Origin of the sequence: Algoriphagus sp. 4150 (genome assembly GCF_031457395.1) — a bacterium.
Taxonomy (GTDB): Bacteria; Bacteroidota; Bacteroidia; order Cytophagales; family Cyclobacteriaceae; genus Algoriphagus.
In genome coordinates, this window is record NZ_JAVDWS010000007.1 from 57,672 (window position 1) to 173,014 (window position 115,343).

The following is a 115,343-nucleotide window of genomic DNA, read 5'->3' on the forward strand; positions in this document are numbered from 1 at the left end:
AGTCAAGAAAAACTGAATCCGGCTTGGAGTCTACATTCTTCGACCAGTTTTGACTCCATCCGGCTCCTCCGGCTAATTTGGAATAGGGCGAGACTAAGGGTCTTTCCAGACTAATTCCCATGGAATATTCTTTTTCTTCACCTAAGCTTATACCGGAATTCAACTGGGTATAATTTACTGCAAAATCTGCCAAGCTCCCCATTACACTGCTTTTAGTGTAAGCAAATGCCACTCCCGTCTTTGGCTTTCTATCCATATCATATAAAATATCAAACTCGAATCCCTGAGCTCTTCCATCTACATTAGCATCGTAAATTTTAAATAAGGGGGCCACCGGTAAGCTTCCGCCTACGGATCCTCCTATACTGAAAATATCCCGGCTGATTACCACCAAGTCCACAGAGTCGGTGTCGGGAACCTGAGTGGCTACGATCCTGCTTTCCAAGATAAAAGCCTGGTCTCTAAGAAACCGCTCATTATCACCGATTTTATAGGGATTCAGACGCTGGTTTGGCTTGATGAAAAGATGTTGACGGATGGTTTTTTCCCGGGTATTGGTGTGCAGTTTATTTGCAATTCTACCTACTTTCTGGACTATTGGTTTTTGTCGGCCATAAATAGAAAATTCAAACCCAAGATTCTCTACTGTAATATTTCTGATGATCATACCTTCATAAGGAAGAAATTTCTCCTCAGCTTTTTCTACAAGCACAGTATCCCTGTTCGATCTGGTAATAAAATCCTTTCCCCTATCCAAAGCTTTTTGGGCCATGGAGATTTTTGAAGTGTCATTCACATCTTGGGCAAAAATATCTACAATTAGGCAGGAAAATATAAGCAGGATAAAAAGTGCTTTAAATGCCGTTTTTGACACATCCGTGTAGTTAGATCTTTTGATAAGGATAGATAAGTTTCTTAAATGAAAGAATAGTTGAAGCTATGCATTTTCACTGCCATACTTGCAAATCTACCGGGAGTTTGAGAAAAAAAATGTTCCTGCTAAACAGATTAAGAGAAAATAACAACCCTTTTTACAGATTTCAAAGCCAAAACTACTGAAATGGAAATTTGGATGTAATGAAATAATATTGTATTTATATTGTGTATTTGTTTGCATTTCTTCCAATTAAAGAAGAATAAGCGACATAAGATTTGGCATATTTTAATATTTAGGCAACTGCGCTTGCCTGTAGTGACGACCGGTAAGCGAAGTATCTAAGGTGGCCGGCATCATTGCGGATAATCAGGTTATAGCTTAATATAACCCTAAAGATAGCTTAACAAGCCAATGTGGTATATAATATACTTTTGAGATTGGAATTAAAAAGGAGGGTCGTTGCAACGGACTTTCGAAAATAATCTATTGAAAAAATTCTTAGTCATCCAATACTAACATTTTATGCATTCAAAATTACCATTGTCTAAAATCATACGTGCTTCCGCATGTATGATTATATGGGCCGGATTGAATACCGGTCCATCACATCTAGTCGCCAAGGATATTGAACATGACGGAGGGCTGGAAGCAAGTGGTCCGATCACCGATATAGTGCCCATTCTACAATCAATCTCCGGTACGGTAACGGATGAAACAGGAGAGCCCCTCCCCGGCGCAACGGTTCGGGTTAAGGGATCGGTTAACGGTACAGTAACAGATCTTGATGGAAAGTTTTCTATTGAGGTTGGAGAAGATGCCGTCCTTCAGATTTCTTATGTGGGATATGTTTTGCAAGAGATTTCAGTGAATGGACAATCTATTATAGATGTCCAATTGATGCCTGATGCTACGCAATTGGATGAATTGGTGGTAGTCGGCTATGGTACCCAAAAGAGGTCAGATGTCACCGGTGCCATCGGTTCCGTTAAAAGTGAAGACTTCAATAAAGGGTTGGTTTCAAATCCCGTAGATCTTTTACAGGGGAAAATTGCCGGTGTGAACATTACCTCCACCAGTGGTGAGCCCGGGGCCGCACAAAATGTGATTATTAGAGGTGTAGGAAGCTTACGTTCAGGTACTCAGCCTCTTTATGTAATTGATGGCTTTTTGCTGGATAATTCCGATACAGGAATTGCCTCAAATCCCCTAAACTTCCTTAATCCCAATGATATAGAAAGTATCGATGTGCTAAAGGATGCCAGTGCTACAGCCCTGTATGGCTCGCGTGCCTCAAACGGAGTAGTAGTAATCACTACCAAAAAAGGGAAAAAAGGAACTACCCAAATGAATTTTTCTGCTTCCTCAGCATGGTCATCTTTGGCTAGAAAAATAGATGTATTCGATACAGATGAGTTCCGTCGCCAAGTAGTGGCTGCGGGTGGAGCTTTGCTGGATTTTGGTGGAGATACCGATTGGCAAGATGAACTGACACAAACCGGATTCTCTCAGGATTACAATTTCTCTATGAGTGGAGCCAGCACGGAGAAGTTTTCCTATTTCACCTCAGTAGGCTATCAGGATCAAGAAGGTATTCTGAAGAATAGCGAGTTGAAGCGTTACTCAGGTAAATTAAACATGAATCAGAAGGCGTTCAACGGTAGACTGATCGTCGATTACAACCTGACAGCTTCTCATACCCAAAATTTGAGACCAAGCATCACATCCATAATCAGTGATATGCTCAGCTTAAACCCGACAATTCCGGCATACACAAATGGTGAACCTACCTTATTGGAGACCAATACGTTGAACCCACTGAAGAGGAATGAATTATATAGTGATAACGCCTCCAACAATCGTATTTTGGCTACGGTTTCCCCTTCTTTTGAAATAGTTGACGGACTTACATACAAGTTGAATCTTGGCGTGGATTATTCCAGTACAAACAGATATCAGCAGTACAGACCCTTTACAGGAGTGATCAATGAGTCAAATGTGTCGGATGGGACATTGGACGAAGGAATAAGTGCCAATACCAATCAACTGGTCGAAAATACCCTGACTTACAATTGGAATACAAATGTCCACAATGTAACTGTGTTGGCCGGACATTCTTACCAGACATTCCTGGACGAATATAGGTTGACTTCTGCTAGAGGCTTTGCAGATAATAATATCGAGCCTAGGTACCAAGACCATAATAGTACCACTAAGTATCCTACTACAGTCAATTCATCTGCGGTGAAGAACGAATTACAGTCTTTCTTTGGTAGACTGAACTACATCTACGCAGATAAGTATTTGTTTACAGCTACGCTTAGAGCAGATGGATCATCCAAGTTTGGTGAGAATAACAAGTATGGTTACTTCCCTTCTTTAGCCCTGGGCTGGAATGTCACCAAGGAAAATTTCATGGCCAACTCAATCTTCAATAACCTAAAAGTTCGTGGAAGCTGGGGCAAAACCGGGAATCAGGAAATTCCATCCAAGATCACTAAAGCCAGTTATTCTGAAGATAGAACCTCTGAAGGATCAGGTAGTTTCAATACTTATCCTATAGATACCGATGCCACATCATTGGATGGTTATCCTTATGGAATTGTGTTTACCCGCTTGGCAAACCCTGATTTGCAATGGGAGGTATCTAGCCAAATAGATCTGGGAATTGATTTTGCATTTTTTAATCACCGATTGACAGGTACGTTGGATTACTTCAATAAAGTGTCTTCCAATATATTACTGGAAGTAGTTCCTGCCGACCCTGTTGAGCCTACTCCTACATATTGGTCCAACATCAAGGATATGAAAATCCATAACAGTGGAGTTGAAATAGGGTTGGATTATGCCGGCAACGAACATGGATCTTTCTCTTATACTATTGGTGGTAATGTGACTTTTATTCAAAATGAAGTAAAAGACTCACCGTATTCTGTATTGACTACCGGGGCAGCTCAAGGTGCGGGTCAAACAGGTGCCACTATTAACGGATATATCAATAATCATCCTATCGGCGCATTCTACATGCTTCAGTTTGATGGAATAACTGAAGATGGTGTGAATAGATTTAAGGACATCAATGGAGATGGTCAAGTCTTGGACAATGACCGTAGTGTGGTGGGAAGCGCAATTCCTAAATTCATCTATGGGTTTCATACGAACTTCAAGTACAAGGCTTTTGACTTAGGGTTGAATTTCAACGGTACGGCGGGAAGCAAGATTTATAATCATACGGCCATGTCATTGTTCACCAAAGCTCAATTGTCCAGATCCAATAACACGACGGATTTTGCAGCTCAATATCCTGAAGAGTCTTTTAACAATTCCAACACTGTTTCTACCAGATTCCTGGAGAGTGGCTCGTTTTTCCGATTGAACAACGCTACACTAGGCTACAATATGAAATCAGACATGATAGGATTGGGGGATGCTTTCCAAAATATCCGCCTTTCTGTCACAGGACAAAACTTGTTCGTGATCACCAATTATTCCGGATTTGATCCGGAAGTCAACACAGGTTCCACTTCCGGTGGAATCCAAACCTTTGGTGTCGACCGTTTTACCTATCCTAGGGCAAGAACATTTTCGATCAACCTGAACTTAACCTTCTAAAAAGAAAATAGATGATTATTAAATCATTTAAAAAAATATAAACAGATGAAACAGATGAAATCGAGCATGTCGAAGACGACACACAACTTGTCCCGAACTTGCTTCGGGAGAGGGATGATTATCCTGCATGCGAGATTCCATGTGGCCAATAGAAAATAATTATAAACACATGAAAAATATCAGATTTCACAAAATCCTTCCCATAGCGGCTTTTTTACTCGCATTTCTAAGTTGTACCAACTTGGATGAGGAAATCCTTGATGAGTCATTGACAGGAACCGGCCAAGCGGAAGCTGTAAGCGGATCCATTGCTCCCGTATATGGTATGCTAAGACAGGTGTGGTTGCACACAGTCAATTTTGGACTGCAAGAGGTAGCTTCTGATGAGGGAATACTTCCTTATCGTGGAGGAACGGATTGGTTTGATGGAGGCAAGTTTCTTGCGATCCACCAGCATCTAATGACTTCTACCAATAGTCTGGTGGGAGATACTTGGACCGCCATAGCCCAGACATTGTCCAGGGCCGTTTTGGCAGAGGAGAGACTGCGATTGGAAGTGGAAAATGGCAATTCAGCCGCCCAAGACGCCTTGTATGAAATGATTGCCATGAAGGCCTACCTTAATATGCTGGTACTGGACAATTGGGGACTTGTTTTCAAGAAAAATGCTTCTGACCAACTATCAGAAATTCTCAGAGGCCAAGAAGCAATCAGCTATATCGAGACAGAGTTATTGTCAGTAGTGAATGTGATCAATAGCAATAAGGGGCCCGGTAGGTTAAACAAACATGCAGTAAGTGCATTGTTGGCGCGTTTATACCTGAATGCTGCCGTGTATAGAGATCCATATGGTACACCTGATTTTAGAACAGAGGATATGGATAAGGTAATACAATACACAAATGAAATTATCAGCGGGCCTTATTCATTGTCTGCTGAATATTTTGAATTGTTTGATGATGGTAACGATAAGAATCCTGAAATCATATTTTCTCTTGATCAAAGAGGGGTACTTCAGAACGAACATAGCCGATGGGCTTATTGGCCGATATCCGGAGACCTGATCCCAAGACCGGAATTCCCAAATACACGTGGAACCGATGCGGTAGGGGTAACCCCGGATTTCTTTCAAACTTGGGTGGAAGCTTATGGTAATGTGGATCCTGCCGATGCCGATGCCCGTTTCTTCAAAGAGAACACGATAATTCCTGAAAATCTAAAGGATCTTACCGGGGTAAATCCTACGAATGATGCAAATCATTTCTATACTATTGACGCAAAACAATTTGAAATAGACAGAGGGATTCTCAGGAATATCATATGGGGACCGAGAAAAGATGGGAGCGGAAATATAATGACTGACTCAGATGGAAAGGTGAAAATATACCCGGTGATCAATAGAAGAAGCAGCGGTGCAAACATCCGTTATGTTGATCATACACTCAAAGTTGATTTTACAAATGAGGGCAGCTTGCATAATGCAGGGTACCGGTTCTCAAAGTATCAGTTTAGTCATACAGCTCCTGATTGTTGTAACTTTAGCAGTGTCGATTTAGTCTTGATCCGCTTGGGAGAGATTTATTTGATGCGTGCTGAAGCCAAACTGAGAAAAGGAGACAATGCCGGAGCATTGGAAGATATCAATACCTTAAGGACTTCCAGAAATGCTCGCCCGGCACAGACACCGGCTCCTTTGAATTCAATTGACCTGAATGTGCTTTTCAGGGAATCCGGATTTGAGCTGTATTGGGAAGGACATAGAAGAAACTACCAAATACGCTTTGGTAAATATGAGGATAGCTGGACGGAGAAGAATGATACCAATGTGAACAAACGGTTATTCCCTATTCCCCAAAGAGCTATGGACGGTGCGTCAAGTGAACCGGGATTTTTAGTACAAAACCCAGGTTATTAAAACCTCTGGAGTATCTCACTCTCCGCCTCAGTTTGTGTCACAGGTCCTTCGCCTCGGTTTGTGTCTTCACAAACCGAAATGAGTGCCGTTCGTGATGACACGAACGGGGGCGTAAAAAAGCCGATGAGATTCAATTCTCATCGGCTTTTATTATAATCTTGAGTGTCTCACTCTCCAACTCGGTTTGTGTCTCACAAACCGAAAAGTAGGCCATTCGTGACGACACAAACGGCGGCATGGAGGACATTGATAAAGCACGAATGGGGGAATGAAGAGAAAGTTAGTCTATTCGATGAATGGTATTGTTTTTCAGATCGATGGAGAAATGATCGGAAGGAAGTGAATGGATAAGCTTTTCGAAAATCCCAAAGAACTGAAGGAGATCATTAGTTAGATTGGTTTCGGTACTCAAAGTTTTGGCGGAAACTGTAGCAAGCAGCTCCTCATAAAAAGCAATCCTATTGGCTGGAATCAGTTTTTTCCCTAACTCATCCCCATTTTTTAATAGGTAGAAATCATCGATGATATGCCGGTCTTTTTTGTCTGCGTCAAAGTTAGTTTTCAGGGCTTTCAATTTTTCGCCAAGAAAATGGTTTCCATCCTTTTCATCCATCTTGCTCCATTGATCCAGTTCCTGATTTGATAAGTTTCCCAGAAGCAGGGCAAGATTTTCCGGCCAATCGGAAGGAATAAATCTTGATCTTGTCAACTCCAGCAAATGATTTCTGGTGTATTCCAAATAGTCCTTGGAAGCCAAAATCGTACTATCCCAAATTCCCGGGCTCTGATTTTCCAGCAGCCAGCGATGCTCCATCCGGTATAGATCGAAGAATTCGTTCATGTGTTCCACTTCAGTGAGAGAAATGGTCTCAATCTCAAATTTGCTCCGGTTGGTGATTTTTGCCGTTTTATAGGCTGGGGGAAAAGCAGCCAAGGAAGGTACTTGAATATTATACATGGTGTTGGATGATTGATCTTGGTAAAGTCCGGTGTCATTGATATGCATATGTCCGGCAAAGTGTATTTTGATGCCTGCTTCAGCATATAGCTTACTGGTTTCTGTATGGGGAACCCGTTCTAGTTGAAATTTTTTTGTGCCAAACAGGGATTTCATGTCATCAGAAGCGCCGTCATGGAATTCTACCAATGGATAATGACTGAAAGAGATCACGATTTTTCCTCTTTTCTCTGCTTCGCTTGTCACTTTCCTGATCCAATCCAGCTGATGTTTTTTATGAATTGCCGCTTGATTGAACCCTATTGAGGAGCCTTTCCACTTGGGATTGGTTTCTCCTCCCGAATAGGTATAAACATTCCCGTCCAGCGCCAGCAACCAGATTCCTTCTACAGGCTCTACTACATAGCTGGCGTCCGGCAACGATAAACCGGAGCCTTCCAGGGGATAAACCCGACTTTCAAGATCAGCAGATGCGTTTGTCCGGTGGAAGTCATACTTTTCGTAGTCAAATTCTTCAAATGGGTGTGTCCAGAAGATGTCTTTTTCGTCGGGGAAAAAACCAAAATCCCCCAGTGTATGCGTGATTTCTTCGTATCCCCAGAAGTTGATTTGCTCAGATATGGCGACATCTCCGGAGGAATAAAAGTCTGCCGATCCCGCGATGGGTTGTTCTGATCCGTCAGTGCCGAGAAAGTCAGTTTTACCGCCCACTCCGCCATATGGCTTCACAGGGTCATGATTACCGGTGGTCAAAAAGAAACGCATCCCGGAATGTTCAGCATAGTGATCAAGGATTTTCCGTAGAGCCAAGACATTCATAGGCTGCCCGTCATCAGTGAAGTCTCCGGGAAGAACCACTATTTGGATCCCTTTAGTTTTTAGTTCTTCCAAAGCGCTGATAAAGGCAAAGTAATTTTCGTTGAAAAGGCGCGTAGAATTCAACTGGCTCTTCATCGTCCGAATCGTGGCAAATTTGCCGGTAGCAGGATTGAAAACTCCTTTGAAATCTTCAGATTGCAAATCGGCATAAACATCCTGAAGATGTATGTCGGAAAGAAAGGCTATTTCGGCAGCATTAGTTTGGGCTAGCAGTGGAGAGTGGGAGCAGACTAATTGCAATGCTGCTCCTAAAATCGTTGGGATAAGGTGGTTTTTATTCAAAATAGGAAGCAGAGATTTTAGTTTTTGGGCAAAACCGGATTCGGTCTTTCGTACACGTTTTCTTCAAAATTAACTTTGTAATCCGATTTGAAGAAAGTTGAAGTGTGGTAATAGTCTGTGGTGATAACCTGTGCTCCTGAAACCTTTGCTTTTTCGAATGTAGTGTAATCATCCACTCGGGCCTCTTTAGTATCTGAGTCTGCACGGGTTCTAACCATATATCCCTTTTTGACCAGATCACGGATGTATGCTTCATCTTTTATGGGATTGTTTATTATCCGGAACCCCGCTGTAGGATTTCCTTCCTTCTTATTTACAAACAGCACAGCATCTTTCAGCCAGGGTTTGGCGCTGAGATATCGATCGATTTTTTCTTCATTTTCATCCAAAACAAAAAGGAATTTACCTCTTACTTCATCCACTCTTGGCCAGTTTCCTGAGAGAATAGCAGTTTCCAGATCAGCGTATTCCCCTCTAACGAGATCGGGAGTGATCAGATTATCCATTCCCAAATGTGTCCTGATTTCCAAATCAATGCTATCGAGCGCTGTAGCGGTAAAGGGAAGTGTGGGGCGGGTGCCGGGAATATTTCCATCTTTTGCATTGATCAATATAAAAATCGGAGAATGTTCAGGGTTGCTTTCACTCCATTTCTTAAGTGCTTTCAACGCGTTTGCAAAGAGTAAATAATGGGATTGAAAATCCAGGTCCTGCACATGAAAAAGCTTTAGCCCCGGCTTGGAAAGTGCCTCAGTTGGATCGTAGTCCGGCAATGTTCCCCCACTGCTTTTTATGATTTCCAGTCCTTTGGGATTAGCATATCTTCCTCCTTGCGGATCATGGAATACATCCAGTTCCAAGTTCCTTAAACCCATATCCAGCTGTGCTTCCAGCGAGATATGTGCATATTGAAGGCTCTGGGATGCAGCAGGATTTACTTTTGCCAAATATTCCAATAGCTCAGGAGCCATTTCACTTTTGTAGCTGTTGTGACTGCCGATTACCTGGATCTGATTGAGTTTTAGATTTTGTGCAGAAAGATGCAATGAAAAGAATAGGCAAAAAGCCCAAATTATAAAGGAGACGCCGGATTTCATTGTTTTGAGTTTAATTGGCAATTTTCGATTTTTTGGCAGTATTTCCAGAAATAGTGCGTCACCTTTTTGTTATGAATTTATAGCGCTTGAGGAAGTTAGGATTTGCCGTAATTATTTTATTTTAAGGGAGTTTTAATGTTCATGTCTGGAGTCATCCGGGGTGCACGGAATTTTGACTTTATCAATATGTTAAGACTTTGCCATTTAGCTTCCTGTATGTCTTCGTATCCTATTAAAAAGCTATTTTTGGAAATGCGTATATTCTTTTTTATTCCTGTTCTCCTTCTTCTGACGGTCTTCGGGGCTTCTGCCCAAGACTCAGCACAATTTCAAATACACTCGCACAACGATTACTTGCAAAAAGTGCCTTTCTGGACTGCATATTCGGCTGGGGCAGCTTCTATCGAAGTAGATGTGATTTTGAAAGACGGAAAACTGATGGCGGCGCATGAACCTGAAAGCATTGATCCGAAGAAGACCATCGAAAGTCTGTATTTAGATCCGATTACTGAGGGAGTAAAAAGTGGTGTGATTCCCACTGTCGATTTTCATTTGCTGGTAGATCTGAAGACTGAGGCATATTCCACGCTGAAAGTGCTGGAGGAAAGTATGAAGAACTATTCAGATGTGCTCTATAGCATTGATAATCCGGGTGGTTTGAAATTGATTGTATCAGGCAACAGGCCAAAACCTGAGGAGTATGGGAATTATCCGAACTGGATGCTATTTGATTATCAAAGTCTGGAACTGACTGAGGATTTGCCATGGGACAAAATCGGAATGGTGAGTTTGAGTTTTAGCCGGTTTTCTGTGTGGAATGGAAAAGGAAGAATGGTGGAAAGCGAGCGAAAAAAGGTTCAGGACTTCATTGACTTGGTTCATGGTTTTGATAGACCTGTGAGATTTTGGGGTTCTCCGGACAGTAAATCTGCATGGAAAGCATTTTATGAAATGGGCGAGGACTATATCAATACCGATCATCCTATAGACGCGGCAGAATACCTAAGTAAATTGGGCGAAAATATCTATCAAAATACCTCAAAGCATGAGGTTTACCGGCCAAAATTTGAGGTGGATGGGGCGGAAGTTCCGGTGAAGAATGTGATTTTGATGATCGGGGATGGAAACGGATTGGCACAGATAGCATCAGCTTTAGTTGCTAACGACAATCAACTCAGTTTAACACAGCTGAAAAATATGGGCTTGGTCAAAACGCAGGCTGCGGATGATTTTACCACAGATTCGGCTGCAGGAGCGACTGCCTTTGCGACAGGAGAGAAAACAAATAACCGTGCATTGGGAGTAGACACTGAGGGAAGACCCTTGAGCAATCTACCGGATATTTTGGATGAGTATGGTTTCTCGAGTGGGATCATTACCACGGACCAATTGACGGGGGCTACCCCGGCGGCATTCTATGCTCATCATCCTGAGCGTGATGATTCTGATCAGATTGCCGCTTATCTGCCAGAGAGTAAATTAGACTTATTTATAGGTGGAGGAGGAGATAAGTTTATATCCCAAAAAGAAAGATTGAAAAGTGCAGGATTTGTCCTGAGTGAAAATTTAGAAATCACAGAGGCGGGTCGAATAGGCTATTTTGCCGCGCCGAAATCCTTGCCTAAAAAGCTGGATGGGAGAGGAGATTATTTGCTGAATAGCACCGCTTTTGCGCTTGATTTTTTTGATAAAAAAGGTATGCCGTTCTTCTTGATGGTGGAGGCTGCGAATATTGATTCGGGAGGACATTCAAACAGCACTTCCATGATTGTATCCGAGATGTTGGATTTTGACGAAGTCATAGGTAGCGTAATCCGATATGTAGATGCGAATCCAAACACCTTATTGATCATCACGGCAGATCACGAGACAGGTGGAGTTTCCATTCCGCAGGGGGATCTGGCTTCTTCTACTGTGGAGCTGGGGTATCACAGCGATGATCATACGGGAATTATGGTTCCGGTATTCGCTTACGGAGCTCATTCGGGAGATTTCAGAGGCGTTTACGAAAACTCGGCCATTTTTCACAAGATTATGAAATTGGTAAAGGAATATCACCGAAAATAGTAGCCGGAAGTTCTACCTCTTTCCTGCTAAAGTGAATGGAAGCATAAAGAGATTTCGGACAAAATCGAAAGAAAGATCTATAGCGAAGCCCAAAAGTCTAAAAGGGAGCAAAATCAGCCAGAAGATAGGATAAAGAAATAAGCCTATAATAGCCAATGGCCAACAGAGCACAAAAAGAATACACCAGAGTAAGAAGCTTATCATTTTTTTGTTTTTTTACTTATATAGTCAATAGCTGTTCCAATTTGAAAAAAAAGCCATTGAAGTTGCTAAGGCTGATTTGCAGTGAACATGTGTATCATTACCGTACAGATTTTTTTTAGTAATCGGACGTTAGACTATCTCCATTAATAGCGCGAAGAAAGAAATTTTTGCACGTTCATGATATCAGGATCCAGCTAAGAGCAACCCGAATTTTAAAGCCTAAGGTGTCTTAAAAAGTGCCGTTTTCGGCGGCTGGATCAGCATTTCATTAATCTAACTTAAGTTATTGTATAAACACCACCTAGTCCGAATGGAAGCAATAACTAATCTATTGATTGAAGCTTGGGTGAGTTTTGCAATTTTTTTATTGAATGAATCTGGAAAGCTAAATTTTTTCTCTAATTTGGTAGGTGAGATAGTGTATGGATTTATCGGTTTTTTTTAAAGTCAATTAACGTCCAAAGGTTGTTTTGCTTTCTTAGGAAACCGGTACTTTCTTCATTAGGATGAGCACGTCTTTTTAAGACGTATAGATTTGATGTATAAGTTTTTGATTGCTGTTGGAGTCCATTTTTTCATGGACCTCTGATAATTGGGTTTTATTATAATTTGCTTTAAATCTGAAAGCAAAAGTTCTTAGATTGATTAATTGGTTTGCAGTTTAACTCTGCAACCTATTTTTTATAGAAGTGAATTAGTTATACAGTTTTCAATTGTAAACTGTGCAGGTAAGAGTGTGATTTTTAATTGAGCATAAATTTAAAACTAATTGTCTATGTAACACTTCAGAAGACCTTTATAAGGGGCAGTTGATATTTCGGGAAATTCCTCGCTGCACACTACCGGAACCTGTATTATGATGCATATACAGTATTGTTTAAAGTCAATAACTATAATAATAAACCTCTCAAAACATGAAAATAAATTTACGTAGACGACTTTTGTGGAAGTCTAGAAGGATCCTTTATGGATTTATGCTACAGCTAATATTTAGCCCTCTGCTCCTTGCGGGCCAAGCAGGAGATAATCAAATCACCGGAGAAGAAAAAAAACAAGCGGATATTGAAAAGTCCGCAGAAAAAGATGTGTTGGATGCAGCGGCTATCTCTTCAAGGGATGCAAATGAAGCCATCTTGGAAGTGGCAGATGTAACTGTCACAGGAAAAGTATTTGATGAAACCGGATTACCCCTCCCCGGAGCTACAGTTTCTGTGGCAGGAACTACTTTAGGAACCATCACGGATATTGATGGTAAATTTTCCCTTACGGTTCCTGATGATGCGGAATTGATATTCTCTTATATAGGATATACCCCTCAGCGACTTACTGTAGGTGCACAAACTGAGATCAACGTGACACTTCAACCTGATGCTACAGCCTTGGATGAAGTGATTGTGATTGGATACGGTACCACTAGAAGAAGCGATTTGACAGGGTCGGTGGGATCTGTAGGTGCGGAGGCGCTTAGAGAACGTCCTGCATCCTCATTAAATCAGGCGTTAGCCGGTAGAGTTTCAGGTGTGCAGGTGAACAACAACTCTGGAAGACCGGGAGGAAGGACTACTGTGAGAATCAGGGGCTTTAGCTCCATCAATTCCTCAAACAATCCGCTTTACGTAATTGATGGGGTTCAGATGCCTGTGGGTACTTTAAACCAGCAGACCAATGCGATAGACTACATCAATCCAAATGATATTGTATCAGTGGAAGTATTAAAGGATGCTTCTTCTACAGCAATATATGGATCTAGGGGAGCCAATGGAGTTATTCTTATAACAACTAAGAAGGGCAAATCAGGGGATGCAAGTGTAACCTATAACGTAGATTTGAGCGTCCCTATAATCGGCCCCAATAGACCTAAGGTTTTGAATGCCAGGCAGTATCTCGCCGTGGAAGATCTTGCCTGGGCAAATATGGAGAAATATGATCCGGAAGGATGGAATGCAGGAAAGTGGGCCTATCTGAATCCGGCTTTGAGAAGAACAGATCCGCGGATATTTGATAGTCAGGGAAATCCGCTCTATGATACAGATTGGCTGAAAGAAACCACCCAGAATAAACTTTCGCAAAACCATCAATTGGGTTTTTCAGGAGGAAATGAGCGTACTTCTTACTCCCTTTCTTTAGGATATAGAGATGATCAAGGGCTAGTACAGACTTCTTACCTGAAAAGGTATTCCACCCGGTTCACTTTGGAAGACAAGGTGAAAAGCTGGTTGACAGTCGGAGGTAGTCTTAGTTATAATAATCAATCCGAGAATTTGGTCGATGTTAATGACGCAGTAGCACGTCAGATGGTAGAGGATTTTCCATTCTTGCCGGTAAAATATGAAGATGGAAGCTTCGCCAATAACCGTGACTATCCTTTTGCAGAAGGGACTATGAGTTCTATGCATAGGCTTCAAGGAAGAAAATATATTCTAAATACACAGACTACACTGGGAAGTGCATACACAAATATCAAGTTTTCAGATGCTTTAGAAATGAGAACCGCCCTAGGGGTCAATATTCTTACTCAGGAAAACAATCAATCACAGACAAGAACTTTGGCAATTAATGAAAGGGGAACTGCTTCAAAAAGCATGAGAAAAGATTCTTTCTGGTCATTGGAAAACTATTTGACCTATAACAAGATCTTTGCGGAAAGGCATGCTGTGACCGGGCTTCTTGGGATTTCATGGCAGGAAAATAATTTTACCTCCTTAAGTTCCAGTATACAAAACTTTGCTACGGATTATTTTTCCTATAACAACTTAGGAGCAGGTAGCCAGATTCCCCGTGTAGGATCGGGAGCGGCTAGAGAAGCACTGAATTCCTATTTTGCCAGAATTAATTACATATTGGTTGACAAATATCTGTTTACGGCAACCGGCCGGGCGGATGGTTCATCCAAGTTCGGGGAGAATAATAAATATGCCTTTTTTCCATCGGCGGCATTGGCATGGAGAGTTTCTGAAGAAGGCTTCCTGAAAGGGAATCAGACCATTTCTAATCTGAAAGTCAGAACCAGTTATGGATTGACCGGCAACTCTGAGATACCGCCTTATTCTTCTCTTTCACTGTTAAGTTCCAACTATTCAGCTATATATAACGAAGCTCAGGTTGGTGGAACAGGCCTTAATAGATTGGCAAATCCGGATTTAAAATGGGAGAAAACAGCTCAGACAGATTTTGGAGTTGAGCTGGGCATGTTCAATAACCGTCTGAACGTAGAAGTTGACCTTTATTATCGTAAAACTACGGACATGCTATTGGATGCGCCCGTGCCAAGAACAAGTGGGTACGCTACCCTTCGTAGTAACGTAGGCTCTATGGAGAACAAAGGAGTAGAATTTACACTAAACTCTGTGAATTTCGAAAAGGAAAATTTCAGTTGGAATACCTCATTCAACCTGTCACTTAACAGAAATAAGGTGTTGTCTCTAGCTACCCCTGCAGATATTTTCGGAGTAGGCGGACCAAATTTTACCAATCAGACTAATATCATAAGAGTAGGTGAGTCAGTGGGATCTTTTTGGGGATTGGTAAGATTGGGCACTTGGAGTGAGGCAGAGAGAGCGGAAGCAGCGGAATTTGTGAGTTACAGAAATGGATTGACTATGCTTCCCGGTGATGTGAAGTATTTGGACGTAAATGGGGATAAGGCGATCAATGATTCGGATAGGATGATTATCGGTAATGGCAATCCTGATTTCTGGGGAGCTTTTTCCAATACTTTCAGATTATACAATTTTGATCTTACGGTTGAACTTCAATACAGTGTAGGCAATGACATCCTGGATATGACATTGCATCCTAGTGAAGACAGGCAAGCACTTGCGAATAGCTACATATCTGTATTGAATGCATGGACTCCTGAAAATCAAAATAGCCCGATTGCAGAAATCCGTGATACACGAGCAGGTTATGTGACAAACGTAGACTCCCATTGGGTAAAAGACGGTTCTTTTTTGAGAGGTAGAAACTTGCTTCTAGGGTATAATTTTCCGCCCAATTTGACCAGCGCTATCAAATTAAGCAGATTAAGAGCTTATGCTTCTGCCCAGAATTTCTTTCTCCTGACAGGCAAAGATATTGTAGGCGATCCTGAAGTAACTCCCACCAACGGGGATCTTAACAGTAATGTATTCTCACAAGGCATGAACTGGCACAGTTATCCGAAACCAACAATTTTCATGTTCGGTATTCAGGTGACACTTTAATCCATTTACTTAAAGCGAAATTCGAAATGAAATATATAAATGTAAAAGTAGGCAGGTTGTTCCTCTATGGAGCATTGATCACAGGTTTTGTAGGCTGTTCAAGTTTTTTGGAGGAAAAAGATCCTTCGAACTTGCAACCTGAAAATTTTTATACCATACCTGATCACGCAGAAGCAGCGCTGGCTGCAGTCTATGCAGATACACGATTTATTGGTGGGGGATCGGGAATCTTTTCTGTTACTTGGCAATTATTGGAAGCGCCTACAGGGACTTCTACTACGGAGACTGCCCAAAACTCAGATTTGAACAACTTATACGGATTGATCTATGACGGGCGAACCCAGCATGTGATCAACTGGTGGAATGGATTGTACCGGGTAATAGCCCAAGCCAATTTGGTATTGGACAAGGTTCCGGGTATTACTCCAATGGATGAGGCGCATAAGACCAAGGTGTTGGGAGAAGCCAGATTTCTTCGCGCCTGGGCTTACTTCTATGCGGTAAGGCTTTGGGGCGATGTGCCACTGATCACACTTCCCCAGACTATAGAATCAGAGGACTTTAAACCTGCACCTGCTAGTCAAGAAGCCGTTTATGCACTGATTTTAGAGGATTTGTTGGCTGCTGAAGCAGCAGGATTGCCTTGGATGGATATCAGCGGAAGAGCCTCCTTGGCTGCGACCAAATCATTGCTGGCCAAAGTGTATTTGACAATGGCAGGATTTCCACTAAGCAAAGGCATGACCCATTATCAGTTGGCGGCTGATAAAGCGAAGGAAGTGGTCGATTATGCCAATAGCAACCCTGAATCAATTAATCTATTTCCTACTTACAAGGCGATTCATGATGAGGAAAATGACAATAGGCTGGAGCATATTTTTATGATTCAATATAACGTGATCGTTGCCGGGAATCCTATGAACGATATGTTTCCGAACTTTAAACCGGTGACTTTTGCAGGGCCTTCAGGAACGGGAAGTACCGTACCTACGATAGAATTCTACAATTCGTATGAGCCCGGGGATGTTCGGGCTAAGAATCAAGAGGGTTTTTTCTACACCACTTATTATGAGAATGGCAGTGGGGCAGAATTTGACCTTGGGGCTCCGTATATTTTCAAGCATTTTAACCAGCTTGCCTTAGGTACGAAAGATAAACCCGGTAATAGAGCCAATAACCTGAATGTTCCTCTGATCAGATTTGCCGAAGTGCTTTTGATTTATGCAGAAGCACAAAATGAAGTAGGAGGCCCAAATGCGCTGGCAGTAGAGAGTTTGAAAAGAATCCGTGACAGAGCTAAGTTAACTACGCCTTCACTGGGTGGGTTTACTCCGGATACTTTTAGAGACGCAGTCTTAAGAGAGAGATGGCATGAGCTCTGCTATGAGCAGATCACCTGGTTTGATATGCTTCGCCTGCGCAAAGTATATAATGAAGCCACGAATGGATTTGATCAGTTTGAAGGACATGTAAATCCAAGTTCTAATCAAGCACTTCAGGCGAGGCATTATCTGATGCCTTATCCACTTCCGGAAATGCAGAACAATCCAAATCTTGTTCCGCAGAATCCCGGGTATTGATAGTTGTCAGTAAGATTTAAAACAATAAAAAGGGCTCTGGTTTGGAGCCCTTTTTTAATTGTTTGGTATCGAATATTACTTTTCTGTTCCCTCTCTATTGCCGGTGTCAAGTAGTATGTTTGAAAAGAAAGGAAAGTAATAATGTATTCGGTCAATACTTAAGCGATGAACTCCTGTTGTGGGAATTTGGTGATTTCCCCCTTTTTTACCCCAAATATTTTTAGATTTAAGATATTACTTGGTAGGAATCAATTATTCAATTTTGCCCCATAACTATGAAACCCAATCTAAAAATACTCATGCCTGTTTTATTGATATTGCTGAGTTTCGGCTGTCAAAAAGCAGAAGAGGAAAAAATTCAACGCCCCAATATAATTTTCATTATGTCGGATGACCATGCGTATCAGGCGATTTCAGCATATGACAATACGCTGATCGAGACGCCTAATATTGATAGAATCGCAAAAATGGGCATGCTATTCACCAATGCGTCAGTGACGAATTCCATATGCGCACCATCCCGGGCAACGATCTTGACCGGTAAGCACTCTCATCTTAACGGTAAAGTAGATAACCACTTTCCATTCGATACTACAAATATCACCTTCCCTCAGATTTTTCAGGAGGCAGGTTATCAAACTGCTATGTTTGGGAAATTACACTTTGGAAACAGTCCCAAAGGATTTGACCAATTTAAAATTTTGCCTGGACAGGGATCGTACTACAATCCTGATTTTATTACAAAGAACGAAGGTGATATTAAAGTAGAAGGATATGTGACGGATATCATCACAGACATGACCTTGGATTGGCTGCAAAATGAACGGAAAGCTGATCAGCCTTTTATGTTGATGTACCTTCACAAAGCTCCCCACAGAGAATGGCTGCCTGCTGAGAGACATGTGGAGGAGTTTACCAATCGTACCTTCAAGGAGCCGGCTACGCTTTTTGATGATTATTCCGGTAGGGGAAGAGCTGCAAAGGAAGCGGAAATGAACCTGCTAACCGACATGCACTGGTCTGGGGATTCGAAAGTTTATCCTGAAGTCATGGACGAATTAGGGATAGAGGAGACTTCGAGTTGGGATAAGGGCGCCTTCGAGAGAGAAGTAGGAAGGCTAAACGAATCTCAGCGTGCCAACTGGGATAAAGCCTACATGAAAGTCAATGAAGACTTCAAGAAAGCGTATCCCACAATGACTGAAAAGGATAAAATGAAGTGGAGATATCAGCGCTATATGCAGGATTACCTGGGTACGATCCAGTCTGTGGATGAGAATGTAGGTCGGGTGTTGGACTATTTGGAGGAAAACAACTTGATGGAAAATACCATCATAGTCTATACTTCAGACCAAGGGTTCTATCTTGGTGAACACGGTTGGTTTGATAAGCGATTTGTGTACAATGAATCTTTCAAGACTCCTCTTTTGGTGGCTTGGCCAGAGAAAGTAAAAGCAGGTTCGAAGTCTGATGAGATGGTTCAAAATCTGGATTTTGCCCAAACCTTCCTAGCTGCGGCGGGAATCGAAGCGCCATCCGATATGCAAGGGGAAAGCTTATTGCCTTTGCTCACTGGTGAAACGGATAAGTGGATGCGTGATGCTGTTTACTATCATTATTACGAGTATCCTGCCGTTCACATGGTAAAGCGTCATTATGCAATTGTGACACAAGATTACAAGCTGACACACTACTATTTTGATGTGGATGAATGGGAATTGATAGACCGTAAGAATGATCCTATGGAAATGACCAATGTCTATGATGATCCGGCTTATGCAGAAATTAGAGTGGATTTACACAGGCAGTTGGATGATTTGAGAGAAAAATATGGGGATAATTCCCAGCTCAGTCAGCAGTACATTGATAGGTATTTAGATGATTTGTCTGATCAAAAGGGCTTTTTTGGAGGGAAAAACGCTGAGTTAATCGATAAGATCTTTGAGAATAGAGAAAAGAAATAATGCGTGTATCCGAAACGATGGAGTATTGATGAAATTTCGGTAGATGGTCTAAGTGAGCCAACTCCTTCTTTTTAGAAGGGGGGCAAAATGGATGTTTTCAGGTTGATCCATTATTAATCTTAAACATTTATTTATGTATTCACTACCATCTTTTCTACAAGAACAGGAAGTGTGTATTGCATAAAGCCGCCATTTGTCACATAAGATCTACATAAGAGGCGGATCTTCCGTCATCGCAATGCGAATAAGATGGCAGCCAGAAGCAGCAATATGCCTACTAGATCAGCCAGACGGTGAATGATTTTATATAAAGTTTTTAGTTGATCTTTCATGCTATACCATTTCAAAACGTTCTGAATAGACGAGCCGCCATTCAATACCCAAATTGCGCAGAGACACTTCTGCAGTATCCATCAGCGGCCCGGGTCCACAGATAAAGTACATGTATTTTTCCTTTTGCCGGGGAAAATGCCTCTTCAGAAGTTCTTCCGTAACCAACCCTTTTTCTCCCTTCCAATCGTCATCGGCCTCTTCTAGAACATGAACAAGGTTTAGGTTTATTTCCTTGGTCAATGCTTCCAGTTCTTCACGAAAAGTGATGTTCTCCCAATCTTGGTTGGCATAGATCAAAGTGGCTTGGCGAGGGTCGTTGTCATCGCGCATAGTACGGAGCATACTCATGGCAGGAGTAATGCCTATGCCACCCATAATTAAAAACAGATGAGCTCCCGGTTCGGGGATAAACACGCCAAATGGCCCTTCTAGAAAGGCTGTGGTGCCAAGCGGAAGGGTTTTCCACGTATCGGTAAAATCACCAAGTGCTTTGGCTGTAAGCTGGATGTTTGGCTGTCGGGCACTGGAGCAAAGCGAAAACGGATGCTGCTGCAGCGAAAATGGTGTAGTGTTGATGGTGATCCAGCAATATTGTCCCGGCAGATAATGCATTTTTTTCCCTGTCATTGCTTCCAGCTCCAAGGTGTAACAATCGCTCAGTTCAGGGGTAACCCTTACGATTTTATATGGGTGTCTTTTGTTTTTCAATGGCCGGACAATTCGGGTATGGATTACCAGATACATACATGCGCCCATTGTGGCTGACAAAGCAAGTTTTTTCCAAAGTGGTTCCATATAATGAGATACCTGTAGCGCATGTACTACACCTATGAAAACAATAGCAAGAGCCAGCAAGCCATGAAGTAACCGCCACTTCTCGTAATTTAATTTTAGTGCTTTTCGCCACAGGCTGCTTCCAATAATTCCCACTAGGCAGACCAGCACGAAGCTTAGTGCCAAAGCCCGCATAAAATTGACATGTGGATCGAAATAAGCAAGAAATGAAGCATCAGTCAAAATCAGTGTGATTGGGTGGGCCAGCACAAATAGGATAGAAATTATCCCAATTTGTTTATGAAATTGCATCATATTGTCCCCATTATAGGTAGGTGCAATTTTCTGAAAACGACCAGTGAAGAGAAATTGCATGCCCATCATGCCTAGACCGATAAAGCCAAATGCAACACCTAATTCAATCCAGAACTCCCGCACAATGGGTAATTCGCCTGATATGGCTAGCAATAAGGGGATCAGTGCAAGCACAAAATAAATAAACAACCATAAGAATCCATGACGGTAGGTATATCCCATATCATATAGGAGGCAAAAACCTTTCCTAATGGAGAATTTGGCTCATTTGTTCTTCTATTAGAAGAAGGTAGGATTTGGACACTCTTACTATAGTTATTTTCGGTTTTGGATAGCTATACTGCAAGATCGATGACTGATATGACGAGGCCAGTTGACTATTAGTATGCTATTGGGAAAAGCGCATAGTCATCTCTTCTATTTTAATGGATGAGTTTTTTAGCCAATGAACTGCCTATTTTGAATATAAATAATCCAAATCCATGAATAACCTCAATCAATCTTACCCAATCTCTCCTAAGGCCAAAGCTTTTTACCAATCGAATAACTACATCAAGCTAAAGCAGGTTCTCAGTCCTGAGGAAGTCGCCCATTTCAATGAAGTTATTACTGCGGAAGTTCAGCGGAAAAACACACAGTACAGACCGTTTCAAAAATCTAACACCATTTTTAAAGAATTTTGCCTGATTTTTTCTTTATTCCTTCGTACGACAAAGTTCAAATTATCACTTCTAAAAGTTATTACAGTCCTTGTGTAGACCTGTTATGTTATATGGGACAGTTGCAGTTACCACAGGATTGCTAAAATCCTAAAAAGCCCTATTTTATCACTTCGATTTTATGCTTTTCTCAAAAACCTAAGCTGTTCCCATGAAACCTACCTATTCTTACAACCAAACGTACATTTGGCTGATCAGTCTCACCGCAGCATTGGGAGGGTTTTTATTTGGTTACGATTGGGTGGTGATAGGAGGGGCAAAGCCATTTTATGAGCCGTTTTTTAATGTTACTTCCGCAGCAGATCAGGGCTGGGGAACGAGTTCAGCGTTGATTGGCTGTATGATAGGGGCAGGAATTTGCATACTTATCAGTGATAAATTAGGTCGAAAAAGATTGCTGATCTTCTCTGGCTTACTTTTTTCATTGTCTGCGATCGGAACAGCTATAGGGGGCACTTTTTGGGAATTCAATTTCTATAGAATCATCGGAGGTGTGGCCATGGGAGTGGCTCTGAACCTTTCCCCTCTTTACATTGCGGAACTCTCCCCTCCGGAAAAGCGGGGAAAAATGGTGACAATCAATCAGCTGCTGATCATGGTTGGAGTGCTTCTGGCTCAGTTGGTCAACTGGCAGCTATCGCTGCTGGATACTCAGTTGGCGGATGATGCGGGCTTTGAGATGATTGCAGCAAGCTGGAGCGGGCAGATTGGCTGGAGGTGGATGTTTGCGGCAGAAGCTATTCCTGCGCTCTTGTTTTTTGTATTGATGTTTTTTGTGCCCGAGTCTGTGCCTTGGTTGATTAAGAATAGGGAAGAAGTCAGGGCAAGACAAATACTTGTAAAAATCGGAGGTGAAGCGTATGCGGATGATACTATTGCTGAAGTAAAAACAACATTGAGAGAAGGTGATTTTGGCCATGTAAATCTCAAAGAATTGTTTCAGAAGAGAGTGATGAAGCTACTTGGGATCGGTATTTTCTTGGCTTTTCTCCAGCAGTGGAGCGGGATCAATGTGGTAATTTATTATGCCGCAGATATCTTTCAGGCGGCAGGTTACAATCTGAAGCAAATGATGCTGAATATTGTGGTAATCGGAGGAGTCATGGTACTTTCTGTTTTCATTACCATCTTCACAGTGGATAGATTTGGAAGGAAGAAACTCCTGTTGATCGGTACTTCTGCGATGGCGATTCTCTATGGATTGATAGGGTATTTTTTCCTTATCGATCTTGGAGGAGACTTAGTTGTATTGGCTGTTTTGACCAATGTGATGTTTTATTCTTTCACTCTGGCACCGCTGCTGTGGGTGGTGCTTTCAGAGATTTTCCCTACCCGGATTCGGGGGGCGGCTATTTCCATTGGTGCTTTGGCACATTGGGTTGGGAATTTTACATTGACCTATTTCTTTCCTGCGATCAGGGAGAATCTCGGGTGGGCAAATAACTTCTGGCTGTATGGAGCAATATGTGCGTTCGGTTTCTTGGTGATCTACTTTGTATTGCCTGAGACGAAGGGCAAGTCTTTGGAAGAGATAGAGAAGGAGTTGGTTGGGTAATTGATTCTTTTAGCGTGTCTTTTATACTGCATGATTCGATTTCATAATTAGTTTTTCTTGCCAGTCAAAAGCTTGTACGAGCTATAAAAACTTAAATTATACTTAACAGGATTTTTTAGCATTTGAGGAAGAGACCATACAATTTTGCTTCAAGCAACTTCAGAAATGGAAAACTTGTCAGATAGCGAATTGTATGCCTTGATCCGCCAGAGGAATTATGTTGCATTTGATAGGCTATTTGACCGATACTGGGATAAACTTTTTAAGTATGCCTACAACATCCTAGCGGACAGGCAACAATGCGAGGATGTGATCCAAGAGGTGTTTACGGGTCTTTGGGAAAATGCATCCGGTAGAACAATACAATTTATCCCCACTTACCTGTATAACTCAGTCAAGTATCAGGCTGCCAATGTGATCAGAACCAAAAAGTGGCACCTGGAATTTGAGTGGACAGAAGAGGTTGAAAGTCATGATCCGGAGGAAGCACCTTATGATATGAAGGGAACACGGCTGATACAGCTTGAAAAGTCTCTGGCAGAATTGCCGCCTAAGTGTAGGGAAGTAATGGAGCTGAGAGGGAAAAAAGGGCTTACCGCAGCTGAAATAGCTGAAAATTTGGGGATTTCTACACGGACAGTGGAGGGACATATGCAGAAGGGTATGAAATTGTTGAAAGCTTCTTTGACACAAGTCTTTTTATTTTTCTGAAAGTCTCTAAACGGTTCCCGCAGATGAAAGCAGAAAAAGGCGCAGATCTACGCAGATTTCTTTTATCGACTAGTGTAGAGCTTTCTTACCTAGAAGGAGCAAGGATTTATTAATTCTAAGGTGTGATTCCGTTACCTTTTTATTGCCTGTATTACCAAATTATTACATCTGAAATCCGGGCGCGTATTTTTTAGAGTTCGTGTTACTACCCTTCAAAAGTAACACAATGGACAAGATGCAATTTGTAGAACTCCTTCGTAAAAAAGCATCAGGAAAGGCCACTGCTGAGGAGCTGAAGCAGATAGAGGATGTTTTTGAACGATTTCAGCAAAATGGGCAGAATCTGGCCTGGACAGAAGCTGAGCAGGAGGAAATAAAGCGGAGAATTAAAAGTAGGCTGCCACAAGCTGTGTCCAAAGAAGTGGTTATTGATTGGAAAAAATACCTGATTGGCATTGCGGCATCGGTATTGATTTTTGTGGCTGGCTATACTGCCTATCAAGAGTATAGTTTTGAGCCTGAGATCCCGATTCTTCATCGCAGCACCAATTCTTCTCAGCGTGCAAAGGTATTGTTGCCTGATGGAACACGTGTTCATTTGAATGTAAACTCCAGACTGAGTTTTCCTGAGTTTTTCGATACAGACCGGCGTGTAGTTGAGCTGGAAGGGGAAGCTTTTTTCGAAGTAGAGAAAAATCCAAACAAACCTTTTATCGTCCGGACTGAGAATCTGACTACCACTGTCCTGGGAACGAGTTTCAATATGCTGGCGATGGATGGAGCTGCACCTACGGTTACCGTAACTACGGGAAAAGTGCAAGTGACGCCGGTGAATACAAATCAGGGAGAGGTGATTTTACTTCCTGACCAGCAAGCTGTTTTGTTGCCATCCCTTGAATTGGAGGTTTCTCGGGTAAATAGCCAAGCCGTCTCTGCTTGGAGATCCAATGAAGTGAAGTTTGATTTGTTGCCTTTCGATGAAGTGGTGGCACTGCTGGCACAAAGCTATCATGTGAAAATTGAGTTGAGAGGGTACAGGAAGAATGACTGCTTAATCAAAGCGTCTTATGCTAATAGTGGAGTGGAATACATACTCTCCGGACTTCAGAATTTAGCTGATTTTGACTATGAAATTCAACAAAACGGAGATGTGCTAATTGACTATAAAAATTGTAAAAATTAATTCAAGCCTATGACAAGCCTATGAAAAAATCCTTTTGAAGTACTAAATGAGAGTCGAGCTGCGCCAACAGTCTGAGCACTCCTATCCGGGGACTAGCCCGGTCTATTTGAAATCGAGCATGGCTCAAAAGTCACACACTGGAATGATTATAATGCATGCGACCTGCCTGCCGCCTTTAGGCAGGGATTCCATCCCGATCCGCCGCGGCGGACGGGACAGGCTATGTGGCTATTGAAAAATAAATTATAAACACATGAAAATCAAACGTTTAAAAACATGAAAAATTATTTACCCAAGAGTGTAGTGGGATTTTGTAAAGGCTCTATAGCACTAGCCTTACTTCTAATCCTTTTTGCCCAAAGTATACTTGCAGCTCCTATAGGTCACCAAGATCTTGCCAGCTACAAAGTGAAACTGTCTGTAGTGGATGTCAAGCTTGTGGAAGTATTCAAGCTACTGGAAAAGCAGACTGATTTTGAATTTGCGTATAATCAGGATTTAATCCGCTCCAAATCCAGAATTTCACTGAATATAGATTCAGATCTAAGAAATACCCTTCAGAAAATTTCCGAGCAAAGTGAGTTTGATTTTAATAGAATCAACCAGATTATCTATGTGAAAAATCACAAAGTTGTGGTGGAAGAGATCAAGGAAGAGAGAACAATTACCGGGGTTGTAATCAGTGCAAATGATGGAGAACCTATTATTGGAGCCTCTATTCTGGTGAAAGGAACTACTACGGGAGTGATTACTGATATAGACGGCAAATTCACACTCACAGTTGAAGATGAGGCTACGGAGTTGGTTGTGTCGTATGTGGGCTACAAACCCCAAACCATAGCCCTGACAAATTCCAACCGGATCACTGTTTCTCTGGAGGGCGAGGATTCTCTTCTGGAAGAAGTGGTGATTATGGGATACGATTCTCAAAAGAAGAAAGACCTCACAGGATCCGTGTCCGTGGTGAATGTGGAGGAAATGAAATCTCTGCCGGTGGCAAATGTGGAAACTATGCTGGCCGGTCGTGATGCAGGTGTGCAAGTGCTTTCTGACAATGGCCCCGGGGGAAATGTGACAATCAGAATCAGAGGATTTGGAACTGTGAACAACAATGATCCTTTGTATATCATTGATGGTACTCCTGTCACCAATGGTCTCAATACTATTAATCCTCAGGACATAGAGTCTCTTCAAGTATTGAAAGATGCTGCAGCCTCTTCTATATACGGTTCCAGAGCGGCCAATGGCGTAGTTATTATCACGACAAAGAAGGGGGGACGCTCTGAAGAAGCTACCATCACCCTGGATGCATACGTAGGAATGCAGAATGCCTATAATCTACCGAGGATGCTGTCTGCCCAAGGGTATGGCGATATGCTATGGCAGGCATTCGCAAATGATGGAAAAACTCCCGCCAGTGACGTGTACGGTTCTGATCCAAACAACCCCGTAATTCCACAGTATCTGGATGCTGCCCAAAGAATACCTTCTGCGGATGTGGATTGGGTAGATGAGATTTTCAAAACCGCACCGGTACAGTCTTACAATGTGAGTGTGGCAAAAGGAGGGACTAAAGGAAGTCATGTGATGACTCTTGGGTATTTCAACCAAGAAGGAATAATAAAGCATACAGGTTTTGACCGGTTCTCGGCTAGATTCAACTCCAATTATAAGATTAAGGACATTCTGAATGTGGGAGAAAACTTCACAGCTTCTTTCACAAGAACAAATGATGTAAATACCAATTCATCTCTTGGAAGTATAGTCTATGATGTATTCCAGTTCCCGAGTATTTCACCTGTAAAAGATCTGAATGGCAATTTTGGAGGAAATCCCCTCAATGATATTGCAAATCCACTGGGTACTCTTTATCGTCAGAAGGATAATACTAAGAACCGTGTAAAAGTGTTGGGCAATTTCTTCGCTGAAGCTACACTGGCAGAAGGACTGACATTCAAAACCAACTTGGGTATCGACTATGAAAACCAAACCAGCCGTGCTTTCTCACCGGCCTACGATGAAATTCTTTCGCTGCGCGTAGTGAATAGCCTGTCAGACAATAGCTCTTTCTACTATCAATTAGCTTGGACTAATATGCTTTCTTATACCAAAGAGATTGGTAATGGTAATTTTGATTTGCTGTTGGGGCAGGAGTCTATTGAGAATTATGCGGAGTTCAAAGGTGCCTCAAGACAAAGTTATCTTTATGAAGATCCAAATTTCCACTACTTGGGTTTCGGAACGGAGAATCAGCAGAACTCAGGGGGTGCAAGCAAGTGGAATCTGACTTCTTATTTTGGGAAAGCCAATTATAATTGGGCAGACAAGTATCTGGTGTCTGCGACTGTCCGATATGACGGTACTTCCAGATTGTCCAAAAATAAATGGGGTGTTTTTCCCGCTTTCTCAGCAGGATGGAGGATCAGCAATGAGGAATTCCTGAATATGGGAGATAAAGTGGATGAGTTGAAAATCCGTGCAAGCTGGGGACAGACAGGAAACCAGGATGTTCCTACTTATTCAACCCTGGCGAGCTTCCAGAATAATATCTCTTATTCCAACTATCCAATTGATGGCCAACAAGAAGCTGTCGCAATAGGTCTTGTACAAACCCGTGTGGCGAATGAAAATCTCAACTGGGAAGTGACTACCCAGAGCGGTGTAGGGGTAGATCTGAGCATGTTTGGTGAGCGGTTTTCAGTGACGGCAGATTACTATAGCAAGGTGACCAAAGATGTGTTGATCTATGCTCCCATTCCTTTGACCTATGGTGGTACCAATGATGGTGTATGGGTCAATGGCGGTGAAATGAGAAACCGTGGCTTTGAATTGGGTACAAAATTCAGCGGTTCGGCCGGAGAAGTATACTACAATCTGGGTTTCAACTACACCTTCTATAAGAATGAATTGCTTTCTCTTAGCAATGGGGTGAAATACCTGGGTATCCCCGGTTCTTCTCTACACAGTGTGAATTTTGGACAGGAAGTATCTAGAACCCTTGTGGGACAGCCGATCGGCACCTTCTTCGGATATGAGTCTTTAGGAATATTCAAAACCGATGCGGAAGCTGACGCCTACACGGCACAGCCATGGGCTCAGGCAGGAGATTTGAAGTTTAAAGACATCAATAATGACGGAGTGATCAACGATGAAGACCGTGCGGCTATAGGTTCACCCCATCCAAAGGCAATTATTGGTTTCAGTGCGAATTTCCTGTACAAAGGATTTGATTTAGGCTTATTCTTTAATGGTTCTTTTGGACATCAGATTTACAATTTGACCAAATACAAAACACATTTCTTTAACCAATCTTCTTACAATAAATCGGATGCAGTGCTTGGAGCATGGACTCCTGAAAATTCGAATTCAGAAATTCCAAGATTGTCACTTGATGACCAAAATGATAATATCCGGCCATCGTCGTATTATTTGGAGAATGCTAGCTTCTTAAAACTGAACAATCTTCAGTTGGGCTATACATTTCCCGCCTCCTCTCTCAAAAACATGGAGTTGCGGCTTTACGGACAAGCTTCCAATGTATTCACTATCACAAGCTATTCCGGGATGACTCCTGAGATCGGACTGCAAAGTTATTCTTCCAGCAGCAGAAACCTTGATATCGGGGTAGACAGAGGGATTTATCCTCCTTCCAGAACATTTGTAATTGGTGTAAACGTGAAATTCTAAGACTAATAACATGAAAATTTTAACACATAAATTCCGTACCCTTTGCTGTGCAGTAGCCATTTCGACTACAGCTGTGTCCTGCTCCTCCGACTATCTTGAGGAAGTACCCTATGGAGAGGTGGCTCCAGGTGAAATGACTTCACCTACCAATGTAGAAAGAGCTATCATTGCCGCATATAGTGTGCTGAATGGCCAGTTCGACGCTGCGACGAGCGGATTCAATTCACCTGCTTCCAATTGGAGTTTTGGTGATGTGGTCTCCGATGATGCGTACAAAGGCGGTGGAGGTACGGGGGACCAAAGCCAAATCCATCAAATGGAGATTTTTGGTACGAGTCCTACTACTACAGATGTTCAGCGAAAATGGTTGGCACTCTACGAGGGCATAAAGCGGGTTAACTATGCGCTCAATCTTCTGAGAGCGAGTGAGACATTTGATCCGGCGCTTCAGCTACAGCGGGAAGGGGAATTGAAATTCTTGAGAGGTCATTATTATTTTGAGCTTAAGAAGATTTACAACCGGATTCCATACATCGATGAGAGCGCTGTGACAATTGAGGACTTTTATGTATCCAATACAGTCTTGTCTGATGAGGAACTGTGGGGAAAAATCGAAGCTGATTTTAATGCTGCATATACAGTTTTGCCGGAAAATCAGACGGATGCAGGAAGGCCTACCAAGATGGCGGCCATGGCTTATATGACCAAAACCTATGTATTCCAAAATAAATGGTCCGACGCATTAGCAGCAGCCAACGAGGTGATTGCTTCAGGGAAATATGCCTTATTGCCAAATTTCAGGGATGTATTCCTTCCTGATTTTGACAATAGCAGTGAAGTCATTTTTGCAGTACAGCATTCTGTCAATGATGGTGAGCCGAGCAACTACAATGGATCTATAGGCGATAGACTATCAGCTCCCGGTGGTCCGTATTACAATCAATATGGATTTCACAGACCCAGCCAGAATCTCATCAACAGCTTCCAGACCTTAAGTGATGGTACGCCGAATTTTGATGCACAAAGCAATCCGAGTTCGCTAATGGATCCCAGAGTGGATCATACGGTAGGGAGACCGGGAATTCCTTACTTGGATCTGGGGATAAACTACGAGAGTAATTGGGCTAGAGACTTGGCTACCTATGGGCCTTATGGTCCAAAGAAGCGGATTGTCTCGGCTTTATCCAGTCTTCAGGTCAAAATCTGGCCATATATTTCAGCCTTGAATTATTATGTGATTCGTTATGCGGATTTATTGCTTTGGAAGGCAGAAGCCCAAGTAGAGCTAGGTGACCTTGAAGGGGCCAGAGCTACAGTGAATATAGTTAGACAGCGGGCAGCTTCAAGTGAGCGGGTGAAAATGTTGGGTTCGGATGCCCCTGCTGCGGATTATGCTATCTCGGTATATCAGTCTCCTTGGGCTGATGCTAATGCGGCTCGGTCAGCGGTCAGATTAGAAAGAAGGTTGGAACTGGCAATGGAAGGGCATCGCTTCTTTGATCTGGTACGGTGGGGAAACACTGCCGAGGTGATGAATGCTTATTTCGCCAAGGAAAAAGAACTTCGCTCGCATCTGGCAAATGCTAGTTTTAAGCAAGGGGTGAACGAGTATTTTCCTATTCCACAAGCTTATATTGACTTGGTTGGTAGAGACTTAGTTGAGCAGAATCCGGGCTATTGAAATCCGTTCGTGGCGACACGAACGGTGGCAGAATTAAAGGCTGCCCGTGATGAGACGTATGGCCGCAAATGGTGTATGAGAATGTAAATATTAAAAGCATGGGGGAGACTCCATGCTTTTTTTCTATAAGTATCTAATTGATTTCCACGGATAAAAGCAGAAAAGGGCGCAGATCTTCTCGGATTTTTATGTCGGCCTAATCACTTTTATCCCCGGTTGTGAAGGTTAATTCGTGCAACGAATAGCGTGTTTATTCGTTGTGAAATATGCAACGAATGAGAGCTTTTATACATAATCAAAATGATTGGCCGAATTTCACATGGAAAAGGAACAAAAAGGAAATCTTGACATTACCGAATGGATTAAGTGATTTTTAAACTGTTTGATCCATTCTTTAAAATCGACAGATTTACTATTAGCAAGAATTTTGTTTAAAGCAGACTTTTGGACTAAAAATTCTAATACACTTATAAATGAAAGACAGTAATAAGCTGCCGAACACCCAACTTTTGACCGCTCTCCATTTAATTCGCTATAGAACCAAATCAACTATTCATTCTTAAAAAATGGTTTCAGATTTTTATCATAACCTAATTCAATCAAATAGGGTTAATCTGCAGGAGAGCAAGAAAAATCTTTTAATTATTCAATTATTGAGACTTTTCTTTTTCGCTGTTTTTTTGGTATGCTTGTTACTTTTTTTAAGTAACTCAGGTAGTTACATTTATTTTTCTGCATTTGGTCTTTTGGGCTTCATGTTTTTAATAAAGGCCTATAAGAGATTTGAAGATGGAAGTGAATTTTTCAAAAGAGTGGATGATGTAGCTCAAAGAGAATTGAAAATAATCAACAATGATATTCCTACGGGCAAAGTGTCAGTGAATAGAATTGAAAAAAATCATGTATTTGCCTTTGACTTAGATGTACTGGGAGATAATTCTTTATTTTCCCGATTGAATAGAACTTCATCACAGATTTCCGAAAGTTTATTAGTTGATTCACTTACCAAGCTTAGCAGTGACCTGAAAAATATTTATAGAAGACAAAAATCAACTGCAGAACTTTCTCAAAAGATCTCCAAGATCGTAGATTTTAATGCTATTGCATTACAATATTTTGAAAGCCAATCAGAAGTAAGCTTAATAGACCAAGCACTCAATGATCGTTCAAGAAAAGTCGGTTTGGGTTTAGTTTTTTCTTCAATAGCATTATCCCAGGGAGCTCTTCTGACCTTGGTATTAGCTATTTCTCAGGTACTGCCCCATCAGTATTGGATGATTTTGGTTACAATCAATCTGATAGTAACCTATTGGATCAAGCAGGCGAAATCGGATAAGAAGTTGGCTCTTGATAAGAGCATTTTCATAATTAAAAAGTATCAGGAGCTGGCTGACCACCTCAATAAATTTGGCTTTGAAGACGGGCAGCTCAAAAGCTTATCTGCGGACTGTGGGAAAAACAGCGCTATTTTAGCAAAGTTGAGGTCAATATTAAACTTTCAAAAATCTTCCAATTTTATAACTAACGGTTTTTTCTTATTGGATATCCATGTGATTCGAAAAATAGAAAGCCTTAAATCAGAATCCAAAATTGATTTTGGGAACATGGTTTTAACTATTTGCCAAATAGAAGAATTGATTTCTATCGCTTTTTTTAAATTCAACAATCCTACCTATACTTTTCCTTTATTAACAGATAAACAGGGAATTTTGAACTTTAATGAATTGGGCCATCCATTTGTCCTTAGGGAAAATTGCATAACCAATGATTTTAATCCGGAAGCTAAGGTCAATATAGTAACAGGATCTAATATGTCAGGGAAAAGTACATTTTTGCGTAGCGTTGGGATTAATTTTGTTTTAGCTCATATCGGGGCCCCTGTTTTTGCTTCCCGTTTTGAAACTTCTCTGGGCAATTTATTTACATCAATAAAAACCGTTGATTCCTTAAATGAGCAAAAGTCTTTTTTCTACTCTGAAATATTGAGACTATCAGAAATCCAAAGAGATATCGATGAAAATAAATGGGCTTTAGTTTTATTGGACGAGGCGCTCAAAGGAACAAATTCTGAAGATAAGCTTAGTGGATCCATTTCGCTTGCAACCAAGTTTTCCAAGTTGAACTGCATGCTTTTTTTTGCTACGCACGATGTACAGATGGGAATCTTGGAAAATCAAAACAAAGATGTTTTCAGCAATTATTGTTTTGAAAGTGAGGTGTCAAATAATGAGGTGATTTATGATTTTAAACTGAGGAAGGGTGTTGCCAAAAGTAAAAATGCTACTATCTTACTCAAAAACCTTGGAGTTATTGATTGATTTCTTTGTAAAAAGGATTTAATTTAAGAGGAGCAATAAATGTAAAACGTATACCTAATAATAGGAAGGTAAGTACTACTATCCGGCAACTTTTAGGTCCTAATTTCCACTCATCATACCGAGGCATTGGTTGTAAAAACTAGATAATGGAAGCGGTCAATAGCAAATCAAAACTCCTTCTTATAAAGTGCCTGCTGATTACAGGTGCAGGAGCTGCTATAGGAATAATCTTACTGATTTTAATTATTTCGGTGATCATGGGAGAAAGCGGTAGGGGATATGCAATAGGCCTTGCTATTGATCCGGTAGAAAAAGCAATGATTGGGTTGCAGCTCTTAAGCTCGCTTGCAATAGCATATTTCATCGGCCCTATGACAGTAGATGCTATTAGGCAGGGACAAAGCGGGACTTACGTCGGGATTAAAAGCCTGCTGATCTGCTGGACTGCTCCGTGGATTCTGCTGACTCTGGTAATAGCTGCATTGGATCTGTCTTGGTCTTGGGACTTTATGCTGGTTAATGGAATGGCAGCCATCATTCCCGCACTGATAATCGGGCCACTAGTAGGACGTGCCATAAAGAAGAAATCGAGTATGTAAAAGACGACACACAACTTGTCCCGAACTTGCTTCGGGAGAGGGATGATTATTCACCGAGCGAGATTCTCCCGATCCGCCGCGGCGGACGGGACAGGTCATCTGACCTCTTAAAACAAATTATAATCAGATGAAATCAAAAACTATCATAAGATATCTAGTTTCGTTGCCTGCTTTAGTGATGTGTTCTTGTGAGTGTTTATCAACTGATGAATCTGTTTCACCAATTATTGAAACTGAACTTCCATCGACAACGGCTATTGGGACAACTGTCTCATTTAAAATATTTCATGTTGTATACAGTGGTTGCGGTGAATACTCACGACAAGAGACGATCAGGGATGGCAGGACAATAACTGTTAGATTGTTCGGTAAGTATCCAACTTGTAAAATGTGCCCTGACAATATTCCAACCCTTGAGACAGTTTATAGATTTGAAGCAAAAGAAAAAGGTGACTATTACTTTAAATTTTATGCAAATAATTTTAATGGAGAAGAATTCATACTTGATACTTTAAAAGTGCAGTAGTATGTACCGGTCGCCAATACAAATGTGTCATTTCAATAATCAATCAGTTCCTCTTGTTTTCAAAAGTCTCTGATTGATTACTATAGTACTAAGCTCTTTTAAAGAAAGGGATGTGAGCTATTTTTGTCCTAATCAAACAGCTTTTAAATAGTCTCTCCGTGCTGGGAAATATCCAGTCCGATTTCCTCGTATTCTTCCCGCACTCTAAGCGTCACGAATTTATTGAGCAAGAAGAAAATCACATATGCCATCCCAAATGAAAAGGCACAAACACCTACCAGCACAAGCATGTGCGATCCGAAAACCCGCCAGCCTCCATTGAGGAGACTAGACCCTTCAGGATTGGCAAAAATCGCAGTTAAGATCATCCCCATGATCCCTCCGATTCCATGACATGCAAATACATCCAATGTATCATCTATTTTCTTCAAAAACTTAGCATGCACAGCCAGATTGGAAACTATGGCGCCGATACCTCCGAAAAAGAAACTTTCTGGAATAGTGATGTAACCTGCCGCAGGAGTGATCACTACCAGACCGACCACCGCTCCTATACATGCCTGCATGGCAGAAATTTTTCTTCCCTGTATTCTGTCAAATAAAACCCATGTCATCATCGAAGTAGCCGAACATACAGTGGTAGTCGCAAAAGCCAAAGCCGCGGCTCCATTTGCTCCAAATGAAGAGCCGGCATTGAACCCAAACCAGCCAAACCACAGCATTCCTGTGCCTAATAGCACATAGGTGATATTGGAAGGATCGTGGTGTGGTTTTTTTCTTTTACCCAGAAATAATGCACCTGCCAAAGAAGCAAGTCCGGCACTGATGTGTACCACAGTGCCACCTGCAAAATCCAGAATACCGAAATAAGAGCCGATCAGCCCATCGGGATGCCAGACCATGTGACAGAGGGGAGCATAGACGAATATGCAGAAAATCCCGATAAAGAAAAGATAGCCTATAAATCTCACACGCTCCGCAAAAGAACCTGTGATGATTGCCGGCGTGATAACGGCAAATTTCATCTGAAATAAAGCAAACAAAACGAAAGGAAGTGTCGGCCCCAGGGCTTTATGAGGTAAAACGCTCACCTGATCAAAGAACAAGTATTGAAATGGATTTCCAAAAATCCCGTATTTCACTCCATCTATGGTGATGCCTATGGGGTCTCCAAATGCAATACTGAAGCCTACTACTACCCAGAGCATCGTGACTACTCCCAGTGAGATAAAACTTTGAAGCATGGTGGAAATAAGGTTTTTCTTGCCTACCATTCCTCCATAAAACAGGGAAAGTCCCGGAGTCATCAGCAAAACCAAGCAGGATGCGGTCAGTAGCCAAGCTATATCAGCATAGACCAACTGATCTTCTGTCCCAAAATTTTCAATGATTGGTTGACTTTGCTTCCAAAACAATCCAACTACAGGAGCGGCTATAGTTATGAGAAAAGCAACCTTCCACTTGATTTTCATTCTACTTTTTTCCATGCCCCAAAAGTAAAAGAATAAATCTTTTGTTCGGCATAGATCAGTAAATCCAGAATAAAAAATTAATAATCGTGATAAAACATCTTTAATGTTATGAAATCCAGTGTGATGTAACCGTCACACAGAGAGATGATTATCGCTCATGCGGGATTTCCTAAAGGCCGGAGACAGGCTATCCTTGCCTTCGGTCAGGGTGATGATGTGACCGATAAAAATCAAACTATAAACATGAATCTTTTACTTCCGATGCTAATGCTTTAGCAGACAGTTTTTTACCAAATCAGTTACCGGTCAATCGTACTACCATAATCCCCGACTGGGATTTGTTTCCAGTGAGATAGGCACTAAGTGGTTTTTCGGAAATCTCTACTTTCATATTTGTTGAGGAAGCGTGAAGAAGGTGTATTCTCCCATTTTTTTCTATGGCAAATCCCGTGTGGACTATATCCAGATTAGCCATGGAAGTGGTGATGGCGATCAGGTCTCCTGACTGAATGTTCGTTTCCAGTTTACTGATTTCGGTTTTGGGGATGTAGAAATAGCTGCGGGTTTTAATTGACGCTTCTGCGTTTTTGATTTCAGCGAGATTTGCAGGTTCAGCTAGCTGCATGTAGAATTTTGGATTTTCCGACATGAAAGAGGGAGCGTTTGGATAAGGGGAACCACCGATCTCTTCTGTGATGTCGGTTAAAATTCCCTTTTGCCCATTTTCATAAATCCAGTCTGAAAAATAATGTAGGCGGGAAGGATAGCCTTCATTACTTCCATTTCTATATCGAATATGTGCCAGTTCTCGTTCAAATGCCTCAAAGGTGAAGTCGTTTTGCCCGGCAAGCCTTGTCAGGGAAATGACTGTTTCTACAAAAGTAGTGCAGTCAACACCCTGAAGGTTTATTACCAATTTCTCTGTTCCCGGAAGCTCCAGCGTTTTCTCTACGTAAGGGGTTTCAAGAAACCATTGCCCGATTTCTGTTACTAGCTCATTCGTGGATTTTCCGCTAAAATCTCTCCGGGAAAGCTGGCTGAGTATTTCTTCCAGCTTCTGTCTACTTTCAAGTGTACATACTGTTTGTCCTTTGGAGAGGAAAGGGAGAAGTAGAAAAAGGCTTAGCCCTATAATCTTGCGCATGAAGGATAATCTATAAGATCAGATAAATGGAAACGAATTTAAATTACTCCCAAATAAACCGAATCTGAAAGTTTTCTTCTCATAGTTCTAAAGCTTTCATAAAATACCCCTGCTTGATACTATAAACTCAGGATAAATGCGGATATTTCGCCTTTAGGGATAGATAGACAGCTCATGTTTTTTTCAAAGAGGTATTCTATAGGAATAGAATTCTACATTTTGGAACGAGTTGTTATAGCCGTTCTTGAGGACACCAAACTACAGCATACAACACTTAAAATCTCCCAAATGGCAATCAAAAACACCCCTGTTTCTCAAAATTTGGCATTTAATACGCACGTGGATTACGTAGCAAAGGAATTTAGTTTTTTAGTTTCAGAATTTGGATTTGCTGTGTCCAAAAATGAATTCATAGGCAGAGAGTTTTGGATAGTTTATTCAAATGCACCTATTGATATAGAGATAGTATTTGAAATAGGCGGGCTACCGTTTGTGACCTTGAGAAATAATAACATGCCTCATGATGAATCAGCATACATCGATAACGGAGATAGCGTAGAAGAATTCAGTGTAAGGGCTCAACAAATCAAGAATAGTAGGTATGAACGAAGGGAACAGAAGGATAATCACGTCATGACAAACACTGGTGACCTTCTTTTAAAGCAAGAAAGTGACGACTATCTCTTGTGCGGACGCGACGAGCATATTGAATATTTGAAAGAAGCTGCTAGTACAGTTCGTAAAAACATTGAGTTTAAAAGAGGAAATATAGGGATAAGAGGATACCGGTAATATAAAGACCAATCAAAGCCATGAGAACTGTGGATTTGAACTGCATGCCAAATGGGAGTTTTTTTTCTCCCCTTTCTTAAAAAAAAACACCTTTGTACAGGAGGAGAGGAATATTTTAGCGATGGTACCAGCTCGTAGGCTGGGATTCTTACATTTTTTCCTTTTCTTGCAGCAATAACCTTTTGGTGAATTTCTACTCTCTGCAGGGGGCAATTCTTCTGCATGATCTGATTATCCTTAATTATTTGCAGATGATACTTAGAATCAGCTTAATTACGATTTGTTTGTTTTTTGTTTGGGATATTGCATTCAGTCAAACACATTTTTTTACACTTACAGGACAAGAGATTGACTTACCAACCCACTCTTTCAATGTAACAAAAGTGATTGATGAAAGAGTTGATAAAGCCAATATTGGGTGGACACAAAAGGGAATGGCTAACATTAAGGTAAATGCCGGTTTCGCTGATTCATTTGAAAATGAGATAATCAATTTTATAAACCACAATCTTGGAGCTAATGGCCCAAATATTCAATTGATCATTCGAAAATTGAAAATCTCGGAAAAGACTGGGCTTTCTAAGGAAACAGGGTTTTGTGAATTGGCTATTGATTTTTTATTGGAGGAGGAATCTCAAAAATTTATGGTCTTACAAACATCAGTGACTACTGAAGTTACCGGGATGGATGTAACTAAAAAACATCCTCACAATATTGCGAGTGCCTTTAAATTGAGCTTTGAGAAACTAGCTTTGGTTGATTTGTCCGGTACAGAGAATTTTTTAGCATTGCCCTCAGATGGATCATTCACTCAGATTTCCGATTCTTTAAAATATAGCTTCCCCGTCTTTCTTCAAGAAATCAAAACCGGTATTTACGCGGATTATGAAGAATTGAAAAATAACTCGCCTTCGAACACGGAAGATTTCTATATCGAAAAGAAAGAAAGGAAAGTAAATCCTTGGAATGGAACATTTGAAGTGATCCCAAAATTTCAGGAGTCAGCCCAAAAAGTTAAAAAAGTGTGGGCAATTGCCCTTGATGGACAGGTTTATGTTTATCACCAAAAAGAGTTCTTCCCCTTAACTATTGAAAAATATAAACTCTATTTCTATGGATATGGGGTTCCCGACTATCAAAGCATATCGACAGGAGCTATGATCGGTGGCCTAATTGGCGCTGGAATAACCTCCGGGATTGAAAATTCCAACGCCAAAAAGCAAAAAGTTAAATACTACCTTAATCCGGGTACTGGAGGGTTTGAAGAAATAATTCTGGAAAAAGAAGCGAAATAAATCACAAAAATAATAAAGCAGATACCTTGAGGAATAGCTTAGCTTCGTGTGACGCGCTCGGTTAGTTTACGACTTGAGCCAGACTGTAAGGTGGGCAAATCCTATCCAATCACCAGGATATAGGATCCCAAACACATAACTATTGGCTGTTACATATTTCTAATCTATCCTAGAAAATATCCTTTCCCAACGAACCTTATTCAGGCCTTCACCATGTTCGTTTTTTGAAAACAAAACCATGACCGGTTTGCCTACAATATGACTCTCGGGTACAAATCCCCAGTACCGTGAATCGATAGAATTGTCCCTGCTATCGCCCATCATAAAATAGTAGTCCTCCTTGAATGTGTAATTATCAACCTCTTTTCCATCAATTTCCAATTTCCCGTTGGCAAGCTTCACCTGCTTATTCCCCTCATGTTTTTCAATCAATTCACCGTAGAATCCCATCGTCATATCATTGATTTGGATGTTCGTTCCTTTCTGGGGGACTGTCAGTGGACCGTAGTTGTTAAGATTCCAAGAATTGCCCATAATCTCAGGAAAGAGGGGAAAGCCAGCAGGTGAGTCCGAGCCGCTCTCAATAGAAACCACATCAGGCGCTTTTTGGATTTTAGCTAATTGTTCATTTGTTAAAAACATACTGTAAACAATTCTGTTTTCAGTGCTATACCCGGAAATCCAAAAATCATCATTATCCAAACCAACATTGGTCAGGTGATGCGGTTGAAGTGGGTAGTTGGTAACGACATGGTATTGGAACTTTATTCCGGGAGGATTAGTCATTTGTTCACCGTTGATGAAAATATTTCTATCCCTGATTTCCAGAATATCCCCGGAAACTGCGACACAGCGCTTGACAAGGAAAGTCATCAAGTCACTTGGCCGGTCTTTTGGATCAAGTAAGTCTTTAGGAGTATTGAAAACCACTATTTCACCTCTCTCAACATTCCTTAAGCCCGGCAGTCGGTAAGAAGGAAGTTGAATCCAATCAAGATACGAGGGGATTTCAGTGCCCCATATTTTCTGATGGGTCAGCGGTACCTGCAACGGGGTTTGCGGTGTTCTGGGACCGTAGTGAGCTTTGCTCACCAGAATATAATCTCCCACCAAAAGTGAATTTTCCATTGATCCGGTAGGGATGACGTAGGCTTCTGCCAATGACCACCGAAATAAGGTGGCGACTACTACTGCAAATACCAGTGCATCCCGCCACTGGATCAGTGTTGATTTTTTGGTTGTAGGCTCAGTTTTCATAAAAAAGGATCATAGAAATAATGAAGTGGTCATATAGAATTAAAAATATAGATTGGTATCGATAAAAGCCACCCAACTATACTGATTTAAAGGAATTTAACAATTCTTGCTCGGGAATCCTTGATAACACTGTTCTTACTTTAATGCCATAGGGAGTGATGATCAAAATCACGGTGAAAGGCTAAATTATCCCCACATCCTTCCTTCAGACAGCCACTAAACTAAACGGGGAATTATGAAGCATACCAATTACTTTTTCCAAGGCATGGAATATTGAGTAAATAGGAAAAACGGTGCCCCGACTTGCCACTAATCCATAACTAGTGAGACTTCAATATAGTAGAACAAACCCATATGGTGCGTCGTATTTTCACAGATTACTCCTACATAATAATCATTCGACTCCCATGCTTTGAGGTTTGAAATGTCATTCAGAGTTGGTGTATTGTTGTCAGTCGAGGCACCGATCATTAACCTGGAAATATCAGGGAAATTAGGGCGGTCAAAGTTTACATGGCTCCATCTGTCATTCTGGTCCATATTGGTATGTTCGAAAACATCCACTACAATCGCTTTGGAAAAATCAATACCGGAGATAGATTCTGGTCGATGATTGTGTTTTTTGTTAATCCACATCCATCAGGAATGTGGCTTTAGCCCATTCCTCCTAGGGATATTACAATTTCAATGGGGCTTTAGCCAAATCCTTCCAGCAACGAAGCAACATGATTCGAAAAATCCCTGAATAAATAAATGATTTGGCTGAAGCCGGAAAGCTTTAGCCGCTTTTTATCCACCTCCAGCTAAAGCAGGAGGGAATTCATGGGATCCTCCCTATTTCCGGTTGCTTAGGTTAGGCGGCGGAAGGGCCTTCCCCTATGTTTTAATCCCGAGAGCCTATGCGAAGCGTATCGGGAGGCTGTATGTGCGTTGGGAAAGTATCATTTTAATTCTTTTCTCGTTACTGTTCTTTATCACCTGCAGCTCTCAACTCCCGAGACTGACAGGATCCGGGAACTACGCTAACTTTTATAGCATTCATCCAGGCATAAATCCGTAAACCATCAAACATCGTTTGATTCTGATATATGGGAGATAGTACCAAACAAGCGCCCGCTCTCTTTAGGAGAGAGCCTGTTCCTATAGCGAAACGCGTCGGGAGAGGGGGTGAGGTAAATTAAGCCAGTTCAGACAATTTCCACCCAATTCAGAGCCACCACCAAAGTTGGTTTCAGATGCTCTAGTCAATCTGTTGCTGGAAGCATGTGGGTTGATATATTTTATACTTTTATTAATGAAAGAATTACTACATGGATAGTAGAGATAAGCTCCCAATCTTCAGGAGACGTAGCATAGAAACTTATAGTTTGATAAGTTTTTTCACTGATACCCCATCTTCAAAAACTACAATTAAATAATATACTCCAGGAACCAAGTAATCAGCCTCTTGTTTTAAAAGAGAAGGGTTTAATTCTGATACCATTCGGCCTTCAGAATTATATAAGGTTAATGTTTTAGCCGGCTTTGGAAGTTGAATGGTATAACTAGACTGAATAGGGTTTGGGAAGACCTTAAAGACCTCACTTTCTTTCCCTGGTGGGATAACTGTTATCAAATCAAATCCCTTTTCTTGATGTACGTTAATCGTTTCTTTTTGGCCATTTTCCCCTATCACAGTAAGAGAAGCATTTCTTGATAAAGAATCAAAATTCTCCTTCACAGAAAAATTGACCAGAGAATTTCCACTTCCTTGTGATTTTTCTGTGACCAGCCATTCTTGATCGGATGTTATTGTCCAGTTTACATTCGAACTGATTTCAAAAAGAGAATCAGTTTTCTCTCCCGTGTCAAACGTAAAATAGTTGGTTCCTACTACAAGAAATTTGGGATCTGAATAACGCAGTGTAGCGATAAACCCAAGATCTAGGCTTTCATCCATACCTATTCTATTTTCGCCAAAGACAGCACCTCTACGAGTATTTCCGTAAAGTGTTAGTTCTCCGGGTGTGTGGATTATCATGCCATTCACCTTATCTTCATAATTTGAGCCTGCGAAATCAGCCCAAAGAAATTCTCCGGATGAACTTAATTTGGTCACGAAAATTCCTAGATAATTATTGCCCACATTTGGATCACGGGGTGCTTGCATCTCAAAGTCTCCAAAAGTTCCTTTATTCCAAAATAACCCCGATACAATAGGATCCCCATTTTTGTCAACAGCTACTGCTGATCCTGACGGGCCAAGTGATGCTAGCCCCATCGAACTACCCATTCTTTTGTGCCAAATATAGTTTCCTGAAAAATCCAACCGAAATAAAACGGCCGTCCGTCCTTCGGTACTGCTTTCGTTTCCGTATGTGGTTCTTAGCGTTCCTGTTACATATACTGCTTCAAGATTGTCATCGATTGCGACACCATAGCCTATGTTGGGTCCATCATTTCGGTTTTGATTTCCCAAGAACTCTATCCAGTTCAGATTGCCATCGCTGGATAATGAGCCCACCATAAGCTGTTGATAAGGTGTCATATGAGACACTCCTTGGAAATTTCCCTCCCAATAATGTGTACCGGTAAAATATACATTATCAGATTTATCAAAATCAATGTCAAAAACAAAGGTTGAATTTAAGTTGCCGCCCTCAGGAAGTGTTTTTGCCCATATTAACTCACCATCACTAGAATATTTACTGATAAATGCAGTTCTTTCCTCCCAAGTATTAAGATGTAGTAAATTGTCCTTACTGTCATAAAAACCATAGCTTCCACCGCAATTGCCAGAAAGATAGATATTCCCTGAATGACTAATTTTTAGGTTATAGTTAATCAAGTCGTCATTTAAAGGGTCTGTTGGCTTAATATAGTTCATCCATATCAGCTCTCTATTAGGATCAAGCTTCAATAAAGCTATTCTTGGTTCATCAGCATCTACATTGAGCAGTACAGGGCCAACTTGTATGGTACTTCTAAACCCGAAGGATACATACATGTTATTGTCTTGATCAACAGCGATATTAGGGGGGTAGGTCCATTTGCTATTATAGAAAGTTTCTAACCATTCCACTCGATGAGAAGAATCAGCCTTGATTAGAAAATTTGCAAAATTAGAAATTCCATTAGAGATATTAGGAAATGAAAACTCATTGTAGTTTGCATGTTCCAATAAGTAATTTGTTCCAGCGCTGTAATGGCCACCATCTTTACTTATGAAGTAATCATTTAGAATTTGACCTGCTACCACAGGTTTACCCCAACTTGTGCTTTGAGCGTTGGAATAGAGTGGGGTGAAAAGACTCAAGATCAGAATAATGATTACGGCTGGTATTCCGAATGAATTCATATTGAAAAACAAGTAGAACGAATTTGATTGCTTGGATTTGCAATTCAAAGCTAATCATTAACTGGTTAGTTTTTAGATGTATTATGGGAAAAAATATCTCGCTTTATAACATACGTCTTTCATATAATAAATTTTGTAAGCCATTTTGGTAAAGTATTAGCTTACCTAGAGTGAGAGTAAAGAGGGTGCCTAAAATTATCATTTATGCTGAGGGGTTAGATAGGTGGTCAGATAGAAATCCTCACTGAAAGACAAACTGATGTATTAAAGCTTATAGTGACTGTCAAAAAAATATCAACAAGAAAGCTAGCTGAGCAATTGGAAATTGCTGAATCGGCAGTTCAAAAGCATTTAAAAAGATTACCACAACAGGGAATTATAGAAAGAATCGGTACCATAAATGGCTATTGGAAGATTTTAATTAAGGAATAGATGAAATCGAGGCTGGGTACCACCTTTAGGCAGGCGTGTCATAATAACGCCCAGAGTGGGGGAAGCAAAGCCTCTCTGGGATTCTATAACCAATCCAAACCCCAATCCTACCACCGTCCATCCCCAAATCCAGCAATTCCCTGTCTATTCAGCTTAAAATCTGGAAATTTCCTTCAATTCCCTGTCATTTTCTTAAAAAATACCCTAGGATCGACTGTAAAAAAAATGCCCGGCAGGGCTGAGCGTGAAAGTGAACAGACATACGGGAATCCACATCCATCAATAGGAATGTGGCTTTAGCCCATTCCTACTTCGGATATTACAATTTCAATGAGGCTTTAGCCAAATTCTTCCGCAAGGAAGCGACATGATTCGAAAAATCCCTGAATAAATAAATGATTTGGTTGAAGCCGGAAAGCTTTTGCCGCTTTTTATCCACCTCCAGCTAAAGCAGGAGGGAATCGATGGGATCCTCCCTATTTCCGGTTGCTTAGGTTAGGCGGCGGAAGGGCCTTCCCCTATGTTTTAATCCCGAGAGCCTATGCGAAGCGTATCGGGAGGCTGTATGTGCGTTGGGAAAGTATAAAAAACAGGAAAAAGATGTAATTGTATTTGTACAGAACGGTCTGTTTGTTATTTTTACTGCATGAATAACAAACATGACAAAGGAAAAGTGATTAGTAAAGGGATGAGTCTTTTTTGGGTAAATGGGTATCATAATCTGGGTGTCGATAAAATTTGTAAAGAAACAGGAATGACAAAAGGGGCCTTTTACAACTCATTTAAAGGCAAGGAAAACTTTTTGCTGGTAGTTATTGAAGCCTATGGCAATCTTATATCGAGTCATTTGCAAAAACAGCTGTCAGACCTTAGTAGGCCTCCAATTGACAGGCTCCACAACCTTTATAATGACATGCTTCTTGTTCAGCCTGAAAGTGAATACAGAGGCTGTTTGGTAAATAATATGATGTCTGAATTGGGTGCTCTGAATCCTGTTGTTGCAGAGGTAGCTTCTGCACAATTTGAAAAGTTTGTCAATATTATTGAACCTACAGTGTTGCAAGCCCAACAAGATGGCGAGTTAGATAACTCATTAAACTCAAAACTGATGACGGAAATAATCCATACCACATTTTTCGGAATACTGACCAGAACAAAAAGCACCAAAACCTTGCACTTAAATATTATAACAGATCTTTTGAATTTACTTAAAAACAAAAATAATGGAAGAAAGAAAAATTAAAGAAATATGGGAAACATATAGGGCTTGCTGGAGCGAAGTGATAACAGCTGATCGGGTAAATAAACTACAAGAAATAATAGCCGAAGATTTTGAGTTTTACGACCCAAACATTGAATTGGATAGTTATCAAAAATTATCCGACTATATGGAGCAATTTCAAAAAGAATTTTTGGGTTGCACTTTCACTATTACGGACTTTATCATTCATCATGACAGAAGCCTTGCACATTGGGATATGATTAGTCTTGATAATGAGGTTGTAGGGAATGGTTCGGACTTTGCTTTTTATGAAAATGGCAAACTAAAGACAATTTCAAGTTTCTTTAAAGAAGGTTAAGTACATTAAAATGAATATTATAAAAGATATCATACAAACATGGAGCTTAAACAATAAAGTCACTTTATTTTTGCTTGAAAATATAGAAACAGATTGGTTGCAGGCAAAAATCAATGGACAAGGAAGGAGCATTGGTGAACAGTTCATTCATATCAACAACATCCGTTCGTTTTGGATAAACAAAGTGGGAGAAAAAGTTGACTTGAAGAGAGATAAAAAATACGCCAATGATACACAAGCACTCGCCGAAGCACTTGAAAAGTCATCACAAAGAATGAGTGAAGTTTCATTTCCTATTTCTTAACTTAACCATTTCTTAATGTATACGCATGGCTATAGGAAGAAATTCATATCTAATTTTGACCATGAGTCCAAGATGCTTTATTTTTTTTACCCTAATATTATTTCTTGTCCCTCTTTCATGTTCACAAGCCCAAAAGCTTAAATTTAGAACGTATCTTGTAGAAGATGGTCTTTCTAATAATTCTGTAAATCTCCTAGCCAATGATCCATCGGGTGCAATTTGGATTGGAACTTGGAACGGATTGAATTTATATGACGGAAAATCATTTCTGGTTTTTCGCCACCATCCGACTATACCCCATAGTCTTCCCGGCAATTACATCTATGGAGTGGAAATAGATAAAGATGAACGCGTTTGGGTATGGTCAGATCCCAAAATTCTCAGTCTATTCCATGCTGACAGCACGTTTTCCCATTATAAGTTTGAGGACAGAATAAGCAAAACCTTTCTTACCAGCCAGCGTCAAGTGGCGGTTCAGATAGTTGATTCTCTTTTTGTTTATGATGGGGAGAAGGATAGCTTTCAGGTGTGTTCATCCTGTATTCCTATGGAGAAATCTGCCGATATACCACTTCCAAGTTCTATCTCGCAGCTAAGCTTCTTTGATTCAAAAAAAGATAAAAGGGGGAATATCTGGTATGGAAGTAAAGATCAGGGTTTATTCTTTCAACCCTACCATGTGCAGTCGGGAGAGCCCTATCTTGAGCATTACCCATCAGATGCTTTTCACCCTTTTGGACTAAGAAGTAATGAGGTCACGGCTATATTGGAGGATCATTTCGGAAATGTCTGGCTGGGGCTCAAGGATGGAGGAGTCGCCAGGACACTGAGGCATAGCAATGTGGTCAGTCATATTTATCCACATCCCAAAAAACACCCCAACTTACCCAGTGAAGCGGTAAGAGCAGTGGCGGAGGAGGCGGATGGCACCTTGTGGATCGGCTATTACAATTCCGGTCTTTATTTCAGAAGACCGGGAGAGAATGATTTCGAAAAGCTGGATATCCCTTCTTCCCATTCGGGTTCTGACTGGAACAGGATCAGAAGCCTCTACGTGGATCAGACCGGGCAGGTATGGTCTGGAACCTATGCCGGAGTGATCAAGATCAGAAAAACGGAAATAGTAGAATTGGTGGAAGAGGAGAATACGGAATTTTTCTACAGGAGAGTATATGGATTTGCTGAAGATAAGCAGTCCAAAAGACTATGGATTGGTTCCTGGAACGGCGTGTCGCTGTATAATCTGGAGAAACAAAGATTTGAAAATTTTAAGGGTCGGGAACAGCTGGAAGGAATGAATATACGGACAGTGTTCTATGCCGATAGCAGCTTGTATATAGCTACAGAAAAACATGGAGTAGCTATAGTGAAAGATGGAGAGATCACTTTTTTTGATAGATCAAAAGGACTCTTGGATAACAGTGTGTATTCGATTTTGAAGGAGGAAGACACCGATAGGATATGGATAGGCACGCATAGTGGTGTGACGCTCTGGGATCCCAAAACGGATGAGATCTCTTACATAACCGAGCTGGAAGGTTTGATGAGCAATTTTATCTATGGAATCTTGTCTCATGCCAATAGCATTTGGGTGAGCACCGCCAAAGGAATAGCAAGAATCAACAAGGAAACGCTGGAAGTATGGGCACTGGATCCGGAAGAAGGATGGCAGTCCTCGGAATTCTCTGAGGGAGCATATTTTAAGAGTGGGAGAGGATTGATGTATTTCGGAGGGGTGAACGGTCTCAATAGCTTTCATCCCAACGATTTACGGTCGGAATTTGCTGTTCCCCGAATCCGTGTGTTACAGCAGGAGTTTTCGCACACCTCCGCCTATTCAGCCTCATTTGCCATTTCGGAGGTTGGATTTGGAATAGACCCCAATAACCGGATACTTTATAGGGTTTTGCCGGGGGATACGGACTGGAGTGAATTGGGTCAGAACGGCTTCTTACACTTGTCAGGACTGTCTGAGGGGGTACACAAATTGGAGGTGAAAAATTCTCTTGGGAGACCAGGGGAAGTTTTGGTTACTGAGTTTACCGTTTTGGTTCCCCTGTGGAAGAAGCCGTTGGTTTATTTTTTTGTGGTCATGTTTGTCTTGGGAGTGGCCGGCTGGTGGAGGGTCAGGGCAGTGAAAAGGATTCAGACAAAGCTGGAACTTAAAATTCAGGAGCGAACCGGAGTGATTTCCAGACAGAAGTCTGATCTCGAAAATGCAAATCGGGTGCTTGAAGCAAAAAACAGGGAAATCGAAGAGCAAAAAGCCAGATTGCAGATCCTTCACAGTAAGCATCAGAATGCCGGTTTTGAAATGGAGAAGTTTACCGGCTATGTACTGGATCAAATCAGGAAGCCACTGTCCGACCTGAAATTAAGCATAGAAAGCGCTACGTTCAGAGATTCCAAGCTCAAAAATGGTGTCAGACTTCAGCTCGACAGACTAATGGAATTGTTCAGTGAGATAAATGGGTCAAATAAACTAATGTATCTAGGGAAAGTAACTCCCTCACTGACTATTCTTCCTGATCTGTTTCTGCACCTGAACCAAGAGATGTCAGCAGCATTGAAACAGAACAACATCCAATACAAGTACAGCGAGAATTTGCCAAAAAGTTGGGTTTCGCTGGATGTGATGAGACTCAAACTTTTTCTGCAGAACGTATTTAAGGAACTTCTTAAGTTTCTGGACGATGCTGCTGTGCTGGATGTCCGGGTGCTGACATTGGATGCCAATTTACTTATCCGTGTGAATACTACTAGTTCTACCTTAATGGATGCGATAGATACATTCAGCCAATACAGTATTTATATACAATCAGCCAAGAGCCTTTTGGCGGAAATGTCAGGAGAGATGCAAATTCTGCCGAATGAATCTTCCGTGGCGATCAGCATTCGGATTCCATTCCAGGAAATTGAGACAAAAAACCTCAATACATCGGTCAAGAATTGGAAGCACATGGCTCTGGCAGATGAGATTCCTGAAGGGAAAAAAATTGTACTGATCTATGGTAAGCGTTTTGAGGCGGATGGCTTAGTCAAGGTAATGGAGGAGGATTCCTTGTTCTTTATACAGGAGGATGATCCTGATATGGTGTCTTCAGCACTGAACACCATACGGGTGGACCTACTGATACTGTATAATGAGAAGGTCACCGAAAATGTGGCAAAGATTATCAGTGCATCAAATTCATTTCCTACACTTCCGATTTTGTTTATGTATGAAATTCTCTCCTATGGACAGCAGGAAAGATTGCTGGATATGGGGATCAAAGATTTCATCCAATTGCCTACAGGCAAATCTCTCTTAAGCAGAAAAATCAAAAGTTTACTTGCGGAAAACATCGATAAAGATCAGCCCTTGAAACTGGAAAGTATATTGTCTCAGGATGAGCTGAAAGTAGATCTGAGTCCAAATGAAAAACTGCTCAGGGAGGCCATCCACCATATTAAGCTGAATTTTGATAAACCTTCTTTTAAGGTGGAGACCCTGTATGAGCATTTGGGTGTTTCTAAAATCAAGCTTTATAGGATTTTTAAGGATATACTCCATCTGGCTCCCTTTGACGTCATCCAGCAACTTCGGATGGAAAAAGCGAATACTCTCCTTCAAAAAAGTCAGATGAATGTGACTGAAGTAAGTTTTGCCTGCGGTTTCAATGACCCCAAGCACTTTGGTAAGATTTTTAAAAAACACTATGGCTATAGTCCCAAAAAGTTTCAGCAAATGGACGAGACAGGGAATAGGGGAGCCGGAGAATAACACATTCATTCCAAGTTACTTTTTACACTTTTTCGATCTACTGATCAGATTCTCCGGTAGCCTCCGGGTTAATCGTGATTTAAGCCTTCATTAAGGCATTGTTTCTGAAATAAAAGCAGACAAATAAGGTCTAGTTGGTACTAGTTTCTGTAACAATCCACCTCTTTGTTGAAACAAAACCACCCTAAAATCCTCCTAAGGTTCTTTAATTTTATCTGAACCAAAAATTTTAATCATTCTATGAAATCAAAACTTTACTGCTTATTCCTTTTGTACATTCTGTCAGGAGGTGGGCTTTATGCACAACATGTTTTGAAGGGGGTGGTTGTCGGGAAGACAGACAAGGCACCTTTTCCCGGAGCCACTGTGATCGCCAACGGCGATACGTACAAAGGTACGGTCACGGATGCAAATGGTGAATTTACGCTCAATCTTACCCAAGAAAGCGGTGAAGTCACCATCTCTTTTATAGGAATGGAAACAGTCACTGTGCCCTATCAGACTTCTGTCTTATTGACTGTGGAGCTGGCCGAAGAGACAAGTTCCCTGGATGAGGTAGTAGTAATTGGTTATGGTACTGCTAAGCGAAGTGATCTGACCACCTCAGTTGCTACGCTGGAAAACGTTGCCAGAACTGTTGATCGGCCTATTTCCAGTCCTCAGGAGATGCTTCAGGGACAGGTCGCAGGTGTCACGGTCGTTTCGGGTTCAGGGGATCCGGGTTCTACTCCCAGTGTGATCATCCGCGGCAGAGGTACATTCAACAATGAAGAACCACTTTATGTAGTGGATGGAATGCCCTATTATGGATCTAGAATAAATCCCAACGACATCGAAAGCATGGTGGTGCTGAAGGACGCTGCAGCCGCAGCTATCTATGGAGCCCAAGCAGCTTCCGGTGTAATTGTAATTACTACTAAGAGTGGTAAATCCGGTGCACCGAGAATTTCATTGGATTTCTATCAGGGATGGCAATCTGCCTATCAAACGCCCCAAGCACTAAATGCTGCTGAATATGCGCAAGTATACACGCAGGCTGCCTTACATGCCGGAGCCACTCCAAATCCTGCCCACGATCCCAACGCCAATCCTTGGGGACAAGTAAGCAGAACAAATTGGATGGATGAAATTTTCAGAACAGGAGCTATTACAAACGCCAACCTCCAGCTAAGTGGAGGAAGTGATAGAGCCAGATATAGTACATCTTTTGGATACCACAAGAAAGAAGGATTGCTGTTGAATACAGACTACGAATTGTTTTCCCTACGACTGAAAGGAGACTACGAAATCACCGACAAGTTCAGAGTGGGACAAAATGTGTACTTAAACCACTCGGCAGCCTATGGCGCCAACACCGGCAGCAGCTATAGTGGAGCGATCATTAATGCGATCTATATGAATCCTGCCGCCCCGGTATATGATGAGCAGGGGCAGTTTCACGGAACAGTGCCTTTTGAACTATCCCAGTTTGCCGGGGCATATGGAGATACCTACAATCCTGTTTCCTTATTGCTTCGCCCAACCAGAAAGGCTCCCAGATTAAACGTGAATGCCATCACCTATGCCGAGTATGATATTTTGGAAGACTTGACATTCAAATCAAGCTTTTCTCTTGACTTGTGGAACTGGAGTGACCGTACATTCTCACCTAGGGCTCCTGAAATCGGCCGTCCAAGCAATATGAACTACCTGGACCAGAGTGCAGGAAACTCTACCCGATGGATCTGGGATCAGCAGCTTAACTATAATAAAAGATTTGGAAAACATAATCTTGGTCTTACTGCGGTTTATTCGGCTCAGTTCAGAAAAGAAGAATCGCACAGCTTTAGGGTACAGGATTTTGACAGGGAAGACTATTGGTTCCAATATCCGGGAAATGCCAATACCATTCTTAATGTGCCAAGTTATACTGCTTTTGAGGACGCATTGACTTCGGCTATAGGGAGGGCAACCTACGATTTTGATGATAGGTATTTTATCATGGGAAGTATCAGACGTGATCAGACCTCACGGTTGGCTCCGTCTAAAAGGACTGATTTTTTTCCTGCAGTATCAGGGGCTTGGAAGATTTCCTCTGAATCATTCTTTCAAAGCAACTTGATAGATCTGTTGAAGCTGCGGGCTTCTTGGGGTCAGGTAGGCAATATTTCATCAGTAGGTTACTATGCTTTTAATGTACCCTTGTCAGCGGGTAATAATGTTATTCTGGGCGAGCCCGGAGTTAGAAACAGACATGTGTCCCTGAATGAGATGACCAACCCCAACCTTAAATGGGAAAGGTCAGAAACCTTGAATTTCGGTCTTGATGCGGCCTTGTTGAGAAACAAGTTGCAGTTTACCGCTGAGTATTATGAGAAATACACCCGTGGATTGATTTTGAGAAATTCGCCCGATCCCCACTCCGGAGTGCCGACAGGGGCCCTCTCTAATGTGGGCACAGTTTCGAATAAGGGATTGGAAATGTCTCTAAGCTATACCGGAAATGTAGGGGAGTTAACCTACCAAGTAGGCGGTAATTTCTCAACTATTAAGAATGAACTAGTTGATTTGGATGAGTTTACCAATGATTTTATTCAACATGGGGATAACATCAGGGCATCTGTGTATCCATTCAGAAGTGAGCCGGGCCAGCCACTGTATTCTTACCATTTGATTCCCAACACCGGCATCTTCCAAAATCAGGAGCAGATAGATTCGTACCTCAGCAGTGATGGGGAGAAAATACAACCCAATGCAAGACCGGGTGATCTGATATTCCAGGATGTAAACGGGGATGGCAGAATCAGCGATGCGGATAGGATATTTATGGGCAACGCCATGCCTGATTTCACTTATGGGATCAATATTTCTTTGGAATACAAGAGATTCGATCTGATGCTGTTCGGGCAGGGAGTGAGTGGAGTGAAGCTGTTTAACGGCTACAAACACACGACTTACAACGCGGGACTTCAGGGATACAACCTGGACAGAAGAGTATTGGATGCCTGGACTCCCCAAAATCCAAACACATCAATCCCGGTATTGTCTACACAAGATCCAAACGGCAATTTTGGCACAGCCTCAGACTGGTACCTCGAAAGCGGTGATTATTTCAGGATAAAGAACGTTTCGTTAGGATACACTTTCGCATTGGATCAATGGAAATCAGGCTCCCAAGTGAGGCTGTACGGATCTGCGGAAAATCTTGTGACGATCACCAAATATTCAGGTTTAGATCCTGAAGTGGGCTCAGGCACTGTCATAGACAATGGTGTATTCCCTTCTCCAAGAACCTTTACCATAGGGTTTAATATGAATTTCTAATCCATAATTAGCACTATCATGCAACTAAGAATATATATTTTGATATTGACCCTTCTTGTGATGGGGTCATGTAGTGATGATTTCACTGACCTTACGCCTTTGGGAAATGTGACCACTGGCAATTTCTGGAAGACTGAAGATGATGCCAATACCGCTGCAAACGGTCTCTACCAACATTGGGATGACGATGATTTGTTTGGCAGGGGAATAATGTACCTGATCGCAGCATGCGATGATTTTCACCAGGGAAGAAACGATGCGGCGGCGGCAGCCATTAGAAACTTTCAGGCCACAGGACAGGAAGGAAGGATAGCCAATATTTATCCTAAAATGTACACGGTCATCCAGCGTGCCAATACGATCCTGCGGTATGTTCCCGAGATGAACATCGATGCCTCGGTGAAAAACAGAGTGCTGGGAGAAGCATACTTTGCCAGGGCACATGCTTATTTTTGGTTGGCTCCCAGATTCGGTGACCATAGAGCTGGAATTCCCATCGTGACGGTTGAAAACATGGATGAAACCAAATTTACAAGGCCATCCCATGTGATTGAGAATTATAGCTTAATGGAGCAGGATTTGAAACAGGCAGCAGAGCTATTGCCATATCTCACAGAATATGGTTCTTCTGATCTCGGAAAGGCACACAAGGATGCTGCTCATGCTTACCTGGCCAAAACGTATTTGCTATGGGCACAGTATGACCAAAGCAAATGGACGGATGTAGTCACCTACGCTGATTTGGTGATCAGCTCTCCTACCGGAAGATCTCTGATAAACACAGGTAACCCTGCTGAGGATTTTGCCTCTGTTTTCTATGTGGAGAATAATTTCTCTACAGAATACATATTCTCAGCCGTATCCAGCAATGAGCGGGGACAGATTCTTCCGGGAGTGATGCTTGAAAACACAGGATGGGGACTTTACAATGGCTGGGGTACATTTTCTCCTGCCTTAGAACTGTACAATGCTTTTGAAGAAGGAGACCAACGAAAGAAGGCCACGCTTCTGGAGTTTGGTGATACATTCGAGTTTTTGGGGAATGCCAGAAGATATTATTCAGGCAACTCATGGACCGGTATTCAGGTAAATAAATACATGCAACCCTACAGAACTCCTGAGTCTGTGCATTTAAATCCCAATGGGGATTATCCCACCACTAATCTGAATATTCCTCTGATCCGGTTTGCTGAAGTTCTTCTAATGAAATCTGAAGCACTTATCATGATGGGGCAGGATGGTGATGCACCGCTTAATTTGGTAAGACAAAGAGCAGGATTGGCTCCAATATCAGGTGCTACTCTTGCGGATCTTAAGCAAGAAAGAAGAGTAGAGCTTGCCGCGGAATATGCTGACAGACATCTGGATCTGGTGAGATGGGGGGATGCCCAAGCCGCTTATGCTAAGCAGGCTACAGGAAGGAACCATTCGGAGAAAACCAACCCGGATTCAGGTTTTGAAGTCTATGAAACCTGGCCTGCCAGAAACTTCAACCCTGCGATTCACCATGTTTGGCCGATTCCTCCGAATACCATTGCTATTTCCGGAATTTCCCAAAATGAAGGGTGGTAAGAAACTTCCATTCTAAGCAACTTTAAATACAATGAGGCTGTCTCATAGTCAGCTTTTCTTGTCAGGCTGAGCGGAGTCGAAGCCTTTTATGTGCTAATTAAGCCCATTTCGACTTCCCACCACAGCGAGGCAAGCTGCTCAATTTGACAATTAAGAGTCATGAGACAGCCTCAATCTTTACCAATTTACCTATGTATTCTACTACCTTTTCTTGGAAGCCTTGGCTTCTGCTTAGTTTATCCTGTTTCGTTTCAGTTTTTGCCATTGGGCAACAGTCAAAAATCCACAGCCACAATGACTATCTCCGAAAGGCACCCTTTTGGGAGGCTTATGCCAATGGTTGCACCTCCATTGAAGTGGACGTACTGCTGGTTTCGGAGAAACTCTTTGTGGCACATGAGCAGGAAAGCATCCATAAGACCAGAACCATTGAAAGCCTTTATCTCCAACCGATCCATCAAGGTTTGCATACAGGGGTGATAGCTGATTCTTTGTCTTTTTTCCTGACTGTCGATATCAAATCTGAGCCTTATGAGACAATGAAGCAGTTGATGGAAAGTGTAGCGCCTTATCGGGATATGATGTATAGTGAGGAGCATGCCAACGGATTAAAATTGGTTATTTCCGGAAACAGGCCGCTTCCACAGGAGTATGGCACGTATCCAGAGTACATCTTTTTTGACCATCAGGATTTAACTGATCTGGAGACAATTCCTCTCGACAAAGTCGCTATGGTCAGTCTGCCCTTTGACCGCTATTCCCAATGGGGAGGTAAAGGAATAATGGTGGAGGAAGAACTGAATGCCGTCAAGCAAGCCATCGAAAGGGTTCATCGGATAGGTAAACCAATTCGCTTCTGGGCTAGTCCGGATTCTAAATCTTCCTGGAAAGCGCTTTATGACATTGGAGTAGACTACATCAATTCGGATAAACCTTTTGAAGTAAGCAGTTATCTGGAAACCTTGGATCAACGGGTTGTGGGAAGCTCCATCAGAAGTGAGATTTTGGAACTGAACTTCGAAAATGATGAAGTGCACAGGCAGGTAGACAATGTGATTCTACTGATCGGTGACGGGAATGGCTTGGCACAAATTTCCGCAGGGATGTATGCCAACGGGAATGTGCTGAATATGACCAATCTCAAAAATGTTGGATTGGCAAAAACTCAGTCTGCTGATGATTTTACTACAGATTCAGCTGCAGGCGGAACGGCTTTGGCCACCGGCAACAAAGCAAACAATCGGGCATTGGGAATGGATAGAACAGAACAGAAAGCAGAAAGCCTGGCCCATATTTTATCAGAAATGGGTTTTGGTACGGGTGTTATCAGTACTGATCATATCACAGGGGCTACTCCTGCCGCTTTTTACGCACATCAAAAAGATAGGGATATGATCGGGCCGATTACCCAGGATTTATATAGTAGTAGTTTGAATCTATTTATAGGAGCCGGGAAAAATGATTTCCTCAGATATCAAAACCATGCCTTGGATAGTCTTATGGCCAATGGATTTAGTCTGATGGGAAGTCTGGATCAAGTGGCGGGCTCTACAGTGGTGAAAGTTGGGTATTTTGCTTCAAACCATGGTCTGCCCAATATCGAAAAGGGAAGAACCGGATTTTTAAAACACAGTACGGAGGCTGCACTCAGTTATTTGGAAAATAGAGGAGCTCCGTTTTTTCTTATGATAGAAAATGGCCATATCGATGTAGGAGGGCATATCAATGACGCCAGAACTGTGGTGGAGGAAGTCATTGACTTCGATCAGGCAGTGGCTGCAGCATTGAAATTTGCTTCCGAAAACCCCAACACCCTTGTAGTCATCACAGCCGACCATGAGACAGGCGGTGTGACCATTCCGCAGGGCAGCCTAGCCCGTGAGATGGTTGAGTTGGAATTCTCAACAGAGGACCATACTGGAATTATGGTTCCTGTCTTTGCTTTTGGTCCCCATTCCAAGTCCTTTTCGGGAGTTTATGAAAACACGGAAATATTTGAGAAAATCATGGGGATTCTTATGAAGTATCATTCTAAAGGCGGGGAATAAGCAATAAAAATCAGTGGGCACCTGTAGGTAAAAAAAGCTGATTTGATTGTACACTGTGAATGAGTTGATATTTGACTCTACAGGGGAAAAGTGGACAATCAGTTGTGCATCTCCAATAATAACATCCCATTAACATGTAATCCCTAAAGGGTGCTTTTGGAAGTAAGTTACAAGAAGGGTTTATCCATAACAGCCAGTGTACAAGGTTTGGAAACCTTGTTCAGATTTCCAACTCAGATATTTAAAAAAGTTATGATTCCCTCCATTAAATTGAAAATACTGATTATTTGAATTAAAATTTTTCAGTAGTCAAAAAAATAATTTTCATATACAATTTTTTGCTATATATGTTCTGTGGTAAAATACAGTTAATGACAGTGTTATAAGAGAGTTTTTTTTGTAAAAATTATTTTTATTTATTGTGTAAGTTTAGGGAACATTCCCAAATGAGTGATTTGATTTTTGTTGTCAACCATTCTTTTAATGACTGTTTTTTTGGGAATTATGGAAAAACTAATGTTTTATTTCCTTCTAAAAATAAAGGTTTCGGAGATTTGAAGTCAAATTAGGAAGTAGATAACATATAGCAATCCGGGAAATTACAGGACTTATACAAACAGGTAGACCCCAACAATCGATTTTTGAGGATTGGGAAATTCTGAAATCCGACCGGGTAATACTCTTAGTGATTTCAAAAAACTACAGTCTAGGAGCTTGGCAGGTTGACAAAAGAGGCTAAATGTAGTTTGTACATTGCCTCTTCCTGAAATCGGATTGAATGAAAGAACAGGGGGAAATCAAATTAGACGATTTGTTATAAGTCATTGTGCCGACTTATATCGGTTTTAATTATATAAATACTGACTTGAAAAGGGGACACCCCTTAATAATTGACAAACCTAAAAAGATAATATGAATAAATATGTACTGATTCTCATAGCCCAGTTTTACCTTTCTATATCAGGATTTTCGCAGGTTTATACCAATCCTACTACTGGTGATGTAGGTATAGGAACAAGTTCACCGCTTAAAAAACTCCATGTAATAGGGGATACCAGAATTCAGAGGAGTGACGCCCCGAATTATTTGGATTTTTTATTTAGTGCGAGTGCCACCACAATTCGCTCGGACCATCCGGGCACAAATCAAAAACATCTGATTTTTGAAGTGGCTCCCACAGGAGCCTCGGCAACCGATCGCCATATATATTTTAGGGCAGGTAAATCTTCAGACACTATGCTAAACAGGATGATCATCCGTGGTGATGGAAATATTGGAATTGGGAATATTAATCCAACATATAAGCTTGAAGTGACGGGAAACACAAAATGGACAGGGAATGCTTCAAGTTTTACTGAGGTGAATTCTAACACTAACGGCCAGTATTTAAGGCAGTATGGAAATGACGGTACTTCGCAAAGCTGGTTGATCAGAGGTTACTCCGGCACAGATGGGGTTCAGGCATTCTTTAACAATGGAGGGGTAAACGTTAATGGTAGAGTGAAGGCAAAAGAAGTAAATGTCACAGCTATAGGCTGGGCAGACTACGTGTTTGACAATGATTATAAATTGCTAAGTCTGGAAGAGGTTAAGGATTTTTATACTGCGCATGGTCACTTACCAAATATCCCTTCCGAAAAGGAAGTGGAAGAAAATGGTATTAATATATCCGAACTTTCCTCTAAGTACCTGGAAAAAATAGAAGAACTCACGATCTATCTTGTACAACAGAATGAACGCATCAAAACATTGGAAGCTCAGTTGAGAAAGTTAACCCCGGACACCAATCTTCAATAAACAAATGAGGAAAATCTATTGAACATGAATTTTATGATACAAAGAAAGCTAAGTGTTACAATTTTATTGCTATCGGTCTTGCTGTTTAGCCTTGCAGGGTATGTGAAAGCTCAGGATCAATCGGTGAGTGGCAAGCTGTCAATTACTCCACCGGGTTGGGGGACGTCTTTTATTCCTCATACGACAGGCAATATCGTTCTAACCGGTTTTTCGGGAAATAACGACGGTGGATTCTTGTACAGGATATTTGACGGCAGTTCTTATACCAATTTATTTAATATTAAGCCTAATGGGCGTGTGGGATTAGGGGTTGCAGAGCCTGTAGGAAGTCTGGATGTAAAGGGCCTGACTTACCTCAGGGCCTCTCCCACATTCAATACAGAGGTGGAACAATTGAGGTTTGGAAGGTTTGACAACGATGGTAGATACCATTCAATTTTCAGCAACCATTCAGGTGCTCTGGCGTCAAATTATCTTCAGTTTAGGATACATGACAACTCTTTGGGATCTCCATATAAGGTTCAGATTTCAGTTATGACATTATATGGTAATGGAAGTGTAGGCATTGGAACAACCAAGGTGCCTACAGAGATGCTTGAAGTCAACGGTAAGATAAAAACAAGGGAAGTAAACGTTACTGCATCGGGTTGGGCTGACCACGTTTTCAAATCTGATTATAAATTAATTCCCCTGGTTGAATTGGAATCTTTTATACAGAAAAACGGCCACCTTCCCAATATTCCCACTGAAGGGGAGGTAGCGGAAAAGGGAGTCAATCTGGCTGAAATGAACGTGAAGCTGCTGGAGAAGGTGGAGGAGTTGACGCTTTACCTTCTGGAGTTTCATAGGAAAAATGAAGAGCAGGATCAAATGATACAAGAACTAATAAAAAGACAGAATAATGAAAAGTAGATGTATGCTCATTTTGGTGGTTTTTCTACTTTCGGTTACCGCCTTTGCTCAGACCAATAGTTTTCCATCTTCCGGAAAGGTAGGAATCGGGACAGTAAACCCGCAGACGGCGCTTGAGGTTTCCGGGAACCAAAATTCCAATAGGATTTCACAATCAGGGGCAACCTACATTGAACTTCTGCAAAAAACTTGGGGCGGGGGAGGAGGAATTCTTTTCAGCGCCTATGGAGCTGATGTACTTGTAAACGGAAGTATTCCGCAGACCGGCAATACAAAGAATAAGTTCAGCCCCAATGTATTTGGAGGTTCTAGTCATGGCCCTGGCATGATTTACTATGGAGGAAACAGCGGGACAATGAATTTTTATGTCGGTCCGTCCTCTCCAGGTGCGGATACAGACGTGGTTTGGGGCGAACCCGTGCTAAGTCTCAATAGGTCGGGAAATGTAGGGATTGGAGTGAACTCCCCCTCAGCAAAGCTGGCAGTTGATGGAATTATAAAGACCAAAGAAGTAAATGTCACCGTTTCTGGCTGGCCGGATTATGTGTTCATGCCTGGGTATAAGCTGATGCCTTTGTCAGACCTTGAAGCTTTTATCAGGAAGAACGGGCACCTTCCCGATGTTCCTACTGAATCTGAAGTGATGGAAAACGGAGTCAACTTGGCTGAAATGAATGTGAAATTGTTGGAGAAGGTAGAGGAGTTGACCCTGTATGCGATCCAACAGGATGAGTTGCTGAAAAAGGTGTTGGAGAGGCTTTCCGTAGTGGAATCAAAACTAATCGGGGAAACTGTAATAGAATAACCCGAGGGAAAGGCAATGGGTGTTTAGTTGATGTGTATAATATTGAATTGTGAATGTTTGCTCTTCGGGATAGCCCTTCAGTGTACTAAATAATAAACTAATATAATAAGAAATGAATAAAGAATTATTTTTACCAATACTTGTGTTTGTTTTAATGATCCCTACTGTATTGAATGCTCAGGTTCAAACGGGAGTTTTTAGAACCCCTGAAGCTAACACTAATTATCATCATTTTACGCGTAGTAGTGATTCTGGGACAGCCGCAGTTTATATTAATCAAATTTCCACTGGTCCGATTTTACGGTTGTCAAGCGGTGTATTTACTGCAAATCAAGGTGTAAAGTTGACTGTTGAAAATAACGGTTCAATGGGTATCGGAACCTCGGCCCTCAGTGGTTATATGTTAGCCGTCAACGGTCGGATAAGAGCAAAAGAGGTAAAAGTTGAGACAGGTTGGTCTGACTTCGTTTTTAAAAGTAATTATGTTCTCCCCACACTGGCAGAAGTTGAAGAGTATATCAAAGAGAAAGGGCATTTGAAAGATATTCCAAGCGCTGAAGAAGTTGCTGAAAATGGTATATTTCTCGGAGAAATGGATTCAAAACTTTTGCAAAAAATTGAAGAATTGACATTGTATATTATAGAGCAGAATAAAAGAATTGAAAATCTGGAGAAAATAATAAAACAAAGCGGTCTTGATCAATGATCCAACAGTTTAATGCTCATTAGTGGGTTCTGAAGGTTTACAGGTTGATTCAGATTTTAACTATAGATGGATTCTCAGCCACTGTTCGTGTCGCCACGAGCGGCAGAATTTCCGATTCTAGCCGTCCGTGATGGCACGGACTGCGGCATGATTCTTACCTCACCTTCCTTATCAACTACCTGCACAAGACAGTTTGGATTTAACATTTAGGTTTAGTGCGAGGGCGCGGAGGTGGCCCCGAAGCGCTTCGCTTTCGGGAGGCCAGGCGGCTGGTCTGCGGGGAGAAGCTTTGCTGCGACTTGGCTTTTTGCCTGCCCGACGCGGCGGGGGCCTTTTGGACCAAGCCAAAAGAACGGAGAGAATTACCTCACACTATCGATACGGGTCAATAGGGAAAATGAGGATAGATAAGAAATAACCAACATACCTTTCCATCTCCTGCACTTATTCTCCATATTCCACAGAATCTGAAGGCAGGAGGCTATAGACTTGTTTCCTTATTCAACCCAGGGTTGAAACCCTGGGCTACAAATCTTCCATGCCTATGGCATTGCTTCGTATACGACAGCATGGTACTTACCAGACCTTCCGTCTCTACCGCCTACACTAGAGAGATCGTATTTGGTGCCTTGGTTTAGTGTTTAAGGCGCGAGGGGATGACGCAGCACGAGGGGGTGGCTGGTCTGCGCGGTAGGAGATTGCTGGCGTCTTGACCTTTTGGTTCTTTTGCGTCAAGGCAAAAGAACGGAGAGAAAAGACTTAACTTTATCGATAAGGATCAATGGAGAGATTGAGGATGGACACAATACATCCCGAGGACCTTTTCCACCTCCTGCACTGACTCTTAATTTTCGGACGATAATCCGGGGCAGGAGACCAGAGGATTTGTTATTGCGCTAACCATGGGTTACGCCTCCGGCTCACCCATGGTTATTGAGAAGTTTGATCCCTTCAGGATCATTTTTTCTTCAAATCCAGCGGGTTTAGCCGTCCGTGACACGAACGGCTGCACAGTACTTGCCTGACCTTCCGTCTTACTACCCAAACTAGAGAGCTCATATTTAGCACCTTGGTTTAGTGTGAGGGCGCGCTAGGCTGTCGTGGCAGCGAGGCAGGCGGTGGCTTTGAGGGCGGAAGCTTTGCCACGACTTGACTTTTTGCCTGCCCGACGCGGCGGGGTTCTTTTGCGTCAAGGCAAAAGAACGGAGAGAATTACCTCACACTATCGATACGGGTCAATAGGGAAAATGAGGATAGATAAGAAATAACCAACATACCTTTCCACCTCCTGCACTTATTCTCCATATTCCACAGAATCTGTAGGCAGGAGGCTATAGACTTGTTTCCTTATTCAACCCAGGGTTGAAACCCTGGGCTACAAATCTTCTATGCCTATGGCATTGCTTCGTATACGACAGCATGGTACTTACCAGACCTTCCGTCTCTACCCGCCTACACTAGAGAGATCGTATTTGGTGCCTTGGTTTAGTGTTTAAGGCGCGAGGGGATGACGCAGCACAGCTTGTCCGCCTCAGGTGGAAGGGTGCGGCTGGTCTGCGCGGTAGGAGGTTGCTGACGTCTTGACTTTTTGCCTGCCCGACGCGGCGGGGTTCTTTTGCGTCAAGGCAAAAGAACGGAGAGAAAAGACTTAACTTTATCGATAAGGATCAATAAAGAAATTGAGGATAGATAAAAAATAACTAACACACTTTTCCACCTCCTGCACTTATTCTCATATTCCACAGAATCTGTAGGCAGGAGACCATTGCCTTGTATGTTTTTAACCATGGGTTACGCTCGCTCACTTCGTATCGCTTACTCACCCATGGCTATTGAAAGTTTTACCCCTTCAGGGTAATTTTTATTCAAATATCAAGTTTTAGCCTTTCGCGATGATACGACACGAAAGGCGGCATAATGCTTACCTGACCTTCCTTATCAACTACCTGCACAAGACAACTCAGATTTAGCACCTTGGTTTAGTGCATGGGGAATGCCCTTGGAAGCAGGCGGTTTATTGGAGAAATAGGACGGCGTTAAAAAAACAAACTAGCCCCCGAGTGGGCGAGGGGGATCCGTTTGTTTTTAGCCGGACTATGAACCAATAAATGAATTGTCCGCAGGCAATTCAAGGCTGATTTCGGGCAAAGACTTTTGGGTACTTTTGGTCTCAAAAGTACCGAAGAAAAGCTACCTCAACTTTATCGCTGAGGATCAATAGAGAGATTGAGGATGAATAAAATACATACAACGCACCATTTTCCACCTCCTGCACCATTCCCCACTTCCAGACGATAATCCGGGGCAGGAGACCAGGGTTATTGATCTTTTTAAACCCAGCATTGAAATGCTAGGCAATATAATCGGTCATGTCCCGAAAGAATCGGGACTGGCTCTACGGCATTGTTTCGTTTTTACGGAGGCATGATGCTAACCTGACGGTCCGTCTCTACCACCTACACAAGACAGCTCAGATTTAGCACTAACTCGTCCTAAAATAAGTTTACAGACCTCCAAAAAATCTCTGTGCTCCCTCGTCACCATCCCTGCTTTTTTTTTGCCGTTTATTCTTATGGAATCGAGCATGTCGAAGACGACACACAACTTGTCCCGAACTTGCTTCGGGAGAGAGATGATTATTCACCGTGCGAGATTCTCCCGATCCTCCGCGGCGGATCGGGACAGGCTATCCCGTATCCTTCGTCACGGGACGGGTTATGGCCATTAAAAATCAAAATACAAACAGATGAAAAATATTTTCAGAGGTTTTTATTTATAGAAAATCGGATGGGGATGGAGTGGGCACTCTGTTGATCTCCGCCATAAATGATTGGGGAATATCTCGTCAATCCTGTCTATTCTTTCCCTCTGCAAATGGACTCCGGACTTGAGAAAACACGGATGTAAAAAGTAATGTTACAGGAAAATTTTAAGAAATTATTCTATAACATCAGGCCGTTGGGCGCTTCATTTTTTTCTCAAAATCCGATTGAATGTTGAAATTTATTTTTTGTTCAAAATTAGCCTAAAATTTTATAGCTGATAATCAGCGAATTGTAAATTCAATGGAATTTAGTCGAATTTTAAACCACACCAATTTATTTGCTGAATATATACTTAAATAACCCGTTTGAATGCTGATGAAAAATTCGGTGAGACTTGCAATACCCGATATAGGGTAATTTGTAATGAAAAAAAAAATGACCTATCATGCGTCGAATTAGGTGATTCTTTAATTAACGACGCATGGCAAAGGGGTATTATATCTTTGTATTGATTTTTTTCTTGTTCTTCGAAAGCTTAGCTCAGATCTCACTGGAAAAAACAATAATTGGGCCAATAAAAACTGTCCCGAAACTGTCGGATACTATTCCGCCAACTCTAAATCCGGTAGATTCTTCAACAATTCTTCTGCTGAAGAAGCAATTGTCGCCCCTCTCAACTACAGAGAAAATTTTGAAGAGGGATTCTATACTATCCATGACACCCTTTGGTGATAAGACCGGCGATTTGGACGAGCATAATCAGGTTGAATATTCCCAATATTTTGACGATGAGTTACCGCTTGGTTATATACGGGATAGTTTGATAGAACAGTCTTCAGCCTTTCTGCCCTTAAATGGGCTTGGAATTGATTCCTTAACTAAGAATTCTGAAATCTTTAAAAAAGCTTTACACCCAAATACAGTAATGACGGACAGCGCCAATTACATTTTTCAGAAAGCTGACAGGGTGCCCTCATCAGATGCGGTGAAAGGCATGTATAAAGATTCTTTACTCTCCAATGCATTAGTGCAAGATAAACTCCGCAAACTGGAAGGGAACAAACCGCATGCTTTTAAGAAAGACCTAACCGGTGATTTCCGGTTTGATAAACCGGAAAGCTTTATTGATAAACTGTCTTTGGATACACTATTCAACGGGCAGGCAGGAAATGCCCTGTTCAAAGATAAGACAACCTTTCAAGAGGGGTTTAAATCTCAATTTACGGATGAGATTGGAGACGAAATTATAGCAGTGGACGAAGTCAAACAAAAGCATGTCGTCGCCAAACGTGTTCTAAGCGTTAAAGACAGGGGGATAGTGGATAGTCTCCGGTCAATTGCTTCGGACAAGCTTTACAACATAAAGGATGAAGTCCAGGATTCTTTAAGTCTTTTCCTGGTATCCGAAAAGAGGAAACTCAAGGACAATATGTTTTTTGAAGGACTTGTCTCAATGGATACATACAAGGATAATGTGTCTGTTTCCGATTTTTCGGGAAGTCTTGGACTGAGGCTAAAGCAATTTTATGAAGTGGGAATGGGGCCCGAAATAGGAGTTTCGGGCAATGATTTTTCTGCCATAGGGGCCAGGCTGTTCGCAAGGAGAAAAATATTTGAAGAAAAGCTTTTTGTAATTGTGGAGAATTCATTTAGGAGGAATGGGCAATTTTCGGAAGCTGCTTCAGAAGCCGATGGCCTTTCCTCAAATCTAAAGCTGGGAGCAGGAAGATTGTTTAATCTTTCACCTAACGGGGAAACCAAACTTAATATCCAAACTCTCCTGAACCCACAATCCTTGAATGACGGTGGCTATAATAATGTGGTCGATTTACGATTAGGTATCTCCAAACTTTCCCGCAAATAATGAAATATATTGTTTTAATACCTGCGTTTTTGCTATGGACAGCTTCAGTGTTTGCCCAGCAATATGAGGAACTTGAAAATCATTTGAGAACTTCTGACACCACGGTGTATTATGTCCATCTCAATGTTGTACAGGGTGATTTTCAGCAGATAGCCTATCATGGAGGTAAAATAGGGGTAATCTTTGAGGATAAATTCGGGACAAAGGATTCTGTCAGGGTGGTCGTAGAGAATAAATCAGAACGGATTTCAACTAGTTACATTTTCCGTAAAAGTTTCGGAAACAACAGTTTTCTGCTTAATAATGTAGATTTATCAGGTTTGGATGAACCCACAATTTTTGACCTTTCCCTGGTGGATGACATGGGAAAGCGCTATAAAAAGAATTTAATGATCGATCCCATTCGGGATGAGTTGCCTATAAAAGCATCTATCATAAAATCCCCTATCAACATAGACTGTCAGACTCCTACCAATACTCTCATTGAATTTTTTAGTGATGTGAAAGGAGGAAAGGCCCCTTACCTGATTGAATGGAAGTTTCCTCAGAGTGAATCTGATTTTAAAGAATTGATTCCCGTCCAGGGATATAGCAGTGGGATTTTGGTGGACTTGCCTCCTCCGTATCAGATTGAATTGAAAGTGACTGATTCCTGTGGGATGATTGACTACCGGACAGTCAATGTCGCCTGTGATGCCTCAGCGCCAAATTACAATTCCATTTTATTCAATATGGATCCGGTCAGAAAACGAAGTATAGAAAAGTAATACCTTATTAATCTAGATTATGTTGTTATACAAACGAAGGAAAAGTATTGCACTTTTTTTATTGTTGACTTTTTTGGTTCCGATGGGATCAACCCAGGTTTTTGCATTGACATCAGGACCATTCGCTCCTGAATTCAGGGGTTTTTCAGCTATTGGTACCAATGAAATGGTAGATCCCTTTACCGGTGATTTTTCTTATAATATCCCGCTTTTCGAATTGCCGGGGCCAAATGGAGGATATCCATTTACCCTATCCTATGCAGCCGGATCCCAAATGGACGACGAAGCATCCTGGGTAGGATTGGGCTGGACCTTGTCCTCAGGGGCGATTAACCGTCAGCTGAGGGGATATCCGGATGAGTTTGCAGGGGATTTAATTCACAATACAGTGAGTATGGTTCCAAGTGTGACGGTAGGTGTGCAGGCGGGACTTGGACTTGAAGTAATAGGATTTCCGATATTTAAAGTTAAACCCACTTTGGGTCTGGGTATTTATAATAATAATTTAAATGGCCCGGGCTATTCTATATCTGCTGATTTTGGGCTTTCGGAAGTAGCGAAATCCCCGCAGGTAGGAGCAAACTTGGGACTGAACTTTGATTCGAATGAAGGAGGCACAGTCGGAATGGGGTTTTCATATGGCGCTGAATCCTTTCAGGCGGGCATGAACGGGGTTTATAATTCCAAATCCGGTTTAAGTTCTCTTGGGCTTTCAGCAAATTATTTATATACCAAAGAAAATGATAGTGGTGAAAAGGAATCGCGTGCAATTGGGACTTGGAATAATGCCTTTGCATTAACTTTTGCCCATCCTTCTTATTTTCCTCAAAATCCTTTCCCTATGTTGCATAAGAGTTTTTCTGCAACTGTTAAAGTTGGCGTAGGGGTAGTAGGGACTTACCCCAATGGCTATGTGACAGGGTATTATAATGAAAGTGGATTTAAAGATGATGGAATACGGGTAGCAACACCCGCTTATGGCTATTCCAACTTTCACAAGGTAGATCCAAACAGCGATTATCTTATTGATTTAAATAGGGAAAAGGACGGTATGATCAATTCCTTTTCCCCCAATCTGGCAATCCCGCACCATACCTATGACCTGTTCAGTGTTTCAGCAGCCGGTATTGGGGGGACTTTCAGAGCGTATAGAAATGACTTTGGACTGGTTCCCGAAAGTACTGTAAAGTCCCATTCTATTGGACTTTCAGCCGGAGTGGAATTGGGTGGAAAGCATGTGGGGGGTAACGCAACACCAAGCTATGCTGAAAATAAATCAGGATTCTGGGGAAGGGGAGCCGAAATCCTGGAAGGGCTTTTTTTTAACAAAATAGCTGAATCGCCCCAAATTGCACCGGTTGACTATAGTTTTGTGGGAGACCGTAACAGCTTTTCCCAGTCCCTATTTGATAAGACAGGCGGAATGGAAGCTGTCAATGTGAGAATTCAAAAGGCGTCCGGAATGATCCACCTGACAAATGAAAAGCAGGGATACACATCAAATGCCATGCTCCCTTTCGGGGAGAAAATAAAGGCAGAGACTCAACGGGAAGTGCTTCCGCTTATCAACGCAGATATTCTTAAGAACAACCTCAGTTTAATCCCTGAACTCAATATTGAATATTTTGACAAGAACAATAACATTGTTTCTCTGAACAGGGCTAATTTTCCCGAGCACCATATTGCCGGTTACATAATTACGGATCAGAATGGACTCCGGTACATATTCGGTCTTCCTGTATATAATTTGGTGCAGGAGGAATATAATTTTTCTGCCAGTCCTACAGATAGTTTGTTTACCGATGTATCCGCAACCAATGGAAAACCCAGGCATAAAATTCCGAATACCAAGGAATATTACAAAAAAACGGAAATTCCTGCTTACGCATACAGTTACCTGCTTACCTCCATACAAGGGCCTGATTACGTGGATGTCACAGCAGACGGGGTGAGTAGTGATGATTTGGGATACTGGGTTAAATTTTCCTATCAAAAAATCACAGATAATGTAACCAGATATAAGTGGCGTGATCCTTATATAAAAGCACATTATTTAAAGGGGTTTGCCATTGACGTTAGAGATGATCAGGGTGCTTTTACATATGGAGAGAAAGAGGTGTATTTCCTCAAACAGGCGGAGACGAAAACCCATATTGCCAAATTTATTTTTAATGATACGGATAGGGCAGATTCCAGAGGGGCTGTTGACCGTTTTCAGGATGCTGCTAATCCTGCCGACGGGTTGGATATGAAGAGTCTAAAAGAAGTGAAATTATTTACCCGTTTTGCAGGTGAGAACGAACCCCTCAAGAAGGTTAAGTTTACATACGATAATAGTCTCTGCACTAATCTTCCCAATGCTGTAGGCGGGGCAGGAAAGCTGACATTGAAATCAGTGGCTATCGAAAACGGTGTCGGTACACAGGGCAGCCAAAATCCTTACACGTTTACTTATTCTGATTTTAACCCCTCATACTCCCAATATTCCAAAGACCGGTGGGGGAATTATAAGCCAGCTTTATCTGATGGAGAATCAAATATAGACTGGCCATACGTTGATCAGCGTGCTGAAAATGAGGGGTTACAGGACCGGTTTGCCAGTGCATGGAATTTATCCTCCATAGTATTGCCCTCAAAAGGAACCATTAAAATAGACTATGAGGCCGACAGGTATGCTTTTGTCCAAAACGAACAGGCAGGTTCCATGACAAAAATGGAACTCTCCGGCACTGAACGCGGGAATAAGCTGGTGCATGGGTTTAATCCGGAATCAACCGCACCGAAAATAAGGTTTAAACTGGATAAACCCATTGGCGGAACCCTGTCTTCTATAGACCAAAAATCGGAGGTGATGCGGTATTTGGACATGGAGACCAAAGAAGTGTTTGTGAAACTGGATATTAATCTAAGAAAACCCCAAGGAAATGATTTCGAACTTATAGAGGGATATCTCAATATAAATTTGAATGCTCCGATGACTCTCGTAAAGGATGGCACCGGAAATTATGTCTATGGGGAATTTGAACTGGCAAAGATCAATGGAGTGCATCCCTTTGCTGCCATGGCATGGAAACACATTGAATTTGACCAGCCTTGGGCAGCAAATATGACCAAGAGTTTTTCCAGTGCAAGCTCGGCAAAACAACGGATTAATTTGATCAAGGGTCTTTCGGGAATTGCCGGATCAATACGGCAAACCATAGAGGGATTTAATGATTTTTGTAAGAATAATAATTGGGGGCGCGAGATAAATCTGAAGAAATCAGGTGTCCGTCTTCTAAATGCTAACAATAATAAAATAGGAGGGGGGCACCGGGTAAGGCAAATAACTATCGATGATGGTTGGGAGCATGATGTTGAAGGGATTTACGGTCAGGTATATGATTATACCCTCATGGAAGATGGAAGACAGATCAGTAGCGGGGTAAGCACATTCGAACCCTTTATCGGTGGGGAAGAAAATACACTTAGGAAATCCAAACAATACAAGGAAATCAGAAAATTAAGAAGTAATGCCAATCTGTATTTTGAATATCCGGTAAATGAAAGTTTATATCCTTCGCCTTCTGTGGGATATTCAGAGGTAAAGATTCTGAGTCTTCCTTCCGCCAAAAAAGCGGGCTATGAAATACTTCATGATTTTGTGGTACCTGAGGGCAGCAATGCTACCTATGGAACTACAGGTATGAAAAAAATGGAGTTCTATACTGCCAGGGACTTCCCTGTAATTCCTTTGGAAACAGATTTGAAAAAAGAAAAAATCAATATTGCCACATTTCCAAATCCATTTTTGAAAGTTCAGGAGAATGATTTTGTGGCAAGCCAGGGCTATGGCATCATAATAAATGATATGCACGGAAGACTAAAATCCGAAGAGGTATATGCACAGGGAAATTCAGGTGAAATTAATGCCCGGCCAATATCGTGGACCAGATATAACTACCGCTCGGAGGTAGGGGTAGAAAAAAGGAAGAAAATCGGACGTTTGAACAGTTTGTTTTCAACGAGAGGAAACAATGTATATTCTCTCTTGGATGAACAGGGGCCGGGTGATAAAAATGTATTTTATGGGTATCAATCCGATTTTATTGTAGATGCCAGAGAAATTACGGATGTGGCTTATTCCGGAGGGGCCACGTTTAATGCCGACTTTATTTTTATTTTCCCAATACCCTCCGTTTATCCCAATGTCGGGAGAGTTCAGAATAAACTCAGGACTATAGTCACCAATAAGGTTGTTTTTCAACAAGGCATCCTGGAGTCAGTTGAGTCATCCAATCTCGGCTCAAAAATCCTTGCGCAGCACTTACGTTGGGATGCCCTGACAGGTGCTACTATACTACAAAGAGTAAACAATAATTTTGAAGCACCTATTTATTCGCTGACAGTGCCCGCTTATCATACATATAATGGGATGGGACCTTCAAAAGCTAAAAGCAATTATTCTATAAAAATACCTAGTCTCGCCCGGTATAAGGAGACTACAGATGAATTTGTGTTTGGGTCAACTAGGGCAAATTCCAGCCTACTTACAAAAGGGGATGAACTGCTCCTGTATACAAATTCCGGTGATCTAAGGATCCCTGTGGCCAAAGGGATATATCAGGGGAATATTAATGGAGAGCATGTTGTTTATTCAACTGATGTGGATTTGAGCACTTACAATGATCTGGAAGCTAAAGTGTATCGCTCAGGAAACAGAAATATACTTACCCCGATCGGCAGAGCTATTACAGCACTGGAAAAGCCTGAAAACGGTTCTACATTCACATCTTCCAGAGGGGGACGGGTTCCGGCTCCACGTCCTATACCACGCCAAATACCGTAAATGAAAAAGCTATACATAGTAGTGATTCTGTTTGTAGTATTCATGCAGAATGTTTTCGCCCAGTCTGAATCGGAAACTGAAACTAAAAAAGAACAATTAAGGCTGGAAATGGAGCAGAGAACCAAAGAGGAAATAGAGACATTGTCTGCCTATTATGCTTCTTTTATTGATTCTGATATGAATTCTTCCCAAGGGGATGAAGTTTCAAAATCATCCAACATGGCAACTCAAAATTCTGCTATGTCCGCTCCTGCAGTTTCACCTGCTGAATTCAATGCGCTTATAGCACTGTACAACAGTGCGGGAGGACCGGATTGGACGAATAGTACAGGTTGGACCGATTCCGGTTCCCCACAGAATGTGAATGGATGGCATGGAATTACCGTGGATGCGGCAGGTCATGTTATTGGATTGAATTTATCAAACAATAACCTAGTTGGCACGGTGCCGAGCTCGATAAGCGGACTGAGTTACCTAGAAACCCTGAACTTGGGAAGAAACCATCTAACCGGACCTATACCGGCTTCGCTTGGAAATTTCCCATTGCTAATTCAGTTGAACCTGAATGATAATCAATTTACCGGCATGATCCCTTCAGGGCTTGGTTCCCTTGGCAGGCTTTTGTTTCTGGATATTTCATATAATCCTCAGCTGGATAGTACGATACCTCCCCAATTGGGGAATCTCTCTAAGCTTCTGGTGCTTTTCTTGTCCTATTCGAATTTGACGGGAGGCATACCTGATACATTCAGAAATTTGACTTCTCTTCGTACACTCCATTTGGCGGGAAACAAATTAACCGGCCCAATTATTCAGGATATTAATCTAATGGCTTCCTTACAAACGCTACACTTGGGAGCCAATGAGCTGGACGGACCAATTCCTTTTAGTTTATTAAGCCTTCCCCGTTTGGAATACTTGTCACTGTATGAAAATGAATTTACCGGGAGTATTCCGGGTTTTCCTGGTGAGACTCCTGCTTTCACAGAACTTAGATCCTTTGAAGTATATGACAATGAACTTTCTGGAACTATCCCTCGCTGGCTGGGAGAGCAAAAAATGCTGCAGTCTTTTAATATAGCTTATAACGGATTCACAGGTGAACTTCCTTCCGGATTGATGGGGGAAGGTTCTAATAAATCTGAGTTCAGGATAAACAACAATCCGGGACTGAAAGGTAAACTTCCCGCAAAAGTGAGCGCTGTATTGGGCGTAGTGGATATTTCCAATTGTAATTTTACTTTTATTGACTTTCTGAGTGTTCATAGGTCATTTATAGGAAGACAGTTTATCTATGCCCCCCAAGCTCCGGTGGATGTACAGAAAAATTTCACTGAAAGAATCGGATTCAAATTTAATTTCGAAGCTACGGTTGACAGAAATCTGGGCATAGCTTTTCCATCAGCTACCTATAAATGGTATAAAATTGTCAACGGGAATGAAGTTCTGATGCAGGATGGATCCCCAAGGTACAGTTTTAGATATACCACTCCATATTTGACCGATTCGGACTATGGGACTTACTTTTATACCATTACACACAGTAATGCACCATTACTGACATTGAGAAGCAGAAACCAAGTCCTTTCCAAGAACACGGCTTCTTTGGGGACAGTAGGATTCAACGCCTTTAATGTTTTCTGTGCGGTAGGATTTGAGCCGGAGCTCAATTTAATTGAAGGATGTACCCCCCTATCCTATGAATGGACTTTTGGTGATGGAAACAGCTCAGCCGATAGAACCCCGGTTAATGCTTATGCATCGAATGGGATATATTCAGTTACTTTAAAAGTTAACTTTAAATGTGGGGACACGATTCTTTTTACACTGTCAAATACCGGATCCATTAATTTTCAGGCAGGCCAAATTTCGGAGAATGATCTGGAAACGGTTACCTATGAAGTTAGAGTCCCTACAAGTGAGCAGGTGATTAGTTCCAGTGTCCAAACTTATGCCGATAATTGGGTTAAGAATTTCAAGAATGTTGATTTATCAAACTTAAGTGACTTTCAGAACGGTAAATCGGGGGTATGGAATCCACTGGCATCCTATTTCTATGATGGGGACAGGTCGTATACTGATCAACCGGATCTTTCAGCAGATGGAACCTATGATCTAAAGGGGTTTTCTTATATAAACCCTGATCAGGATATGGATAACGGATGGGTTTTGGGTGCACAAAACAATTCCTATAGTGAAGAGGGATTTGCGGATGAAGCAGTGGATGGTTTGGGGATATACAGTTCCAATTTATATGGCTACAAAGGTTCCAATGTAATAGCAAGTGCTTCCAATGCCAGGCAAAATGAAATTCTAGTTACCGATTTTGAGGATCCTGACGCAGGGGTGATTGGGAATTGGCGGATCTCACATAAGGTAAAATCCAAAGCTAAACCTGTTTCTGTTGATACAAGATTTGGTAAATTTATGATAGTTGTTAATGCGCCAATGGATGAAATTGCTGATTTTTCTTCCATCGTACTTTTAAATCATGATGAAACATACCGTTTTCCACCAAAATTGGAAATTTATTGCAAACAACCGCATCCTGACAATCCTAATCGTACAATATTAGTAGTTCCTAACGGCAGCATTCCTGGAAATCAGGGTTTTTATTCTGGAGGAGCGTTTTTAACTATTTCTCTAGATACTCCCGAGACTCTAGTGTTCGATTCACAATTTGCCCATACCGGTTCGAAAAGTATGAAGATTGTAAATCCTACCGAGTCGATAACCCAGGATCTATTGAGTCTTGAATCTGCAAAGAAATATAGTTTTTCAAGTTGGATTTCAAACGGTCAGTCAACCAATTCCCTTATTTCGGATCCAAATCAGTTTATCGAACTGATTTTCGAAAATGCTGCAGGGACGGCTATTTCCTCAACCAAATTTCATCCATCCTCACACACCATTGAAAAATGGAGAAAGGTCGAAGGGGACTTTGTTGTGCCGGCGGGTACCAAACGTATTCAGACAAAATTCTCTAAAGGGGCTAGTACGGCGATGTGGATTGATGATGTGAGGATTATGCCATCTGATGCCATGATGAAATCCTATGTGTATGATCCGGTGACCTTGCGTCTTTTGTCAATCCTGGATGAGGAGAATTTTGCTACCACTTATTTCTATGACGAGGAAGGCAACCTAAGATTGCTGAAAAAAGAGACGGATTCGGGTATCGTCACCATTACCGAAGTTGAGCAGTTTTTAAAAACCAATTGATTTTTTCTATGGAAAATGTATACAGGTATTTTAGGAAGGTTGCAATCGTAAGATTGGTCATAATTTTGGGATTCATCGGAGTTACAGAATTAGAGGCTTGCGCATTGGCCATTTCCGTTCCTTCCTCTTTTCAGGCATCGTTTGCTTCGCACAATTCGGTGAAGCTGGTCTGGACCTATTCAGGCGAGTCCCCGGATTCCTTTATCATAGAAAGGAAAACAAACAACGGTAATTTTACCCAGCTGACGACCGTCGCCGGGACATTGAATACCTTTACAAATAGCAGTTTGACCGTCGGGAACACCTATACCTACCGGGTGAAGACCAAGAAAGGGACTGTGTTTTCCGCTACTACACGGGAGATCAGTATCAAGATTCCGGAAAACCGGAGCTTTATCCCTTCAGAACTTCAGATGTCTCCCGGGGGCATTGCTTCCTTCTCTCCCATTGAGCATGTAATTCCATGGAATACATTCGCTACGGGCAACACATTTGACGTGTTCCAGACCCCTCCCTGCCTTACGGGTCAATATTATGTGGGCTTTGAGCTCAGCTATGACTTGGGAGATTTTAAGACCGAAGTGGACTGGAAAGCAGACCTTCAGATCAGCCTTCTGGATAATGGGGTGACCAAATGGACCAAACCCTTGTCCATTTCTTCGTTAACAGGAACTTGGACCGGGGTGGTTTTCCATGATGTTGCCCTCTCATGTGGTGGAGATTACAAGTTTAGAATCCACTCCAAAACAGCCACGGGCACAGTTCCGGGTGCACGGGTAAGATTAACGGAGAAACTTTACAAGAGAGTAGGGAATACTTTCAATCCCACCCAAACCCCTACATTGACTGTGGGATATACCGCAAACGTGGCCACGCTCAGCTGGTCTGCACCAAATGCGGATTTTAGGGAGTACGACTTGGAGTGGGTATTTATCTCTAGCCATGATAATTATACGGGGAACACGGCGGCCGGCGCATTTGCGCACCGGGAAGGAGTAGGGGTACGGTTAACGACCAACAGTTATTCCCATCCTATCTATTATCCAAGCGGCAAACTGTATTACCGTGTCCGTGCAGTGGGATATCATCCGGACTTTCCCGACAAGAAGGTTCCCGGAGGCTGGTCTTACAGCCCCAACAGCGGAACTGCTATCAGTAATCAGCAGACAAAGTACAACTGGCAAGTCAGGACGGATTTCATAGAGGGGGGGAGATACAAAAAGACTGTGTCTTACCTGGACGGTACGCTTCGTTCCAGGCAGCAGCTAAGTACCCTGAGCGGTGGGGAATACACGCTGGTCTCAGAAACTTGGTATGATTTTGAGGGGAGGGAGGCCGTGCAGTTTTTGCCGGCTCCGGTAAAAAGCGGGAGTCTTAATTACCGTTCCAATTTCAACCGATTTAACAATACCAGACCGGAAATACAACCCTTTGTCAACACGGCAATGAATGCCACAGGGAAGAGGAAATACCATTATGATAACGGGGTGGTGGTCGATAATACCATACAGAGCGGCAGTGGCACGGGGAGGTATTATTCAGTAAACAATACAGACTCTTCCATAGTCAATAGGGATTATCTCCCTAACGCCCAGGGGTATGCTGCTGTATTTACCGAGTACACCCCCGATCCTACAGGTAGGGTAAAGAAACAGAGTCAGCCGGGAAGCCGGTTTCGGATTGATGGGGCCAATACCACAAGAAAGTTCTATGCACAGGCCTTTCCTGAGGAGCTAATCCGCCTGTTTGGGACCAATGTAGGGGATGCCGTGCATTACCGCAAAGAAGTCATTGTGGATCCCAATGACCAGGCTTCTATACAATACCTCAACCAGGAAGGCCAGGTGGTTGCCACGGCTCTAGCCGGAAACAGCCCGCCAAACGTCACCCCTCTGGCAGAGTATTCTGCCCGGCAAAATGCAGGATGGGGGGCTGTGGTCTATGATCTGATTTCGCATAACAAAACGCTCGGGAGCAGCAAACTCGTCGATGCATCCTTTGTCAACACGACCGCCAACACGCCATATACCTTTGCCTATTCCCTGACGGGAATCGGAAGTGATTTGGATCAGTTAGGATGTCAAAATTGCGAATTCACCCTGAGCATGAGCTTGGTGGATCCGGATGGGTTGTTGGTAGCTTTACCGGCTATAGCCGGAGACGAGGAACCGCTGGCAGAGATATTCAGAAAGAATTTTACGGCATCGGACTGTCAGGTGAGTACGGATTTCAGCGCAGTAACTATTTCAATTGTCCTCCCCAAACTTGGCGAATATAGAATCATCAAAGAGCTGATGGTGAAAGAAAAGTCCTACAGTGAAATTATATCTGAGATCAGAAGTAGTACCGTATTCCAGCAGGAGAAAGTGGTTGTTGAGAGTGCTGCGGGTCAAGACCTTGGAGACTGTGAGATCTGTGACGAAACTTCCCCCGAAGCAGCGGAAGCTATAACCTGGGCGATCGACGGGGTGATTGAAGCTGAAGTGGAGGGCGTTTATTCACAGATTAGGAGTGAAGTGTTGGGTTCGATGGATGAACAGCAGGCATCCAACCCGGACGTAGTTGCATCGAGGATCAGGACCCATCCGGATTATTGCAAATATGAATTGATGGTTCAGAACAAGGGAGCCAGAAAGTTTGAGCTTGGGCTGGTACAAATCTCTACCATGTCCCAAGCAGTAGCCAATGATTATATTCCGTTAATTAGTAGAGACCCCTTTTATCAATCGGGCGGTGTGGGATCCTCCCGTCTCAGTGAGATGAACGGTAGACTGGGGAATATTATTCTGGGTAACGGAATCAGCGGATCACTTTCGGCAGTCGTAGCCCCGGAGAATAGAGCCATGTGGGTAAATGCCCAAGGCAATAAGGATCCCAATACTGGTTTTCATGTGCTTTACTTTGAACTATTCAAGAAAAGACAGGAGAACCAGATCACAGAGCAGCAGTTACAAAGTGCGCTTGACAGTGCGCAATGGCAGATGTATTCTTCTTTGTACAATAAAGCCAGTGCAGGGGTAAAGAAGAAAGTTGTGGCTATAAGCGGATGTCCGGCCTTTATGCAGGATTTGTTGGTTTGGGATGACCTGCCCAAAGACTTGAGCGAGGTTTCTGCCTGGGCTACCCAGAATGGCCTGGAAGAGCCGGTATCCGAAGAGGAACTTGATCAGGTGGTGGCGATGGTACAGAGCAAATGTTCAGCTGACTTTACCACAGCCCAGTTGAATACAATGAGGAATTCTCTCACAAGTTATTTCAATCAGGACAGGGCAGGTAATTTCTTCAACCTGATTTTGACCGAGGATTTGAACAGTCCTTTATTGGCTCCGGTGGCAAACCTGCTGCAATCAAAAGGCTGTTCCCTTGCCGCAGTTGCTACAGAAAATCCGTTCATCTGTGCTGCCGAATCAATTGTTACGGAGCCTGTGCTGCCCGGTGAGGATAATTGCCAAATAATGTACATGGCAGAGAACACACCTGTTCAGAAATTACAAATGCCGGCCATGACTGATGGGGAGCAGGATGAACTTGAACAACTGGCGACCCGTTTGGCTTTGGAATTGGAAGAGAGACTGGGTATGGACGTTAAGATACGCCCTTCTTCAAACCGGAGTGAAACCCAGAGCTCCGCTTTGAAGGGTAGTACCACCAACTTTACTACCAGTTCTACTGCTTTACCAAGTCAGGCAGAATACAGCGCATTGATGGATATTTATCAGGCAACGGGTGGCGCAAATTGGATTAACAAGACGGGATGGAGCACCGCAAATCCCAATGTGGTACAGTCAGTACATGGATGGAGCGGAGTGACTGTGGATGCCAATGGCCATGTGACCCGGGTGCATTTAACCGGGAACAATCTTACCGGATCACTTCCCGCAAGTATTGGGAATTTGGATTATTTAAGGGCACTGCTGCTTCCGGCAAACAACCTTTCAGGATCACTGCCGAATGTGTTTCACGAAATGGACAGCTTGAGAGAAATCCACTTCGATAATAATCAGCTTTCAGGAAATATCCCCCAATCCATAGGGTATTCGTCCAAGCTTGAAGTTATCCAACTCTCGAAGAATGCCCTGACAGGAAGTATCCCTTCCTACCTGAACAATCTTACTTCACTGGAATTCCTGATTCTTAACGATAACCAGCTGACGGGCTCTGTGCCTTACTCAATAGGGGAACTTACCAGCCTTAGGAATCTATATTTATACAATAATGATTTAACAGGCTCAATACCGGCATCTATCGGCAGTCTCTCCAAGCTTGAGTTGTTCCACTTGCAGCAAAACCGTATTTCGGGAGTGATTCCTCCGTCTGTCGGTAATCTGCTGCAACTAAAATCATTCTATGTACATAACAACCAAATCGTAGGGCACATTCCGTCTCAAATTGGAAACCTCACCAACTTGGAATTGGTGTTTATGTACAACAATAAATTAACGGGACCGATTCCTGCCTCTTTTGGGAATCTAAAAAAAGTCACTAACCTATTGTTGCTGTCAAACCAACTGGAAGGTCCAATTCCTCCGGAATTGGGAGGTATGACAAATCTTCAATTCCTAAACCTGTCAGATAATAAGCTAAGCGGTAACGTACCCTCTCAGCTTGGCAATCTATCCAACATGCATACGCTGAGAATAGATTACAATGAATTGACAGGCCAGTTGCCTGCAAGTCTCTGTTCACTTACCAATTTGGTTTTGTTCTATGCCCAAATGAATCAACTGACGGGCGATATACCATTATGTTTGTTGACCAATGGACCGGGCCAATTCAGAATATCCCATAACTACTATTATTTTACCGATCTGGGGGGAAAGACCCAGTATTGGCCACAGCCAAATTATTATTCTCCCCAACGGACACATTCTGAACAGACGAAATACGTGGTCTTTAACAGCGGAGGAGTAAATTTATCAACCGATGTGGGTAAAGATCTCAGCAGTCCTTCCAATTACCAATGGTACAAGGAGGGGAATGCTGTGACGGGTGCCTCACCTGCCAATGATTCCATCTACGTGGATTGTCCTGCACCCACGGCCGGCAATTGTTATGGCTGTGTGGGACAATATACGGCTGATGTCACCAATCCGGATTACCCTACGATCGTACTTTTAACGCCGCAAGCAAGAATAGAAGGCTATGTAACCCAAACTGAAACCGTCTGTACTGCCTATCAACTTGATCCTGCATTCAACCCCTGGCTGGCTTCTGTAAGCTATGTGCCTGACTGGGATGAGGTAGTGGAGCGCTGTCTGGCAGAGCGTGACACACTCCGTGCGGCTATAAGGGAAGCTGCAGTGGAAAAATTGGAAGATAAATGGGTGGAATCGTATCTCAGAGCCGCTTCAACTGCCTGTATGGAAGATGTCTCTGAGACTCTGAATATGACGGTCACCAATAAAGAGTACCATTATACCCTGTACTATTATGACCAGGCTACTAATCTGGTGCAGACGGTCCCTCCCAAAGGGGTGAAACCGCTCACCACTGAGCAGGTCAATCAGGTGAAATCGGGGGCTGCGGTAAATCCTGCCCATGAACTGCCGACCAAGTACCGCTACAACAGCAAGAACCAGCTGGTCTGGCAGTCCAGCCCCGACGGTGGAATATCCAGGTTTTGGTACAATGCCATCGGCCAGCTTAGGCTTTCCCAAAATGCCAAACAGGCAACAGAGGATTCTTATAGCTATAGTAAATACGACCGGTTGGGCAGAATCACCGAAACCGGGGAGCTTGTCACCACAGAAAATCTGGACAGTTTAAAAAAGAAGTTTAAGGAACTTGATTTTCCCCGTCGACCGGATTATACCTGTCGGGATATCACGATCACGGGGTATGATACGCCTAAGGCAGGCTTGCATCAGAAATTTACCCAGGAACACCTACGGAACCGGGTGAGTTATACCGCCCATCTGGAGAAGGGGAAGACAGATACCCTGCTGACCGCCTACAGCTACGATCCGCATGGAAACGTAAAGAGCTTGCTCCAGCAGATCCCGGGACTGCCTCATAAGATCACGGCCTACAAATATGACCTGATCAGCGGCAATGTAAATTATGTATTCTACCAGCCGGGGACAGCAGAGCAGCTGGTGCATCATTATGTATATGATGCGGACAACCGCATCGAGACGGTGCAGACCAGTACGGACGGATACCTATGGTCTACCGATGCCACCTACTATTATTATCCGCACGGCCCTCTTGCGCGGGTGGAACTGGGTGAGCATAAGGTGCAGGGGCTGGATTACTACTATACCCTTCAGGGCTGGCTGAAAGGAGTGAATATGCCGGGAGGCGGAGATCCGGGAGGGGATGGTATAGGTGCAATGCGGACAGGCAAGGATGCGATGGCCTTTGCGCTGGGGTATTATAGCGGGGATTATGTGCCGATCACCGCCGGAATTGTACTTACCGACAGCAGGGATGCCCTCTGGACCAGAAATAATACGGTCAGCGGAAACACGGGGCTGTACAACGGCAATATTTCCTGGATGAACACCGAGCTGGCAGGTTCCCAGGACCAATACGATATGCAGGCAATGCTGTACAAATATGATCAGCTGCACCGGATCGTACAGGCAAGAAGTTTGCGGGAGTATACCACTAACTTTACTACCAGGACAGCAGCGACGGCAAAGGCATACGATGCTACCTATACCTATGATGCCAACGGGAATCTATTAACGCTGAAACGTAACGACTCACAGGCATCGCTGCTCCATGATTTTGATTACGAGTACTATCCGGGCACCAACAAACTGCGTAAGGTGGTGGGTGAATACCCGCCGATTGTCCTTGACAGCAAAGTATATAACAGCAATCCGTTGGTGTCAGACGGACAGCATTACCGCTTTATTACAGTGAGGGACGGAGCGGTATTGCCTTCAGGGCAGAGTGCCGTACTCAAAGCCAGCGAACAGATAGTATTACTGCCGGACACCCATATCCGCAGCGGTTCCACCTTCAGTGCATCTATCGAGGGATCGCCGGGTGTCCCCGCCCCGCCTGGCGGGCAGTACACCTACGATGCCATAGGCAATCTGATCAGTGATAAGGAAGAAGGGGTGACAGATATAGAATGGACCCCGTCGGGCAAAGTCAGAAAAGTGACCAAATCTTCGGGTTCACCGATAGAGTTTAGATACGATGCGGCAGGGAATAGGGTAGAGAAGAAACAAGGAACGGCAATCACCCGATATGTGAGGGACGCAAGTGGAAATGTGATGGCGGTCTATCAGGCCGACACCATCTCTGAGCGACCGATATATGGTTCTTCCAGACTCGGGAATCTGGCCTATGCTTCCCAAGCAGGGTATCGGACTGTAGGGTACAAAAACTATGAGCTTTCTAACCATCTCGGCAATGTTCTTGCGGTTGTCTCAGACCGAATCCATATGAAGACCGATAGTACTTGGTCCGAGGTGGTATCACGATCTGATTATTACCCGTTTGGCTTGGCGATGAGCGGCAGAACTGAAAGCTCTGGCTACCGTTATGGGTTTAACGGGAAAGAGAAAGACCCGGAAGGAATGGGCGGGGGAGGCTCTACTTACGACTACGGTTTCAGGATCTATAATCCGGAGATAGCCAAGTTTCTGAGTGTGGATCCTATAGCTGCCAATTTCCCTTATCTGAGTCCGTATCAGTTTGCCGGCCTTGATCCTATCAAGTATATAGACTTAGATGGACTTGAGAGAGCTTATATTGATTCAAGAAGCGGCTATATCATTCCGGCTAGTGATTTTCATCAGCATACGCCTCCTCCTGGAGTGGTGTTTTTACACGAGGGTCCAGGAAGGGAGGAGCTTGACAGAGCTAGGGATGAGTTAAGGACTGTTGGCAGCTTTATTCCAGTTCTTGACTGGTTTATTGATGGCCAAGATGCTTATAATGACTTTAGCAATGGGAATTATCTTCTTGGGACACTAAGTGGCCTATCCATTATTCCAGGAGCTGATTTTGTAACTAAGCCTATAAAGTTGGCATTAAAGAATGCTGACAAATTAAGAGCTGCTTTAAAAATCACTGATAAATCATTAGAGGCACATCATATTATACCTACTCAGCTTTTAAAGGAAAATAAATTGGTTCAGGATGCTGTTAGTGCTGGCTTCGAATTTAACGGTGAGATTAATGGTATAGCGGTTAAAAGATTTAGGTTAGCCGAAAACGCAGGTCAGCATGCCAATCATCCAGCATATACTGACCAAATAAGAATAGCACTAGATAGATTTACAAAGGACAATAAAAATTATACTCCTGGTCAAGCGAGAGAATTTTTGGAGGATTTTAGCGGTCAGTTAAGAAATCAAATACAAGGAGAGACTGTTGAAGGAGGAAAGAAAATAAATGATTTAATAATAAGATAGTTGAAGGAAAGGAGGCCTCTAACAGATGTTCGTGGCCTCTTTGACTTTTATACCAGTTACGTTATTTTCAAATATTGCAGTCTTCAGTTTTTCAGAAACATAAATTCCCATATCGAAGGGTATGCTGCTAATCAAATCCAAAGTTTTATCGAATTCGTTGCCTAAAGAAATTTTGTCAATTCCCACTCCCCATAATAACCCATTTTCTTTTTTTTGTTGGAGATAATCCTCGTAAGAAGAGAGACAGATAGAACCTTTTCTAAAAGTGCTTTTGGTCCAGTAAAAGGTAGAGCCAGAATAATCAATTTTATTATTAAATCTCATATCAACCAAATGCATCCAAAAATATAATTCTTCTTTCTTTCCAGTCTCGACAGTTACTGGATAAAATTTATGTGCCATGATGTTAAATGAGTCAAGTAGTACTTTAAATCTGTGGCTGATCAACAAACCATGTGCAGAAATAGCAGCTTGGCTCAGAACATCGGTAAGTTTAGTACGATTACCAAGTTTGAAGGCGAGGTTTGGCGATGGGATGGTAAACGCGTCAAAACTGACATTATGAGCTTCGTTTAACGTTAAGCAACTAGCCTGGGGAAAGTCGGAGCCAATCTCCTCTGTGTTTGTTTCGTGTTTTATGGTATAGTACATAAATAAAATTACAAAGCTACCACGTTTTTCTGGGAGAAATCCTTGAATTTTTGTTGGTGAGCATCTTGTCGATCAGTTTGAATATGGTCTGTCTGTCCTCGTCCTCTAGCTGCTGGATAAGCCTGAGTAAGTCTACCTGCTGAGAAGCATGTTTTTTACTTATGGAAAAACAGTGTTTGATTGATAAAATTCTTTTTTCAAATGTAAACTCTTTCGAATTTAAGTAAAAACTGATTAAATATATATCTTGACGAAGCGAATACAAAGGATTTCGGAAGCGTTCTTTGATTTAAGGATTGAGCATAGACTTTGTAGCATTATGAGCTAACCATCTCGGCAATGTTCTTGCGGTTGTCTCTGACCGCATCCATATGAAGACCGACAGCATCCGCCCCGGCGGACAGGCCTGGGCTGAGGTGATCTCAAGATCGGATGGATCTTGTCCCGATGAGCGCAGCGATATCGGGAATCCATTTGGCTTGGCGATGGGTGGGCGAACAGAAAGCTCAGGATACCGTTATGGGTTTAACGGGAAAGAGAAAGACCCGGAAGGCATGGGCGGAGGAGGAAGCACTTATGACTACGGTTTTAGGATTTATAATCCTGAGATTGCGAAGTTTTTGAGTGTGGATCCGCTGACCGGTTCATATCCGATGCTGACCCCTTATCAGTTTGCGAGTAACAGACCAATTGATGGGATTGATCTGGATGGGTTGGAAAGGATACATTACAGCTTCGCAATCGAAAAACAGCAGTCAGGAGAATCCGTACAAGTCTTCAACTTCTTAGGAGTTCAAAAGAGCCGTGAAGTCCAGATGTCAACAATACTGGGGATTTTCGGATGGAATCCGACATTCCATTTTCCTTTGGAAAAAGAAGTGGTTGTGCATGCTGCGATGGAAAATGGAGGAGATGTAGGATACAGGTTCCCAAATATGAAGGAAGCCTTTCAAGCGGCTAAAAACAATTTTGATGGGATTAACATTTACGATCCTGCAAAAACAACCAATGCAGAGGAAATACGATTGAATGAAATGGAGGGCACAGCACAAGCATTTGGTCAGGTTGGTGCGGTAACAGCCAATTTTGGGATACAGAGAGGGTTGAAGAATTTAGAGAATTCTGTCACTAAGACGGGAATACAGTTAACTAAAAAGACTTTTGGTCATACATTTACTACTCACGGAGATGATATGACAAACTTTTTGATTAATAGAGCTAAAGGTTCTGGTATGGCACAAGGTCAATTCTTGAATAATCAAAAAGCTGCTCAATTTATTTTAGACAACGTAGGTAAAACAGCAAATGGGGCTGTGAATATTCCTATTCCAAAAGGCATTCCTGCAAGAGTTATTATGCCAGATGGAACATTTAAAGCTGCTACTCATATACGACTTATTCCTGGTGGCGGTGGAGTTAAAACAGCTTATCCATTAATCCCTTAATTTATTCCTTATGATACTAAAAAAAGAAATAATTGAACAGCTTAGTAAGGAGTTGTTATTGCCTTATACAGGTATGGAACAGGATTGGGAGATAGAAATGGCAGATTCTAACAGAATTGATGAATTTGTTAAGTTCTATAAGGAAAGTAATTTGTGCGATGATAAAAAAAATGCAGTAATGTCTCTTATACTTTCTTCTTATGATGATTTGCTAAATGAGAATAATTTGGAAATTGATGACAAATGGAACGAAATAAAATCAATATTAAAATCTGAAAGAATAATTTTTGTTGACTTGGTAGACTATTGGTCATTGAATAATGAAGTAGAAGAAGATAATCTTTTCCGAATAACACCCCTTATGAGAAATATAAAATAGAGTGAATTTATTTATTGAAATATTGTGTCTTCTTTAATTTCATTTGTTGCTAATATTAATGGTTCTACCTAGAATTTATTGGAAGACAAGCCCAATGGGGGCGAGCAACAGTAGATGCTTTTAAACGCCTTTAACTCGATAGCATTCCTTAATTTCACCTATTAGAATTTGTATTTTCCACTAACTTAAGGGCAGAACCATATTAATTAAACTTTGAGTATCTGAGATGCAACGGCATTTTGGAAGCGTTCTTTGACCGGTGAGCCGTGTAGAGAAAAGTGAGTCCGGGGTAAAAAACCGTACAGAGGTTTTTGAGTGTGGATCCGCTGGCTGCAGACTATCCAGAACTCACACCTTATCAATATGCTTCAAATGGATCGATTGTCAATATAGACTTAGATGGTTTGGAAGCTATTGCGGTACATGGTACATGGTCTAATCCTCAAACTTGGAATAGTGTTTTTGCTAAAAATATGCTAAAAGCTACAAATTGGGGCGATGTCCAAAAAGAGATGATTTATGCCTCATGGTCAGGAAGTAATAATTCAGGAGCAAGAGTGGAGGCAGCTGATAAGATTTATGAATGGATTACTTCAGAAGAAAATGATCTGAGAGATATAAAGCATGTAACATTGATATCTCATAGTCATGGTGGGAATATTAGTAAATTATTGAAGAATCGATTAGAGAATGAAAGTTGGTTAGTAGATATAATTAATATTGAGACGCCGCAAAGAGAGGATTTTCAAACAAGTGCAACTGGTGAAGGTGTCTATTTGAATTTTTATAGTAAAGGCGATTTGGTTCAATTTTTTGGTACAGCTGATAACTTTATAATAAATCCACTTAATCAAGGGCCTGAAGGCTCTAGAAGAGATCCTAATGCTCAAATGAATATTGAACTAAGTACCTATAAGAGATTAGGGACTGAGGAAGTGAAAAGAACTATTTTAGCACCTTTCGTTTATTTTGGGGAAGTATTTGGAAATATATCATTGTGGTTTTTAAAGGACGGTGCGGGACATAGCCTACATTCACAGCAACAGTCTCAAGAACAGATCCTAAATAAAACTGAAAAGGCTTTTAAAGGGAAGAATCCATGATAAAGATAAAAGTTAAGGTGCTCTCGGTGAACTTGTTGATAGGGATTGTTTATGTTTCGTTTATTTACTTGATATATATGAGTAGCTCAGGGGGTGATCTTATTTTCAAATTACTGTTATTTCTGTGTGTGTTTATGCATTTTATAAGTATTTGGTTTAGACCAGAAAGTAGGTTGAATAGATGGGCACAGCTAATCGGTATTGTTTTAGTTTTTTTATTGATTGTTTTAATTTCTTCTCTAACTAACCTCAATAGAGATAATAAAGAATTAAAGATGATTAAAGAAAGCAATAAGACCAGTAGAATAAAAAATTAGATTCTTAACTCCTACACATGGGTTTAGGATTGAAATTAGGGTTCTACCACGAATTTAATGGAAGTCAGAGAATAGAATCTGTCCAACAGCTGATTATTCAATATGAGAGACTGTCATTTGACAATTAAATGCCCAACAATGCGTATTCTCTTGCAATTAAACCGACTAAGAATCATGTTTTCTACTAACTTAAGGGTAGGGCCGAAAGAAATAATAAAATCCCATGAGGAACCATTTAATTTTATCACTCTTGTTGTTATTCACGGTATCGTGCAAAGAAAAGGTTTATGACCTTGACTTATCTAAGGCAGAAAAAGTCGTTTTTCAGGACTTACCAGAACAGGTGAGTCAATTTGTAAGCAACAACATAGACAGCATAGCAAACTCACATAAAGATATCTATTACTCAACAGATAAAAATATAGAATATACCTATGGAAGAGGTGGGGTAGCCAATAATTGGTTAGGATCCGTAAATTCTAACTACCATCATTTTTTTATTAATGGAGCTCATTATCAATTAAAGGGGAACAGAGGACACCCATTTATATTGCATGAAGGATATTTATACTTTTGTGATCTAAATCTTTATGTGGATGATTTTACCAGTCGTCCGTATTACAAAATTGAAATACCTATGATAAGGTGAGCTTTCTTTGATTGAAAAACCGCACAGAGGTTTTTGAGTGTGGATCCGTTGACCGGTTCCTATCCGATGCTTACACCTTATCAGTTTGCTTCTAATAACCCCATTGCAAATATAGATATTGATGGTTTAGAGGGACAATATGCTGGATGGCAAGACTATCACAGATTAAACGTAACTGCGATTAAAGGCGGCGATGTGAAATCGGTGGCTGCAGAAATAGATGGGAAAAATAAGATCAATACTTGGATTGCCTTTGGTACAGTATTGGCTCCATTGGCAGGCATTATGGCTGTGGAGAGCATGCCGGTTTGGCTCCCTTGGGCTTATAGCTCCGCTGCAAGCGGAATCCTGGCCACTGGGAAATATGGCCCTGAAGCTTTAGGTTTTGCTGCTGGAGCTTTAGGATATGACGGGGAAATTCCGGGGACGAATGGTGATGAATTTGGGAGATTAGTTAGTAAAGGTCTCAAAGCAGGAGCTAGTAGGTTCTACGCTAAGTTTCCCGGCTTTGCAGAAAACCCACAACGAATAGCAAATCACCTAAGAGGTATTGACTTTAGGAAGGATGTCTTTGAAACGACAATTGAAGAAGGAACTGTTCTTGAACAATGGGTTGGTAAGCATGGTGTTGGAGATTATTTTACAAAGCCTGGAGAAGATCCAAGTAAACTTGGAATTGACATTACTGGTAGAACAAAGAGAACATTCGTTGTGACGGAAGATATTAAAGTATTACAAAGCACAACTGCCGATATCGAAAAACATAAGGGAGGTGCCCTTCAGTACTTCAGTCCAGAAATAAAAAAAGTAATTAAGGAAGAAAAGAATGATTGATTATATTCATTGTGATTCTAAAATTAAGGCAGTACTTCTAGAGCTCGATAAGTATGTTCTTAACTATATAGATGGGGAAGAGGGCTGGGCTACAAGGGATACACGGGAAGTACTCGAAACAATGAAGGACTTCTGTGTAAGGAATAAACCTTTCAATGATCGCTTGATACGGGCATTCATTGATGTCTCAGTTGTATCAGTCAGAAATTTTGAAAATACAACTCTAGGTGAGGCTATTTATAGTTTATCAAGTTACTTTTATGAAGTACTTCCAGAATACAAATCTTACAAACCATTGGGAGTGGATTTTGGTAAAGGAGAGCCTTTTTAGCTATTTAAAATAGGCAGGATGAAACCTGATACGCTAAGTCAAGGCAAACCGAAGGTTTTTCAAATGCAGAGCAGCCACATTTTATGAAAGAAGTCTTTGTTTTTTTATTGGTGAGCATTTTACTTTCATTTGAAAGTAAAAGTGATAAAATACATATCTTGACGTGCTGAAATGCAACGGCATTTTGGAAGCGTTCTTTGACTGGATAAATGTATAGGGAAAAGTGGAAATAGGGTAAAAAACTGTACAGAGATTTTTGGGTGCCAATCCATTGTCCTTGACAGCAAAGTATACAGTAGAAAAGAAACAGGATCGATCCAGTTTGCAGGCGAGGATCACCCGATATGTGAGAGACACAAGTGGAAACGTGATGGCAGTCTATCAGGCCGACACCATCTCTGAGCGGCCGATTTATGGTTCCTCCAGACTCGGGAATCTAGCCTATGCTTCCACGGCTGGCTATAGGACAGTGGGGTATAAGCAGTATGAGCTTTCTAACCATCTCGGCAACGTTCTTGCGGTTGTCTCTGACCGTATCCATATGAAGACCGATAGTACTTGGTCCGAGGTGATCTCAAGATCAGACTATTATCCATTTGGTTTGGCGATGGATGGGCGAACAGAAAGCTCAGGATACCGTTATGGGTTTAACGGGAAGGAAAAGGATACACCCGGCATGGGCGGCGGCGGAAGCACTTACGATTACGGGTTTAGGATCTATAATCCTAAGATTGCCAAGTTTTTGAGTGTGGATCCGTTGAGTCCTGATTATCCTTGGTACACGCCTTATCAGTTTGCGGGGAATACTCCAATAGCCGCAATCGATTTGGACGGTTTGGAACCAGAAATCGTAGTTAATGAAATAGGAAAACAGACAGGCACTCAGATCTTAAAGCAAACGGGTGCAGAAGTTAGCAAAAAATTGGCTGTCAATAGTAGTGGAAAGTTAGTTGAGATTGGGGTGAGAGGTGGTATGGGTGCTGCCAGGCTTTTATCTTCATCCATAGGGGCTTTTTTGAATGTTCTGATACCTGCTGATCCCGGAGAGTCTGCTCAGTTCGCAAGCCTTTTGAATTATGAAAAACACAGATTCAAGGAGCTGTCAAATAAACCTTACACAAATTTAAGTGAATTTGAAAAGAGAGAATTAAACAGCTATTATGGGAAATACGAACTAGATGCAAATGGAGAATTTTCCCTAAAGGGTCCATTATCTAATGAGGTTTCTATTTTTGGAATTTATGATGATTCAACCTATCTAAAACATGGCAGTGAAAAAGTGGGATCTTCTAGTTCTAGACCTGTTGATGGCCAGAAGGCATTAGATAACTCATTTTTATTAAATAAAAAGAGAGAAGGTTTTAGTAGAAGGATAGCTGTTGAAGAGGATCATTTTGTTATTTTGGATGAACATAGTCCTGGACAATTCCATGGACATCAGAGGAATTGGGACGAATTACTTCAACCAGAAAAGAATGCATTAATTCGTGAAGGAGTTGTAAACAATAGAGGGAAGATTCAAAAATAGGATGAATATGAATGAATTAGAATTAAAACTAAATCAAAATTCAAGTATAATAATCTCATCTATTGACGATGAGAGCCATTCTAATTGGAATTATTTATCAAAAGTAAATTTAACGTTTGTGAAAAATAACGAAAAGATATTACTTGGAAATAATGTCTTAGATTCACTTTTAATTGATATTAAATTTTTTTTTAGTCAGTTATCATTTTCTAATTTAGAGTTAGATCGAAAATTTATTGATTTTGATGTTGGCCTTTATTTTAATATTTTTACTTATAATTTGAGAAAATCTATATCTCTCGATAAAATCTTATTAAACTCTTATTTAACATTTGAGAAAGATTTGTCAGAACCATATTTATTGTTCGGTGGAGAAGAGTTTTTAATTTGGGTCTTTAATTTAGAGAAGTCTAATATTATGAAGATAACTCCATTTTATTCTGGATTAAATGATTTGATAGAAACTAAAGAAGATTTTAAAAAAATGATTCAATGGATTGGTTCATATAAGATTGTAGATGAAATTGAATTAGATATTGAATTGATAAATAAGAATATTAGCACTATAGAGTATGTGTATAATAAGATTTCTTTTGGTATGAAATAGAGATAAATTAATTTTCCATAGAAGATAAATGATTTTGTCAATTTAAGGTGATTTATATACTTAATGAATTTTGGAGATTTGAGTAGTATTGTTTAGTGATTGGTAGGAAGGAGCGCTCTTTGGTTGAAAAACCGTACACAGGTTTTTGAGTGTGGATCCGTTGGCAGGGGAGTTTCCTTGGAACAGTGCCTATGCTTATGCGGAAAATGATGTAATCAGGAGTATTGATTTGGATGGATTGGAAAAACTAATAGTTACTAAAGAAGCTTCCCAGTATATGAATTCATTCTTTAAAATAGTTAATTCAAATAATGTCCTTAAACAACAACTTAGAGATCCAATTAATAATCCAGATTTAAAAGAAAAAGTACATATATATTTTGCTTTTACAGAAGAATTTGGATCAAAGAACTCTAAGGGATCCAATGGGGTGACTTATAAAAATTCAATTGTTTCTTATAAAATTAATTCAATTGTAGAGCATGAGACTGGTGATTATGCAGTTAGGATTAAGTATTCAAGGCAGGATATAATAAGGGATAAAAGAATGTTCTTAGATTCTAACCTTCCTTTGGATAAAATTAAAGATAAGTTAGGTGAAGGAGTCGAGGTCTATGTTGTATTGTTGAATAGGAAAAAAAGTGGTTCTGCTAGAGATAATACATTAATTCACGAGATTTTCTTGCATTTAAAAAAGTTTGAAAAGAGTAATATGTTTGACGACCATATCGAGGGGTTTGGGAAAGAGTATTATGATAAACTTGGAGTGTCTCCTTTGTATTCTCCTGAAAAGACCCCAGAGAATAGTGATTTGGGTAAAATACAAAAATTATTTCAAAATGAAAAGAATAAAGAATAGGGTGTTAATTGGGTTTATTCCAATTTTATTTTCATTTTGTAGTGTTAAAGACTGCAAATTCGATTATTATAAGGGCTTGGCTAAAGAAAATTCCTATGACTATAGTTCAGGTATGATTAAGACTGTTTTTCCAAATACTCCTTCCATAATTGATTCAGATAATAAGGAAGATTTCTTTTACAGAGTTTCAGGCAATAGTATAATAAGTAAAGGTGCTGTTTTTGATTTATTTGTTTTAAAGTATAAGGACATGTATTTACCTGGGTATTGGGGCGAGCGACAAGATAGTGTTTTATTTATTCCTATAGATGAGAGATTGTGTAATGTGGAATTTGTTATGTTTAAATGGAAAACGAATGGGTATTTTATTATGTCTGTTAATGATTGTGAATATTTAAATAATGATTATGTAAGTTTAGGGTATTCATTCAAAGTAAAACCTTTAAGCGATTCTCTTGTTAGAGTAACTCAGTTCTCCCTTCCAAAATTTGGAATTAATATTACAGAGAGTGAGCATATTGAAACTGCTAATCTGCTAACTATGGTAGTTTCAAAGAACCTAGGAATTCTGTCATTTTCATATGATTTTAATTTTGAAGATGACTATTTAATTCCTTGGTTGTACAAATAGTCTTGTTATTGAATTTTGAAATTAACTCTTGTGATAATAGTTAATGGATGCTTGTTTTTGTGTTTATCACTTACATTTACGACTAGCTTTAAACCCTGGCTAATTATAATTGACTGGTAATCAAATGTCTGTGCTGTTAGCAGGCAGGAAGGAAAGAATGTAGTCAAGTCTTCGGGCTCGCTAATAGAGTTCCGATACGATGCAAGTGAGGACGGAACGTTAAGAAAATGTCCTGTGGACATTTTTAGGATTGAGCCAGTTTGCAGCGGGGGATCACCCGATATGTAAGAGACGCAACCGGGAATGTGATGGCAGTCTATCAGGCCGATACCATCTCAGAAAGGCCTATCTACGGCTCGTCCAGACTGGGGAATCTGGCCTATGCTTCCAAGCCCGGATACAGAACGTTAGGCTATAAACAATATGAACTGTCCAACCATCTGGGTAATGTGCTGGCCGTGGTCTCCGACCGTATCCATATGAAGTCCGATAGCACCTGGACAGATGTGATCTCCAGATCGGATGGATCTTGTCCCGATGAGCGCAGCGATATCGGGAATCCATTTGGCTTGGCGATGGGTGGCAGAACAGAAAGCAGTGGATATCGTTATGGGTTTAACGGGAAGGAAAAAGACCCGCAAGGTTTAGGGGGAGGTGGTTCTACTTACGACTACGGCTTTAGGATTTATAATCCGGAGATTGCGAAGTTTTTAAGTGTGGATCCGCTGACCGGTTCATATCCGATGCTGACCCCTTATCAGTTTGCTAGTAATACGCCTATTCAGGCAATTGACTTGGATGGGCTAGAGGCATTTTATGTCCAATATGGACTAAGAGGGTCGATTCCAATTTATAAAGGTGTAGGAGTAACATCTAGTTATCATCTAGGAATTGCATTTGATTTTGAAGGGAATATTGGTATTTATCAATCACCATCATTAGGGGTTCAAGGTGGCCTGGGGATAGCAGTTGGGGGTTCTGGCGGATTAAACTGGCAAGCTAAAACAATTCATGAACTGAGTGGCTACGGTATGAATTTAGGAGGTTTTTTGGGTGGACCTGCAGGAGTATTACCGTTTGAGGCTAGCGGAGAAGTAAATTTTAATCCTAAAGCAGAAAATGTCTCTGAGTTGATTAGCGGTTTTAATTTTGGCATTCCAAAAGTTCCTGGAATAACAGCAGGAGCTTCAATATACTTAGATGGTTCGAGATTAGAGTTCATTGAAACTGGGAAAATAGGCAGAACCCATGAGGACTTTATTTCAACTTTTAATACTCTTATGGAGAAATTTGAAGAGAGGCTTTCTGTTAATCTCAGTGAGTATGGGATTAAGTTAGACGATACAGGATATGATTCTGAGAGATTTTCTACACAGATTATTAATATCTTAAATAAAGCAGGATTGATTCCGGAAGAGAAAAAGGACTAATACATGATAGCTTTCAAGATTTTATTTATAGTTGTATCAGTAGTATTATATTTCTCTCTTGCTTGGAAATATGGTCAAACTAAGTTAGCTGGGGAAGAAAAGAAAGCAAGATACATCAAATTGGTTTTAACCCTTCTTGTCATAACTTTGATTATCGTGGCTTCTATACTATTTGCTTGAAGGGATCTTGCCGAAATAGGGGAGCAACTGGAGACACCATGGTCTACGGCTGCGACCAAATTGCACAGGATTATGCAGGCTAGAAGCCTGACTGAGTATGGGACAAAAGGATTTCTGAGAAGAATTCACATATAAAGAAAGGACAAGGGAATTACGAACATCTAAAATCGCACAGACTAGCGTATAAAAATGTCATCAATTATAAATCTCTTTGGGGTAACACAACAGATGATTATAAGGGATTTAATATGAGAAATTTATTGGAATATATCAAAGATGAAACAGGGCGGACTACGGTTGATCCCTTATATCGAAACCTTTACAACAAATACAAAGATAAAAGGTGAAAGAAATTATGAATATTTTGACAATAACAGCAATGTTGTATTTTCTTAGTTCTTGTGATCAGCCATCTTCAAGTAGTAAAGCAGCACATTCAAGCATAGTGGAAATGAAACAAGAAATTCAAATAAAAGTAGACAGCATAGTAGTAAATTATTGGAAAAACACAGAAGCGAATGAGTATCATTTTTCTTACACAAAAGAAAAGATAGAGATACGAAGTGCCTACTTTAATTTTGAAAAAAATGTAAATGAAGTGCGAATTACTCAACAGTTTTTACGTTTTATCAACCAATTTTACATAGATAAAACTGAAAAAATAATTTTATCGAAAGAAGAAGAACCAGCACCTGTATCAGATTATCCCGTAATATCAGTTTTGGGCTATTTAAACGGTAAAAAAATAATTGAAGAGAAGACAAATATATACAGCAATATAAAGTTTAATCCCCAATTTCTTGAGTTTTACGAATTTTTAGACAGCTTGATTAAGGAAGAATAAACCAAACTTAAAAAGCACCCGGTCAAATTTCACGATCTGATAGCTCTTGTCCCGTATGAGCGCAGCGATATCGGGAATCCATTTGGGCTGTTAGGAAATAGGATGCATGAATGCTACTAGGGTAAATGGAGGTAATAGTTTTGTGACACGGTATCTTGGTTATATATTGAATTGTGAACGCTTGCTTTTTATAATCCTGCAAGGAATAATATTAAATCAGTTGAATAATTACCCCAAGCATAAATCCCACTTTAAAACATAAAAAATGAAACATTTGATTACTTTTCTTTTAGCTGTTTTCTTAAGCAGCTCAGCCTATTGCCAAACACTTTTTATTCCCGGCGGGATCGTAGGAATGTCTTCAAATGAAAATGTCGGGATCGGCAGGTCTGCTCCTGCAAGCATGCTCCATATCTTCAATAACGATGATTATGTGTATGCTAACGTAGGATTGACTATAGAACAAAGAGGCACCGGGGATGCTAAGGTTCAATATTTGCTCACCAACGTTCAAAGATGGGTAACGGGTATCGATAATTCAGATGCAGATAAATTCATTATCGGTAGGGGAATAGATTGGTCTTAGGGCAAGATTCTTACTTTAACCAATGATGGGAATGTTGGAGTCCGCACAACTTCGCCAAACTCACTGCTTAGTATAGGTTATACTAACGGGACAAATCAACTTGGATTCAAACGTTCAGATGGAAATGAGACGTTCTATATGAACCTAAATTCAAGTAACCAATTTGAATTTAAAAACACTTCCGGCGGAGGCGGATTTGATTTTCAATCTAATATCGGAGGAGGTGGATTGGCCTCTGCTTTATTTATTAAAGGTTCTAACTACTCAGTTCATGCTAAAAATTAAGAATGGTACATTCAGCCTAAATGAGTCGGCTCAAAGCTATGGTGTAAAAGTAGCTTCAAAGAGAATTAAAGTAGTTGCAACATCACATTCTCAGGATTAGATGCAACTTATATATATGATTTTAAAAGAGAAGATATCTTGGCAAAGTAAATGCAACGGCATTTTGGAAGCGTTCTTTGACTGGAAAGCCGTGTAGGGGAAAGTGAGCCGTAAAAACCGTACTTGTCCACCTCACGCGGATGGGTGCGGCTGGCCTGTGCGGTAGGAGATTGCTAGCGTCTTGACTTTTTGCCTGCCCGACGTGGCGGGGTTCTTTTGTGTCAAGGCAAAAGAACAGAGGGGAAAACTCAATACTATAGATTTGGGGCAATAGAAAGATTGAAGATCGATAAACACAAATGCACCTTTCTATCCTCCTGCATGGACTCTCATTTCCAGACGATATTCAGGGGCAGGAGACAATGGCCATTGATCCTTATTTTCACTCTACCTATTAGGGGTTATTCGGGATTTTCTGTAGCGTTTTTGTTTTGGATGCGTCGTGTAAGAAATGGAAAACCAAACCAACGGTTAACTTTGTACCTGAAATCTCTTCCGATCAGCCTATAGCAAGTAGGTTGATCGGAAGATTTTTCCAGCTTTATCTAGTCTCATTTTCTGCAAAATCGCGCCGGCGAACTACCGATATCAATCCTGATCCCACATTGCTCCTTATGACCATCAAGAAGAGTATTTCCATCATAATACCCAATTACAATGGAGTTTCCCTTCTTGAAAAATACCTTCCCGATACGCTGCGGGCAATCCGGTTTGCAGACGTTCCTTATGAGATAATTGTAGTGGATGATTGCTCCCGAGATACTTCTGTGGACTTTGTCAGAGCTAATTATCCGGAGGTGAAGTTGCTTGTGAATGATTCGAATCAGGGGTTTTCTTACACCTGTAACCAGGGAATTCAGTTCGCTAAAATGGATCTGGTCATGTTGCTGAATACAGATGTTTGCCTTACCGAGGAATATTTTTCTAAACTTTGGCGTTATTTTGAAGATCCGAATACGTTTGGGGTGATGTCAAGGATTATGAACAAGGATATGAAAATTGAGGATGCTGCACGATTTCTCGCATTTAGCGGGATGAAGTTCAAGGCTACCCACTTTTTTTATAGCAATGACCCGGCTAAAAAGACTCCGACAGCCTATCTTTCCGGGGCAAATGCATTAATCGCCCGGGAGAAATTATTGGAACTGGAAGGTTTCGATGAAGTGTTTTCCCCTTTCTACTGTGAGGATGTGGACCTGAGTTTCAGAGCGTGGAGGCTGGGATGGAAGTGCTACTATGAGCATGAGGCGATCTGCTATCATGAGGTGTCCACTACCACCCGTAAGGTAAAGTCCAAAAGAGCACTTCAGGCGGCTGTGTACAAGAATAAATTCATCCTTCACGCCATTCATCTTGACGGAATATCATTGGCACTTTGGTATGGTCAAATGATTTTTGTAGAAGTACTATTACGTGTATTGATTGGGAAATTTTGGATTTTGAAGTCCCTAAGGGAGTTCTATAAAAGCAAGGATCAAATACGGATTTCCAAAGAAAAATTAAGACTACAAATGGCTGCAGAGAATTCTAATTATAGCCTCCATGATGTGAAAAGAGTATATTTTGATTCAATTCGGGATTGGGATATTAGTTCTGTCCGATTAAAATAGATTATAAACCAACCAGCTTCATTGCTGTAATATATTGATGAAATCGAGCCTGTCCCGACTAATCGGGGTGGCTCTAAAAAATCAATTAAACACATGAAAACTTATTTCAGGTTATTGGCATTTGCCAAGCCTATAGAAAAATTTGCCATTCCCTACCTGATTTTTACAGTGTTGGGAGTTATTTTCAACACGCTCAACCTGGCGCTGTTGGCACCCTTACTGAGTACCCTGTTCAATACAGCAGATGGATCAGGGGCAGCCGTTGTAAAGCCTGAGAATTGGACTGATGTATTTGGTTATCTCAATTATTACGCGCTTCAGGCCAATGAGCAATATGGACCACTGGGAGCTCTGAAGATGGTATGTGGAGTAATCATCCTGTCTGTTCTTTTGGGAAATCTCTTTCGTTATTTTTCTGAGCGGGTAATGGAAAATATGCGCATTCACACACTGCTAAATATGCGAAAGCGGGTGTTTGACAATGTGATGAACCTGCATGTGGGATACTTCAGCAATCAGCGGAAAGGGGATATTATTTCCAAGATTTCATCTGATGTACAGGTGGTTCAATTTTCGGTGACGGCTACACTCCAGGTGGTTTTCAAGGAACCCCTGCAGCTAATAGCCTATATATTTATGCTGTTTGCTATTTCGTATAAGTTGACGGTATTTTCTCTGCTGGTGATTCCGGTCTCAGCTTTTTTTATTGCAAAGATCGTGAAGCGTCTTAAATCCCAAGCAACTCAAGCACAGCATCTTTATGGCGTAATGATCAGTTACTTGGACGAAGCGTTGTCAGGGATTAAGATAATCAAGGCTTTCAATGCTACTGAGCTGATCAAGGATAAATTTCACAATGAGAATGTGAAATATTCCCAGCTGGGAAAGAAGATGGCCAAACGACAGCAATTAAGCTCTCCTGTTTCGGAATTTCTCGGGGTCACCATGGTAACCGGAATAGTGCTTTATGGAGGTTCTCTGATTATCAGCAACCAATCGGAACTGTCGCCTTCCGATTTCATCGCTTATATCGCGTTGTTTAGCCAGGTAATGCGTCCCGCCAAAGCACTCACCAATTCCTTTAGTACAATACATTCAGGATTGGCTGCAGGTGAACGGGTATTGGAGTTGATTGATGAAAAGCCCGAGATCGAAGATGTTCCTAATGCAATGGAATTAACTGAGTTCAGGGAAAAGATCGAAATCAAGAACCTTTCTTTTTCATATCCGGGCCGGCCGGTGCTGAATGATATAAACCTGGTTATCCCTAAGGGAAAATCAGTGGCGCTGGTAGGTCCATCCGGTGGAGGTAAATCTACTCTGATGGATTTGCTGCCCAGATTTATTGAGTCTCAGCAAGGTACGATCAGTATAGATGGGCACGATATCAGAAAAGTGACCATGGATTCCCTTCGTGGGATGATGGGATTGGTCAATCAGGAGTCCATACTTTTCAACGATACCATCTACAACAACATTTCCTTCGGAAATCCTGCTGCAAGTGCGGAGGAGGTGGAAGCGGCGGCCAAAATTGCCAATGCCCATGAATTTATCTTGGAGACAGAAAATGGCTATCAGTCCAATATGGGAGACAGGGGGCTCAAGTTTTCCGGTGGTCAAAAACAGCGGATTTGTATTGCCCGAGCCGTATTGAAAAATCCGCCGATTATGCTCTTGGATGAGGCCACATCTGCTTTGGATACAGAGTCCGAAAAACTGGTACAGGAAGCCCTAAACAATCTGATGAAAAACAGAACTTCCCTAGTCATCGCCCATAGATTGAGTACTATACAGAATGCGGATATAATCATCGTGCTGGAAGGCGGTAAAATCATCGAGCAGGGCAATCACCAGGAACTAATCGCCAGAGAGGGACTTTATAATAAGTTGGTTAATATGCAGCAGTTTACTGAGATAGAAGGATAAAATAATGATAAATCAAGTAAAACCAATAGCAATTTATTTGCCACAATTCCATGCTATTCCTGAAAATGATAAGTGGTGGGGAAAAGGATTTACAGAATGGACTAATGTAAGAAAAACTACTCCTAGATTTAAGGGGCACTATCAACCTCATGTTCCACTAAATAATGATTACTATTCCCTTGATGATATTGAAGTGATGAGACGGCAAGCTAAACTTGCTAAAGAACATGGTGTATACGGATTTTGTTTTTATCATTATTGGTTTAATGGTAAATTACTTCTTGAGAAACCATTACATCAATGGCTAGAAAATAAAAATATTGACTTTCCATTTTGTCTTTCTTGGGCGAATGAAAACTGGACAAGAAGATGGGATGGCAAGGATAAAGAGCAATTGATAAGTCAGGAGTACAGCTTAGATGATGACAGGAAACATATTCAGTATTTAATCCAATTTTTTAAGGATGATCGTTATATTAAAATTGGCAACAAACCTATGCTTTTGATGTATCGCTCAGAATCCCACCCAACTATCAAGGAAGCCACTGATATATGGAGAGAAGAAGTAATCAAAGCAGGATTTGATGGACTTCATTTAATTCGAACTGAAAGTTTTGAAAAAGGTTTAGTCCCAACAACTCATGGATTCGATGCTGCAATGGAATTTGCACCTGACAACACCATGAACTCAAAAAAAATATTTAAGAAAAACCTTCCCAAGTATCTATTATTCAAATTATTGCACAATTTAAAACTCAGAAAAGATCCTATTTATGAAAATGGGATTTACGATTATTTGGCGCTAAGGGATAATATGGTTCAAAGACCAGTCCCTGAGTACATGTATTATAGGTGCGCTTGCCCTTCTTGGGATAATTCTGCCAGAAGAAAAAAACTTGCTTTTATCTTCAAGAACTCATCCCCTGAAGAATTCAGAATTTGGATTAAACAAATTATTATCTATACATTAAATAACCTGCCTTCAGAAAACCAATTCATTTTCATAAATGCATGGAATGAGTGGGCTGAAGGGTGTCATCTTGAACCCGATACTAAGTGGGGCTACGGTAATCTGAAAGTAATAAAAGAAGAAATATCAAATTGAATCCATGAAAACTTCGCCTCTTGTTTCCATAGCACTTTGTACTTATAATGGCTCCAAATATTTGGCAGTTCAATTGGAAAGTGTTTTAAATCAAACTTATCTGAATCTAGAAATTGTTATCGTCGATGATCGGTCTACTGATTCAACATATGAATTACTCATCTCTTACCAATCAAAGTATCCGAATATAATAAGACTTTATAGAAACGAAAGGAATTTGGGATTTATAAAGAATTTTGAAAAAGCCATTTCCTTATGTCATGGTTCTTTAATAGCTCTTTCTGATCAAGACGATATATGGGATTGTAATAAAATCGCAATTCAAGTGGAAAATATAAAAGAAAGCATTTTGATATATCATGATTCTCTGATGGTCAATGAAGAGGGAATCTCACTCCAGAAAAGTATTAGCAATTTAAAGAACATGTACTCAGGAGGGAGCCCACTTCCATTCCTTTTTAATAATTGTGTTTCAGGACATTCTGTACTTATGAAAAAGGAATTAATTAAAGATATTCTCCCCTTTCCTAAAGAGATATTCTATGATTGGTGGATAGCTTTCAAAGCAACACAAGCAGGTACTATTTCATATTTAAACGATACTCTTGTTCATTATAGACAACATGAAGGGACTATAACGTCACCAACTTTAACGACCAAAACAGATGAACACATTGCGTCTACAAATCTATCAATCCTAAAAGTGCTTGCTTTATCTAAAAACAAAAAGTATGCGGATTTAATCAACCTAATTCAACATTTGGTTCATAAAAAAAATCAACAGCTATTTCACTTAAAATTATTTGTAATATTATTCAATTATCAAGATGAAATATTTTTTATTAGTAAAAAAAATAAAGCCAGTAAGCTAAATAGAATTTTCAAAAATATTTGGAGCAATAAGCTTCATATTTAGTTTGCTTTGAGGTTTTGAAATTGTTGGTTAATCACTTTTTTCTGTGAAATTTTAGAATTGGGAAAAGGAGTTTCATAAATAAATTTAAGGTTATAATGCGTGATCTTTTTGAAGAGATTAATGTTTCTATCATCTCCTTTTTACTATATCCACCACCAAGATACTTGATAAAAAAAATGGCGAAACATTATTTTTTTTTTTTTTTTCTAAAACTAATATTTCATCAAGCGATAAATTAGCATAATTAATAGGAAGGATGGAGAGCCATTTCTTATGTAATTGTTTAAGGTTGCATAGGTAACAGATGCCTCCATTCCAATATTGTTTATTGCAAGAGAATAGTCTAAATCATATCCATGAAAGCCTTTAAGTCTAGATTCATCAAACTTTATTTCTTGAGCTATTGATTTTCTGGTACACATCCATACTCCATCCACACAAGCTACCGTAGATAGCTGTTGACCCTTAGGATTATTTAATTCATGGATCGGTTCTTTATTTTCAAGCTTATACCCTTGTAGGAGGTTTATATATTTTTTCCCGGCGAAATTTGCAGGGGCCTCAAAATTATACCAGCTGGAAGGTGCCAAGGATTTGTAATCTCCGCCCGCAACTCCCAACAATCCGAGGCTTGGGGTTTTAGAGAAAATTTCAAATACACGGGTTCCCCAGTTTTGTGTCCTGATGTGGATATCTTCATGCATAAAGCATAGAAGACCGTAGTTGGCTTCTTTGATTCCCTGATTATAGACTTCGCAGATGCCTTTTGTCCCTTTTTCATTAGGATACGCGAGGATCTCAAAATCACATCCAACTGTCTCGCTAATATTGACTTTAAGGTTAGTTAAATATTCTTTATTTGCAGAACATATTATAATGGAAAGCATAGATGTCAAACTCAGAGGATAATTGGGCTAAAAATAAGGTCAAACGGCAAATTTTTGCATACTAAAGAGTTGATGCGCAAAGTATTGCATATGCCTGTGGATCAATGTACCAATGCCGGTCTTAGGGATGAGACCTCCATTACTTCCTCATAGATTTCCATCAACTGTCTGGAAATGATCTTTTGATCAAATCGCTTGATGTTCATGTATCCTTTCTGAATAAGAACCTCCCGCTGGGTGTCGTCACTAAGTAGGTCAATATGCGCTATCAAACCTGCAGGGTCATCCGGTCGGCCATAGAGAGCCCCGTTTCCGCCTGCTTCACGAAAACATGATCCTGTACTCGTGATGACAGGAACCCCCATCCGCTGAGCTTCTATTATAGGAATGCCAAAGCCTTCAAAGTAGGATGGATAGATGAACACATGAGCCATCTTGTATATCGTGGGAAGATCTTCAAATGATACATCGTGTAGAAAAAACACTTTATTCTCTAATCTATGCTCATGAATGTATGTCTTTAGATTAGCCATATAGGAGGTAGGTCTTCCTATTACTACCAGAGGACAATCCCAATCTCTCCGCTCTTTAAGCGCTTCAAGAATCAGCTGCACATTTTTCCGCTTATCTATTGTGCTGACGAAAAGTAAGTAACGGTCGGGGATATTGTATTTTTGCTTTATATGGATTCTGTTATCCAGGCTGACGTCCCGATTGAAAATTTCATGTACACCTTGATACACTACTTTTATCTTAGCAGGATCGATACTGAAATAGGTGATTAGATCTTTTTTGGTTTGCTCACTTACCGCAATTACCTGATCGGCAGCTCTGCATGATCTCCCCATTTTCAATTTGTAGATCTGCACATCGATAGGGTTGAACAGTTCAGGATATCTGCAGAAGAGAAGATCATGTACAGTCACCACATACTTGGTAGATTTGTTTTTGAAAAGCGGGATCTCATTACTTAGCCCATGGAATATATCCAGTTGGCTTTCGGAATGCTTTATTCCCTGAAAAATACTCCTCCAGATCCCAGATACACCTGGGAGTTTCCACAGGTCATTTGGTGTTATGGTCTTCTGATTAGAGTTATTACAGGCCAGCGAGATTTCTTTTGCTTCTCTTTGAACTTCAGGAGTGAAGAGAAGGTAGTCGTTGGAAGGGAAATTATGACTCAATGACTTTAAAATAAACCTGCTGTAATTGCCAAGTCCCGTAAAGTTCTTGAATGCACGTTTCGCATCAAATCCGATTCTCATATTGGTGGTTGGTTTAGTCTTCAATTGTAATAACGATGGCTCGGACAATAACGCTACAGGAATACTGCCACAAATGAAAAAAAGCATCTTAGGTTATCGGGCTGATGCTCGGGCTTTCAAAGACACTGTACTTTGATGATTGAAAATAATTTGAAATGAAGCATCATTGTACAGTCTTAACTATAATTGTCTTTTCGCTGAGTGACAACTAAGGTACGTCTAAGTTTGTAAGTTTGCAATTTTACATGCAATTGGAAATTCGGCTGCTGGGATTGGGGGATTACACATTGAATTAAATCACTAACCGGAGAACTCTGTATGAGGTGATATAAAAAAAGCCTCAAATCTTTCGATATGAGGCTTTGGAGCTCCTTCTCTTGGGCTCGAACCAAGGACCCTCTGATTAACAGTCAGATGCTCTAACCAGCTGAGCTAAGAAGGAATTTTGTGTTTCATTCGGCTCTTATTCCGAATTGGTGATGCAAATGTAGGAGGCTATTCCATTTATTCCAAACCACAAAGGTGAAAAACTCTATGTTTTTGCATTATAACCCGTTTTTGTATTCAAAATCAGCGACTTAATTTTTTGGTTTTTTATGCTTATGGCCACCCGAATCAAAGCAGAGGATGATTCTATGTTTTTTTTGAGCTGCAGTTAACTTTTAATCCGCTGACTACCGGGATGGCAACTTCCTATTGACATTTCACACTGAACTTTCGGACCATTTTGTGATTATCTGATCCATAGCGGCTTGTTTAAACTCTCCTACTACAAAAATAACCTTCAATGGGATCCTCATACCAGCTGGGCTACTGGAGCATTTTAGTTACTTTTGACTTATACCAATAGCTGTTCTATGAAAACACTTGCAGGAATTGTTGTTTTATTTTTTTCGTTTTCATGCGTCAATGCGCAGCAAGAATTACTTCCGGACTTTGGAGAGGGAGTTCCTGTTGCCACGCTGACAGACCCTAGATTGGACGAGATCTCAGGTCTGGCATGCAGCAGGATAAATCCCGGGATTATATATGTTCACAACGACAGTGGAGGAGAGGCCGCTGTTTACTTGTTGGACTCTTTGGGGAATACTATTGGGGAAATTGAATTGCTGGAAACTCAAAACAGAGATTGGGAGGATATCGCAATAGGTCCCGGAGTAAATGGTGGATCCTACATTTACGTGGGAGAAATCGGGGATAATAATGCCGTTCACGAAGAGGTGGCAATTTATCGTTTCCCAGAACCAACTAAGGGGGATTTTACAAGTGGGGTGATTCCGGAAAAGATAATACTTACCTATCCCGGAGGAGCTAGAGATGCGGAGTCCCTTATGGTAGATCCTATCTCAGGAGATATCTTTATTCTTTCCAAACGGGATAGCCTCAATACGCTGTACAGGCTAGCGGCTGATAAATTCGAAGATGGTAAAGCAGAACTTGAAGAACTGATAAAGCTCCCTTTTACCAGTGCCACAGCAGCAGATATTTCTGCAGATGGGAGTCAGATTCTCGTGAAAAATTACCTTAGTGTTTTTTACTGGAAAAGAAACTTGGGAGAGACTATAGCACAAGCCATGAGTAGAGCTCCGATAGAATTGCCTTATTCCCCTGAACCACAGGGAGAAGCAATCGGCTTTAGACCTGACGGGAGAGTTTACTATACCCTCAGCGAGAAACGATTCGATTTGGATCCCGTATTATACAAGTATACCGCCAACTAGCGCTTATGCAGACTACCACTACTGTTTTGATGGTTCGGCCTGCGAATTTTGGCTTCAATCCGCAAACAGCTGAGAATAACTTCTATCAACAACCGGACACAAGATCTTCCCTTGAAATCAATGCATTGGTTCAAAAGGAATTTGATGCCTTCGTGTCCATGCTTAGAGATCAGGGCATCAACGTACTAGTGGAGGAGGATACGCCTGAACCCATCAAGCTGGATGCAATATTTCCCAATAATTGGTTTAGCACGCACCCTGATGGTAAGCTGATTTTGTATCCCATGTGTTCTCCGAATAGAAGGGCGGAACGGAGAAAAGACTTGATTGAGAACCTAATGAGGCGAAGGTTTAAAGTGGAGGAAATTATTGATTTGAGTTTTTTTGAGGAGCATAATCAGTATTTGGAAGGCACTGGAAGCATGGTGATGGATCATTCTTCCAAGACTATTTTTGCCTGCTACTCTGAGCGCACGCATCCTATCCCTCTTGATTATTTAAGAAAGATTCTCGGATACAAATTGGTTGGATTCCATGCTGCACAGGAAATCCATGGAGTATCCACTCCTATATATCACACCAATGTGATGATGCACATAGGAACTGATTTGGCGGTGGTCTGTCTGGACAGCATTTCGAAAGCATCCGAAAAACAATTCTTACAAAAATGCCTGACTCAGGCAGGCAAAAAAGTAGTGCCAATCACGCCAAAACAGAAGTTTCACTTTGCGGGTAACATGTTGGAAATAGGAAATGATGGAGGGGAGAAATTCACGGTAATGTCAGAAACTGCTCTTGATTCCTTGAATATCGGACAGATCCAGCTGATCGAAAAGTATTCCACCATTATAAGTCCTTCCATCCCGACCATCGAAAAGCTGGGGGGTGGAAGTGCCCGCTGTATGATGGCTGAGATCTTTTTGCAGGGAGGCAAATAAGTAAGGGTGTGATTTGAACACTTTGTGAGGTGTTGTTTGCCGTGCGTGAGGACACGCACGGCGGCAACGGCGGTCGCCAACGTGAGTGTCTTCACTCACGTTTTCAGAATGATGACACGCACGGCGGCTATAGCGAAGGCAGATCCCAGATCCGACAGCGATTAGATCCCGGTATAGTTGAAAGGAGAAATCACACTCAACTCAGCTTTCAACTCTTCAGAAATAGGGAGATTTGAGATGAATTCGGCAATCGATTTTTCCGTGATTTTAGAATTCGTTCTTGTAAGATCCTTGAGTGCTTCATACGGCTTTGGGAAGCCCTCCCTTCTCAATACAGTTTGGATTGCTTCGGCTACTACTGCCCAGTTTTCTTCCAAATCCGCATGAATAGCAGCCTCATTAAGTTCAAGTTTACCCAGTCCTTTCAGCAAAGATTCGAAGGAAATCAACATATGTCCAAGCGGTACACCTATGATTCTCAGTACCGTGCTGTCTGTCAGATCACGCTGTAGTCGGGATACAGGCAACTTTGCTGCCAAATGCTCCAAAAGCGCATTCGCAATTCCAAGATTTCCCTCGGCATTTTCAAAATCAATCGGGTTCACTTTGTGTGGCATGGCTGATGAACCGATCTCACCCGCTTTGATTTTCTGCTTGAAGTAATTCATCGCCACATATTGCCACACGTCTTTTGATAGATCCAGAAGAATCGTATTGATTCTTTTCAATCCATCAAAAACAGCGGCAAGGTTATCATAATGTTCGATTTGGGTAGTAGGATAGCTTCTTTCCAATCCCAGATATTCTCCCACAAATTTGAAAGCAAATTCATTCCATTCGTAGGAAGGATAAGCTACATGATGGGCATTCATATTTCCTGTGGCTCCGCCGAATTTTGCTGAATATGGAATTTGGTTCAGCAAGTCAAGTTGCTTTTTCAGGCGAACCACAAATACATCAATTTCCTTTCCCAAACGGGTAGGAGAAGCAGGCTGCCCGTGGGTTTTTGCCAGCATGGGTATATCTTTCCAATCTGCTGCCAGCACAGAAAGCCTGTCTATCACCGAGTACAGTTGAGGAAGAATCACATCATTCAAGCCTTCCTTCAGCATCAAAGGTGTGGCTGTATTATTGATATCCTGGGAAGTCAGTCCAAAGTGTATAAATTCCTTGTGTGCTTCCAAACCCAGTGCGTCGAATTTCTCTTTTAGAAAATATTCCACAGCCTTTACGTCATGGTTTGTGATTTTTTCGGTTGCCTTGATCGTATCTGCGTCATTGAGCGAAAAATCAGAAACGATAGCCCGAAGATTCTCAAAAATATTTTGGTCAAAATTCTTCAATTGGGGTAATGGAAGTTCGCAAAGCGCTATGAAGTATTCTACTTCTACATGAACCCGGTACTTAATCAGAGCAAATTCAGAAAAATAGTCTCTCAGTGGAGCAGTTTTGCCGGCATAGCGTCCATCGACAGAAGTCACTGCGGTCAATGCGTTTAATTCCATTTCTTAAATTGATTTTGTTTTAGGAAGCCGCAAAGTTAGTTTTTTGAAGCCAAAAGATCGGGTTTGAACTGCCTAATTCAGGAAATATCCTGTAAATAATCCGAACCCACGAGGTATTTTTCGGGTTAAGATGTGCAAATAATCAGCCACAAGACCGGATATTTGGCTTTGTGGCTTAATTTTGCAACCGTTTAAACAGATAAAAGCTCAGATCAGGAATGTTCAATTTATTTAAGAAAAAGAAGGAGGTAAAAACCCAACAGTTTTTGCCGCTGAAAGTGAGGGAGGTAGTAAGAGAGACAGAAGATACAGTCACCTTGTATTTTGAGCAGCCTGAGCCCTTTCTTGACTATAAGCCGGGTCAGTTTCTTACACTGGTGATGGATTTTGAAGGCAAAGAACAGCGTAGATCTTACAGTCTTTGTACTTCTCCTTATGTGGACCCGTTTCCGGGAATTTCCGTAAAGCGTGTTCCAAAAGGCAAGTTTTCCAATTTTCTCAATGAGCGTGTTTTCCCTGGCAAGACAATTAATGTGCTAAAACCCCTGGGTAATTTCACAACTGATTTTCACTCCAAAAATAAGAAGCATTTCTTCTTGGTGGCTGCCGGTAGTGGTATTACACCTATCATGGGAATTTTGAAATCAGTGCTGATAAATGAGCCTAATTCCAAAGTTTCCCTGCTTTACTGTAGCCGAAATGTAGAGCAAATCATCTTCAGAAAGGAACTGGAAGCATTAGTTGAGAAGCATGGGGATAGATTGGAAGTGATTCATAATTTGAGTCAGCCAAATGCGGATTGGAATGGTTTGAAAGGAAGATTGACTAAGGAGAGGATTCTCGATTTTGTCAAAAAAGCAGAATCAGAACCTGATTTTGACAAGGAATATTTCGCCTGCGGTCCTGAGGGGATAATGGATAACGTGGTTGCTGTTTTGGATGAGCTGGGCGTGCCTATAGAAAAAGTACACAGGGAAAGCTTCTATTCTGCCGCCGCGGACAAGGCTCATGATGATGCCGCTCACGGAATTACAGGTGGATTATTGACCAGGGATGTGAAGGTGATTTTGGAAGGGGAGGAGTTTGACGTTACTGTTTCACCGGATAAAACTATCCTTGAAGCCGGTCTTGCTCAGGATTTGAATATGCCTTACAGTTGCCAAAGCGGTCTTTGCACCGCCTGTAGGGGTCGGTTGTTGAGCGGCAAAGTGAAAATGGATGAAGATGCCGGCTTGAGTCCGCATGAAATTGAAGCAGGCTATGTGCTGTGCTGTGTAGGGCATCCTCTTACGGATGATGTGAAGATCACGATTGAATAATTTAACTGCCTATTTTGGAAATTCAGGAATACAGGAAGGTTTACAAAAACCTTGATCAGTTTGTTTTGATTTTATTGGTTATGGTCCTTCCTGTTTTTGGAATGGTTTATTTGTATCAATCCTCCGGAGAGGTACGTTGGGATCTTCCCGAATTGCCCTTACTTATAGGGCAAATTTTGTCAGGAGCAGGAATCGGCCTTTTATTGGGGCAGTACTTATTATTTCGAAAAAGAATAAAAGCCGTTTTTTTTACGGATGATTTGCTGACAAAGCTAAAAATCTATGCCAGTGCCACTCGTGAGCGATATGCGATGCTTTTTGCGGTAGCGTTGATTTGCTCGGCCGGATTGCTCTTTTTCGGAGCTGCTATCTACAATATGATTTTCGCCGTGGCATTATTCTTTTTTTCTGCCTGCAAACCCACCCCGGACAGGATCAAAAGATTACTTAAACTCAATACCGAAGATGCTGAGGTGATTCGATTGGCCTCAAGACCGGAGGGATAAGTAGCTAGTAGCAAGTATCAAGATGATAGAACCAAGATTTAAGAATCAAGAACCAAGATCCGTCAGGAGCGTCATTGCGAACGACGGAGGAGTGTGGCAATCTGTTTTGTCAGTATTCAGTAAAGTTCAAAAATCCAGGAATATTGAATGATGAATGCCGAATAATGAAGATTATACAAGCAATTAACCTTTAACCATAATCTGAAAGTATCAAGTAGCTGGTATCAAGAAGGAAGAATCAAGAGTCAGAAGTTAAGAACCAAGAATCACGCTGATCAAAATTCATCTTGCGTCTGCGTAATCCTCCGTGCTCCCGGTCGTTTTAAAGCACAAAAAAAAGCCAACCCATACGGATTGGCTTTTTAAGCTAATTATATAGCTAATTAATTCTCTATTGTAATATTGCCGGATGAGATGGATCCTTTCACCCATTTGGACGCGGAATTATCTATTTCCAGATTTTTGCCTGTATTGATTCCCCCTACTTTCAGATTGCCGGACGATGCTCTCAACGAGAAATTATAATCTTTCAAATTGGATGGGGTTTGGATTTTGAAGTTTCCGGAGGTTCCGTTGAAGTTGGTATTTCCGCTTAATCCTGCATTGGCAGCACGGATGTTTCCGGAAGTAAATTTCATTGATCCCAGCGAGCCGATGTTACTCAACTTAGCGTTTCCTGAAGTAAGTGCTACGGTTAGCTCACCCTTCACCCGGTCCGCATTCAGGGAGCCGCTTGTGGATTGGTAGTCCACATTACCTCCTATATTGCTTATGTCAGCATTTCCTGAAGTGACTCCTGCCACGACGTCTCCGGATACTTTGTCAATAGTAAGTGATCCCGAACTTGCTTTGATCGCCAGATCACCGGAGATATTCGTTGCCGTGACTTTACCTGAAGACACTCTCAAGTTGGTTTTATCTCCCACCACTTTGTCCACAGTGAGGGTTCCGGAAGAGTTTTTCATGTCCAGGTCAATATTCATCGGGCCTGAGATTTTGATATAACCTTTGTTGCGGTTATTTCCCCAAGATGAATTTCTGGAGCTTTGTTCGTAGGAGATCTTCAACACATCGCCCACAGTTACGAAAATGATATCCTGAGTTTCATCGTGAGACTCCAGGTAGGCTACCACCTTCACATCAGAATCTGAACCACCATGGTAAGACACATCCAACCACCCGCCGCTTACTTCTATTGCTTTGATGTTGGAATAATTTTTATTGGCATCTACCAATACTTTTTGCGCAAAGCCGACAATGGAGGTAAGTGTCATGGCCAACGCCAAACTTGATAATTTAAAGAAATTTTTCATAGTTTTTGTGTTTATCGGATAGTTACTCCGAAGCTCAGTGCTTGAACTTCCGGTCCTAAGTTTTCTTGGAAAAGGTTGTTTAAATCATAGTTAAAGAATAATGTTACGTCACTTACGCCGATTTCAGCGCGGGCTCCATAGCGGAAGTTCTCCGCATACATGTTGGACTTTTCGAATTGCTTTTGTTTTTTGCCATTTTCATCCTCATAGACAAATTTGCCCCGACCACCGACTCTTACACCTGCATATCCACCCAGCCCAAGTCTGAGTTTATGGTTATTGGCAAGCAGTGTAGGAACCAGCGTCAAGTTAAGGTAAGAAGCTGAGACTTTAGATTTTGTCCCTGTGCCCGGTCCGGCGAATTCCTCCCAGATTATTCCATCGGGGGTTTTTTCTGCGATCAGACTTCTGTCTTCCAGTTTGAAGTTGTACCAGTTGACCCCAATGCTGGAGTACAGGTGAAAGTTTTTGGAAATTTTAGTTGTGCCCATCACATTGATGGCATAGTACCAAGATCCCCAAGGCTTCACCGTTGGCATCCGGTCGGTAGGAGTGACTTGGTTGATCCCCAGTTCTGTGTCCAGCCCGGCAGTGAATCTTCTTTTTTGATGAAGGTCTTTGATTTTTACTTCATCATTTTCCTCGATGTCCAGAATCCATTTTCCATCTTCTTTTTGCCGGTAAGACCAGGTGTTTCCAAAGACGTTGATGATTTTGGATTTGGTGTATATCACCGTATCTGCTTTGTCCTGGGCAAAAGCTTGGCTTAGGGAGAGGACAAAGAACAATAGTGGCAGTAGTGTAGCTTTCATTTTCAAAATTTTTAGTCAAACTTTTTTTAAAGCGTCAGACTGAGCGGAGTCGAAGTCTCTGTGGTATTTAAGCCCATTTCGACTACGCTCAATGTGACATTTGGGTAAATGAGCCAATCCCTCAAAATACTATCCCAAAGGTGATTGGGTTAAGCTCAGGGCCTTTTCCTTCCTGAAATAATTCATTCAAATCATAGGTGGTAAAGAATTTGACTCTGCCGACTCCAAGTTCTCCCCGGACACCATATCTGAAATTCTGAAGGTAAAGTCCGGTGGCCTGCTTGTCTTTGCTACGTCCGGATCCGCCTAATTCCCTGTAGACATATTTGGATTGTCCCCCGAGTCTGTATCCTGCATATGGTCCGGCTGCCACTCGAAGACCCCGCTTGCCGTTATCTTTCATTTTCCCAAAATCCAGCTCAAGCATGGTCATCGCTGTGATGTAGGAAGCGGATATTTTACTTTTGAATCCATTCACGTCAGATCTCTGATCGAAACTTATTGCTTCATCTCCTCTCACAGCCTGAAAGTCTCTGTTTTCGAATTTGAAGTTGTAGAACTGAAAACCTAAGCCGAAGTCCCAATAGAAGCCTTTGGAGATTCGCTGTGCAGCCATCCAGTTGGCGCCTACATTCCAGCTTCCCCAGCCTTTCACCGAGTATGGTTTGTCAGAAGTCGGAAATTTCCCGTTTTCCAGGTAGTTGTTCACACCAAGATCAAGGTTGAAATAAGTTCTGAATGGAGGATCACTACGTCTTTTCAAGCCCGGTTCAAATCTTACTTTGGTGTTTTCTCCTGTTTCATCGACCAGTAGCCGCATACCTCCTATGTAAACTTCTGTTTCTGCCCCATCTTCTCTCACCTTCACTACCTGCTTTGAGGTACCGTCTTTTTTCTTGATTTCCACTATGGTGGTTGTGCCATCTATTTCATCTTCTTCCAGATCAAGCTCTCGTATGATCTGATTGATGTTCATCAGTTTTAGCTTTTCGAAGTCATCTTTGTTGTCCACGATGATGACGATTCTCCCGGATTTACCGAATTCTACCACTACACTATCACCGGATACGTTGTGGTCTATAGCCGGCACCGTTCCTGCAAATCCCATTTGCACAAGTGCCATCATACAAAATAATAGAAGGTATTTTTTCATTTTAAATTTCGATTAATGCTAGTTGGTGAGTTTTATTCCTCTGATCTTGATTTGCGTGTGGTGATGGAGGCGAAGAGACTGTTTTTTGCATCCTGCAGGTCTGCAAATCCCTGATCTACTTTACCCAGTAATCCTTCCACTTCGTTTACTGTTTTGCCGATTCCGGCTAATAGGTTTTTATCTTTTGGTTCTTCTTTGAGTCCGCTAGAATAGATTTTGACGGTGTAGGCAGGCTCAGTATCAGTCGGTTTTACTTCTGCTACTGCCTTTTCAAGTGCCAAAGGAGGGAATTCGGGTTCTGTGACTTTCGGTATTTCTACTGCGATAGCCGGAGCCACTTCGTTCACTGGTTTTTCTTGTTTGGATTCTTCTTTTACTTCGGCCATGGCTACCAAATTTTGTGGATTTGGTTGTGTTTTTTTTGTTGAAGAAGAATCAACAGATTTGACTTTGGAAGGAGTGGTGGTAGTTGGTTTAGTTTTCAATTCCTCAGCAGCCTGCTGATTTTCAGTTTCCGGTTGAGTTTCCTCTATTTCCTGAAGAGTGCTGATCTCGGTAGGTGTTGGAGTTTCTGTGATTTCTTCCGTTTTGTTTTCAGAAAGGAGAGGTGCTTCGATTGTGGCTTTGTCTTCTCTTACCAATAGGTAACCCACTGTAAGGAGGATAGTCACTGAAGCAGCAGCTGCCCATCGGAACCCTTTGTAGGATCCGGATTTTTGGGGAAGCTGCGACTCCAACCTTTCCCATGCAAGTTTGCTTGGTGTTTCTGTATGGTTTTCCAGCCTTTTTTTGAAAAACTGATCCAGATTATTTCTTTCCTTAGCCATTGATTCTCCTCTCTTTTGGTGTTTGACTGGCAATTTTATCCTTCAATGTGTTCCTGGCGCGATTGAGCTGGGACTTCGAAGTGCTTTCGCTGATTCCCAAGAGATCTCCGATCTCCTGATGTGAGAAACCTTCGATTGCGTAGAGGTTGAAAACTGTCCTGTATCCTACAGGGAGACTTTCTACCATTCTGATCAAATCTTCAGTTTCCATGTGATTGAGCTCATAGTTATGGTCCTTGTATTCGGAACCATCCTCCATATTGATCTCCATCATAAGATGACGGTGGCTTCTCAGCGTCATCAAAGCCTGAGTGACGATGATCCTTTTCATCCAACCCTCGAAACTTCCTTTTGCCTGAAACTGGGGTAGTTTTTCGAAGATCTTCATAAAGCCTTCTATCATCACATCTTCGGCATGTTCCCGGTCTTTGAGATATCGGATGCAGATGGCCAGAAATTTTCCCGAGTATTGATCATACAGATGGCGTTGTGCCATCCGGTCGCCTTTTAGGCATCCCTGTATTAATCCTGACTCGGTAGAAAAATTGACTCTGCTGAACATTCGATTTAGCTTTCAATTAAGTAGATGTCCATTGTGAAAAAATGGTTGCTTGGGTTGGTGAAAAAAAGTTAATATTTTTTTTGCAACGAATTTTTCAAAGACTAAGATATTCATAATATGCTTATAATAAGTATTTTATGATGTTTTGAAAAGCTACGTTTATTGGAGGTTTATATTGTAGCGAAAGTAAGAATTAAAAAGAAAAGGTCTCCGCATGATCAAAATTAGTATCATGCGAAGACCTGATAAGTCTTTCCCTTAGTCCTAAAACTAGAAAGCGGCCTTGTAATTCACCACAATATCCAATAACGTCCATTCCCCTTCTTTTACTGTGGCAGGCTGTATGTTGCCATCCCCATCAAATGTACTGGCGAAGAGACCGCCTTCTTCTACGGTAAGAATAGAATACCGGCCGGGGCTTAGATTGATAGAATATTTTCCATATTCATCCGTTTCTATTTCGGTAACGGGCTTAGCGGAGACAGATTTGAATAGTCCATCTTCCAAGTTGACCTCGGAGATTGTGATCAGCGGATAGACCCTCACAGTTCTTTTCACAGGAGTGCCTACTGTTTTTCTCTTGTCTTTCTTACCCTCTTCGACTATGGTAGGCATGTGGTTACCTTCGAGCCAAGAGACTTGGCCTACTACTCCCTGTCCTTCAGGCTTGTATGGGGCACATTGAAAAAGAATTAGAGTAAATGCGGAAGCAAAAAGGAGTTTTACTAGTTTGTTCATGAGTAGATGGTTTATAACATATGTAAGTAGAATTTTTTCTCTAGTCTGTCAAATTCCCTCAAACAGCATAAATGATTCCAAATAATTCGGAATTATTGCGTTCCATCCTAATTCTTCATTAAGTTTTTGTGAAAGCACATCGGCACTCTCTTTTTCCCCATGAATAATAAATGCCAGCTTGGGTTTTTCATTGAATCCTTCTGCCCATTCCATCAATTCATTTTGGTCCGCATGGGCTGATAAACCCTCTACGCTGTAGATTTTAGCTTTTACCGGTATGTCCAGACCATAGATCCGTACTCTGGGTTCTCCGTCGACAAGACTTCTCCCTCTAGTGCCTTCAGCCTGATATCCTACGAAAATAATTCCGTTTTTTTCATTTGGGAGGTGATGGAATAAATGGTGCAGCACCCGTCCGCCTGTAGCCATTCCACTGGCAGAGATAATAATGGCTTTTCCCCTGAGGTCATTGAGGGTGCGGGACTGCTCTTGTTTTGTGAAATAATGAAGCTGTGAATGCTGAAATGGATGCTGATCCTTGTCATCCAGAACAGCTATTAATTGATGGTCTTGATGGAATTCCCTGTATAGTTTGGATACATTGATGGCCATAGGAGAATCCAAATAGATAGGTACCCTGGGGATTTTGCCCTTTTTCATCAATTGATACAGGTAATACATCACCAGCTGGGTGCGGCCTACCGCAAATGCCGGGATAATCGCCAAGCCTTCTCTGGCAAAAACATCATTTATAGCTTTGGCAAGTTCATCTTCCGGCTTTACCGACGTGGAAACTCGATCTCCATAGGTGGATTCGATCCACACTACATCAGCTTCCGGAATCAGTGTAGGAGGGAATAGCAGCGGATCATGGTACCTCCCCAGATCACCTGAAAACACCAACTTCTTGGTTTGTGAATCTCCCTTGATTACTACCTTGGTGATGGCAGCTCCCAGAATGTGGCCCGCATGATAATAGGTGACTTCTACAGAAGGGTGAATTGAAAAGGTTTTTTTGAAATCCTTCGGTACAAAAAGTGGAAAAACAGCTTCTGCATCTTCTACCGTATAAAGAGCTTCCGGATTTTCGTGCTTGGAGTATCCCTT

Annotated in this window: 75 protein-coding genes and 1 tRNA gene (2 of these 76 cut by a window edge); 55 read left to right on the forward strand and 21 right to left on the reverse strand. The window is 41.5% G+C overall.

Annotated features, from left to right (window positions below):
- Nucleotides 1-874, reverse strand: partial view of a hypothetical protein gene (locus tag J2X69_RS11355; protein WP_310103239.1) — the beginning only. It extends 920 nt beyond the left edge of the window; only the first 874 of its 1,794 coding nucleotides appear in the window; the start codon lies at nucleotides 872-874; the stop codon falls past the left edge of the window.
- Between the two features lie 525 nt (nucleotides 875-1,399).
- Between J2X69_RS11355 and J2X69_RS11360 the strand changes: the two genes are divergently transcribed.
- Entirely contained in the window at nucleotides 1,400-4,486 is a 3,087-nt protein-coding gene (locus J2X69_RS11360) for a TonB-dependent receptor (protein WP_310103242.1), read from the forward strand.
- 169 nt (nucleotides 4,487-4,655) lie between these two features.
- Nucleotides 4,656-6,401, forward strand: a complete 1,746-nt coding sequence (locus tag J2X69_RS11365; RefSeq protein WP_310103245.1) for a RagB/SusD family nutrient uptake outer membrane protein — start codon at nucleotides 4,656-4,658, stop codon at nucleotides 6,399-6,401.
- A 280-nt stretch (nucleotides 6,402-6,681) separates the two neighbouring features.
- Here J2X69_RS11365 and J2X69_RS11370 read toward each other — a convergent pair whose 3' ends face one another.
- Both J2X69_RS11370 and J2X69_RS11375 read right to left on the reverse strand, forming a co-directional pair.
- Nucleotides 6,682-8,520, reverse strand: coding sequence for a metallophosphoesterase (locus tag J2X69_RS11370; protein ID WP_310103247.1), 1,839 nt, complete (start codon nucleotides 8,518-8,520; stop codon nucleotides 6,682-6,684).
- Between the two features lie 17 nt (nucleotides 8,521-8,537).
- Entirely contained in the window at nucleotides 8,538-9,617 is a 1,080-nt protein-coding gene (locus J2X69_RS11375; protein ID WP_310103250.1) for a phosphatidylinositol-specific phospholipase C1-like protein, read from the reverse strand.
- Nucleotides 9,618-9,869: 252 nt separating this feature from the next.
- Between J2X69_RS11375 and J2X69_RS11380 the strand changes: the two genes are divergently transcribed.
- The 4 genes from J2X69_RS11380 to J2X69_RS11395 all read left to right on the forward strand — a co-directional run bounded on the left by J2X69_RS11380 (nucleotide 9,870) and on the right by J2X69_RS11395 (nucleotide 19,634).
- Entirely contained in the window at nucleotides 9,870-11,684 is a 1,815-nt protein-coding gene (locus J2X69_RS11380) for an alkaline phosphatase (protein ID WP_310103254.1), read from the forward strand.
- Between the two features lie 1,118 nt (nucleotides 11,685-12,802).
- Nucleotides 12,803-16,090, forward strand: coding sequence for a TonB-dependent receptor (locus tag J2X69_RS11385; RefSeq protein ID WP_310103256.1), 3,288 nt, complete (start codon nucleotides 12,803-12,805; stop codon nucleotides 16,088-16,090).
- Between the two features lie 26 nt (nucleotides 16,091-16,116).
- Complete coding sequence (locus J2X69_RS11390; RefSeq protein ID WP_310103259.1) at nucleotides 16,117-17,670, forward strand: RagB/SusD family nutrient uptake outer membrane protein; 1,554 nt, start codon at nucleotides 16,117-16,119, stop codon at nucleotides 17,668-17,670.
- Between the two features lie 275 nt (nucleotides 17,671-17,945).
- Nucleotides 17,946-19,634, forward strand: a complete 1,689-nt coding sequence (locus J2X69_RS11395; RefSeq protein ID WP_310103263.1) for a sulfatase — start codon at nucleotides 17,946-17,948, stop codon at nucleotides 19,632-19,634.
- Nucleotides 19,635-19,967: 333 nt separating this feature from the next.
- Here J2X69_RS11395 and J2X69_RS11400 read toward each other — a convergent pair whose 3' ends face one another.
- Entirely contained in the window at nucleotides 19,968-21,278 is a 1,311-nt protein-coding gene (locus tag J2X69_RS11400; protein WP_310103265.1) for a ferric reductase-like transmembrane domain-containing protein, read from the reverse strand.
- 260 nt (nucleotides 21,279-21,538) lie between these two features.
- On the opposite strand from J2X69_RS11400, the gene J2X69_RS11405 reads away from it, so the two are divergent.
- From J2X69_RS11405 to J2X69_RS11445, 9 genes are all read left to right on the forward strand, one after another.
- On the forward strand, nucleotides 21,539-21,814 hold the full coding sequence (locus J2X69_RS11405) for a hypothetical protein (protein WP_310103268.1): 276 nt from the start codon (nucleotides 21,539-21,541) through the stop codon (nucleotides 21,812-21,814).
- A gap of 112 nt (nucleotides 21,815-21,926) precedes the next feature.
- Nucleotides 21,927-23,330 carry a sugar porter family MFS transporter gene (locus J2X69_RS11410; protein ID WP_310103271.1) on the forward strand — a complete coding sequence of 468 codons (1,404 nt, stop codon included), beginning with the start codon at nucleotides 21,927-21,929 and terminating at the stop codon, nucleotides 23,328-23,330.
- A gap of 165 nt (nucleotides 23,331-23,495) precedes the next feature.
- Complete coding sequence (locus J2X69_RS11415; protein ID WP_310103273.1) at nucleotides 23,496-24,041, forward strand: sigma-70 family RNA polymerase sigma factor; 546 nt, start codon at nucleotides 23,496-23,498, stop codon at nucleotides 24,039-24,041.
- 226 nt (nucleotides 24,042-24,267) lie between these two features.
- Complete coding sequence (locus J2X69_RS11420; RefSeq protein ID WP_310103276.1) at nucleotides 24,268-25,224, forward strand: FecR domain-containing protein; 957 nt, start codon at nucleotides 24,268-24,270, stop codon at nucleotides 25,222-25,224.
- 276 nt (nucleotides 25,225-25,500) lie between these two features.
- Nucleotides 25,501-28,911 carry a TonB-dependent receptor gene (locus J2X69_RS11425; RefSeq protein WP_310103278.1) on the forward strand — a complete coding sequence of 1,137 codons (3,411 nt, stop codon included), beginning with the start codon at nucleotides 25,501-25,503 and terminating at the stop codon, nucleotides 28,909-28,911.
- A 10-nt stretch (nucleotides 28,912-28,921) separates the two neighbouring features.
- A complete protein-coding gene (locus J2X69_RS11430) occupies nucleotides 28,922-30,592 on the forward strand; it encodes a RagB/SusD family nutrient uptake outer membrane protein (protein WP_310103280.1) in 1,671 nt (556 codons plus the stop codon).
- A gap of 755 nt (nucleotides 30,593-31,347) precedes the next feature.
- Nucleotides 31,348-32,910 (forward strand): MutS-related protein, encoded by a 1,563-nt coding sequence (locus J2X69_RS11435; RefSeq protein WP_310103282.1) that lies wholly within the window; start codon nucleotides 31,348-31,350, stop codon nucleotides 32,908-32,910.
- Between the two features lie 146 nt (nucleotides 32,911-33,056).
- Complete coding sequence (locus J2X69_RS11440; RefSeq protein WP_310103284.1) at nucleotides 33,057-33,509, forward strand: hypothetical protein; 453 nt, start codon at nucleotides 33,057-33,059, stop codon at nucleotides 33,507-33,509.
- Nucleotides 33,510-33,636: 127 nt separating this feature from the next.
- The gene (locus J2X69_RS11445; RefSeq protein ID WP_310103287.1) at nucleotides 33,637-34,035 is read left to right on the forward strand and encodes a hypothetical protein; all 399 of its coding nucleotides are present in this window, start codon (nucleotides 33,637-33,639) and stop codon (nucleotides 34,033-34,035) included.
- 143 nt (nucleotides 34,036-34,178) lie between these two features.
- Here the strand turns inward: J2X69_RS11445 and J2X69_RS11450 are convergent, their stop codons facing one another.
- Nucleotides 34,179-35,522, reverse strand: coding sequence for an ammonium transporter (locus tag J2X69_RS11450; protein WP_310103289.1), 1,344 nt, complete (start codon nucleotides 35,520-35,522; stop codon nucleotides 34,179-34,181).
- Nucleotides 35,523-35,802: 280 nt separating this feature from the next.
- On the reverse strand, nucleotides 35,803-36,651 hold the full coding sequence (locus J2X69_RS11455) for an N-acetylmuramoyl-L-alanine amidase-like domain-containing protein (protein WP_310103290.1): 849 nt from the start codon (nucleotides 36,649-36,651) through the stop codon (nucleotides 35,803-35,805).
- Nucleotides 36,652-36,939: 288 nt separating this feature from the next.
- Here J2X69_RS11455 and J2X69_RS11460 point away from each other — a divergent pair, with 288 nt between their 5' ends.
- On the forward strand, nucleotides 36,940-37,443 hold the full coding sequence (locus J2X69_RS11460; RefSeq protein ID WP_310103292.1) for a hypothetical protein: 504 nt from the start codon (nucleotides 36,940-36,942) through the stop codon (nucleotides 37,441-37,443).
- Between the two features lie 251 nt (nucleotides 37,444-37,694).
- Nucleotides 37,695-38,738 (forward strand): DUF6563 family protein, encoded by a 1,044-nt coding sequence (locus J2X69_RS11465; RefSeq protein ID WP_310103293.1) that lies wholly within the window; start codon nucleotides 37,695-37,697, stop codon nucleotides 38,736-38,738.
- A 159-nt stretch (nucleotides 38,739-38,897) separates the two neighbouring features.
- On the opposite strand, the gene lepB is transcribed toward J2X69_RS11465, so the two are convergent.
- From lepB to J2X69_RS11480, 3 genes are all read right to left on the reverse strand, one after another.
- Complete coding sequence (lepB, locus tag J2X69_RS11470) at nucleotides 38,898-39,995, reverse strand: signal peptidase I (protein WP_310103295.1); 1,098 nt, start codon at nucleotides 39,993-39,995, stop codon at nucleotides 38,898-38,900.
- A 309-nt stretch (nucleotides 39,996-40,304) separates the two neighbouring features.
- Nucleotides 40,305-40,631, reverse strand: coding sequence for a hypothetical protein (locus J2X69_RS11475; RefSeq protein ID WP_310103297.1), 327 nt, complete (start codon nucleotides 40,629-40,631; stop codon nucleotides 40,305-40,307).
- Nucleotides 40,632-41,355: 724 nt separating this feature from the next.
- Nucleotides 41,356-43,332, reverse strand: a complete 1,977-nt coding sequence (locus J2X69_RS11480) for a BACON domain-containing protein (protein WP_310103299.1) — start codon at nucleotides 43,330-43,332, stop codon at nucleotides 41,356-41,358.
- A gap of 237 nt (nucleotides 43,333-43,569) precedes the next feature.
- Between J2X69_RS11480 and J2X69_RS24850 the strand changes: the two genes are divergently transcribed.
- From J2X69_RS24850 to J2X69_RS11560, 17 genes are all read left to right on the forward strand, one after another.
- Complete coding sequence (locus J2X69_RS24850; protein WP_409014416.1) at nucleotides 43,570-43,764, forward strand: MarR family transcriptional regulator; 195 nt, start codon at nucleotides 43,570-43,572, stop codon at nucleotides 43,762-43,764.
- Nucleotides 43,765-44,410: 646 nt separating this feature from the next.
- The gene (locus tag J2X69_RS11485) at nucleotides 44,411-45,007 is read left to right on the forward strand and encodes a TetR/AcrR family transcriptional regulator (protein WP_310103302.1); all 597 of its coding nucleotides are present in this window, start codon (nucleotides 44,411-44,413) and stop codon (nucleotides 45,005-45,007) included.
- On the forward strand, nucleotides 44,988-45,344 hold the full coding sequence (locus J2X69_RS11490; RefSeq protein ID WP_310103304.1) for a nuclear transport factor 2 family protein: 357 nt from the start codon (nucleotides 44,988-44,990) through the stop codon (nucleotides 45,342-45,344). The genes J2X69_RS11485 and J2X69_RS11490 overlap by 20 nt, the downstream gene beginning before the upstream one ends.
- 10 nt (nucleotides 45,345-45,354) lie before the next feature.
- A complete protein-coding gene (locus J2X69_RS11495; RefSeq protein ID WP_310103306.1) occupies nucleotides 45,355-45,648 on the forward strand; it encodes a DinB family protein in 294 nt (97 codons plus the stop codon).
- Nucleotides 45,649-45,709: 61 nt separating this feature from the next.
- Nucleotides 45,710-49,411, forward strand: coding sequence for a two-component regulator propeller domain-containing protein (locus J2X69_RS11500; protein WP_310103308.1), 3,702 nt, complete (start codon nucleotides 45,710-45,712; stop codon nucleotides 49,409-49,411).
- 240 nt (nucleotides 49,412-49,651) lie between these two features.
- Entirely contained in the window at nucleotides 49,652-52,714 is a 3,063-nt protein-coding gene (locus J2X69_RS11505; RefSeq protein WP_310103310.1) for a TonB-dependent receptor, read from the forward strand.
- A gap of 18 nt (nucleotides 52,715-52,732) precedes the next feature.
- Nucleotides 52,733-54,286: a RagB/SusD family nutrient uptake outer membrane protein gene (locus tag J2X69_RS11510; RefSeq protein WP_310103312.1), complete on the forward strand. Its 1,554-nt coding sequence runs from the start codon at nucleotides 52,733-52,735 to the stop codon at nucleotides 54,284-54,286.
- Between the two features lie 191 nt (nucleotides 54,287-54,477).
- Nucleotides 54,478-56,334, forward strand: coding sequence for an alkaline phosphatase (locus tag J2X69_RS11515; protein WP_310103315.1), 1,857 nt, complete (start codon nucleotides 54,478-54,480; stop codon nucleotides 56,332-56,334).
- Between the two features lie 912 nt (nucleotides 56,335-57,246).
- A complete protein-coding gene (locus J2X69_RS11520; protein ID WP_310103317.1) occupies nucleotides 57,247-58,131 on the forward strand; it encodes a hypothetical protein in 885 nt (294 codons plus the stop codon).
- A 24-nt stretch (nucleotides 58,132-58,155) separates the two neighbouring features.
- Complete coding sequence (locus J2X69_RS11525; protein ID WP_310103319.1) at nucleotides 58,156-59,043, forward strand: hypothetical protein; 888 nt, start codon at nucleotides 58,156-58,158, stop codon at nucleotides 59,041-59,043.
- A complete protein-coding gene (locus tag J2X69_RS11530; protein ID WP_310103321.1) occupies nucleotides 59,033-59,848 on the forward strand; it encodes a hypothetical protein in 816 nt (271 codons plus the stop codon). The genes J2X69_RS11525 and J2X69_RS11530 overlap by 11 nt, the downstream gene beginning before the upstream one ends.
- 112 nt (nucleotides 59,849-59,960) lie before the next feature.
- A complete protein-coding gene (locus tag J2X69_RS11535; protein ID WP_310103323.1) occupies nucleotides 59,961-60,554 on the forward strand; it encodes a hypothetical protein in 594 nt (197 codons plus the stop codon).
- Between the two features lie 3,246 nt (nucleotides 60,555-63,800).
- Nucleotides 63,801-65,183, forward strand: coding sequence for a hypothetical protein (locus J2X69_RS11540; RefSeq protein WP_310103325.1), 1,383 nt, complete (start codon nucleotides 63,801-63,803; stop codon nucleotides 65,181-65,183).
- The gene (locus tag J2X69_RS11545; protein WP_310103327.1) at nucleotides 65,183-65,950 is read left to right on the forward strand and encodes a hypothetical protein; all 768 of its coding nucleotides are present in this window, start codon (nucleotides 65,183-65,185) and stop codon (nucleotides 65,948-65,950) included. Before J2X69_RS11540 ends, J2X69_RS11545 begins: the two co-directional genes overlap by 1 nt.
- A 19-nt stretch (nucleotides 65,951-65,969) precedes the next feature.
- The gene (locus tag J2X69_RS11550; RefSeq protein WP_310103331.1) at nucleotides 65,970-70,778 is read left to right on the forward strand and encodes a hypothetical protein; all 4,809 of its coding nucleotides are present in this window, start codon (nucleotides 65,970-65,972) and stop codon (nucleotides 70,776-70,778) included.
- On the forward strand, nucleotides 70,779-74,000 hold the full coding sequence (locus J2X69_RS11555; protein WP_310103335.1) for a PKD domain-containing protein: 3,222 nt from the start codon (nucleotides 70,779-70,781) through the stop codon (nucleotides 73,998-74,000).
- Nucleotides 74,001-74,008: 8 nt separating this feature from the next.
- Nucleotides 74,009-82,375 (forward strand): RHS repeat-associated core domain-containing protein, encoded by an 8,367-nt coding sequence (locus J2X69_RS11560; RefSeq protein WP_310103338.1) that lies wholly within the window; start codon nucleotides 74,009-74,011, stop codon nucleotides 82,373-82,375.
- Between the two features lie 18 nt (nucleotides 82,376-82,393).
- Here the strand turns inward: J2X69_RS11560 and J2X69_RS11565 are convergent, their stop codons facing one another.
- Nucleotides 82,394-83,026, reverse strand: coding sequence for an imm11 family protein (locus J2X69_RS11565; RefSeq protein ID WP_310103342.1), 633 nt, complete (start codon nucleotides 83,024-83,026; stop codon nucleotides 82,394-82,396).
- A 371-nt stretch (nucleotides 83,027-83,397) separates the two neighbouring features.
- Between J2X69_RS11565 and J2X69_RS11570 the strand changes: the two genes are divergently transcribed.
- The 17 genes from J2X69_RS11570 to J2X69_RS11650 all read left to right on the forward strand — a co-directional run bounded on the left by J2X69_RS11570 (nucleotide 83,398) and on the right by J2X69_RS11650 (nucleotide 100,690).
- Nucleotides 83,398-84,471, forward strand: coding sequence for an RHS repeat-associated core domain-containing protein (locus J2X69_RS11570; RefSeq protein ID WP_310103346.1), 1,074 nt, complete (start codon nucleotides 83,398-83,400; stop codon nucleotides 84,469-84,471).
- Nucleotides 84,472-84,481: 10 nt separating this feature from the next.
- On the forward strand, nucleotides 84,482-84,850 hold the full coding sequence (locus J2X69_RS11575; RefSeq protein ID WP_310103349.1) for a hypothetical protein: 369 nt from the start codon (nucleotides 84,482-84,484) through the stop codon (nucleotides 84,848-84,850).
- A gap of 311 nt (nucleotides 84,851-85,161) precedes the next feature.
- Nucleotides 85,162-85,953, forward strand: a complete 792-nt coding sequence (locus J2X69_RS11580; RefSeq protein ID WP_310103352.1) for a hypothetical protein — start codon at nucleotides 85,162-85,164, stop codon at nucleotides 85,951-85,953.
- Nucleotides 85,954-86,493: 540 nt separating this feature from the next.
- Nucleotides 86,494-86,919 (forward strand): hypothetical protein, encoded by a 426-nt coding sequence (locus J2X69_RS11585; protein ID WP_310103356.1) that lies wholly within the window; start codon nucleotides 86,494-86,496, stop codon nucleotides 86,917-86,919.
- Nucleotides 86,920-86,952: 33 nt separating this feature from the next.
- A complete protein-coding gene (locus J2X69_RS11590; protein ID WP_310103358.1) occupies nucleotides 86,953-87,753 on the forward strand; it encodes a hypothetical protein in 801 nt (266 codons plus the stop codon).
- Nucleotides 87,746-88,084 carry a hypothetical protein gene (locus J2X69_RS11595; RefSeq protein ID WP_310103361.1) on the forward strand — a complete coding sequence of 113 codons (339 nt, stop codon included), beginning with the start codon at nucleotides 87,746-87,748 and terminating at the stop codon, nucleotides 88,082-88,084. Before J2X69_RS11590 ends, J2X69_RS11595 begins: the two co-directional genes overlap by 8 nt.
- Nucleotides 88,085-88,361: 277 nt before the next feature.
- Complete coding sequence (locus tag J2X69_RS11600; protein WP_310103364.1) at nucleotides 88,362-89,612, forward strand: RHS repeat-associated core domain-containing protein; 1,251 nt, start codon at nucleotides 88,362-88,364, stop codon at nucleotides 89,610-89,612.
- 7 nt (nucleotides 89,613-89,619) lie between these two features.
- Nucleotides 89,620-90,219 (forward strand): hypothetical protein, encoded by a 600-nt coding sequence (locus J2X69_RS11605; protein ID WP_310103367.1) that lies wholly within the window; start codon nucleotides 89,620-89,622, stop codon nucleotides 90,217-90,219.
- Nucleotides 90,220-90,364: 145 nt separating this feature from the next.
- A complete protein-coding gene (locus tag J2X69_RS11610) occupies nucleotides 90,365-91,078 on the forward strand; it encodes a hypothetical protein (protein ID WP_310103370.1) in 714 nt (237 codons plus the stop codon).
- A complete protein-coding gene (locus J2X69_RS11615; protein WP_310103373.1) occupies nucleotides 91,059-91,709 on the forward strand; it encodes a hypothetical protein in 651 nt (216 codons plus the stop codon). The genes J2X69_RS11610 and J2X69_RS11615 overlap by 20 nt, the downstream gene beginning before the upstream one ends.
- Nucleotides 91,710-92,017: 308 nt before the next feature.
- Nucleotides 92,018-93,139, forward strand: coding sequence for an RHS repeat-associated core domain-containing protein (locus J2X69_RS11620; RefSeq protein WP_310103376.1), 1,122 nt, complete (start codon nucleotides 92,018-92,020; stop codon nucleotides 93,137-93,139).
- Nucleotides 93,140-93,674: 535 nt separating this feature from the next.
- Entirely contained in the window at nucleotides 93,675-94,163 is a 489-nt protein-coding gene (locus J2X69_RS11625) for a hypothetical protein (protein WP_310103379.1), read from the forward strand.
- A gap of 265 nt (nucleotides 94,164-94,428) precedes the next feature.
- A complete protein-coding gene (locus tag J2X69_RS11630; RefSeq protein ID WP_310103382.1) occupies nucleotides 94,429-94,749 on the forward strand; it encodes a hypothetical protein in 321 nt (106 codons plus the stop codon).
- Nucleotides 94,750-95,747: 998 nt separating this feature from the next.
- Nucleotides 95,748-96,743, forward strand: a complete 996-nt coding sequence (locus J2X69_RS11635; RefSeq protein ID WP_310103385.1) for a glycosyltransferase family 2 protein — start codon at nucleotides 95,748-95,750, stop codon at nucleotides 96,741-96,743.
- A gap of 93 nt (nucleotides 96,744-96,836) precedes the next feature.
- Complete coding sequence (locus J2X69_RS11640; protein ID WP_310103387.1) at nucleotides 96,837-98,669, forward strand: ABC transporter ATP-binding protein; 1,833 nt, start codon at nucleotides 96,837-96,839, stop codon at nucleotides 98,667-98,669.
- A gap of 4 nt (nucleotides 98,670-98,673) precedes the next feature.
- On the forward strand, nucleotides 98,674-99,774 hold the full coding sequence (locus tag J2X69_RS11645) for a glycoside hydrolase family 99-like domain-containing protein (RefSeq protein ID WP_310103390.1): 1,101 nt from the start codon (nucleotides 98,674-98,676) through the stop codon (nucleotides 99,772-99,774).
- A 4-nt stretch (nucleotides 99,775-99,778) separates the two neighbouring features.
- A complete protein-coding gene (locus J2X69_RS11650; RefSeq protein ID WP_310103393.1) occupies nucleotides 99,779-100,690 on the forward strand; it encodes a glycosyltransferase family 2 protein in 912 nt (303 codons plus the stop codon).
- Nucleotides 100,691-100,902: 212 nt separating this feature from the next.
- On the opposite strand, the gene J2X69_RS11655 is transcribed toward J2X69_RS11650, so the two are convergent.
- The 3 genes from J2X69_RS11655 to J2X69_RS11665 all read right to left on the reverse strand — a co-directional run bounded on the left by J2X69_RS11655 (nucleotide 100,903) and on the right by J2X69_RS11665 (nucleotide 103,284).
- Complete coding sequence (locus tag J2X69_RS11655) at nucleotides 100,903-101,577, reverse strand: glycosyltransferase (RefSeq protein ID WP_310103396.1); 675 nt, start codon at nucleotides 101,575-101,577, stop codon at nucleotides 100,903-100,905.
- Between the two features lie 101 nt (nucleotides 101,578-101,678).
- Nucleotides 101,679-102,842, reverse strand: coding sequence for a glycosyltransferase family 1 protein (locus tag J2X69_RS11660; RefSeq protein WP_310103400.1), 1,164 nt, complete (start codon nucleotides 102,840-102,842; stop codon nucleotides 101,679-101,681).
- Nucleotides 102,843-103,210: 368 nt separating this feature from the next.
- A tRNA-Asn gene (locus tag J2X69_RS11665) sits at nucleotides 103,211-103,284 on the reverse strand.
- Between the two features lie 415 nt (nucleotides 103,285-103,699).
- Here J2X69_RS11665 and J2X69_RS11670 point away from each other — a divergent pair.
- Nucleotides 103,700-104,563 (forward strand): hypothetical protein, encoded by an 864-nt coding sequence (locus J2X69_RS11670; RefSeq protein ID WP_310103402.1) that lies wholly within the window; start codon nucleotides 103,700-103,702, stop codon nucleotides 104,561-104,563.
- Between the two features lie 5 nt (nucleotides 104,564-104,568).
- Nucleotides 104,569-105,501, forward strand: coding sequence for a citrulline utilization hydrolase CtlX (gene ctlX, locus J2X69_RS11675; RefSeq protein ID WP_310103405.1), 933 nt, complete (start codon nucleotides 104,569-104,571; stop codon nucleotides 105,499-105,501).
- A gap of 161 nt (nucleotides 105,502-105,662) precedes the next feature.
- Here the strand turns inward: ctlX and purB are convergent, their stop codons facing one another.
- On the reverse strand, nucleotides 105,663-107,006 hold the full coding sequence (purB, locus tag J2X69_RS11680) for an adenylosuccinate lyase (protein ID WP_310103408.1): 1,344 nt from the start codon (nucleotides 107,004-107,006) through the stop codon (nucleotides 105,663-105,665).
- A 218-nt stretch (nucleotides 107,007-107,224) separates the two neighbouring features.
- Between purB and J2X69_RS11685 the strand changes: the two genes are divergently transcribed.
- Together J2X69_RS11685 and J2X69_RS11690 are read left to right on the forward strand one after the other, a co-directional pair.
- On the forward strand, nucleotides 107,225-108,325 hold the full coding sequence (locus J2X69_RS11685) for a ferredoxin--NADP reductase (RefSeq protein ID WP_310103413.1): 1,101 nt from the start codon (nucleotides 107,225-107,227) through the stop codon (nucleotides 108,323-108,325).
- A 14-nt stretch (nucleotides 108,326-108,339) separates the two neighbouring features.
- On the forward strand, nucleotides 108,340-108,831 hold the full coding sequence (locus J2X69_RS11690) for a hypothetical protein (RefSeq protein WP_310103416.1): 492 nt from the start codon (nucleotides 108,340-108,342) through the stop codon (nucleotides 108,829-108,831).
- Nucleotides 108,832-109,214: 383 nt separating this feature from the next.
- Here J2X69_RS11690 and J2X69_RS11695 read toward each other — a convergent pair whose 3' ends face one another.
- From J2X69_RS11695 to J2X69_RS11725, 7 genes are all read right to left on the reverse strand, one after another.
- A complete protein-coding gene (locus J2X69_RS11695; protein WP_310103419.1) occupies nucleotides 109,215-110,144 on the reverse strand; it encodes a DUF4097 family beta strand repeat-containing protein in 930 nt (309 codons plus the stop codon).
- Between the two features lie 11 nt (nucleotides 110,145-110,155).
- A complete protein-coding gene (locus J2X69_RS11700) occupies nucleotides 110,156-110,956 on the reverse strand; it encodes an outer membrane beta-barrel protein (protein WP_310103423.1) in 801 nt (266 codons plus the stop codon).
- 121 nt (nucleotides 110,957-111,077) lie between these two features.
- A complete protein-coding gene (locus tag J2X69_RS11705; protein WP_310103426.1) occupies nucleotides 111,078-112,109 on the reverse strand; it encodes a hypothetical protein in 1,032 nt (343 codons plus the stop codon).
- 32 nt (nucleotides 112,110-112,141) lie between these two features.
- On the reverse strand, nucleotides 112,142-112,936 hold the full coding sequence (locus J2X69_RS11710; protein WP_310103429.1) for a hypothetical protein: 795 nt from the start codon (nucleotides 112,934-112,936) through the stop codon (nucleotides 112,142-112,144).
- Nucleotides 112,929-113,498: a sigma-70 family RNA polymerase sigma factor gene (locus J2X69_RS11715; RefSeq protein WP_310103432.1), complete on the reverse strand. Its 570-nt coding sequence runs from the start codon at nucleotides 113,496-113,498 to the stop codon at nucleotides 112,929-112,931. Before J2X69_RS11715 ends, J2X69_RS11710 begins: the two co-directional genes overlap by 8 nt.
- Nucleotides 113,499-113,768: 270 nt before the next feature.
- Nucleotides 113,769-114,236 carry a carboxypeptidase regulatory-like domain-containing protein gene (locus tag J2X69_RS11720; protein WP_310103434.1) on the reverse strand — a complete coding sequence of 156 codons (468 nt, stop codon included), beginning with the start codon at nucleotides 114,234-114,236 and terminating at the stop codon, nucleotides 113,769-113,771.
- 48 nt (nucleotides 114,237-114,284) lie between these two features.
- On the reverse strand, nucleotides 114,285-115,343 hold the 3' portion of the coding sequence (locus J2X69_RS11725; RefSeq protein WP_310103437.1) for an MBL fold metallo-hydrolase. Its footprint extends 342 nt past the window's final position; the window shows 1,059 of its 1,401 coding nt (coding positions 343-1,401); its start codon lies beyond the right edge, outside the window; it ends in the stop codon at nucleotides 114,285-114,287.

What these genes read in the sequence shown, in the direction of transcription:
- J2X69_RS11450 (WP_310103289.1), bottom strand. Translation starts at nt 35,522, where the DNA reads ATGGAAAAAAGTAGAATGAAAATCAAGTGGAAGGTTGCTTTTCTCATA.
- J2X69_RS11605 (WP_310103367.1), top strand. Translation starts at nt 89,620, where the DNA reads ATGAATGAATTAGAATTAAAACTAAATCAAAATTCAAGTATAATAATC.
- J2X69_RS11500 (WP_310103308.1), top strand. Translation starts at nt 45,710, where the DNA reads ATGAGTCCAAGATGCTTTATTTTTTTTACCCTAATATTATTTCTTGTC.
- J2X69_RS11405 (WP_310103268.1), top strand. Translation starts at nt 21,539, where the DNA reads ATGAATAACCTCAATCAATCTTACCCAATCTCTCCTAAGGCCAAAGCT.
- J2X69_RS11420 (WP_310103276.1), top strand. Translation starts at nt 24,268, where the DNA reads ATGGACAAGATGCAATTTGTAGAACTCCTTCGTAAAAAAGCATCAGGA.
- J2X69_RS11480 (WP_310103299.1), bottom strand. Translation starts at nt 43,332, where the DNA reads ATGAATTCATTCGGAATACCAGCCGTAATCATTATTCTGATCTTGAGT.
- J2X69_RS11720 (WP_310103434.1), bottom strand. Translation starts at nt 114,236, where the DNA reads ATGAACAAACTAGTAAAACTCCTTTTTGCTTCCGCATTTACTCTAATT.
- J2X69_RS11535 (WP_310103323.1), top strand. Translation starts at nt 59,961, where the DNA reads ATGAATAAAGAATTATTTTTACCAATACTTGTGTTTGTTTTAATGATC.
- J2X69_RS11560 (WP_310103338.1), top strand. Translation starts at nt 74,009, where the DNA reads ATGGAAAATGTATACAGGTATTTTAGGAAGGTTGCAATCGTAAGATTG.
- J2X69_RS11425 (WP_310103278.1), top strand. Translation starts at nt 25,501, where the DNA reads ATGAAAAATTATTTACCCAAGAGTGTAGTGGGATTTTGTAAAGGCTCT.
- J2X69_RS11625 (WP_310103379.1), top strand. Translation starts at nt 93,675, where the DNA reads ATGAATATTTTGACAATAACAGCAATGTTGTATTTTCTTAGTTCTTGT.
- J2X69_RS11545 (WP_310103327.1), top strand. Translation starts at nt 65,183, where the DNA reads ATGAAATATATTGTTTTAATACCTGCGTTTTTGCTATGGACAGCTTCA.
- J2X69_RS11650 (WP_310103393.1), top strand. Translation starts at nt 99,779, where the DNA reads ATGAAAACTTCGCCTCTTGTTTCCATAGCACTTTGTACTTATAATGGC.
- J2X69_RS11430 (WP_310103280.1), top strand. Translation starts at nt 28,922, where the DNA reads ATGAAAATTTTAACACATAAATTCCGTACCCTTTGCTGTGCAGTAGCC.
- J2X69_RS11525 (WP_310103319.1), top strand. Translation starts at nt 58,156, where the DNA reads ATGAATTTTATGATACAAAGAAAGCTAAGTGTTACAATTTTATTGCTA.
- J2X69_RS11585 (WP_310103356.1), top strand. Translation starts at nt 86,494, where the DNA reads ATGAGGAACCATTTAATTTTATCACTCTTGTTGTTATTCACGGTATCG.
- J2X69_RS11455 (WP_310103290.1), bottom strand. Translation starts at nt 36,651, where the DNA reads ATGCGCAAGATTATAGGGCTAAGCCTTTTTCTACTTCTCCCTTTCCTC.
- J2X69_RS11435 (WP_310103282.1), top strand. Translation starts at nt 31,348, where the DNA reads ATGTTTTTAATAAAGGCCTATAAGAGATTTGAAGATGGAAGTGAATTT.
- J2X69_RS11445 (WP_310103287.1), top strand. Translation starts at nt 33,637, where the DNA reads ATGAAATCAAAAACTATCATAAGATATCTAGTTTCGTTGCCTGCTTTA.
- J2X69_RS11645 (WP_310103390.1), top strand. Translation starts at nt 98,674, where the DNA reads ATGATAAATCAAGTAAAACCAATAGCAATTTATTTGCCACAATTCCAT.
- J2X69_RS11705 (WP_310103426.1), bottom strand. Translation starts at nt 112,109, where the DNA reads ATGAAAAAATACCTTCTATTATTTTGTATGATGGCACTTGTGCAAATG.
- J2X69_RS11620 (WP_310103376.1), top strand. Translation starts at nt 92,018, where the DNA reads ATGGCAGTCTATCAGGCCGATACCATCTCAGAAAGGCCTATCTACGGC.
- J2X69_RS11575 (WP_310103349.1), top strand. Translation starts at nt 84,482, where the DNA reads ATGATACTAAAAAAAGAAATAATTGAACAGCTTAGTAAGGAGTTGTTA.
- J2X69_RS11485 (WP_310103302.1), top strand. Translation starts at nt 44,411, where the DNA reads ATGAATAACAAACATGACAAAGGAAAAGTGATTAGTAAAGGGATGAGT.
- J2X69_RS11630 (WP_310103382.1), top strand. Translation starts at nt 94,429, where the DNA reads ATGAAACATTTGATTACTTTTCTTTTAGCTGTTTTCTTAAGCAGCTCA.
- J2X69_RS11555 (WP_310103335.1), top strand. Translation starts at nt 70,779, where the DNA reads ATGAAAAAGCTATACATAGTAGTGATTCTGTTTGTAGTATTCATGCAG.
- J2X69_RS11685 (WP_310103413.1), top strand. Translation starts at nt 107,225, where the DNA reads ATGTTCAATTTATTTAAGAAAAAGAAGGAGGTAAAAACCCAACAGTTT.
- lepB (WP_310103295.1), bottom strand. Translation starts at nt 39,995, where the DNA reads ATGAAAACTGAGCCTACAACCAAAAAATCAACACTGATCCAGTGGCGG.
- J2X69_RS11465 (WP_310103293.1), top strand. Translation starts at nt 37,695, where the DNA reads ATGATACTTAGAATCAGCTTAATTACGATTTGTTTGTTTTTTGTTTGG.
- J2X69_RS11400 (WP_310103265.1), bottom strand. Translation starts at nt 21,278, where the DNA reads ATGGGATATACCTACCGTCATGGATTCTTATGGTTGTTTATTTATTTT.
- J2X69_RS11505 (WP_310103310.1), top strand. Translation starts at nt 49,652, where the DNA reads ATGAAATCAAAACTTTACTGCTTATTCCTTTTGTACATTCTGTCAGGA.
- J2X69_RS11490 (WP_310103304.1), top strand. Translation starts at nt 44,988, where the DNA reads ATGGAAGAAAGAAAAATTAAAGAAATATGGGAAACATATAGGGCTTGC.
- J2X69_RS11440 (WP_310103284.1), top strand. Translation starts at nt 33,057, where the DNA reads ATGGAAGCGGTCAATAGCAAATCAAAACTCCTTCTTATAAAGTGCCTG.
- J2X69_RS11660 (WP_310103400.1), bottom strand. Translation starts at nt 102,842, where the DNA reads ATGAGAATCGGATTTGATGCGAAACGTGCATTCAAGAACTTTACGGGA.
- J2X69_RS11595 (WP_310103361.1), top strand. Translation starts at nt 87,746, where the DNA reads ATGATTGATTATATTCATTGTGATTCTAAAATTAAGGCAGTACTTCTA.
- J2X69_RS11510 (WP_310103312.1), top strand. Translation starts at nt 52,733, where the DNA reads ATGCAACTAAGAATATATATTTTGATATTGACCCTTCTTGTGATGGGG.
- J2X69_RS11700 (WP_310103423.1), bottom strand. Translation starts at nt 110,956, where the DNA reads ATGAAAGCTACACTACTGCCACTATTGTTCTTTGTCCTCTCCCTAAGC.
- J2X69_RS11540 (WP_310103325.1), top strand. Translation starts at nt 63,801, where the DNA reads ATGGCAAAGGGGTATTATATCTTTGTATTGATTTTTTTCTTGTTCTTC.
- J2X69_RS11570 (WP_310103346.1), top strand. Translation starts at nt 83,398, where the DNA reads ATGAAGACCGACAGCATCCGCCCCGGCGGACAGGCCTGGGCTGAGGTG.
- J2X69_RS11395 (WP_310103263.1), top strand. Translation starts at nt 17,946, where the DNA reads ATGAAACCCAATCTAAAAATACTCATGCCTGTTTTATTGATATTGCTG.
- J2X69_RS11415 (WP_310103273.1), top strand. Translation starts at nt 23,496, where the DNA reads ATGGAAAACTTGTCAGATAGCGAATTGTATGCCTTGATCCGCCAGAGG.
- J2X69_RS11565 (WP_310103342.1), bottom strand. Translation starts at nt 83,026, where the DNA reads ATGTACTATACCATAAAACACGAAACAAACACAGAGGAGATTGGCTCC.
- J2X69_RS11550 (WP_310103331.1), top strand. Translation starts at nt 65,970, where the DNA reads ATGTTGTTATACAAACGAAGGAAAAGTATTGCACTTTTTTTATTGTTG.
- J2X69_RS11380 (WP_310103254.1), top strand. Translation starts at nt 9,870, where the DNA reads ATGCGTATATTCTTTTTTATTCCTGTTCTCCTTCTTCTGACGGTCTTC.
- purB (WP_310103408.1), bottom strand. Translation starts at nt 107,006, where the DNA reads ATGGAATTAAACGCATTGACCGCAGTGACTTCTGTCGATGGACGCTAT.
- J2X69_RS11670 (WP_310103402.1), top strand. Translation starts at nt 103,700, where the DNA reads ATGAAAACACTTGCAGGAATTGTTGTTTTATTTTTTTCGTTTTCATGC.
- J2X69_RS11365 (WP_310103245.1), top strand. Translation starts at nt 4,656, where the DNA reads ATGAAAAATATCAGATTTCACAAAATCCTTCCCATAGCGGCTTTTTTA.
- J2X69_RS11655 (WP_310103396.1), bottom strand. Translation starts at nt 101,577, where the DNA reads ATGCTTTCCATTATAATATGTTCTGCAAATAAAGAATATTTAACTAAC.
- J2X69_RS11515 (WP_310103315.1), top strand. Translation starts at nt 54,478, where the DNA reads ATGTATTCTACTACCTTTTCTTGGAAGCCTTGGCTTCTGCTTAGTTTA.
- J2X69_RS11360 (WP_310103242.1), top strand. Translation starts at nt 1,400, where the DNA reads ATGCATTCAAAATTACCATTGTCTAAAATCATACGTGCTTCCGCATGT.
- J2X69_RS11410 (WP_310103271.1), top strand. Translation starts at nt 21,927, where the DNA reads ATGAAACCTACCTATTCTTACAACCAAACGTACATTTGGCTGATCAGT.
- J2X69_RS11495 (WP_310103306.1), top strand. Translation starts at nt 45,355, where the DNA reads ATGAATATTATAAAAGATATCATACAAACATGGAGCTTAAACAATAAA.
- J2X69_RS11640 (WP_310103387.1), top strand. Translation starts at nt 96,837, where the DNA reads ATGAAAACTTATTTCAGGTTATTGGCATTTGCCAAGCCTATAGAAAAA.
- J2X69_RS11530 (WP_310103321.1), top strand. Translation starts at nt 59,033, where the DNA reads ATGAAAAGTAGATGTATGCTCATTTTGGTGGTTTTTCTACTTTCGGTT.
- J2X69_RS11710 (WP_310103429.1), bottom strand. Translation starts at nt 112,936, where the DNA reads ATGGCTAAGGAAAGAAATAATCTGGATCAGTTTTTCAAAAAAAGGCTG.
- J2X69_RS11520 (WP_310103317.1), top strand. Translation starts at nt 57,247, where the DNA reads ATGAATAAATATGTACTGATTCTCATAGCCCAGTTTTACCTTTCTATA.
- J2X69_RS11385 (WP_310103256.1), top strand. Translation starts at nt 12,803, where the DNA reads ATGAAAATAAATTTACGTAGACGACTTTTGTGGAAGTCTAGAAGGATC.
- J2X69_RS11695 (WP_310103419.1), bottom strand. Translation starts at nt 110,144, where the DNA reads ATGAAAAATTTCTTTAAATTATCAAGTTTGGCGTTGGCCATGACACTT.
- J2X69_RS11715 (WP_310103432.1), bottom strand. Translation starts at nt 113,498, where the DNA reads ATGTTCAGCAGAGTCAATTTTTCTACCGAGTCAGGATTAATACAGGGA.
- J2X69_RS11460 (WP_310103292.1), top strand. Translation starts at nt 36,940, where the DNA reads ATGGCAATCAAAAACACCCCTGTTTCTCAAAATTTGGCATTTAATACG.
- ctlX (WP_310103405.1), top strand. Translation starts at nt 104,569, where the DNA reads ATGCAGACTACCACTACTGTTTTGATGGTTCGGCCTGCGAATTTTGGC.
- J2X69_RS11375 (WP_310103250.1), bottom strand. Translation starts at nt 9,617, where the DNA reads ATGAAATCCGGCGTCTCCTTTATAATTTGGGCTTTTTGCCTATTCTTT.
- J2X69_RS11390 (WP_310103259.1), top strand. Translation starts at nt 16,117, where the DNA reads ATGAAATATATAAATGTAAAAGTAGGCAGGTTGTTCCTCTATGGAGCA.
- J2X69_RS11475 (WP_310103297.1), bottom strand. Translation starts at nt 40,631, where the DNA reads ATGTGGATTAACAAAAAACACAATCATCGACCAGAATCTATCTCCGGT.
- J2X69_RS11635 (WP_310103385.1), top strand. Translation starts at nt 95,748, where the DNA reads ATGACCATCAAGAAGAGTATTTCCATCATAATACCCAATTACAATGGA.
- J2X69_RS11615 (WP_310103373.1), top strand. Translation starts at nt 91,059, where the DNA reads ATGAAAAGAATAAAGAATAGGGTGTTAATTGGGTTTATTCCAATTTTA.